This is a genomic window from Falsiroseomonas ponticola (assembly GCF_016805305.1).
Lineage (GTDB): Bacteria > Pseudomonadota > Alphaproteobacteria > Acetobacterales > Acetobacteraceae > Falsiroseomonas > Falsiroseomonas ponticola.
Genome location: NZ_JAERQN010000009.1, coordinates 225493 through 316173 on the forward strand (window position 1 = coordinate 225493; position 90681 = coordinate 316173).

General features: G+C 70.8%; 75 protein-coding genes and 1 tRNA gene (1 of these 76 only partly in view). 27 read left to right on the forward strand and 49 right to left on the reverse strand.

Annotation, left to right across the window (positions count from 1 at the left end):
- The 7 genes in view from JJI54_RS23510 to JJI54_RS23540 are tightly spaced (at most 44 nt apart) and all read right to left on the reverse strand, a layout consistent with a single transcriptional unit that may run on beyond the window.
- On the reverse strand, positions 1–254 hold the 5' portion of the coding sequence (locus tag JJI54_RS23510; RefSeq protein ID WP_203075750.1) for an ABC transporter ATP-binding protein. It extends 733 nt beyond the left edge of the window; only the first 254 of its 987 coding nucleotides appear in the window; the start codon lies at positions 252–254; its stop codon lies off the left edge, out of view.
- On the reverse strand, positions 251–1267 hold the full coding sequence (locus JJI54_RS23515) for an ABC transporter ATP-binding protein (protein ID WP_203075751.1): 1017 nt from the start codon (positions 1265–1267) through the stop codon (positions 251–253). The genes JJI54_RS23510 and JJI54_RS23515 overlap by 4 nt, the downstream gene beginning before the upstream one ends.
- Positions 1267–2841 (reverse strand): ABC transporter substrate-binding protein, encoded by a 1575-nt coding sequence (locus JJI54_RS23520; protein WP_203075752.1) that lies wholly within the window; start codon positions 2839–2841, stop codon positions 1267–1269. Before JJI54_RS23520 ends, JJI54_RS23515 begins: the two co-directional genes overlap by 1 nt.
- Positions 2842–2885: 44 nt before the next feature.
- Positions 2886–3719, reverse strand: a complete 834-nt coding sequence (locus tag JJI54_RS23525) for an ABC transporter permease (RefSeq protein WP_203075753.1) — start codon at positions 3717–3719, stop codon at positions 2886–2888.
- Between the two features lie 4 nt (positions 3720–3723).
- Positions 3724–4641, reverse strand: a complete 918-nt coding sequence (locus tag JJI54_RS23530; RefSeq protein ID WP_203075754.1) for an ABC transporter permease — start codon at positions 4639–4641, stop codon at positions 3724–3726.
- Positions 4642–4650: 9 nt separating this feature from the next.
- On the reverse strand, positions 4651–6780 hold the full coding sequence (locus JJI54_RS23535; RefSeq protein WP_203075755.1) for an acetate--CoA ligase family protein: 2130 nt from the start codon (positions 6778–6780) through the stop codon (positions 4651–4653).
- A gap of 34 nt (positions 6781–6814) precedes the next feature.
- Positions 6815–7615: an enoyl-CoA hydratase/isomerase family protein gene (locus tag JJI54_RS23540; protein WP_203075757.1), complete on the reverse strand. Its 801-nt coding sequence runs from the start codon at positions 7613–7615 to the stop codon at positions 6815–6817.
- 298 nt (positions 7616–7913) lie between these two features.
- On the opposite strand from JJI54_RS23540, the gene JJI54_RS23545 reads away from it, so the two are divergent.
- Together JJI54_RS23545 and JJI54_RS23550 are read left to right on the forward strand one after the other, a co-directional pair.
- On the forward strand, positions 7914–8741 hold the full coding sequence (locus JJI54_RS23545; protein ID WP_203075759.1) for a hotdog family protein: 828 nt from the start codon (positions 7914–7916) through the stop codon (positions 8739–8741).
- A gap of 115 nt (positions 8742–8856) precedes the next feature.
- Complete coding sequence (locus JJI54_RS23550; protein ID WP_203075761.1) at positions 8857–9720, forward strand: LysR substrate-binding domain-containing protein; 864 nt, start codon at positions 8857–8859, stop codon at positions 9718–9720.
- 50 nt (positions 9721–9770) lie between these two features.
- Here JJI54_RS23550 and JJI54_RS32375 read toward each other — a convergent pair whose 3' ends face one another.
- The gene (locus JJI54_RS32375; protein WP_226382032.1) at positions 9771–9965 is read right to left on the reverse strand and encodes a hypothetical protein; all 195 of its coding nucleotides are present in this window, start codon (positions 9963–9965) and stop codon (positions 9771–9773) included.
- Between the two features lie 290 nt (positions 9966–10255).
- Between JJI54_RS32375 and JJI54_RS23560 the strand changes: the two genes are divergently transcribed.
- Positions 10256–10462 carry a hypothetical protein gene (locus JJI54_RS23560; RefSeq protein WP_203075763.1) on the forward strand — a complete coding sequence of 69 codons (207 nt, stop codon included), beginning with the start codon at positions 10256–10258 and terminating at the stop codon, positions 10460–10462.
- A 23-nt stretch (positions 10463–10485) separates the two neighbouring features.
- Here JJI54_RS23560 and JJI54_RS23565 read toward each other — a convergent pair whose 3' ends face one another.
- The 17 genes from JJI54_RS23565 to JJI54_RS23645 all read right to left on the reverse strand — a co-directional run bounded on the left by JJI54_RS23565 (position 10486) and on the right by JJI54_RS23645 (position 27385).
- Entirely contained in the window at positions 10486–10665 is a 180-nt protein-coding gene (locus JJI54_RS23565; RefSeq protein WP_203072155.1) for a hypothetical protein, read from the reverse strand.
- An 18-nt stretch (positions 10666–10683) separates the two neighbouring features.
- On the reverse strand, positions 10684–12741 hold the full coding sequence (locus JJI54_RS23570) for a hypothetical protein (RefSeq protein WP_203075765.1): 2058 nt from the start codon (positions 12739–12741) through the stop codon (positions 10684–10686).
- Positions 12741–13883 (reverse strand): hypothetical protein, encoded by a 1143-nt coding sequence (locus JJI54_RS23575; RefSeq protein WP_203075767.1) that lies wholly within the window; start codon positions 13881–13883, stop codon positions 12741–12743. Before JJI54_RS23575 ends, JJI54_RS23570 begins: the two co-directional genes overlap by 1 nt.
- A 113-nt stretch (positions 13884–13996) precedes the next feature.
- Positions 13997–14458, reverse strand: coding sequence for a hypothetical protein (locus tag JJI54_RS23580; RefSeq protein ID WP_203075769.1), 462 nt, complete (start codon positions 14456–14458; stop codon positions 13997–13999).
- Positions 14459–14461: 3 nt separating this feature from the next.
- Positions 14462–15733, reverse strand: a complete 1272-nt coding sequence (locus tag JJI54_RS23585; RefSeq protein ID WP_226382033.1) for a phage tail protein — start codon at positions 15731–15733, stop codon at positions 14462–14464.
- Between the two features lie 22 nt (positions 15734–15755).
- Positions 15756–19412 (reverse strand): tape measure protein, encoded by a 3657-nt coding sequence (locus tag JJI54_RS23590; protein WP_203075771.1) that lies wholly within the window; start codon positions 19410–19412, stop codon positions 15756–15758.
- Positions 19409–19741, reverse strand: coding sequence for a DUF6441 family protein (locus JJI54_RS23595; protein ID WP_203075773.1), 333 nt, complete (start codon positions 19739–19741; stop codon positions 19409–19411). Before JJI54_RS23595 ends, JJI54_RS23590 begins: the two co-directional genes overlap by 4 nt.
- Before the next feature lie 192 nt (positions 19742–19933).
- Positions 19934–20521 carry a hypothetical protein gene (locus JJI54_RS23600; protein WP_203075775.1) on the reverse strand — a complete coding sequence of 196 codons (588 nt, stop codon included), beginning with the start codon at positions 20519–20521 and terminating at the stop codon, positions 19934–19936.
- An 11-nt stretch (positions 20522–20532) separates the two neighbouring features.
- Positions 20533–21699: a hypothetical protein gene (locus tag JJI54_RS23605; protein WP_203075777.1), complete on the reverse strand. Its 1167-nt coding sequence runs from the start codon at positions 21697–21699 to the stop codon at positions 20533–20535.
- 27 nt (positions 21700–21726) lie between these two features.
- The gene (locus tag JJI54_RS23610; RefSeq protein ID WP_203075779.1) at positions 21727–22185 is read right to left on the reverse strand and encodes a hypothetical protein; all 459 of its coding nucleotides are present in this window, start codon (positions 22183–22185) and stop codon (positions 21727–21729) included.
- Entirely contained in the window at positions 22182–22517 is a 336-nt protein-coding gene (locus JJI54_RS23615) for a head-tail joining protein (RefSeq protein WP_456305612.1), read from the reverse strand. The genes JJI54_RS23610 and JJI54_RS23615 overlap by 4 nt, the downstream gene beginning before the upstream one ends.
- Positions 22514–22780 (reverse strand): head-tail joining protein, encoded by a 267-nt coding sequence (locus JJI54_RS23620; RefSeq protein WP_203075783.1) that lies wholly within the window; start codon positions 22778–22780, stop codon positions 22514–22516. Before JJI54_RS23620 ends, JJI54_RS23615 begins: the two co-directional genes overlap by 4 nt.
- Complete coding sequence (locus JJI54_RS23625) at positions 22777–22983, reverse strand: hypothetical protein (protein ID WP_203075785.1); 207 nt, start codon at positions 22981–22983, stop codon at positions 22777–22779. The genes JJI54_RS23620 and JJI54_RS23625 overlap by 4 nt, the downstream gene beginning before the upstream one ends.
- Positions 22980–23381 carry a M15 family metallopeptidase gene (locus tag JJI54_RS32380; protein ID WP_318987566.1) on the reverse strand — a complete coding sequence of 134 codons (402 nt, stop codon included), beginning with the start codon at positions 23379–23381 and terminating at the stop codon, positions 22980–22982. Before JJI54_RS32380 ends, JJI54_RS23625 begins: the two co-directional genes overlap by 4 nt.
- A gap of 2 nt (positions 23382–23383) precedes the next feature.
- Positions 23384–23731 (reverse strand): DUF2190 family protein, encoded by a 348-nt coding sequence (locus tag JJI54_RS23635; protein WP_203075787.1) that lies wholly within the window; start codon positions 23729–23731, stop codon positions 23384–23386.
- Between the two features lie 82 nt (positions 23732–23813).
- A complete protein-coding gene (locus JJI54_RS23640; RefSeq protein ID WP_203075789.1) occupies positions 23814–25904 on the reverse strand; it encodes a prohead protease/major capsid protein fusion protein in 2091 nt (696 codons plus the stop codon).
- A gap of 2 nt (positions 25905–25906) precedes the next feature.
- Complete coding sequence (locus tag JJI54_RS23645) at positions 25907–27385, reverse strand: phage portal protein (protein ID WP_203075791.1); 1479 nt, start codon at positions 27383–27385, stop codon at positions 25907–25909.
- Between the two features lie 84 nt (positions 27386–27469).
- Here JJI54_RS23645 and JJI54_RS23650 point away from each other — a divergent pair, with 84 nt between their 5' ends.
- A complete protein-coding gene (locus JJI54_RS23650; protein WP_203075793.1) occupies positions 27470–28093 on the forward strand; it encodes a hypothetical protein in 624 nt (207 codons plus the stop codon).
- Positions 28094–28099: 6 nt separating this feature from the next.
- Here the strand turns inward: JJI54_RS23650 and JJI54_RS23655 are convergent, their stop codons facing one another.
- The 6 genes from JJI54_RS23655 to JJI54_RS23680 form a co-directional block, all read right to left on the reverse strand.
- Positions 28100–28336, reverse strand: coding sequence for a phage head-tail joining protein (locus JJI54_RS23655; protein WP_203075795.1), 237 nt, complete (start codon positions 28334–28336; stop codon positions 28100–28102).
- Positions 28337–28348: 12 nt separating this feature from the next.
- Positions 28349–30208: a phage terminase large subunit family protein gene (locus tag JJI54_RS23660; RefSeq protein WP_318987567.1), complete on the reverse strand. Its 1860-nt coding sequence runs from the start codon at positions 30206–30208 to the stop codon at positions 28349–28351.
- A gap of 79 nt (positions 30209–30287) precedes the next feature.
- A complete protein-coding gene (locus JJI54_RS23665; RefSeq protein ID WP_203075798.1) occupies positions 30288–30803 on the reverse strand; it encodes a MerR family transcriptional regulator in 516 nt (171 codons plus the stop codon).
- Positions 30804–30845: 42 nt separating this feature from the next.
- The gene (locus JJI54_RS23670) at positions 30846–31142 is read right to left on the reverse strand and encodes a hypothetical protein (RefSeq protein WP_203075800.1); all 297 of its coding nucleotides are present in this window, start codon (positions 31140–31142) and stop codon (positions 30846–30848) included.
- A 146-nt stretch (positions 31143–31288) separates the two neighbouring features.
- Positions 31289–32155, reverse strand: coding sequence for a DUF3489 domain-containing protein (locus JJI54_RS32385; protein WP_226382034.1), 867 nt, complete (start codon positions 32153–32155; stop codon positions 31289–31291).
- A 95-nt stretch (positions 32156–32250) separates the two neighbouring features.
- On the reverse strand, positions 32251–32487 hold the full coding sequence (locus tag JJI54_RS23680) for a hypothetical protein (protein ID WP_203075802.1): 237 nt from the start codon (positions 32485–32487) through the stop codon (positions 32251–32253).
- A gap of 391 nt (positions 32488–32878) precedes the next feature.
- On the opposite strand from JJI54_RS23680, the gene JJI54_RS23685 reads away from it, so the two are divergent.
- A complete protein-coding gene (locus JJI54_RS23685) occupies positions 32879–33988 on the forward strand; it encodes a trypsin-like serine peptidase (RefSeq protein WP_203075804.1) in 1110 nt (369 codons plus the stop codon).
- A gap of 1034 nt (positions 33989–35022) precedes the next feature.
- On the opposite strand, the gene JJI54_RS23690 is transcribed toward JJI54_RS23685, so the two are convergent.
- The 7 genes from JJI54_RS23690 to JJI54_RS23715 form a co-directional block, all read right to left on the reverse strand.
- Positions 35023–36270: a site-specific DNA-methyltransferase gene (locus JJI54_RS23690; protein ID WP_203075806.1), complete on the reverse strand. Its 1248-nt coding sequence runs from the start codon at positions 36268–36270 to the stop codon at positions 35023–35025.
- Complete coding sequence (locus JJI54_RS32390; RefSeq protein ID WP_226382035.1) at positions 36260–36712, reverse strand: DNA methyltransferase; 453 nt, start codon at positions 36710–36712, stop codon at positions 36260–36262. Before JJI54_RS32390 ends, JJI54_RS23690 begins: the two co-directional genes overlap by 11 nt.
- A 21-nt stretch (positions 36713–36733) precedes the next feature.
- On the reverse strand, positions 36734–37726 hold the full coding sequence (locus JJI54_RS23695; protein ID WP_226382036.1) for a ParB N-terminal domain-containing protein: 993 nt from the start codon (positions 37724–37726) through the stop codon (positions 36734–36736).
- Between the two features lie 333 nt (positions 37727–38059).
- Entirely contained in the window at positions 38060–38614 is a 555-nt protein-coding gene (locus JJI54_RS23700) for a hypothetical protein (RefSeq protein ID WP_203075807.1), read from the reverse strand.
- 234 nt (positions 38615–38848) lie between these two features.
- Entirely contained in the window at positions 38849–39343 is a 495-nt protein-coding gene (locus JJI54_RS23705; protein ID WP_203075809.1) for a hypothetical protein, read from the reverse strand.
- Between the two features lie 424 nt (positions 39344–39767).
- On the reverse strand, positions 39768–42194 hold the full coding sequence (locus JJI54_RS23710) for a virulence-associated E family protein (RefSeq protein ID WP_203075811.1): 2427 nt from the start codon (positions 42192–42194) through the stop codon (positions 39768–39770).
- Positions 42195–42353: 159 nt separating this feature from the next.
- Positions 42354–43043: a hypothetical protein gene (locus JJI54_RS23715; RefSeq protein WP_203075812.1), complete on the reverse strand. Its 690-nt coding sequence runs from the start codon at positions 43041–43043 to the stop codon at positions 42354–42356.
- Positions 43044–43400: 357 nt separating this feature from the next.
- Between JJI54_RS23715 and JJI54_RS23720 the strand changes: the two genes are divergently transcribed.
- The 9 genes from JJI54_RS23720 to JJI54_RS23760 all read left to right on the forward strand — a co-directional run bounded on the left by JJI54_RS23720 (position 43401) and on the right by JJI54_RS23760 (position 57014).
- Positions 43401–43901, forward strand: coding sequence for a DUF2924 domain-containing protein (locus tag JJI54_RS23720; protein WP_203075814.1), 501 nt, complete (start codon positions 43401–43403; stop codon positions 43899–43901).
- The gene (locus tag JJI54_RS23725) at positions 43898–45250 is read left to right on the forward strand and encodes a recombinase family protein (protein WP_203075816.1); all 1353 of its coding nucleotides are present in this window, start codon (positions 43898–43900) and stop codon (positions 45248–45250) included. Before JJI54_RS23720 ends, JJI54_RS23725 begins: the two co-directional genes overlap by 4 nt.
- Positions 45247–45624 (forward strand): hypothetical protein, encoded by a 378-nt coding sequence (locus JJI54_RS23730; protein WP_203075818.1) that lies wholly within the window; start codon positions 45247–45249, stop codon positions 45622–45624. The genes JJI54_RS23725 and JJI54_RS23730 overlap by 4 nt, the downstream gene beginning before the upstream one ends.
- A gap of 323 nt (positions 45625–45947) precedes the next feature.
- Positions 45948–46754, forward strand: a complete 807-nt coding sequence (locus JJI54_RS23735) for a hypothetical protein (RefSeq protein WP_203075820.1) — start codon at positions 45948–45950, stop codon at positions 46752–46754.
- A 223-nt stretch (positions 46755–46977) separates the two neighbouring features.
- A complete protein-coding gene (locus tag JJI54_RS23740) occupies positions 46978–50115 on the forward strand; it encodes a DUF499 domain-containing protein (RefSeq protein ID WP_203075822.1) in 3138 nt (1045 codons plus the stop codon).
- Positions 50112–50768 (forward strand): DUF3780 domain-containing protein, encoded by a 657-nt coding sequence (locus tag JJI54_RS23745; RefSeq protein ID WP_203075824.1) that lies wholly within the window; start codon positions 50112–50114, stop codon positions 50766–50768. The genes JJI54_RS23740 and JJI54_RS23745 overlap by 4 nt, the downstream gene beginning before the upstream one ends.
- Positions 50769–50778: 10 nt before the next feature.
- On the forward strand, positions 50779–53724 hold the full coding sequence (locus tag JJI54_RS23750) for an anti-phage-associated DUF1156 domain-containing protein (protein WP_203075826.1): 2946 nt from the start codon (positions 50779–50781) through the stop codon (positions 53722–53724).
- A 16-nt stretch (positions 53725–53740) separates the two neighbouring features.
- The gene (locus JJI54_RS23755; protein WP_203075828.1) at positions 53741–56488 is read left to right on the forward strand and encodes a helicase-related protein; all 2748 of its coding nucleotides are present in this window, start codon (positions 53741–53743) and stop codon (positions 56486–56488) included.
- A gap of 49 nt (positions 56489–56537) precedes the next feature.
- A complete protein-coding gene (locus JJI54_RS23760) occupies positions 56538–57014 on the forward strand; it encodes a HEPN family nuclease (RefSeq protein ID WP_203075830.1) in 477 nt (158 codons plus the stop codon).
- A 365-nt stretch (positions 57015–57379) separates the two neighbouring features.
- On the opposite strand, the gene JJI54_RS23765 is transcribed toward JJI54_RS23760, so the two are convergent.
- Positions 57380–57469 (reverse strand) — tRNA-Ser (locus JJI54_RS23765).
- 150 nt (positions 57470–57619) lie between these two features.
- On the opposite strand from JJI54_RS23765, the gene JJI54_RS23770 reads away from it, so the two are divergent.
- Entirely contained in the window at positions 57620–58606 is a 987-nt protein-coding gene (locus JJI54_RS23770; RefSeq protein ID WP_203075832.1) for a UDP-glucuronic acid decarboxylase family protein, read from the forward strand.
- A gap of 6 nt (positions 58607–58612) precedes the next feature.
- Here JJI54_RS23770 and JJI54_RS23775 read toward each other — a convergent pair whose 3' ends face one another.
- From JJI54_RS23775 to JJI54_RS23790, 4 genes are read right to left on the reverse strand one after another with little or no spacing between them, the layout of a single operon-like run.
- Positions 58613–62356, reverse strand: a complete 3744-nt coding sequence (locus JJI54_RS23775; protein WP_203075834.1) for a cellulose biosynthesis protein BcsC — start codon at positions 62354–62356, stop codon at positions 58613–58615.
- A 4-nt stretch (positions 62357–62360) separates the two neighbouring features.
- On the reverse strand, positions 62361–67043 hold the full coding sequence (bcsA, locus tag JJI54_RS23780; protein ID WP_203075835.1) for a UDP-forming cellulose synthase catalytic subunit: 4683 nt from the start codon (positions 67041–67043) through the stop codon (positions 62361–62363).
- The gene (locus tag JJI54_RS23785) at positions 67040–67870 is read right to left on the reverse strand and encodes a cellulose synthase operon protein YhjQ/BcsQ (protein WP_203075836.1); all 831 of its coding nucleotides are present in this window, start codon (positions 67868–67870) and stop codon (positions 67040–67042) included. Before JJI54_RS23785 ends, bcsA begins: the two co-directional genes overlap by 4 nt.
- 18 nt (positions 67871–67888) lie before the next feature.
- Complete coding sequence (locus tag JJI54_RS23790; protein ID WP_203075837.1) at positions 67889–68530, reverse strand: hypothetical protein; 642 nt, start codon at positions 68528–68530, stop codon at positions 67889–67891.
- Positions 68531–69184: 654 nt separating this feature from the next.
- Here JJI54_RS23790 and JJI54_RS23795 point away from each other — a divergent pair.
- The gene (locus tag JJI54_RS23795) at positions 69185–70171 is read left to right on the forward strand and encodes an FkbM family methyltransferase (protein WP_203075838.1); all 987 of its coding nucleotides are present in this window, start codon (positions 69185–69187) and stop codon (positions 70169–70171) included.
- Between the two features lie 106 nt (positions 70172–70277).
- Positions 70278–71291 (forward strand): lipid A deacylase LpxR family protein, encoded by a 1014-nt coding sequence (locus JJI54_RS23800; protein WP_203075839.1) that lies wholly within the window; start codon positions 70278–70280, stop codon positions 71289–71291.
- 22 nt (positions 71292–71313) lie between these two features.
- Here JJI54_RS23800 and JJI54_RS23805 read toward each other — a convergent pair whose 3' ends face one another.
- From JJI54_RS23805 to JJI54_RS23815, 3 genes are all read right to left on the reverse strand, one after another.
- Positions 71314–72804 carry a lyase family protein gene (locus tag JJI54_RS23805; RefSeq protein WP_226382037.1) on the reverse strand — a complete coding sequence of 497 codons (1491 nt, stop codon included), beginning with the start codon at positions 72802–72804 and terminating at the stop codon, positions 71314–71316.
- A gap of 65 nt (positions 72805–72869) precedes the next feature.
- A complete protein-coding gene (locus tag JJI54_RS23810) occupies positions 72870–73751 on the reverse strand; it encodes a LysR family transcriptional regulator (RefSeq protein ID WP_203075841.1) in 882 nt (293 codons plus the stop codon).
- A 21-nt stretch (positions 73752–73772) separates the two neighbouring features.
- Positions 73773–74120, reverse strand: a complete 348-nt coding sequence (locus JJI54_RS23815; RefSeq protein WP_203075842.1) for a hypothetical protein — start codon at positions 74118–74120, stop codon at positions 73773–73775.
- Between the two features lie 172 nt (positions 74121–74292).
- Between JJI54_RS23815 and JJI54_RS23820 the strand changes: the two genes are divergently transcribed.
- From JJI54_RS23820 to JJI54_RS23860, 9 genes are read left to right on the forward strand one after another with little or no spacing between them, the layout of a single operon-like run.
- Positions 74293–75762 carry an amidohydrolase family protein gene (locus JJI54_RS23820; protein WP_203075844.1) on the forward strand — a complete coding sequence of 490 codons (1470 nt, stop codon included), beginning with the start codon at positions 74293–74295 and terminating at the stop codon, positions 75760–75762.
- A 55-nt stretch (positions 75763–75817) separates the two neighbouring features.
- Positions 75818–76789, forward strand: coding sequence for a lytic murein transglycosylase (locus JJI54_RS23825; protein ID WP_203075846.1), 972 nt, complete (start codon positions 75818–75820; stop codon positions 76787–76789).
- 28 nt (positions 76790–76817) lie between these two features.
- Positions 76818–77723, forward strand: coding sequence for a septal ring lytic transglycosylase RlpA family protein (locus tag JJI54_RS23830; protein WP_203075848.1), 906 nt, complete (start codon positions 76818–76820; stop codon positions 77721–77723).
- A 51-nt stretch (positions 77724–77774) separates the two neighbouring features.
- A complete protein-coding gene (locus JJI54_RS23835) occupies positions 77775–78989 on the forward strand; it encodes a D-alanyl-D-alanine carboxypeptidase family protein (RefSeq protein WP_203075850.1) in 1215 nt (404 codons plus the stop codon).
- Between the two features lie 40 nt (positions 78990–79029).
- On the forward strand, positions 79030–79656 hold the full coding sequence (gene tmk, locus JJI54_RS23840; protein ID WP_203075852.1) for a dTMP kinase: 627 nt from the start codon (positions 79030–79032) through the stop codon (positions 79654–79656).
- Complete coding sequence (locus JJI54_RS23845; RefSeq protein WP_203075853.1) at positions 79653–80720, forward strand: DNA polymerase III subunit delta'; 1068 nt, start codon at positions 79653–79655, stop codon at positions 80718–80720. Before tmk ends, JJI54_RS23845 begins: the two co-directional genes overlap by 4 nt.
- A gap of 23 nt (positions 80721–80743) precedes the next feature.
- Entirely contained in the window at positions 80744–82273 is a 1530-nt protein-coding gene (metG, locus tag JJI54_RS23850; protein WP_203075854.1) for a methionine--tRNA ligase, read from the forward strand.
- A 1-nt stretch (position 82274) separates the two neighbouring features.
- Positions 82275–83054 (forward strand): TatD family hydrolase, encoded by a 780-nt coding sequence (locus tag JJI54_RS23855; protein WP_203075855.1) that lies wholly within the window; start codon positions 82275–82277, stop codon positions 83052–83054.
- On the forward strand, positions 83054–83854 hold the full coding sequence (locus JJI54_RS23860) for an MBL fold metallo-hydrolase (RefSeq protein WP_318987568.1): 801 nt from the start codon (positions 83054–83056) through the stop codon (positions 83852–83854). The genes JJI54_RS23855 and JJI54_RS23860 overlap by 1 nt, the downstream gene beginning before the upstream one ends.
- 204 nt (positions 83855–84058) lie before the next feature.
- Here JJI54_RS23860 and JJI54_RS23865 read toward each other — a convergent pair whose 3' ends face one another.
- A complete protein-coding gene (locus tag JJI54_RS23865) occupies positions 84059–85075 on the reverse strand; it encodes a TAXI family TRAP transporter solute-binding subunit (RefSeq protein ID WP_203075857.1) in 1017 nt (338 codons plus the stop codon).
- A 169-nt stretch (positions 85076–85244) separates the two neighbouring features.
- Between JJI54_RS23865 and mazG the strand changes: the two genes are divergently transcribed.
- A complete protein-coding gene (mazG, locus tag JJI54_RS23870) occupies positions 85245–86045 on the forward strand; it encodes a nucleoside triphosphate pyrophosphohydrolase (RefSeq protein WP_203075859.1) in 801 nt (266 codons plus the stop codon).
- A gap of 129 nt (positions 86046–86174) precedes the next feature.
- Here the strand turns inward: mazG and JJI54_RS23875 are convergent, their stop codons facing one another.
- Positions 86175–87104 carry a hypothetical protein gene (locus JJI54_RS23875; protein WP_203075861.1) on the reverse strand — a complete coding sequence of 310 codons (930 nt, stop codon included), beginning with the start codon at positions 87102–87104 and terminating at the stop codon, positions 86175–86177.
- Between the two features lie 207 nt (positions 87105–87311).
- Complete coding sequence (locus JJI54_RS23880; RefSeq protein WP_203075863.1) at positions 87312–90488, reverse strand: calcium-binding protein; 3177 nt, start codon at positions 90486–90488, stop codon at positions 87312–87314.
- Positions 90489–90681: the final 193 nt, after the last annotated feature.

The window sequence follows — 90681 nt, forward strand, 5'->3', positions numbered from 1 at the left end:
CCCAGCACATCCGCCCCCTCCAGCTCGATCCGTCCCGCGGTCGGCGTCAGCGTGCCGACCAGCATGCGCCCCAGCGTGGACTTGCCGCAGCCGGATTCCCCGACGATGCCGAGCGTGCGGCCGCGTTCCAGCGTGAAGCTGACCTGCCGCACCGCATGCAGCAGCCGCGGCTGGCGCCGCCAGCGGCCGGAGATGCTGAAGGTCTTGCCCAGCTCCTCCACCCGCAGCACCGGCGGGCCGCCCGCCGCGCTCATGCCGCGGCCCCGGCGATGGCCAGGTGGCAGGCGGCCTGGCGCGCGGCGCCGGTCGGGACCAGCGCGGGCGCTTCGGCCTGGCAGCGCGGCAGCGCCAGCGGGCAGCGCGGGTGGAAGGCGCAGCCCGGCGGCAGCGCCTGCATCGAGGGCGGCGCGCCGGGGATGGGCTGCAGGTCCTTCGCGCCCCGGCCCAGCCGCGGCACGGCATCGAGCAGCGCGCGGGTATAGGGATGCGCGGGCCGCGCGAAGATCTCCTCCACCCGCCCCACCTCGATGGCGCGGCCGGCATACATGACCAGCATGCGGTCGGCGAGCTTCGCCACCACCCCCATGTCGTGGGTGATGATGACGATGGACATGCCGAGGTCGCGCCGCAGCCGCAGCAGCAGGTCCAGGATCTGCGCCTTGATCGTCGCGTCGAGCGCGGTGGTGGGCTCGTCCGCGATCAGCAGCGCGGGGTCGAGCGCGAGCGCGATGGCGATCAGCGCGCGCTGGCGCATCCCGCCGGAGAACTGGTGGGGGTAGTCGTGCACCCGTTCCTCCGGCGCCGGCACGCCGGTGAGCTTCAGCAGCCGCACCGCGTCCTGCATGGCCGCGCGCTTCGCCATGCCGCGATGCACCATCAGCGTCTCCGCGATCTGGAAGCCGACGGTAGTGCAGGGGTTGAGGCTGGAGAGCGCATCCTGGCAGACCAGCCCGGCCTGCTCGCCCGCCATGCGGCGCCGTTCCGCCGCGGGCATCCGCATCACGTCGCGGCCCAGCAGCCGGACCTCGCCCTCCACCCGCGCGCTCGGCGGCAGCAAGCCGGTGACCGCCAGCGCCACGCTGGACTTGCCCGATCCGGATTCGCCGACGATCGCGAAGACCTCGCCGCGCGCCACCTGCATGGACAGCCCATCGACGGCGCGCACCGCGCCGCGCGCCGAGGCGAATTCCACGCCGAGCCCGTGCACCGAAAGGACCGGCGGGGCCGCCCCGCCGGTCGTTCCATCGGCCGCGGGCACGGCCTGCATCAGGCGCCCTGCCGGATGGAGCCGAGATCGACGAAGTCGCCCTGGTCCGCGGCGAAGCTGAAGCGGCGGGAGATGCCGAAGACCGACGCGGCCATCCACACCGGGCCGACCAGGTAGTTGTCGTGCAGCACCTTCTGCGCGCGCTTCCACAGCTCCTTCCGCCGTTCCGGGTCCATCTCCTGCTCGGCCTGCAGCACGATCGCCTCGTATTCCGGATGGTTGGTGCCGGAGGTGCGGCCGCTGCTGAGCGTGAAGGAGGCGGTCTTGCTGGCGTCGCCGTCGCTGAAGTCCCAGCCGATGATGAAGAAGGGGCCGGCGCTGCGCGTCACCATCATGGAGATCAGGCGCCCCCATTCCATGGTCTGCGCCTGGATGCGGAAGCCCACCGCCTCCAGCTGCGCGTTCATCGCCTGGTAGATCTCCCGGTCCGCCACGTAGCGACCGTCCGACATGAAGGTCCGCATCTCGATCGGCGGGCGGTTGGCCAGGATGGAGCGCGCCAGCGCGGGGTCGTAGCGATGGGGTTCCAGCGTCGGGTCGTGCTGCGCCACGCTCGGCGCCATCGGCGTGCCCAGCACCGTGCCGGCATTGCCGAGCAGGCCGGAGATGATGCCGCGGATGTCGATGGCGTGGTTGAAGGCGCGGCGCACATCGATGTCGTCGAAGGGCGGCTGGCGCGAATTCAGCAGCACCGTGTTCACCAGCCCCTCCGGCGTGCGGGGCACGCCGAGCGCCGGCATGCGGCCGATGCGGTCCACCTCGTGCAGCGGCAGGCGCTGGATCAGGTCCACCTCGCCGCGGATCAGCGCGTTGACGCGGGTGGAGGCTTCCGGGATGAAGGTGACGACGACGCCGGGGCTGTCCGGCTTGCGCCCCCAATAGGCATCGTTGCGGGCCAGCGTGACCGACCGCCCCTTCAGCCAGCGCACGAAGCGATAGGGGCCGGTGCCCATCGGGTTGTCGTTCAGCTCCTGCGGCGAACGCGATTCGGCATAGGCCTTGGAGATGATGTGCACGCGCCCGGCGCCGCCCAGCTGCTGCATCCGCAGGATCAGCGTGGGGTCCGGCACCTTGGTGTGCACCCGCACCAGGTGCGGGTTCACCACCTCCACCTCCCGCACGCTGGCCAGGCTGACGGTGTGCGCGCCGCCCGGCTCCATCGCGCGTTCGATGGAGAACTTCACGTCGTCGGCGCTTAAGGGCGTGCCGTCGTGGAAGCGCACGCCCTGGCGCAGCGTGAATTCCCACACCAGCGGCGAGACCAGGCGGTAGCCGGTGGCCAGCCGCGGCGTCATCTCGCCGGTGGACATGATGCGCCAGAACAGCGTCTCGTAGATGCCACCGATGACGATCTGGTCGGTGCCGTTGCCGGTCTTGTGCGGGTCGAGCCGGTCGAGCCCGGCGCTGAGCGCGAGGCGCAGGCTGGCCCCGCCCGCCGCGCCCGCCGCCTGCCCCCAGGCACGGCCGCCGGCCAGCACCGACAGCGCGCCGAGCGACATGGCGCCGCGGCGCGTCATCATCGCGATGCCGGCGCCCTCCGCCTCGTGCTGCCCGGCCTGGATTCGATCGTTCATCGCCCTGTCTCCTTCCTGTGCCTCGTCCCGTTCCTCGTGGCGCCTCAGCGGGGTCGCTGGCGGGGATCGGCGCGGTCGCGGATGGTCTCCCCCACCAGGTTGACGCTGAGCGCGAGCAGCACGACCGCGGCGCCGGGGATCACCGTCATCCACCAGGCCGCGTGCATGTAGTCCCGCCCCTCGCTCAGCATGCGTCCCCAGGTCGGCGTGCGCGTCGGCACGCCGAGGCCGACGAAGCTCAGCCCCGCCTCGATCACCACCGCCGCCGCGACCTCGAAGGTGCAGAGCACGATGATGCTGGGCAGGATGCCCGGCAGGATGTGGCGCAGCAGGATGCGGGCATGGCTGCCGCGCATCACGCGCACCGCCTCGATGTATTCCTGTTCGCGGATCTGCTGCGTCTCGGCGTAGGACACGCGCGCGAAGGGCACCCAGGTGCCGAGCGCGATGACCAGCACCACCAGCACCGCCGACGGCGTCAGGATGCCGACGATGGTGATGGCCAGCAGGAAGAACGGGAAGGACAGCTGGATGTTGGTCAGCGTCAGCAGCGCCGTCGCCGCGCCGCCGCCGCGATAGCCCGCCAGCATCCCCACCATCACCCCCGCCGTCGCGGCCAGCGCGGTGGCGCTGAAGGACACCAGCAGCGCCGGCCGCGTGCCCACCAGCACCATGGACAGGATGTCGCGCCCCAGCGCATCGGTGCCGAACCAGTGGGTGCCGTCCGGCCCCACCGTGCCGGGTGGCTTCAGGCGCATGGGTATGCGCTGCGACGCCGGTTCGAACGGCACCAGCAGGTCGGCGCCGATCGCCGCCAGCACATAGGCGGCCAGCACCAGCACCGCGAAGCCCAGCAGCAGGTTGCCCGGACGCGGCATCGGTTCAGCGCAGCCGCAGCCGCGGATCGGCCGCGCGGATCGCGACCTCCGCCAGCACCGTCACGATGGCGAACATCAGCGCGACATAGGCGACCACGCCCTGGATCACCGGGTAGTCCCGCCGCTGCAGCGAGCGGATGGCGAGCTGCCCGATGCCGGGCCAGGAGAACACCGTCTCCGTCAGCACCGCGCCGCCGAACAGGCCGCCGATCTCCAGCGCCACCAGCGCCAGCACCGGCACGCTGCCGTTGCGCAGCAGCACGCGCCAGACCACGCGGCGCTCCGGCATGCCCTTGGCGCGCGCCGCCATGATGAAGCCGGCGGGCAGCACCTCCAGCATGGCCGACCGCGTCAGCCGCGCCAGCCGCGGGAAATTCACCATCACCAGCGTCGCCGCCGGCAGCACCAGGTGTTCCGCCCCGCCCATGCCGTAGGTCGGCAGCAGGTCCAGCGAGACCGCGAAGACCTGCATCAGGATCAGCGCCATCCAGAAGGCCGGCGTGGAGGCGCCGAGCACGCTGACCACCTGCACGGAGCGGTCCAGCGCGCCGCCCTGCCGCACCGCCGCCAGCACGCCGAGCGGCACGGCAAGGGCGGTGGAGACCACCAGCGCCACCGCGCCCAGCAGCAGCGTGTTCGGCAGGTGGGAGAGGATGATGGTGCTGACCGACTCCCCGTCGAAGTAGGACTCGCCGAAGTCGCCGCCCATCGCCTTCCGCAGGTAGGTCACGTACTGCACCGCCAGCGGCGCATCCAGGCCAAGCTCCCGCAGCAGCGCCTGGCGCTCCGCCTCGGTCGCGCTCTCGGGCAGGATCTGCGCCGTGGGATCGCCGCTGAGGCGCACCAGCAGGAAGGTCACGGTCATGGCGGCCAGCACCACGACCAGTCCCAGCCCGACCTGCCGGAGGATCGCCTTCAGCACGGCGCCGCCTCACCCCGCGCCCGGCGAGGCGGCGGCATCCGACCAGGCGATCACCGCATCGACCGGCACCAGCCCCTCCGCCGTCCACATGGTCGGGTTGCATTCCACGCTGTCGATGCCGGAGACGGAGATCAGCGCCGCGTGCAGCCCGTTCAGCAGGTCCGCGACCGCGGCCGGCGGCACCGCCGGCTGCCCGCGCACCGCGCCGAAATAGTCGCGCCCGCCAAGCCGCGCGATGGCGCGGGAGACGGCTTCCGGCGTGGCCGGCAGCAGGCAGGCCGCGACATCGTCCAGCGCCTCCACCAGCACGCCGCCGAGGCCGAGCAGCCCGACCGCGCCGAGCGTCGGGTCCCGCCGCACGCCGAAGAAGAATTCCCGCTGCCGGCCGAGATCGGGCGTCACCAGGAAGCCGGCCAGCGCCCCGGCGCCGAGCGCCGCGCCGACCGAGGCGGCGATGGCGGCGGCAGCGGCGGCGGCCGATCCCGCATCGCCGATGCCGGTGCGGACGCCGCCGAGGTCGCTCTTGTGCGCGACGCCGGGCAGGATCGCCTTGATGACCACGGGGAAGCCGAGTTCGGCAGCCGCGGCGGCCGCCTCCTCCGCCGTGCGGGCGGTCAGGGTGCGCGGCACGCGGATGCCGTGCGCGGCCAGGAACGCATAGGCCCCGCTCTCGGTCGCCAGCGCGTCGCGCTGCGGGATGGCGCCGGGCACCGCGGCCAGCGGCGGCGGGCTGTCCGGCGCGCGGTCGAGGAAGGCGCCGCGCCGCCGCAACGCCGCCATCGCGGCCGCCGCCAGCGCCATGTCGTCGAAGCAGGGCACGCCGGATTCGCGCAGCGCCGTGAAGGACGGGCCCGGGCGGATCGCGAAGGGCGTGTAGTAGATCACCGGCTTGCCCAGCCGCGCCTGCATCGCGCCCGCCAGCGGCGCCGCGGTGACGTAGTCGTGCGGGGCGCCCGGCAGCAGCGGCCAGTTGCCGTAGAGCCCGTAGTTCACCACGCCGTCGAAGCCGGGATCCTGCGCCATCACCTGCTCGGTCAGCGTGGTGAACAGGCTGGGATCGGCGTCGAAGCCGCCGGTCATGTCGAGCGGGTTGCCCACCGGCGCATAGGCCGGCAGGCGCTGGCGCAGCGCATCCTGCAGCGCCGGGGAGAAGGGCGGCACCTGCAGGCCGGCGGCCTCGATCTCATCGGTGAACATGATGGAATGGCCGCCGCCGGAACCGACGATGGCGATGTTGTCGCCATGCAGCGGCGGGCAGAGCAGCAGCGCCTGCGCCACCGGCAGCAGGTGTTCCAGGTGCTTCACCTCGATCACCCCGGCTTCCCGCAGCAGCGCATCGAAGATGCGTTCGGAGGAGGAGAGGGAGGCGGTGTGCGACATCGCCGCGCGGCGCCCCGCCTGCGCCCGCCCGCCCTTCAGCACCACGATCGGCTTGCGGCGGCTGACCCGCGCGCAGGTCTCGAGGAAGGCCTGGCCGCTGCCGGGCTGCAGCCCCTCGATATAGGCGGCGATCACGCCGGTCTCGGGGTCGTCGCCCAGGTGGGCGATGTATTCGTGCACGCGGATGTCGGCCTGGTTGCCGAAGCTGATGAAGGTGGAGAAGCCGGCATCCAGCAGCGGCGACTGGTCCCACAGCGTCAGCCCGACATTGCCGCTCTGCGAGATCATGCCGACCCGCCCGCGCGCCACCTTCGCGCGGCTGATGTTCAGCCCGTGCGGCAGGTTGAACATGCCCATGCAGTTGGGGCCGATGATGCGCGTGCCGTGCGCGTTGCAGCGGCGCACCAGCTCCGCCTGCGCGGCGGCGCCTTCCGCACCCATCTCCGCGAAGCCGGCGGTGAAGACGATGGCGAAGGCCAGCCGCCGTTCCGCCACCCGCGGCAGCGTCTGCATCGTCGCCGCCGGGCCCAGCATGCTGAAGGCGAGGTCGATGTCCTGCGGCAGGTCGGCGGCGTCGGCGTAGAGCCGGCAGCCGTCGATCTCCCCCTCCTCGGTGCCGAGCAGCGAGACGGTGCCCTGGAAGCCGCCGTCGAGGATGTAGCGCAGGTAGCGGTAGCCCGCCTTGGCGCGGTTGCGCGACACGCCGAGCAGCGCGACGTGGCGCGGCTGGAACAGCCGCTGGAGGGGGGAGGAGGTCATCGTCCGGCTTGCCTCTGCGCCCTGGGGCGGCGTGTCATCTCTCGTCCCGCTTCGCGAAGAAGCCGGGCTCCGACCCCCAGCCCTCGTAGTTGGAGCGGTGGTAGCGGAACAGGTTGCGCGAATGCTGGATGGCATCGAAGCGCGAGAGGTCCATGCCCATCGCCAGCGATTCCATCTCGACCCGCACCGAGCTCGGCGGATGGCGGATGATGCGCCGGGCGATCGCCTCGGCCGTCGCCATGGTTTGGTCCACCGGCACCACCTTGTTCACCAGGTTGATGCGGCAGGCTTCCTGCGCGTCGATGAAATCGCCGGTCAGCGCCATCCAGGCGGCGGCGGTGGGCGGCACCATGCGCGCCAGCCGCGTCGTGCCGCTGATGCCGGCGGCGCCGAAGTTCAGCTCCGGGATGCCGAACTGCGCGTTCTCGCCGGCCACGCGGATATCGGTGTGCAGCAGCAGGTAGATCATGCCGTGGCCCAGGCACCAGCCGTTCACCGCGCCGATGATCGGCTTGTAGCGGCGGTGCATCGCCACGTCGTGCTCCCAGCCCGGCCGGCCCGGCGTCTCGCCCTCGTCCTGGTGGGGGAAGAGGTTCGCCTCCATCAGCTCCTGCCGGCTGCGCTTCGGGCCATAGACGTTCACGATGTCGTCGCCGGCGGAGAAGGCACGGTCATGCGCACCGGTGAGGATGCCGACGCGCGCCTCGCGGCTCACCTCGAACTCCTTCAGGCGGTGGTAGAAGTCCTTGTGGATCTGCGGCGTGATCGCGTTGACCTTGCCGTTGTCGATCACGAAGTAGGCGATCCCGTCCCTGACGCTGTACTCCAGCCCCACGGTGCGCTCCCTTCCCGATGGCTGTCCCTGAATCGATGCCGCGGTGGTGTCCGCTCCGCATGCTAGGCACCGCTCACGGCGCGACGGTAAGAGAATCTCCCTATAAATCCATAATCGCAGATTATGGAATGGGGGCGCAGCGCGCGGCTTTGCAGCACTCTTTTCCATAGTAGACGTTATCTATACATAAGCATTTCCAATGGAATTGCGGTGGCCCGGCCACGACCTGCGCGCGCCGCGACACTTGGCACACGCCCCGCTCCGGCGTGTGATCCGCCGGCAGAGCGGAGCAAAGCCGATGCAGGGAGTGTCCGAGACGATGCCGGTCGAGGTGCGCCGTCGCGCCAGGCTCGACAGCACCCTCGCCTATGGCGCCAGCATGCATGATGAGGAGGCCGCGCGCCGCCGCGGCTTCGCCGGCGCGATCATCCCCGGCGTCTACGCCCACAGCTTCATGACACAGCTGGTCGTCGCCGGCTGGGGCCTGGACTGGCTGCGCCGCGGCACGATGTTCTCCCGCAGCCGCCGCCCGCTCTACGACGGGGAGGAGGTGACCGTCGCCGCCGGACAGGTGGTGCGCGGCGCGGCGGGGCTGGAGGTCGACCTCGTCGTTCGCAACGCGGCGGGGGAGGACGCGGCGATCGGCCGCGCCACCCTGCCCGATGCGCCGCCGCCGCCACCCGACCTCGCGACGCTGCCGGTGCTGCCCATCGCCGCCGCGCCGCCGGAGATCGGGCCGGGCGACATGAAGCCGGGCATGCGCTACGGCACGCTGGACGAGGCGGTGACACCCGACTACTTCCGCCAGTCCCTGCTGGACTTCGACGAGACGGAGCCCGCCTTCGGGCAGGACGGCATCATCCACCCCGGCCTGCTGCTGCGGCTGAGCTTCCGCGACACGATGAACTCCTACCGCGCGCGCGGGCCAGGGCTGTATGTCTCTTCCGACACGCAGTTCCACGGTCTGCTGCATGTGGGCGAAAGACTGACCAGCTCCGCCATCGTGGTGGATGCCTATGAACGCAAGGGCAACCACTATGCCGAGATCGACCAGGTGCTGATCGCCGATGGGCGGCGCGTGGTGGCGCGGATGCGGCGCCATTCGATCTACGCGCTGCGCGGCTGATCGCACGGCTCGCCTTGTAAGTCGGCGTCACGGCGCGCTTTGATGCGCCCTGGGCGCCGCCGCGGCGCCGGCAGGGATCGGGGCGGACCGCGTGATCAATTTCCGGGAGGTGCAGGTGCTGCGGACGATGCTGCAGCTCGGCTCCGTCAGCGAAACCGCGCGCACGCTCAACATCTCCCAGCCCGCCGTCAGCCAGACGCTGACCGCGTTGCAGCAGGAACTCGGCTTCCCGCTGTTCGACCGCGTGAAGGGCCGGCTGCGCCCGACCTCCCAGGCGCTGAAGCTGCTGCCGGATCTGGACCGGCTGGCCGGCAACATCTCCGCCTTCCGCGACCTCGTGCTGACCATGCGCGAAGGCCGCTCGGGCTATCTCAGCGTCGCCACCGCGCCGTCCATCGCCGGCGGGCTGCTGCCGGCCGCGGTCACGCGCTTCAGGCGCATGCACCCGGACGTCTATGTCGGCATCCACGCGGGCGGCGTGCGCGACACCATGGACCGCGTGGCGCGCGGCCAGGCCGACCTCGGCATCGTGCAGCCGGCGGAAGGTAACGTGATCGTGCATTCCACCGAGCTCTGCGCGGGTACGGTGATCTGCGTGATGCCGGCCGGCCACCGCCTGCGCGGGCGGGAGACGATAACGCCCGCCGACCTGGTGCAGGAGGAGATCGTCAGCTTCGGCCCCGGCTCCGTCACCGGTACGCGGATCATGGAGGCCTTCCGCCTGGCCGGTGTGCGCTTCCGCCTGGCGATCGAAGCGAACCAGGCGGTCGTTGCCATGACGCTGGTCGCCTCCGGTGCCGGCTTGGCGCTGATCGATTCCTTTTTCCCAACGCAGCCGTATTTCCCGAGCCTCGTTCAGCGACCCTTCCGCCCGGAAATCCGCTTGAGGGTCCAGGTGGTCGTTCCGGAGAGCAGGCCGCTGTCGAAGCTGGCCCGGGAGTTCATGACAGAGCTCGAGGCAGTCGCGCCGAAATCGTAGGTCGTCTCTCCACAACCTAGATGCGCAGCGCGCGATCTGGATTCCAGGAATCATGGATTCGAGAATCGCCGCTTCACCACCTGCAGCGCCGGCGGCGCCGCCGCGAGGTCCACCGTCGAGGCGCTGACGTTGCGCGCCGTCACGCGCACGCTGTTGTTCGACCACACATGGCAGTCCAGCACGAAGGCGATGCTGCTGGTGTCCAGCGAGGCGTCGGCGAAGTCGCCTCGCCGCGCCCCAGGCACGGGAATGTCGACGTTGGCCGTCGCGCCGGGGCCGAGGCTCGGCAGGTCCCAGCTGGTCTCGATCGCCAGCGTCCGCGTCCCCGCCGGCAGCGAAGGGCAGCAGTAGAGTACCGCGGGCGCGTCCTCCGGCAGGCCGTAGAGCCGCAGCGCCTCGAGCTAGATCGGCCCGTCGAAGCCGATGATCCCGATCTGCGCGAAGGCCACGCTTCGAGCGCTTCGCTGATATGTCCTGGCGCTGCGCTTCGCCGGCTGGCATCCTCGCGTCGCACGATCAGGATGGAGCCGTGGCCATGGCCAACAACATCCCCGCGCCGAAGTCCAAGCGCTTCCCTGGCCGCAAGCCCGGCACCGCGCAGCGCGAGGAGTATCTCCGTATCTGGGATTTGGTCGACGACGATAGCCGTAAGGTGATGTTGTTCTTCGCCCGGACGGTGGCGCGCGATCAGGGCCTCGTCCCGCTGAGCACACCGTTGGTCATGACCGATCGCGTCCTGTGACATCAGGCTGTTGCGCCATGGCGTCAGCCTCCGAGCATCCGCCTCAGCACAGCAATGACGCTGCCCTCGCCGACCAGCAGCAGGAGCACGATCGCCGCTAGCACGACCTCGATCCTACCGAGCCGCTCATTGGCCTGCTTCCAGCGCTCGGCGCAGACCGCCTCATGTACGGCGAGCTTCGTAGCCACGTCGTCCTCGCTCATGGTCTGGTCCCCTGCTCCCTACAGCCTCTCGACGATCCGGAAGGCGCGGTTCAGCATCGGGAAGCTGCCGCGCGCCGCCGCGGCCTCCTCGCCGGGCTGGTTCACCGCGCCCCAGATCGCGCGCCGGTTCGTCTCCGTGCGCGTGTCGCCGGTCTCCGGGATCCACAGTGCGTCGCGCGCAGCACCGAGCCGCCTGACGAGGTCGCGGTGCGCGTCCGTTGCCTCGGCGCGCGACAGGGCCGGCAGCGTGAAGGCCGCGAAGCGCGGGTTGGCCAGCGCGGGCACGACGAACTCGGCGCCGGTGAGGGGGTTGCGGTCGCGCTGGTCGAGCACGACCCGGCCCTCGCGCACGCCGTAGGCCATGCCGCGCGCAAGCCGCCAGAGCGGACCTGCAGCGAGGATGCCGATGTCGATGGCCGCGAGGGATGCGTCGGCGACGTCGACCAGCAGGTAGCGCGCCGTCGCCACGCCGCTGCGCAGCAGGACCACGTTGCCGTTGGCCTCGTCGCCGGTACTCGCCGGCACCGCCCCGGTGTCGTGGGCGATGCCGGTCGCGTCGATCGAAGAGCCTGTGCCGGACAGCGCCAAGGCCTGCCCATTGGTGAGCCGGGCGGCGTAGACGCGGATCGCCCGGTAGAAGACCTGACGCTCGCCAGCGGTGATGTTGAGCCGGCTCACGGGCGGCATGACGACGGAGGCCGAGGCGCCGAGTTGGGTGCCGTTCTCGGCCGCGACCGCGTCGTTCGTCGCGGCCGCGATCGCCCCTCGCGTGATGACGCCGTTGGAGCGCGCGACGGCCGCCTGGAACTGGACCGCATTGGAGCGGACCACACGGTGGGTCAGGGTCACGCTGGTTGCGCTGGCGCCGGTGACACGGACCTGGATCGAGTCCACGTTGCTGCCGTTGTCCAGGCTGACATGCCCGACGAAGCCCGTGGCCGCCGTCGCAGCGGTCTGCTGCTCGACGTGCAGCGTCGCCGCGCCCGAGACCGCGACGGTGAGCGAGCCGCCGTCCACGGCGCGCGTCGCCGCCGCCGGCGTGCCCGCGGCGGGCAGGATAGGCATGGTCGGGAAGGCGCCGAGCTCGACCTGCGGCAGCGCCAGGCGGACGGTCACGTCGTGGGTGCCGGCGTTGAAGTTGAAGGCCGCGAAGGGCCGGATCCGCGCGACCGTCGCGCCGCCGGAGAGGGTCATGACCTGCACGGCGCGCTGCACAGCCAGCCGCCCCGTGCCGGGCACGGCCTGGTTCTCGAAGCCCTGGCGGACAACCGTCGCGGTGCCGGTCAGCTCGGCGATCCAGGCCTGGTGCGTGGCGATGCCGCCTGCGGCGACGGCTTCCAGCTTGGCGAAGTAGGAATGGGCAAAGGTGTTCCCGTTGGCGCCGGCGATCGCCGAGGAGTCCTCGAACCAGACATAGCCGCTGCCGGTGCCGGACGGCACGGTCCCCGTGAACCGCACGGCCACGTAGGGCATGCCGTTCTCGGTGCCGATGCCCGCGATCTGCGCGGCGACCCCGTTTGCGCCGCCGATGGCCCAGTTCGTCGGTGCCGTGCCGGGGCTGCCGATCACCGCTCCCTCGGCCCGCGGGTTCCGCACTCCGTTGGTGCGCGCCGGCTCGACCAGCAGGCCGAGGCGGGCGAGCGTCGCTGGGTCGTGCGCGATCCGCCACTCCGAGCCGGCGGCGATGGCGAGGTCGCCGGCTGCGTTGAAGACCGTCGCCTCGCCGGTGCCGGCGCCGCCGCGCGTGCCAGACCAGCCGGTCATGGCGGAGGGCGTGGCGGCGAGGAAGTCGAGCCCCACGAGCGGCGCCGCCTCGACGAGCGCCTCCAGCGTCCCGAGCCGCCAGCGCGCGGTGGAGGAAGCGCTGAGGTTGGAAGAGATCAGCGCCACGGCCTCCACGGGCGTCGCGGCGCCGAAGTCCACCAGCACCGAGGCCGCCCCGCCGGTGAAGCGCGCGCGCAGCCGCGGCTGCGGGTCGCGGAGGTTTGCGGCGGGCATGCCGGCGGCGGTCGGCGTGAGCGCGGTGAGCGCGACGGCGTCGCGGACGCGCTCGTCGTGGAGGAAGGCGCCGGGCATCAATCCGATCCTGCGAGGATGATCTCGACGCGCCGCCCGGCCAGCGCCTCGCGCCAGCCCACGACGACGCCCGAGAGGCCGGCGTCGAGGCCATAGGCCGGGTAGGCGATGCGCCCGATCTGGCCGATCTCGATCTGGCCGAGGTAGCGGTCGGTGGTGACGGCGACGAGCCGCGGCCCGCGCTCGACCCAGTCGCGCCAGCGGCCTGCGCGCGCGACCGCGGCCGCCTCGGTCGCGTAGAGGCCGGGCAGCGCCAGGCTGCGCTGCTGGGCGACGCGGCTAGTGACCAGGGTGCTTTCGGCCCGGGCGACGGATTGCGCCGCCTCGAGCCGCTGGCGGTCGGCGGCGGGGACGCTGCCGGCCATGTTGGAGAGCGGCGACCAGTTGCGGCCCCAGGCCACCTCGACGACACGCGGCGGTGGCTGGAAGGCGGCCGGCAGGGCAACGGGGCGGCATTCGAGGATCCAGGCCGCGGGGATGTCGAACTGCGGCACCGGGTCGCGCGCCAGCGGGTCGGAGAGCCGCAGCCGGCCGGTGCGATCACCGGCGAGGATAGCCCCGCAGCCCGCCAGCACGGTCTCCGCCGCGGCGAGCGCGGTGGTAGGCGTCGCCGCCTGGTAGAAGCCGATCGGGCCCGGCAGGTCGGCATCGGCCAGCGTCCAGGCGTCGGCGTCGAACTCCGCCGCGCCGAAGCCTGGGCCGAGCGAGATCCGCGCGCGCTGGCCCTCCGTGCGATCGACTGCAGCGACCGTCCCCGCGAAGACCAGCCGTGCCTGGGCGAGCGGCGTGCCGACGTCGGAGGCGCGCGGGCTGCGCACCTCGGCGAGGCGGACGGCGACGGCGCGGCCGGTGGCGGTGCCGTAGCGCGCGAGGTCGGCGGCGAAGCCGTCGCCGTCCCAGATCTCGATCGCCGCTGCGGCGAGCGCTGCGCGGCCGCCGAGGCCGAGGGCGTCCACCGCGGTCTGGCCGACCTCGACGTCGCCGAGCAGGCGCGGCGTCCAGGGCGTGCTGGCCGGCGTGTCGCCCGGCGCGCTGGCGTAGCCGGCGGAGGCGATGCGCAGCGTGCGGAGGTTGCTCGGGCTGACGAAGGCGGCCGGCAGCGTCGCCGGGGCGAGCGCTGCGGCGGGGGCGAAGGCTTCCATCGGAGATCAGCCTCCTGGTGTCAGCCGCCTTGGCCGCGGACTTCGATCTCGACGAGGACGACGACGGCGGCGGGCTGCCCGCCGGGGGTGAGGATCGGTCGGGTCGGCATGCGTCAGGCCGCCAGGATCGCATCGGGGTCGAGGCCGAGGGCCGCGAGGAAGCCGCGCACCTGGACGTCGTCCTGGGCGATGGTGCTCGCCGCCTCCCAGCGTTCGCGCAGCAGCAGCTCGGCGTCGGAAAGCTCGGCGTCGGGCCGGCCGATCTTGAGCGCGGCGCGGGCGTCGCGGAGCTTGCCGGCGACGCCGACGCGCTCGACGACGACGAGCTTGGGGATCATCGCTGGCGGCGCAGGTCCGGGGTCGGGCGGAGCGGGTGGTGCGGGCGGATCGACGATGGTCACCTCGTCCATGCCGCCGGCCCGCGCGATGGCCTCGACGAGCGGCGCCTCGACCGGCGCGGCCAGGCCGACCGAGGTGCGGTGCGCCTCCAGCGCCGCGGCGAAGTCGGCGACGCGCTGCTCCAGCGTGCCGGCGAAGCCGTCGTAGACGGCGCGCGCGATCTCGATGCCCGGCATGGCTCAGACTCCCGCGAAGAGGGCGTAGTTGCAGATCAGGGCGGGCGGCATGTTGGCGGAGCCGCCCGCGCCGGCATTCTGGATGCTGATGCCGGTGCCGGCGGGGCCGTGGTTGTGGTCGCCATTGCCCTGCACGAAGCTGCCGTCGCCGTAGTACTCCCAGGCCGCCCTGCCGTACTTGAAGACGTACTTCTCGATGAAGGTGACGGGGTTGGCGACGGGGTTCGCCGGCACCCAGCGGTAGGGGCCGTAGATTGGCGAGCCGGTCTCCCAGTCGGTCCCGTAGGTGTTGTCCCAGACCGTCTCCTGGCCGATGACCAGGCCGTGCCCGTGCCAGCCGGCGTTGCCGTGCCAGTGCGAGGGATCGTTCACGCCATGCGCGTGTACCGGCATGCGTTCGTCGCCGCCGCCCGCTCCCAGCGTCGTGCCCGCGATTCCGCTGTTGCCCGCAGTGACGCGGTTGGCCGCGGTGCCGCCGAGGTTGTCGCGCCCGAAGATCGCGCGACCGCGCAGGTCCGGCGTGCCGAAGGTGGTGCTGCCATCCCCGGCGCCGAAGCTCGTGCCGATCGCGGCGAAGAGCGCGGCGTAGGCGCTGCGCGACAGGTTCTGGCCGTTTGGCCAGACGCAGAGCGGCGGAAGCGAGACGCCGGCGATCGGGATCAGCTCGCCGACGATGCGCCCGAAGTTTTGGGGCGCGGCGAGCAGCGCGGTCCAGCCCGCGCCGGTGTTGAAGAGCTCGGCCGAGAAGCCCGGGTTCAGCGTGACGGTGGCGCCGCCGTTCACCGTCTCCGTGCCGGCGGGATCCACGACCAGGTCGGCCGTGCCGCTGTTGCGCACCAGCACGCCCATCCCCGGCGGGACGACGGCGACGGTGGGCAGCGCGAGCGTCGCCGGCGCTGCACCCGTGAAGACCACGAGGTTGCCGAGGTCGGCGAGCGAGAGCGTCGCACCGGCGGCGAGCGGGAGCACCTCGCGAGCGTTCGGCTCCAGCACCGCGAAGACGTCCTTGGTGCCGGCCGGCAGCGCGACCGGGTTCCCGGCGTTGCTGCTGGCAAGCACCGTGGCGCGGGTGAGCGCGCCGGGGCTGCCGCCGTCGAACTGGCCGTGACCGATCTCGAAGCCGGTCGCCCAGGAGATGCAGTAGAGCACGCGGCGTGCTGTGCTGCCGAAGGTCGCCTGGAAGCCGCGCATCGCCGAGGCCGCGGCGTTGAGCGCGAGCGGGCCGGTGCCGGTGGTGTCGGTCGATTGCTGGGAGCGGTAGCCGAGGATCGGCATGCGTCCTCCTTGGAAGGAGAGGTCAGGCGACGCGGCGGAGCAGCGCCTCGTTCTGCGCGGTGAGGCGGCGCAGCTCGACGAGCAGGGTGCGGAGCACCTCGGTCTGCTGCTGGCCGGTGGAGAGGATGGCGAGCTCGACCCGGTCGGTGCCGGTGGCCTGCGCCTCGAGCAGCGCGGCGAGGTTGGCGGTGTCGGCGCCGGGGACGGCCTGCCGGATCGTGCTGGCGATGTCGGCGACCAGGCCGGCGTAGCGGTCCGAGGTGCCGAGGAAGTCGCGGGCGACCGGCAGCACGCTCTGGGCGAGGCGGGCGAAGTCGGCGACCTCCTCCTGCGTCGCCCCGTCCGCGAGCGTGCCGCGGGCGGCGTTCAGCGCCTGCAGCCCGGCGAAGTAGCGCGTCTCCGGGGCGAGGCCGCCGAGGTCGCCGATGGTCAGTTGCTCCAGGAGGCCCCGCGCGGTGGACTGCCGTGCGCGCTCCTGCGCCAGCGCCTGCTGGTTATAGCGCTCGACGATGGCGAGCCGTTCTCCGGCGAGCGTCTGCTCGAGGCGGGCGATGCGGTTCCAGTACTCGGCCGTGCCCTCGAGGCCGAGCTGGAACAGCGTCTCGCGGAGCTGCCGGACCTCCTCGCGCGCGGTGTTGTCGAAGGCGGTGAGGTCCGCACCGCGCTCGTCGCCGGCGAGCCGCAGCCCGCGGGCGGTGAGGTTCGCGTCGACCGCCTGGAACCGGTTGGCGCGTTCCTCCTCCAGTCGCGCGATGCGCTCGGCGCGACGCGCATTCAGGTCGGACTCCGACAGACCGAGGTCGCGGGCGCGCGCCGTCGCCTCGTCGAAGGTCCGGTTCAGGTCCTCCAGCGCCTTGAGGAAGCCGCTCACACGATCAGGCTTGCTCAGCGTCTCGAAGACGCCGCGGACCCAGTCGACCGCGTTCAGCGCCTCCTCGAGGCCGGCGCCGCGCGCGCCGAGCGTGCCGAGGGCGGTCTGGACGTTGGCGTTGGCGCTGCGCAGGCCGCGGGTGAGTGCGGCGCCGTCGAGCTCGCGCGCGCTGCGGCTGGCCTGGCCGAAGCCGATTGCACCGCTGATCCCCTCGAAGCGCAGGTCGCGCTCGCGGATGGCGGCGTTGATGCGGTCGAGCTGCTCCTGGACCGCGGCGCGGGAGCCTGCCTCGTCCCAACGCTTGCCGCGGGCGGCGGTGATGACGAGCTGGCCGGCGTCGTTGACGCCGTAGAAGACGTCGCCGCCGGCGCGCTTGGCCATGCCCTTTTTGGTCGGGCCGAAGAGCGCCCCGCCGCCGCCGCCGATCGCGCCGCCGATCAGGCCGCCGATGAGCGTGCCGATGCCGGGGATGATCGAGCCGATGGCCGCGCCGGCGAGTGCGCCCGCACCGGCGCCAATGGTGCCGCCCGGCCCGACTGTGCCGCGGATGCCACCGACGATCGAGGAGGTCAGCATGCCCGCCCCGAAGCCCGCGGCGCTGCCGCCGAGCAGGCTGCCGAGGGTGGTGCCCATGCCCATGGAGCCGAGGGCGGAACTCGGCAGTACGGGCCCGGCGACGCCGGCCGGGAGCGCAGCGGTGGCGGCTGCGCCCGAGGAGGTCGTCCACAGCGTGGTGCCGAGCAGGCCGCCCGAGCCGGTCAGGCCGAGCGACGCGCCGAGGCCGGAGAACAGGCCACCGGAACCCGTCAGGCCGAGGCTCTCCCCCAGCCCCGAGAAGAGCGACGTACCGGCGAGGCTGGAGAGACCGGACAGCGCGCCGCCGGACGCCTCGTCCCCGCCGCCGGCAAAGGCGCCGGCCAGCGTCGGCCGGGACGTGCCGAACACCGCGTTGGCCAGCGGATTGACCAGGCCGAGCTTGGCGAGGTCGGCCGCGGCGCTGGCGAGCACCGACTTGGCCAGGCTGCCGAAGTCGAGCGCCGTCTTGCCGCCCGAGGTGAAGGCGTTGACCAGCCCCTGGCCGATCCGGTCGAAGGCGTTCTCGCCGATGCGCGAGAAAGCGTCGCGCGACTGCTGCTCGAAGCGCTCCACCTCGCGCCGCGCGTCGTCCATCGCGCGCTCGCGGGCGCGGCGTGCATCGGCCTCCCGGCGTTCCTGCTGCTCGCCCGCGCGCGCCAGCGCGGCCTGCACCGCGGCCGCGGGGAAGACGGTCTGCCCGGCCGGGGCGTTCTCGTACTCGACCTCTCGGACGTGGCGGCCGGTCTCGCGCGCGGTGTCGCCCAGCCGCTTGAGGGCGTCGTCGCGCTCCCGGTCCGCCGCGGCACGCAGGCGCTGCGCCTCCGCCGCCTCGACGGCGCCGCGCGACAGCAGGGCGTCGATGTCGCGGATCCGGGTGGCGTGCTCCTCGCGGATCCCACGCTCCCGATCCAGCGCCTTGCGCAGGTCGGCGAGGCTCGCCTCGTCGCGCCGGCGCTGGCCCTCAGCGCGCTGCCGTTCGGCCGCCTCCTGCTCGCCGAGCCGGCGCACCAGCGCCTCGCGCTCGATCTCCTCGACCTCGCGATTGAAGCGTTCGAGGTCCGCGATGGCGCGCTCGCGGTCGGCGCGAAGCGGCGCGGCCTGGCGACGCAGCGTCTCCAGGATCGCATCCTCGGGGACGGTGCGGCGCGGGTTCGCCTCGAGGGCGGCGATGCTGCGCTCGATCTCCGCTGCCTGACGGTCGGCGTTGCTCAGGCGCTGCTGCGCCGCGGCCTGGCCCGCACGCGCGGTCTCTTCCGGCGTGCCGAGGCCGACGGCGACACGCGTGCGGTCCACGGCGGCAGCCGCGGCCTGCGCGGCGCGGGCGATCGCCTGCGACAGGCCGAGGGCGCGGTCGAGGTCCGCCGCGAAGCGCGTCATCGCCTCGCCGAGGATCGAGAAGGACCGGCCCATGGTCGGCGGCAGCTTCTCGAACTCGGCGTTGATCCGCTCGCCGGCGCGGAGCAGCGCCGGCATCACCACGTCGGCGGTGAGCTTGCCCTCCTCGCCCATCTTGCGGAGCTCGCCGACGCCGACCCCGAGTTGGCGCGCGAGCGCCTCGGCGAGCGTCGGCATGTTCTCCAGGATGGAGCGGAGCTCGTCGCCCTGCAGCTTGCCCGAGGCCAGCGCCTGGCCGAGCTGCATGACGGTGGAGGTGGTTTCCGACGTGCTGGCGCCGGCGACGATGCCGGCCTGCTGCACGGTCCGGACGAGGGCCAGCACCTGGTCGTTGGTCGCACCGACCTCGCGCGCGGCCAGCGCGAAGCGCGCGAAGGCGCCGGCGCTTTCCGAAACGGCGACGCCGGTCTGCTGCGAGAGGCGATAGAGGCCCTGGTAGGCCGCCTCCGCCGCGGCGACCGAGCCGGTGGCGGCCTGCAGCCGCGCGAGGGATTCGGTGGCCTGGTCGCCGGCGCGAGCCACGGCGACACCGGCCGCGACGGTGCCGGCGGCGAGCGCGGCGATGGCGGTGGCGGCGAGGCCGGCTCCGGTGGCGACGCCGGCGAAAACCCGCTCCGCACCGCCGAGGCCAACACCCATGTTGGCGAAGGCGCGCACGGCGCCGTCCGACGCCGCGGCGAGCCCCTGCAGCGCGGGCTGGGCAGCGGCAGAGGCAGCATCGATGCGGCGGAGCGCCCGCTCGCCGCTCTCGCCCACCTGCTCCAGCGCGCGGCGCGTAGGCTCGGCGTTGTCGGCGGTGAGGCGGATCGCGATGGTGCGGGCGGCGCTGCCGCTCATGCGCGGCGACCCAGCTCGGCGGCGAGCGCGCGCGCCAGGATGCCCGGGGCTCGCCGGCGCACGGCGGCGACGTCGAGCCGCTTGCGGAGGCTGACCTGGCGCAGGAGGAAGAACATCGGGACGAACCCCTGGGCGACGACCTCGCGGGCGCGGCGCTGCTGGCCGCGGCGACGGCCGGTCAAGATCTCAGCGTTGGGCCCGACGAAGAGCCGCAGGCGCCGGCTGCGGCGCGCAATGCCGCTGGCGGCGCGCACGCGCAGGCACCAGAGCCGGACGGACGGATTGAACTTCGAGCGGACGACGAAGGCCTCGCGGCGCGCGGCCTGCATCTGGGCGGGCGTGACGCGCAGCCCACCGCGGGCTGACGCCTCCGGGATCCGGCCAGTGTGCGATCCCTCCCATGCCGCCGCGGCATGCCGCCCATAGCCGCGCGAAGGCGTGCCATGGCTCGGGGATGGCGATCCGTGGGTTCTCCGCCCAAGGCTCTCCGCCAACGAGCCAGTCGCCGCCGCCTTCGGGCCTCAGGCCGCCGTCGTAGGCGCCGGGGTCTCGGGCGACGGCGAGGGCGCCCCGGAGTTTCCCTCCGCATCCCGCCCGGGCTGCATGAGGGAACTGGCCCGCCAGCCGACCGCCTCGACATCCTCCTGCGGCAACGCGTCGAGCAGGTCGTCGGGCACCAGGCCGCGCGTGCGTCGGAACGTCGGCAGTCCATCGCCCTCCCAGCCGCGCAGCGCGTGCCGGGCCGCGACCCAGGGGAGCGTGCCGAGGTAGCGCTGCCGCGCCGCGAGCAGCCCGGCGTAGACCGGGACGGTGGCGCAGGCCGCCTCGATGGTCCCGAGCTGCACCTGCACGTCCGCGTCGTCCGGCGTGGCCTCCGAGGCGTCGATGACGGCGAGCACCTCGTCCGCGTTGTCCGGCGAAGCCTCGCGCACCGCGGCGCGCAGCGCGTCGAGCATCTGCGCGTGCGACGGATAGATCCCGCCCTCACGCGCCAGATCGGCGCGGAAGGCCTGGCGCTCGCGGTAGGTCAGCGGCGCCACGAGATAGCGGCGGTCGGTTCCGGGTGGCGCGAACCATTCGGCATCGCGCCGCGAGAAGACGACGGTCATCGGGTTCTCCTTCAGAATTGCGCCAGGAACAGCGGGCTATCCGCCCCGTCGAGCTGGAAGGCGATGTCGAGCTGGCCGAGGCCGTCGCGCTCGCCAGGCCGCATGCCGGTGGCCTTGGCGGCCGGCGCGATGACGCAGAAGCGGTTGCCCGCGGTGGCACCGAGGATCGCCATCAGCGACATCGCCGTGCCCTGGCGGAAGGCGTTGAACAGCGCGACCGCGGTCGTCGTGTTCATCAGCGGGTCGATCGAGCCGCGGGCGTCGCGCTCGACCGGCACGGCCGGGTCGTAGCCCTCGGTCGCCTCCGGGTTGTCCGGCAAGGTGACGCTGACGCCGGCCTCCAGCATGACGCGCCTGGCGCGGGCGACCTGCTGGTTCAGCTGGCAGCGCCCACCGACGAAGCGCGGCGGCGTTGGGCGGATCGCGGTGTTCCAGCCGGTCGGCAGCGCCGCGGCCGCCTTGTCGAGCATCTGCGCGCGCAGCTCGAAGACCAGGAAGCCGATGCCGCCAGTGGAGAGCTCGAGGCTCCAGGTGCCGACCGCGCCGGTGAAGCGCCAGCGCAGGCCGTCGGCGTAGAAGTAGAGCGTCGCCGTCCGGTAGACCGCCTCGTCCGAGGTCGGGCTGTAGAGCACGTGCGGCGGGATCTGCGCGAGGGTGGTCACGGTGCCGGCGGTGGCCATGGTCTCGCCGAGGGTGGCGACGCGGGCAGCGGTGTAGTCGGTGATGCCGGTGGTGAGCGTCCGGTCGCCGGAGAGCAGCAGCGGCATGCCGCGGTAGAGCTGGGCGGTCGCCGCGAAGGGCGTGGCGAGGGTGAGCGTCGTGGTGGTACCGGCCGTGGCCGCGGTGGGCGCGCCGATGGCGGCGGCGGTGATGCCCTCGGCCATGGTGCAGCAGCGGAGCAGCCGACCCCATTCCGGCGCGGTCGCGGCGGTGCCGGAGCCGCGGAGCGGGATCCGCAAGCGGATGCGCGGCTTGAGGCCGCCGACGATGGCGGGCGAGCGATCGAGAGAGCCGGTGAGCTCGGGGTTCTCGACGACGACCGGGTCGAAGTCGATCTCGCAGTCGGCGGCGAGCCAGTCGGCGTTGGCGGGTGTGCCGCCGATGGCGTCGACGCCGCCGGTGGTCTCGATGCGGGCCGCGACGGCGGCAAAGCGCATGCGGACGAGGTCGATGCTCATCGCGCGGCTCCTTCAGGTATGGGGTGGTCAGGAGGACCAGGGGCCGCCGGCCGGGCCGACGGCGAGGATCGTGAAGCGGGCGAGGAACTCGCCGGCGGGGCGGGCGGAGTCCTCGGCGTCGTAGAGGCGGAACTCCGCGCCCCCTTCGGCCACGTTCCCGAGGCCGGGGGTGGCGGGCGTCCAGCCGGCCAATGCCGCGACGGTGCGGGCGTGCAGGAGGGAGAGCGCCTGCTCTGCAGCGAGGTCGGTGGCGCCGGCGGCGAAGCCGGAGACCCCGAAGCCGATGCGGTAGTGGGTGCGACCGGGCTCCTGGGTGTCGTCCGCCTCGAGGTCGTCACCGCGGACGACGAGCCGCGGTAGCATCTCGACGTCTGTGTCGACGGGCGCGCGGCGGGCCCGCTCCACGGCGACGTCGGGCAGCTGCGCGGCGAGCCGGTCGGCGATGGCGGCGAGCGCGGCCTCGCGCAGGGCAACCGTGCCGCTCACGGCGAGCGCGCCAGGGAGAGGCGCCAGGAGAGGCCGAGCGGGTCGGGATCGACCTCCTCGACCTTCCAGGTCTCGGGCGGCGAGAGCCGGCGCAGCAGGTCGCCGCGGCGTGGCGTGTCGGGCGCGAATTCTGCGGCGCGCAGCGTCGCCTCCAGCGCCCCTGCACGGCCGCCGGGACCGCCGAGGCCTGCCACATCATCGGCGGGCGCCGAGAGCAGCACGCGCACCGGCCGCCAAGAACCACCCGCGGCCGCACGCCATTCGGCGTCGGTGCCCATGTTCGGATCCGCGTGTAGCGCGGCCAGGGCCGCGGCGAAGGCGCTCCCGCTCATCGCGTGCAGACCACGCGCCAGGCCGTGCCGGCGGCGTCCGTATCGGCCGAGAGCACCGTCAGCACCTCGCCGCCGATCTCGAAGGTGTCGCCGGCGGTGATCGCGGGCAGCGTGACGGCGGCCGCGACCAGCACGGCGTCCTCCCCCTCCGCCGGCTCCGCCCGCACCACCCGCAGCGCGGTCTGCGGGCCGGTGCCCCCTGGCCGGAAGGTGGCGGTCCCGCCGCGGTCGGGATTCGCGAGTAGCGCGGCGGCGCCGCTCACCGGGTCGGCTCCTTCGGCGCGTCCGGCAGCACGGTCTTGGCCGCTGCCGCGAGCGCGCCGAGGGCGGTGGCGATGCCGACCGCGCTGTCGGCGAGGTGGCGCAGGTCGATGCCGGCGATGTGCGCCAGCAGCACAATGGTGGCGAGCAGGGCAACGCCGGTGTGCGTGCCCTGCTCGCGCAGCCGCGCGAGAAGGTAGGTCACGGATAGGTCCTCCGATCGAGTTCGAAGTGCGGGCCGTCGGGAAAGCTCTTCCAGTCGCCGCCCCAGCTGAGGGCGACGGATTCCTCCGCCGCGGCGGCCTTCATCGCCGCCGCGACCTTGCGCGCGAGGGGCCAGTCCCAGCGGACCTCGCCGGCCTTGGGCGCGCCGTCGCCATCGTCGAGCCAGTAGGCGAGGTCGACGGCGTGGCCGGTCAGGTGCCGGCTGTTCATCGTCCGGCTGGCGCCGATGGCGACCAGCCTGGCCTGGCGCTCCCTGGTCCGAAGCCCCTCGACCACGATGAAGGGCTCGGCGAGCCGGGCCCGCTCGACGACGCGGACGAGGTCCGCGTGCACGCCGGCGAGGCGCTGCCGGTCGCGCTCCAGCAGCGGCGAGCGCACCGTCACGACCCCGAGGGCGGGACGCGGTTGAGCCAGACGCGGACCGTGGTGTCGGCCGCCAGCGCAGCCAGCGTGGCGATGCCGACCTGGAAGTTGCCGGTCGCGGTGGTGGTGATGCGCCGGTTCGTGTTGTCCCAGAAGACGCGCGCGCCGGCGGTGATGGCGAGCGCCGGCTCCTTGGTGATGTCGAAGACGCCCTGGGTCTGCGCCTCGATGGTGGCGTTCTGCGCGCCGTCGGTGGCGGCGATGCCGAACAGCGCGCCGACGAGCACGCCCTGGCCGGCGGTGACGCCGCCGGCATAGGGGACGGCGACCGCCAGGCTGTCGCCCGGCTGGATGAAGTTGCGCATGGGGATGCGGTCTCCTGAAACGCGAACGGCGTCCCGAAGGACGCCGCGCGCGTGGGTTCACGATGGAAGGGGTGGGCCGGGATCAGGTGCCGGCGTTGAAGTAGCCGCCGCGCCAGTCGATCGCGCCGACGCCGAAGTCGAAGATCACGCTGACCTCGACGCCGTCGACGCCGGAGACCGGCCCGGTGGTGACCTGCGGCCCCTCGGCGCCGTTGAGGTAGCCGTAGACGTAGACCGGCGCCGAGACCGGATCCGCGAAGAGGTACCAGCGGTTGGCCGGGATCAGCGGCTCGACGAGGGGCTGAACGAAGCCGGCGTAGACGTTGGCGTTCGTGGTCTGGGTGGCGGCGACATTCACCGTCAGCTGCCGTGCCGCCAGCTCCTGATTCGGCCCCACCAGCAGGCGCATCGTCGCGCCGACCGCGATGGGCAGGCCGTCGAGCGTCTTCTGGCGCATCACCGCGGCGCGGCCGACGGCGAGGTTCGTGAGGTCGAGGATGGTGCCGGCGGAGGCCTTGTTCGCCCGCGCCGCGGCCGTCCCGAACACCGCCGCGTTGCCGGTGGTGAGCGTCGGGCCGTCGCCGCCGGCCGAGTTCAGCAGGCCGTAGGCGGTGGCGTTCTCGAAGTCCGCCACGCGACGGCCGATGGCGGCGGCGAAGTCCGTGAAGGCGCCGAGGTCGTCGTTCACCAGCATCGGCCGCGTCACGCGGATGCGCCGCGCGAAGGTCTGCAGGAGCACGAGCTCCTGGCTCTCGGACATGGTCCCGGCCTGGATCTCGCCGTTCTCCAGCAGCGGCATGAGGGTCGGGAAGTCGCCGACGCGGAGATGCCGGTGCGGCTTGAAGTCGCGGAAGTCGCGCCGGAGGAAGATCTGCCGGTAGGTCGGCTGCGCCGGCTGGTACGCCGCGAGCAGCATCTTGTTGGCCGCGGCGGAGAGCAGCAGCGGGAAGTCGCTCGTGGTGTGGAAGGCGCGTTCGGCGAGCAGCGCCGGGTTGCGCGGGATCTGCCGCTCGCCCTTCAGGCGGAGGAGCTCGCCGATCATGTCGGAGGGGCGCCAGCCCAGGAACTCGGCGTGGCGACCATTCCCCTGGGGCTGGTAGCCCGGCATGGAGCGCACGGCGAGCGCCTCGGCCATGGCGTCGCGGATCTGCGCGGGGTCGTCGTGGCCGGGCCCGGTCTCCGGCCGCGCGGGCACGGAGGGCCGCGGCGCGGCGGCGACCATCGCGTCGAAGAGCGCGCGGCGGACCTGGTCGGCGGACCAGCCGCGCTCCACCGCCTCGGCGCGGAGCGCCGCGGTGCGGTCCGCGGGGACCAGGGCGCGGGCGGCCTCGATCGCGGCGTCGATGCCGGCGATGCGCTCGCGCTCGGCGCGCTGCGCCTCGGCCCGGACGGCGTCGAGGTCGGGCGGCGCGGCGCGGGCCGGCTCCGGCGGCGGCGCGGCGGGCGCGGGGCTGGGGGTGGTGGTCACGGTGGTCTCCTGGGGCGGGGTGGTGGAGGACGGCGCGGCGGGCGGCGGCGCCGACGGGGCAGCAGCCGGCTCGGCCGGCGTCGTCTCGGGCATGGGTGGATCCTCATCTGGCAGGGCGGGCTCGATCGCCGGCGCGGGGAGGCCCTGCTCCCCCTGCGCGCGGACCGCGGCGTCCCGGTCCACCGGGACCGGCACGACGGAGATTTCGAAGGGCTCCCAATCCACCGCGCGGTGGACGGTCTCGCCGGTCGCGGCGTCGGGCCGCGGCTCGTAGCGGTGGACGCGGTAGCCGACGCTGACCGCGCGCAGCGTGCCGTCGGCGATGCGCTGCCAGACCGGCTCGACGTCGGCGGCGGCGCTGAACTGCAGCGTGGCGTAGCCCCGGCCGCGCTCGAGGCGGGCCGCGGTGACGCGGCCGAGCACGTCGCGGGCATCGCCGCGCCGGTGGGTGTTGAGCACCGGAGCTTGGCCCGAGCGCAGCGCGTCCATCCGCACCGCGTTCGTGGACATCTCCAGCTCCTCGGTGATCAGGCCGAGGGCGGGGACGAAGTTGCGGGCACGGGCGCCGGTGGACCAGACGACCTCGACGGTGCGCGCGGTGCGGTCGACGCTGGTGGGTGCGGTGATGGCGCGATGCGCCACGATGGGCGCGCCAATGGGCTCCGGCGCGGCATCGCTGCCGCCCGGCTCGGTGCTCTCGGTCATGGTCAGCCCTGTGCTGGTGCTTCGCGGGGCGGTGCCGCCGCACCGGTGGCGGCGATCTCGACCGCGGCCATCTGCGCCGCGTCCTGGGCGGCGCCGGACTTCGCGACGCGGCGCGGATCGGTGTCGAGGGAGATGCCCGCCTCATCGAGCAGGGCATTGGCCTCGCGGATCATCTCGACGACCTGGCGGAAGTCGTAGCCAAAGGCACCGACCGCCTCGGGCTGCGGCACGAAGCCGGCGCGGACCTGCGCGATCAGCGCGGTGGTGTCCTTAAGGGGGTCGATCATCTCGTGCGCGGGCGGGACGTGCGACAGGCCTTCGGGAACCTCGGCACCCCACAGGCCGAGCAGCGCGCCCTGCGCGTGGAAGCGCTCGGCGATGGGGCGCACCAGCATGGGGATGAGCATCCCGTACTGCACCTGCTCGCAGAGGCGCCGGAACTCGATCTTTCCCGCGCGGAGGCTGGAGTAGTTCGCCTGCGTGAGGTCGCCCGCCACCTGGTCATAGGTCAGGCCGGAGCCGACCGCAGAGGCTTCGAGCGCGCGGCGTGCAAAGGCGGCGTGCGATCCGCCCCCACTCGGATTGACCACCTCCACGGATCCCATGCCGCGGCGATAAAGGATCATGCCGGGCTCGAAGCTCTCGACGGTGCGGCCCTGGGCGTCGCGCAGCAGCCCCGACGCCGGGCCGGTCATGGCATCGTCGCCGTCCTCGGACACGACCGCCGCGAGGCACGCCTCGATCTTGGCCTTCATCAGCAGCGCGGCCTCATAGTCGCCGAGGTCGCGCAGCCGCGTCAGCACGGGCGCGAGCCAGGAGACGTCGCGCAGCTGGCCGGGGCGGCGCTTGCGATAAATGTGCAGCACGTCGCGAGCCGCCACCCGCTGGCTGCTCAACCAGGTGGCGCCGCCCGGCAGAACCCAGGACGCGCCGGGATGCACGCGGTGCAGCCAGTAGCCGACCGGCTCACCGGCCTCGCCGAGGCCGATGCCCTGCAGCGTGGGGACACCCTCGATGACGCCCTGCCGTGCGGTATCGAGGTGATCACTCTCCAGCACCTGAAGCCGCAGGCCGATCGGGTTCGCTGGCGTGATGTCGGCCGGCAGCAGGCGGACGAAGCATTCGCCGCTCTCGACCACCGCGCGCATGACCAGCGCCTGCAGGCCATAGAGGTCGAGCCGGCCCTCGGCGTCGCAGGCGGTGCTGTCGGACCAGCGGCGCCAGGCCTCGGCGTGGGGCTTGTCCGGCCAGCGTGTGGTGATGCCGGCGCCGACGGCGTTGCCGGTCCAGAGATCGACGATGCGGGCGGCGTAGGGATCGTTGCGGACGGCATCGCGGGCGCGGCGTGCCACGGTGGGCGCAGCGGCGCCGACCTCGGCGGCGGCGCTGCCACCGGAGGCCGCCCAGCTCGAGGCGCGGCTGTCCTGCGCGGCGGCATAGCCGCGCAGCACGTGCCAGGCATCGCGGATACGATCGAGCATGGCGCTGTTCGTTCGCTCCTCTACAATGCCAGCCCGGCCGAGCCGACCTAACTTCCTCGGCCGTGCTGCTGAGGATCACAGGCGATGCAGCTGCAGCAGTTCCGCGAGCGACTGAAGGCCTTGATGGGCGACAGCTCGGAAGCGCGGCCATTCGTCTGCAGAGGCAATCCGTATCGCTGCCAGGCCTTCATCGTGGGGATAAACCCAGCTTCGAGCGTTCCGTTCTGGCCGTTCTGGAGCGACACGCTCGGCTTCGACTGGCCAGCGTGGCGCGACAGCTATCTCGAAACCCGCCGCATCCAGCCACTCAAGCCAGGAAAGAAATCGCGCCTAGCAGAGAGCCCAACTCGTCGGACAATTGGCTGGATCGTTGATGCCGCAGCGCCCCTCGGCATTTTGGAAACCAACCTCTACGTCAGACCGACCCCAGCGGCGGCCGATCTGCGTTCGGAAGATCGCAATACGCAAACTTTCGAGTACCTGCTTACAGAGATCCGGCCGCAAGTACTGTTGTTGCACGGGCGCGAGGTCGCGACCGCACTCACCAAGATGTATGGTGCAAAGCTGGCGCCAACGTTCGCGCCTGTCAGCATAAGTGGGCATGCCATGCTTGCAGCATGCGTGCCCCACCTTTCGCGGGGTGTCTCGCGCGAGAAAGCCCACGACCTCGGGCGCCAACTTCGTGAACTCTGCAAGGCGCAGGTTTGAAAAGAGTCACCCGCTTCCCTCGCGGGAGAAGCTGGCGAAGGTGACGCTGGGGCGGCGGGCCGCAGTGTTCTCCGCGGCGTGCAGGACCGACAGGGCGCGGCCGAGCTCGTCCAGCGATCGGTATTCCACGGTGCGCCCGTCGAAGGTCACGCGCGTGGTGCCGCCGGTGAAGGCGGCGGCCAGGACGGCGGCGCGGGTGCCGGCCGGCTGCGCCAGCGCCCAGGCGAGGACGGTCGGATCCATGAACGTCCCCTTTTAGCGAAGCCAGCCACTGCGTGGCGCGATCCAGCCACGCGGGCGCTGGCTGTCGGATGGAGGCACCGCCGCGGCCTGCGACGCCGGAGATAGGGGAGCGATGTTCCCGACGGTGGGAAGTTCGCGGGGCCGCAGCGGCGCATCTGCAGCCTCGTCCCGCAGCCGTGCCCAGAATTGCTCGCCATACCGATCGGCGCCGAGCAACCAGAGCGCGGCGCGGGCGAGCACGGCGCAATCCAGCGCCTCGTTCCGCTCGCGCAGCTTGGCCCATTCCTGCCGCGCAAAGCCGCGCCGGTCCTTCGTGGTGCGCAGCTGCTCGGCGACCAGCTGCTTGATCCATTCCACCTCGATCGCGCGCGGCAGATGCACCCAGCCGGGTGGAAGCTCCTCCGCATCGCCGCGGCCGAGCCAGAGCCGGCGATAGAGGTCGGCCTTCCAGGTCGAAACCGACACCGTCCAGAGCTTCAGGCCGCGCCGCAGCTTCTGGCCATTGACCAGCGCGTCCACCGGCGTCGGGCCCTGCACCGGCTGTGCCCGGTTCCAGCCGTCGATGCCCTTCGTTGGCGCGATCCGCGGATCCCGCAGGCGGCGCAGATGGCCATAGACGGCGGCGGTGTCGCGACCGCCGGTGTCGACGCAGAGGCGAGCAATGCGCATCGCGCCCCCGCCCTGGGTTGGCCAGTCTCGCGCCAGCAGCTTCGCCAGTTCATCCCAGGGCTCGCGGTCCCGCGGGCTGCCCGCAATCACCACGTGATCCACGAGCCAGGAAGAGAAGCCCTCCGCCCAGCCCCAAACGTCGCATTCCAGGCGATCGTCCTGCACGTCCACGCCCGCCGTGAGCACCAATGCGCCGGTGGGCACCATACCCATCGGAAAGTCCTCGCGGCGCTCGACCAGGCGCTCCCAATCCGGCGCCTCGCCCTGCTCTTGCCAGGTCTCGCCCAGGACAGTGTTCCGAAAAGTCTTGATGTCCTCAGGCTTGCCCTGGGCGGCCTCCCAATCGCGGGCGATCTGCTCCCAGGAGAGCCAGCCCACCGGCGAGTAGAGCGCCGAGATGTGGAAGCCGACCGTGTACGGGTCCTGGCCCTCCGCCGTCGCGCGCCATTCGCCACCGCCGAGCATGGCGGTCTTTTCGTGCTCTTGCATCGGGTGGTCGCAGGCGTTGCAATGATACCGCGCCGTCTCGGGCGCCCCTTTCTCCCAGAGCAGCTGCTCGAAGCGCAGCCACTGCATCTCGCCGCAGGCCGTGCACGGCACGAAGAACCGGCGCTGGTCGGAGGCCAGATACTCCCGCTCGATCCGGCTGCGGCCCGCGATGGTCGGCGTGCTGACCAGGAACGCCTTGCGGCGCCAGCCAAAGGTGCGGGCGCGCGCCTCGGCCAGAGCAATCGGATCACCCTCGCCAGCGACATCGCCGGGATAGGCATCCACCTCGTCGAGAAACAAGAACCGCGCCGTCATCGAGCGCAGCCCGACCGCGCTGTTCGCCCCAGTCAGCACCAGGATGCCGCCGGGAAACTCCTTCGACAGCATCGTGTTACCGCTGTCGCGGGCGCGGGCCGGCGCAACCCGCTCCCGCAGCGCCGGCGTCTCCTCCAGCAGTGGGTCGATGCGCTGCCGCGAGAAGCGCTGGGCCAGTTCCACGGTCGGCTGCACCGCCAGTGCCGGTGCCGGCACGTGGTGCATGATGTAGCCGAGCCAGTTGTTTCCGCTTTCCGTGGCGCCCACCTGCGCGCCCTTCATGAACACGACGCGCCGGGCGGGATGCACCGCCGACAGCGCATCCATCACGTCCTTCAGGTAGGGCGTGCGGCTGGTGCGCCATGGGCCGGGTTCGGCCGAGGCGCGGCTGCCGAGCATGCGGTGGCGCTCGGCCCATTCTGAGACAGTGAGCTGCGGCGGCGGGCGGAGCATGGCGCCGACACGGCGGCGCACATGCTCACGGCTGCGGAGGCCGGTCCCCTCCGAGGCCTGCTGGATCGAAGCGATCGGCCGCCTCCGTCAGCAGGTCGTTGATGTGGCTCTGCAGAATGGTCTGCAGCAGATGCGGATCGACGCTGATCTCGGCGGCGATCAGGCCGGAGACGCGCGCGGGCCAGTTCAGCAGCGCGTCGCGCATGGTGCTGCCGATCTCGTCGAGCGCGGCATTGGCCTCGGTGACATCGAGCAGGCGGCGCTTGGTCTCGTCCAGCGAGAGCCGCTGCGCCTCCACCTTCAGCGCGAGCTGCGCGACCTTCAGCCGGGCGAAGGGCGTGCCCTCGGCGGCGGCGCCATTGGCCAGGGGCGAGCGGGCGGGATCCGCGGTCTCCACGAGACGACGTCGGGTCTTGTCGATGTCCCAGCTGCCGTCAGGCTCGCGGGCGATGCGGTTGGTCTGTTCGGCCTTGCGCAGGGCGGTATCGCTGACGCCGAGGCGCCGCGCGGCCTCGCGTGTCGAGGCGGTGAGCTCGGGCATGGCGGCGACCTCCCGCCGCGCGTGATGGCGATGCCGGCCTTCTCAGAGGGGACGAAGGGCGCGCTGCCGGTTGGCTTCAAATGCGGTAATGGCGGTGGGCCAATCCAGCGTGGTGCCATCGCCAAGCATCTGAACCGGCGTGAGGGCGATGCGGCGGCGAGACCAATAGTTGCCGTCCAGCGTGGCGAGCCATCCGGCGAGGCCCTGTGCGGTAAGCGCTGCTGCAGCAGCCTCGACTTCCGCCTCGCTGGGTGGCGCGGCGCGGCCCACCGTCACGTGTCGACCATCCTGCGCCAGGATGATCCAGCGGCGGTCGGCGGACTGTGGCTTCTGGCCCATCGTAGTCTCCGTCTCGGCGGGGCGGGATGCCCTCCGCGTGACGGACGATTCGCGCTGTGTTGATGCGCAGCCAACTCGATTAAGCGCCGGGAATCCGGATGATTCCCGGCGCTTCCGATCATGTTCAGCGGCGTGGCTGAGATGCTTCACTCGGCCAGGGCGTAGATGGTGAAGGAGCCCTTCGCCCCAGCCTTGTTGGGGCCGACCTGGCGAATGCGCTCCCGAACCTCGACCGCGTGGCCTTTCTTCTTCAGCCCTGCGAAAAAGCCGCGGACCGTGTGCTGCGCCCAGCCGGTCGCCTCGGCGATCTGTGCGACCGTCGCACCCTCGGGCCGGCGCAGCATGGCCAGCACCTGCTCCTGCTTCGTACCTTCGCGCGGCCTGCGCGCCGCACCCGGCTCGCGCGGGGTGCGGGCCGGTTGGCCGGCGAGCAGGGTGCGGAGGGCCGCGATCGGCGCGTCCAGCGCGCCGATCAGGTCGCCATCATTGGTTCCGAAGCGAGCGGCCTGATCGTCCCAGGCGGAGAGGATGGCCGCGGCGGTGTCGCGCAGGCTCGCGCGCTGGGCGGGCGTCGGCGCGGCGTGGGCGGGTTCGGCTTCCTCCGCGGGGGCGTCTTCCTCCGCGGCGTCCTCCCCGCCCGTGGGCGCCGTGTCGGCCACCGGCGCGGCGGCCACCATGGCGGCGCGGCGCTCGGCGTTGCGGCGCGCGATGGCCTCGGCGCTCTGATCGTCCTCCTCCCGCGCGTCACCCTCGTTCGGATCGATGCCGATGGCGCGCAGCCCCTCGTCGGTGATGCGCGCCACGATCCAGGTGCCGTCCTCGTCCTGCCGCCAGCCCAGCCCGACATGCTCGCGCGGGGCGTTGATCTCGGTAAGCAGGTTGTTCTTGATCAGGCTGCGGAACACCGCGTTGCGCGCCGCGGCCGGCAAGGTCTTCGGCGCGCGGGCGAGGCCCATCTCGTGCTGCGCGGCGGCGCTCAGGATCACGCGCTGGCTGTCAGAAAGCTTGGTCATCGTGGTGGTCTCCGGTTCCGGGTGCCGGTCATCGGCCCCTACTGCCGGGAGCCCCGCCGGCACTGCCGGTCGGGGCCGTGCGGGATTGGCCCGAGTTAGAGAGCGTATTCGCCGCGGCCGAAATGCTGGTCCGCGATGTCCTTCAGTTTCGCGGTGGCGTCGGAAAGCCAAGCCGCTTCGCACCAAAGCACCTCCTCCGGATCCGCGCCGAAATGGTCGTCGCTGGCCTGGGTGAGTTCGGCGAGCAGCGCATCGAATTCAGCCTTCTTCGCCATGAAGGCTGCGAGGCTGTTTTCCTGGTTGCGGGCGGCGCGGGCATCGCGGTCGGTCATGGTCGTCTCCGTCATGGTGCAGGGGGGGGGTGCTCTGCGCGTGACGGATCATTCGCGCTGTGCCGCGCGCGAGCCAAGCAAGATGGAGCGGCGCGGTATTGCTAAGTTTCCGCGGTCTGGATCACATCATGATCGACGACGCCACGGGCTGCTGCCTTGTTGTCCTTGACGCAGGTCGGGTCATTCGGCGCTAAATGTGAATCTCCTGGGGAGTCGGGCCTGCTCCGAAGCAGGTGAATGGGATTGTGAAATGAGATTCCATCTGCTGCGCCCTGGTCGGCGCTCGCGTATGCGACGCTTCGTCGAGATAGCTGCAGCTGTTTGCATGTTTGGATTGCCCCTGGCGGCACCCGCGCAGATACCAGCTGGACCTAACCCAACGCAGCAGACGGTGCCCCGTGACGAATACGAGGCGCATCTAGGGGATCCAAGTTACCGACCGAATTTTCAAGACCTCGTCACGTCGGCGCGCTACCGGCAAAGGCGGGACTGCAACACGGCAGCGCTACGCATCGATCGTTATATCCGAGCGATCGAAGATGATAACTTTCCGTTCACCATCCCTCAGCCCATTGCCGGCACCGCTCCATTGACGCGCGAAGAATTCGTGCGGCTAGCTGCGGATTACGTCGAGCTGTGCGAGCTTCGTCAGCCCCGCCAGGACGAGAATCCGGCAGGGCGGCCCGGTGAGGTTGGTGTGCTGTTCCACGGCAATCCGAGCAGCCAGCGCGGCATCCTGCCCGCTTGCACCGCCATGCGCCTGAGTGACTCGGTGTTCCTTACCGCGCTGCACTGCGTGGTCCGCCCGGGCCGCGGCGATCCTATACCGCTTGGTGCGCTGCACGTCCAAACCGCAGATACCTACACTGATGCCGACGCCCGCGAAGATCGCCTCGTCGCGGTGCGCTGGGTCCCGACGTCAGCGCAAATCGAGGGCTACCGCCTTTACAGAGAGCCATACGATCTCGTTCACATGCTGCAATCGCAGCCGGGAATCTGGCAGCCTGCGCTGGATTACGCGGTATTGGTCGCGGCATCCTCGTCGCCCGCGGCAGCGGTAAGCGCCCTGCCAAGCGGCTTGGGCGCCGCGCCGCGGCGCAACCAGCAGACTACCTTGGTCGGCTACCACCATTTCGTGCTGCTTGCCCGCTACGTTGAACGCTGCCTTATTACAAGCTGCAGATGGGTTCCCGACGAGGTCAACGTCCGCCAATGGCCCTTCGCCATCCGGCTCGATCGAGGATCAACCTGCCGCATTGTCGCCCATGGTCCCGGCTGCGTGCTGCACGGCTGTCAGACGGCGAGGCGCGCTAGCGGCGCGCCGTTGCTGGACGGGGCGTCGCGGCAAGTCGCAGCATTGCATACCCGCCCGGTTTCCGCTTCCGGTGGACAATGCGGCGGCCTTAATCTGCGTATGGGGAATGCCGGTCTCCCGTATCCCTCAGATGAGCTAGAACCGTGGCGCTTGGCCGAGGCCGCGCGAAGGTTAGGGCTCCGATGACGCCGCGCTTGCCTCGCCTCCCTGCCGTCTGGAGCCGTGCATGGCGCCAATGGCGATGGATGGCTGTCGCTGGACTGATAAGTGTCACTCTCCTCCTGGCGGTGTTGGCCGTCTTTCAGCCGGCGTACTCGCCGCCTCAGGAGCTCAGGGTAGTCCTAGCTGCGACGTGCCCGCAGGGTCGGGAAGGCGCCGTGGGGGCTGCGGTATCGGCCGTCAGCACGATGCTGGACATCGCGGAGCGACTGCTACCGTCTAGTGCGGCGGCCGCCCAGGTTCAGCGTGGCGGCGCCAACCGCCGCCTCTACGGCCTACCTCCGTCTTCCGATCCCAACGCCGCGCCTCCTCTCGACGTTGGTTGCATCACAATTGTCCGTGGCCCCTTCGTCCCTGACCGTCGGGCACCTGCTGGCGATATTGGGAAGTGCATCGACAAAGATGAGCTGCAACGCTTAGGCCTACGCGGCATGCCCTCCTTGTTCTTGCAAATCGAATTAGTGAAGGAGGTTGGAGGGCAATTCTTCGTAGCGACCCCGCGGCGGTTTGCCTATTTCCCGGAGCATTCTGCCAATGTGAGCGACGGGGGCGAGTCGCTCCGCGCCGACAGCTATTCGGTCGACCTCCGCTTAACTCTTCGGCCATTGGATGCTTCTGCAGAAGTCCTGCTGTTCCAGTTGGCCATTCCACGCATGCCATCACGCACTGTGATACCGGCAGCGGAGCCCTGCGACCGCGCAACGCTCGACAGCGGGCCTTGGGTAAGCCTTCCGCCGCCGCCGCTGCCGCCCTGCCGGCCCGACCAACCTTCCAGTCCACCCTGTAGGGCGGCAGGGCCGCCGGTCCGGATCGAGGTTGAGCTTCGGGAGACAGCTCTGCCGCGTAGCCTCCCCGCACGACTAAGGGAGGCGGTCGGCCTGTTGCAATGAGTGGGCGACATGCAGGCATTTGCGCGTAACGCGGACATCAAGAATATCAGCTTGCTAGAATCGCGAAGCTCGCATGCAGCTTATGCTGCGGCGCCTCCAACGGGTCGCAGATCACGCGGTCAGTTCCGGCCGGCGCGCCGCGGCGACATCGGCAAAGATGCGATCTTCGCCGTCTAGCACCGCGGCGTCGCCGATCGTGTCCTGCCAGCGCTGCACGATGACATCGGCATAGGCAGGATCGATCTCCAGCAGCACGGCGCGTCGCCCGGTGCGCTCTGCCGCTATCATGGTGGTGCCCGAGCCGCCGAAGCAATCCAGCACGGTGTCGCGCGGCTTGCTGCTGTTGCGGATAGCGCGCTCGACCAGCGCCACCGGCTTCATCGTGGGGTGCAGGTCGTTCCGCGCCGGCTTGTCGAAGTGCCAGACATTTCCTTGGTCGCGCGCGCCACACCAGTAGTGCTGCGCGCCGGCCTTCCAGCCGTAGAGCATCGCCTCGAACTGCTGGTGGTAGTCGGCGCGGCCAAGGGCGAAGGTGTTCTTCGCCCATATGATCGTGCTGGACCATTTGCCGCCCGCCTCCTGCCAGACGCGATGCAGCGTCGGCCATTCCGAGGAGGACATGCAGACGTAGCAGGCACCCTTGGTGACCGAGAGCAGGTTGGCCAGCGCCGGCCGCAGGAACTCCGAAAAGCCACCGCCGAGCGCGTCGTTGGCGATGGTCATCTTGGCCGCGGTGCCACCTTCGTAGGCGACATTGTAGGGCGGATCGACGAAGCCCATGTCGGCCAGATGGCCGGCGCCGAGCGCGCGCTGCACGTCGCCCAGCTTCGTCGCATCGCCGCACAGCAGGCGGTGCTCGCCGCAGCGCCAGAGATCACCGGTGCGCGTGACGGGCACCACGGGCAGTGGCGGCGCCTCGTCGGCATCGTCGCCGAGGCCCGCGTCGGCTGCCGCCAGCAGGCGGTCCAGCTCCATCCCGGAGAAGCCCAGCACGTCCAGGTCGACCACCGCATCGTCGCGGATGCGCGCGATCTCCGCAGCCAGCAGCGCCTCGTCCCAGCCGGAGTTCAGCGCGATCTGGTTGTCCGCCAGGCGGAGGGCTCGCGCCTGTGCGGGGGAGAGATGGCCGAGCCGCAGCACCGGCACGGAGGCTATGCCCAGCTGCTTCGCCGCCATGACGCGGCCATGGCCGGCGATGAGCACACCCTCACTGTCGATCAGCACTGGGTTCACGAAGCCGAACTCGGCGATGGACGCCGCGATCTGCGTCACCTGCGTCGCCGAATGCGTGCGCGCGTTCTCGGCATAGGGGACCAGCGCTGCGACCGGCAGAGTCGAGACGACGAGATCAGGCTGCATTGGCGGTGAACTCCGTTCGCGCCGCGGCGACGGCATCGTAGTCGCGGCCATCATCGGCCAGCGTCACGGGCAGATCGGGATGCAGCATGCGCCAGCGCGCCACGGCCAGATCGACATAGGCGGGCGCGAGCTCGATCGCGCGCACGCGGCGTCCGGTGCGCTGACCCGCCAGGATGGTGGTGCCCGAGCCGCCGAAGGGCTCGAACACGACGTCGCCATCGTCCGTGTAGGTCCGCATCAGGAATTCCGGCAGCACCACCGGGAACACTGCGGGATGCTCGGTCTCGATGCCACGGCCCTTGTGGCGGGTCAGGCGCAGCACGTTGTCGGGGATCCGGAAGTCCTGCACCGGCAGGCCTGCGTGCTGGTATTCCGAGATGGTGCCGTCGGCGGCGCGCAGCCCGCTGCCCTTGTTCGGCGTGCCTGCCCATTTGCACGGCAAGATCTTGTTTGCCTGGCGCGCCTAGCGGTTGAAGTGGAAGACGAACTCGAAGGCCGGTGCGAGGCGGCCGTTCCAGTCGCCGGGGAGGCCAGGGCCCTGGTCCCATGTGTAGAGGCCGAAGCGGCGCCAGCCGCGGGCGCGCATCCAGTCGAGCCAGCCGGCCCAATACGGAATCCATTCGCTGTCGCGGTGGATCAGGCCAAGATTGACCAGCACCTGGCCGTCCTGCGGCATCGCCGCGTCGAGGTGCTGGAACATGCCCTGCATCAGGGCATCCCAATCGGAGACGCCGCCGGTCGTATAGTCGCGCTGGTTGCCATAGGGCGGCGAGGTGAACAGCAGCGCCGCGCGATCCGTGCCCATGACGCGGGCAACCGACGAAGCATCGGTGCTGTCGCCGCAGAGCAGGCGATGCTCGCCCAGCAGCCAGAGATCACCAGGGCGCGTGACGGCCTGGCGCGGCGGATCCGGTTCAGCGTCGGCCGGATCATCGTCCTGCGCGGCCCCCATCCCCGCCGCGCCGACCTCGCTCCCCTGGACTGCAGGCGCCGACAGGGCCTCGGGCGCGTCGCCATCGGTGACGGTCTCTCCAGCCGCCGCGAGGATGTCGTCGAGCTCCGCGGTCGAGAAGCCGAGTGCCGCCAGATCGAAGTCGGGCGTCGCCTGCACCGCGGCAAGCGCGTCGCGCAGCAGCGCCTGATCCCAGGTCGCGTTCTCCGCAATGCGGTTGTCAGCGAGCCGGAGCGCCTCCTTCTGCGCCGCGGTGAGGTGGCGCAGGACGATGGTCGGCACCTTGTCGAGGCCGAGCGCGGCCGCGGCCTCGAGCCGGCCGTGCCCAGCAATCAGCACGCCCGCCTCGTCCACGAGCAGCGGGTTGGTGAAGCCGAAGGCCAGCATGCTGGCCTTGATCTGCTCGATCTGCGTCGTGCCATGCACGCGCGCATTGCCTGGATGCGCTCGCAGCTCCGCCACCGGGCGCAGCACGATCTTTGCCGCCATCCAGGGGAGCGTCATTGGGCCATCCAGAGTCGGGGTGGGTGCGAACCATGCGAACCGCGGCTGCGAACCGGCGCGGCCATGGTTCGCAGCTAAGGCTCTGAAATCACGCGCAAAGAGTGCGAACTGCGAACCATGTTTTCAGACTGGCGCTAGCGAAGTGGCGCGCTGCTGCCCCCCGCATACGTCAGGCCCAGGAAGGAACCATGGCCTCGAAACCGAGGCGGGCAGGGCTTCTCGACGTACTGACAACTTACCCCGATCGGATTCCACTCCGCTACGGGTGAGTTGCACGAGCATCGCCCCGGCGCGCGGTGCTGGCGGTGCGTGTGACACCGCCAGCGTCCGACGCTACGCCGCCTCCCGCCTCCTCCGCACAAGGCCGTAGTGCACAGCCAGGACAGAGAGCGCAGCGGTGAACATCCCCTGCGCCTGTGCGGGCGCGATCGGCTTCCCCTGCCAGCCCTGCGACATGGCCCATTCCCGGATCGAGCACTCGAGTCCGAGAACGTGCCACACCGCCGAGCCACCCGGGCTCGCTGTTCCGCCGAGTGCATCGAGCGCGGCCGCGACCCTGTCTCGCGACGCAACCTGCCGCTCCGTCAGCGTGGTGCCTGCGCCCTTCGGCATGCGAATAAGCTGCGTCGTTCGCATGCCGTCGAGCAGCGCCGAGCGGAACTGCGTCCGGAACACGCAGCCGGCCTCGTGCATCTCCGGCGAGATCGTGCCGTTGAGCAGCATGGCGCCGAGCGTGTCGACAGCGCGGCGATGCTGGACGGGCGTCCCTGTCTCCGGGTCAGCTTCGCGGACGGCCTCGCCGAAGTCACCATGCTGCAACCGCCACTTCGAAGGACGGGACAGGTCGTCCTGGTTCTGCGTCCCGCGCGCCTTCTTCCTACCCGCCATGTGCTGAGCCTCCGTGACGCCTTCCCCACCTTCTGACCGCCTCGTTGACGACGGCCTGGCGCAGCAGCGGATCCCAGATCTCGTCCACGGACAGCGTCGCCACGCCCTGCTGATGCCACGCGCGTCGGCGCATGGCATCGATCTCGGCGGGGCTCGTCGGGCTCTGCGCGCGATCGAGACAACTGCGGGGCGGCCGAGGCCCGCCCGGCAGTGGCCAGTGGCCGTTCGCCGGGCTCATCGCGCCTCGCCACCAGCAGAAGCGCGATTCGCCTGGCGCTGCGACTTGGCGGCGCCCAGCCAAGGCGGCAGGCCGTTGTTTGTGGCCGACGTACTCGCCTCGGATGAGACCATACGCTCCTTGCGCTTGAGGTGGTTGACTATGGCCAGCGACGCATGTGCCTGGAGGAACGGCATGGCATGCTGCGTGCGGAACGGCAGCCAGTCGGTCTCCAGGGGGATCCACACGCGAGACACGATGTCCCACTCGGTCCAGAATTCGGCGTAGTAGCCACCATTGTCCGGGACGACCCAGTAGGCGAAGGCGGCAGTGTGTTCGCCCGGCTCCTGAACACCCTCGGTGCGGCGGCAGCAGCGGAGGATTCTCGAGAGCACGCTGTGCAAGTCACGATCTTCGAGCATGGCCACTTCACGTGCGCGATAGAACCAAGCCGGTTGCGGCACTTCGAAGAACTCCCCCTCGCGGTAGGTCATGATGGTGTCGACGTTCATGCTGCTGATCCTCTCTGACGACGATGTGGATGGACGGGTCTGAGACAGCATGGTGGCGCGCGGGCACGACGCGGCACCTCGGGCGTGTGCGGGCCCGCGGGTCCGGGTGGGTCCAGGTCTGGGTCCGGGTTGGGTCCGGGTCTGGCGTGCGCGAAACCCGCGGAAAACCGCCATGGGTCCGGGTGGTCCGGGTGGGTCCGGGTTTTTCCCCTACACTTCCTATACCCCCCTATGCGCGCATCACGCGTGACGCGCGCGTCGTGCGTGATGCGTGAACCGGCTGCTACGAAAGAGAGAGCGACAGACCCGGACCACCCGGACCCACCCGGACCCGCCCAGGTTTTCTGCGGGTTTCGCGAGCAGGGCAGACCCGGACCCATACCCGGACCCACCCGCGCAGACCCTGACCCACTGGGCTGCGCCATCACGGCTGCCCCCCGGAGGCCGGCTGTCGGCGATACCGGCGTTCGCGCTTGGCGCGCGGGCCATGGCCGCCCTTGCGGGCGCGGCAGAGCTTGAAGCCCATGCTGATGAGGCTGCGGACGACGCGGTTCTGGTCGGCCTGCGTCCAGCGCGCCTTCTCGATGCCGAGTGCCCGCTCCATCACCTCCGCAACAGAGACATCGTGCAGCGGTGTGGGACGGGGACGACGGAACGGCTTGCGCTCGCCGTAGCCGTTCTCCAGCCACTCGATCTCGTTCTCGAGATAGGCCTCGATCGGCTCGTCCCAGGCGTCGCCCTGGTAGCGCTCGGCCTGTTCCTCGGCCGCGAGCGCGTCGAGCTCCCGCGATTCCAGCCACCAGGGTTCGCCACGCCGGAACCGGTCGCGCGCCTCCGCCCAGAGCTGGTCGCGATCGCGCTGCAGCGCCTCGAGGTCGATCGTGCTGCACACCACCGGCCAGAAGCGCCGTCCGCCCGTGGGATCCTTGAGATAGCCGCCCTCCGGATTGACGCTGCCGGCGAAGACGCATTGCCGCGGCAGGTCGACCAGGCGCTTGCCATAGGGCGGCCGAAAGCGGTCCTGGGTGCGCGACATGAACGCCTTGACGGTGCTCACCTCGGCGCGGCCCATGGTGTCGAGCTCGGCGATCTCGATGATCCAGACGCCGCGCGTTTCCATCGCCGCGTCCTTGCTGGAGAGGTCGGAGAGGCGGTCGGTGAACCAGGGCGCGGCGAGGGCCATCAGCGCCGAGGACTTCCGGATGCCCTGCGGTCCTTCGAGGATCAGCGCGCAGTCGGCCTTGCAGCCGGGCACGTAGATCCGTGCGACAGCGGAGATCAGCCAGCGCGGCCCGACCGCGCGGTGGTAGGCGTTGTCCTCGGCGCCGAGATAGCGGAGCAGCCAGGCGTCGAGGCGCGGCGTACCGTCCCAGGCCAGCGCGTCGAGATACTCCCGGACGGGGTGGAAGATCCGGTCGCGCGCCACGACCTCGACGGCCTGCCCGGCGATCGACATCGGCACCATGATGTCCTGGTGCTGTAGCCAGTCGGCGACGAGGGCGTCGTCGCGGTCGGCCCATGGCGTGTCGGACCAGCCCGCCCTTTCCCGAACCCAGGGCGGCGGCTTGCGCGCGACGGTGGTCGTGGCGAAGGCATCGTGCCACAGCACGTCCTGCCATTCCGGCGCGCCCCGCAGCGCGGTGATGGCGTTCGCCAGGACGGGGCGAGCCTCACCCTCGTCGTTGAGCAGCAGCTCCTTGCGCCACTCGTTGGAGAAGGCGGTGGCGGGGCGCGTCGCGGCGATCAGCATCCGCACGGCGTCCTCGCCGTCCGACTGCAGGACGTCGTTGAAGTCCTGCCCGGGCGGTGGCTCTGCGACGGTCACCTCGTGCCCGCGGGCGCGTAGCACGGTGACGGCTTGGCGCAGCTGTTGGTCGGCCTTGCTGTTCGGCGCGTCGCCGTCGCGCGCGACGATGACGGGCACGCCGTCGGGAAGGGGCGCGCGGGCCATGTTGCTGATGCCGAGGCATGCCCAGCTCTCCTGGCCGGTGGCCTGCCACACGGAGAGCGCCGTCTCGACGCCTTCGCAGAGCACCACCGGCACCTTGCCTGGGAAGCGCACGGCGGCGACGTCGGCCCAACCGTCATGTGCCTTGTTGGTGCGCTTCTGGACCTTGAGCGGCGCCTTGCGACCGTCCTCGGTGAGGTAGATCAGCTGCAGGCCGTGAACCTGGCCCTCGGCGTCCGTCGCCAGGGCGACGAGCGCGCCGTAGTGGTTGTAGGCATTCGGCAGGAAGCGGATGGATGGCGGGAGCGGCGCGGCCGTGATGCCGCGGCGGCGCAGATAGGTTTCGACGCGGGTGCCTGCCGGAGCCTCGCAGCCGGTGACGATCTCAGCGACCTTCGCGGCTCGCTTGGCGTCCTCCGCGGCCTTCTTCGCGGTGGGCGACGCGCCAGGGACGTGCCATGGTGGCGGTCCGGGCAGGTCGTCGGTGAACGCAGATGGCTCCGGTGCTGCCGTTGGAGCCGCCGATGCTCCGTCTTCCGGCAGAGCCGCGTCAGCAGCCTCGCAGGTCGGTCCCGCTGACGCTGATGGTGGATCGGCCTTCGGCCGGCGCGGCGCTGCCGGCATGCCGAGCCACTGGCGGGACCAGTCAAGCGCAGCGCCATTGCTGAGGCCGCGGCGGTGCCGGAGCAACTCGATGCCGGCGCCGCCGATCCCTTGCTCGTGGTCGAACCAGCGTCCGGCGTCGTCGCCCTCGAGCTCGACGGCGATGCTGCCATGCGTGCCGAAGCGCAGCTGCGTCTGCGTGGACAGCCCACGGTTCGGCTCACCGAGCAGCTCGCGCGCGAGGTCGCCGATGCGCGCGTTGAGTGCAGCCACCACATCCTTCGCGCTGGCGCCGGTCATCGGGCGCCTCGCGCAGCTGGTGGGGCTTGATCGAGAATCGGCATCGGGCCTCCGCGGTGAAGGCCCGCAAGAAGGCACACGACATCGGCATACTCAGCGTTCGAGCCGATCCGGCTCCAATGCGGGCCGAGGGTTCAACCCTTCAGCCGCGGTGTGGCGCTATCCCCAGCCGCGTTTTGCTCCGCCGCGCTGCGAGCCGGGCAGGCGGATCAGCGTCGCCATGGCGTCGGCGAGGTTCTGCGACACCGGCTCGCCGTCCACCGTCTGCTCGCGGAACCAGTCAGCCAGCAGCTCCTTCTTGCCCTGATCGCGCATGCTGATCCGGTTCTCGGCGATCGCCCGCTCCAGGAGGTCCATATACGGCGTGCGGTATGGCTCCCCCGTCTTGGGATCCACCGCGGGGGCGAGTTGCGGCACCTCGATGACCGGCCAGATCGCCAGCACCATGAAGCGCGGCACGCGGATGTCGATGAACTGACCGTCGGCCATGGTCAGCACGGCAAGCTGAACGTCGGTGCGCCCTGCGCGCCACTGTTCGGGGGTGATGGTGCTGTGGTGGCCCGAGTGCAGATCCCAGCCGTCCAGGGCATGGGTCCAGGGGCGGGACTGCGTCGTGGACAGCCGCCCCTGCGCATGCAGATCTCCATCCCGCAGCGCCACCTGGACCTCGCGAGCTGCCTGGCTGGCCACGCCGCCTCGAGGGTTCTCGGACCTGCGCCAGGGCGGGACCGTCGGGTCGGACGCGGGGGCGATGTCGCCGCGTGCGATCGCGCGCTCAATCTGAGCCGCAACATGATCAATGGCTTGGCTCAGACGCCACTGCGTCCGGTCCAACCTGTCGATCAGCATGCTGCCCTCCTGCTCCTAGCTGGATTGAGAACATATAACGAACATGGGCGGCGTTGAAGGGTTCAGCCCTTCCTTCAACAGCTGGTCCCGACCGGCTCCCAGGTGGCGGGCCGCGCCTGCCATGGGCTCGATGTCGGGCATGCCAGCACCCGCCGCCGCACCATGCCCCAAGACGCTGAACGCCCATCTCCCACCCCACCTCCGCGAGGTCTGCGACCTCCTCGCCCGCGGGATCCTGCGGCTCCGCAGCCGCGCTGCGGCGAAAGCGGCGCGCGACGCGGCGGACCGCGGAGAGTGGTTGCTACACTTCCCGGCCAAGCAGCGCCTCCATGCGAACCCGTCCATTCGGAGAGACGCATGAAGAGGAAGACGAAGACACCGCCCGCGCCGGCGCCGACCATCGCCGCCATCCCGCCCACGGATGTGCCGCGGCGGCTGGCGGCGCTGAAGACGATCAGCCCCGGCGCGCTGAAGCAGCAGTGGCGGGAGCTCTTCGGCACCGAGCCGCCGCCCTACAACCGGCGCTTCCTGGAGCACCGCCTGGCGTATCGCGTCCAGGAGCTCGCCTATGGCGGGCTGAAGCCGGAGACGCTGGCGCGGCTCGAGGCGCTGGGTGAGCAGTTCGACGGTGGGAAGCTCACCGTCCGCCGCATGCGCGGCGACGACAAGCCGATCGCCGGCACGCAGCTGATCCGCGAGTACCAGGGGGTCGAGCACGTCGTGACCGTGACCCGCGCGGGGTACGAGTACGGGGGCCAGCCCTACCAGTCGCTCTCCGCCATCGCGCGCGCCATCACCGGCACGCGCTGGAATGGGCGCGTGTTCTTCGGGCTACGCCCTAGCCGGAACGCAGCATGAAGCGCGATGCGAAGCAGGCTGCGGCGATGCCGGCCACCGTTCGGAAGCTGCGCTGCGCGGTCTACACCAGGAAGTCGAGCGAGGAAGGCCTCGACATGGAGTTCAACTCGCTCGACGCGCAGCGCGAGGCCTGTGAGGCCTTCATCGCCAGCCAGCGCGCCGAAGGCTGGGTGCTGGTCCGCGACCGCTACGACGACGGCGGCATCTCCGGCGGCACTCTGGAGCGCCCCGCGCTGAAGCGCCTGGTCGCCGACATCCAGGAGGGGCTGGTGGACGTGGTGGTGGTCTACAAGATCGACCGCCTGAGCCGCTCGCTAGTCGACTTTACAAAGCTGGTCGAAGTCTTCGACGCGAACAACGTGACCTTCGTCTCCGTCACGCAGTCGTTCAACACGACCACCAGCATGGGCCGGCTGACGCTGAACATCCTGCTGAGCTTCGCTCAATTCGAAAGAGAGGTCATTGGCGAGCGCATCCGCGACAAGGTGGCGGCCTCGCGCAAGCGTGGCATGTGGATGGGCGGCTTCGTGCCGCTCGGCTACGATGTGCGCGAGCGGAAGCTGGTGGTGAACGACGCCGAGGCCGCGCTGGTGCGGCGGATCTTTCAGGGCTTCGTCGAGACCGAGTCCTGCACCAAGCTGGTGCAGGCGCTGCGCACCGAGGGTGCCAACACGAAGCGGGGCCGCCCGCTAACCAAGAGCGACGTCTATCGCATCCTCAGCAACCGCGTGTACCTGGGCGAGGCGGTGCACAAGGGCACGGCCTATCCCGGCGAGCACGACGCCATTGTCACCCAGGCGCAGTGGGACGCGGTGCACGCCGTCCTGCAGGTCAGCCCGCGGGTGCGGGTCAACCGGACGCGCAACACCACCGCGCCGCTGCTGCGCGGGCTGATCTTCGACAGTCACGGGCGCTCCATGTCGCCGAGCCACAGCCGCGGCCGCGGCGGGCAGATGTACCGCTACTATGTCAGCCAGACGGTGCTGAAGGGCGGTGCGACGGAGCGGCCCGCCATCGCACGCCTGCCGGCCGGGGAGATCGAGGCGGCGGTGGTCGCCCAGGTCCGCGCGCTGCTCCGGCAGCCCGAGATGGTGGTCGGCACCTGGCGGGCGGCGCGCGCAACAGCGCCGGACGTCACCGAGCAGGAGGTGCTGCTGGCGCTAGAGCGGATAGAGCCTCTGTGGGACGAACTTTTCCCCGCCGAGCGGGCCCGCATCGTGCGCCTGCTGGTGGACCGGGTCGATGTTGGGGCTGAGGGCGCCGCGGTGCGGCTGCGGCTGGACGGGCTCGGCAGCCTGGTGCGCGACCTCGCCGCGCGAGAGCCCGAGGGCGGGAGAGCGGCGGCGTGAGCGACCCGGCGCAGACCCTCACGGTCGTGATCCCGCTCCGGGTGAAGCCGCGGGGCGGGCGGAAGGCGATGGTCACGCCCGGCGTGCTGGCGCTGGTGCGCCGACAGGACATCACGCTGATCAAGGCGGTGGCGCGTGCATTTCGGTGGCGGCGGATGCTGGAGTCCGGCCAGTTCGCCACGATCAAGGATCTGGCAGCGGCGGAGAAGATCAACTCGTCCTACGTCTCGCGGGTGCTGCGGCTGACGCTGCTGGGGCCGGATATCGTCGAGGCGATTCTGGACGGGCGGCAGCCGGAGGGGATGACGCTGCCGGGGCTAATGGAGCCGTTTCCGGTGGAGTGGGATGATCAGCGCCGAGGTAGGCGCTTGTAGCTTAGCAGGCCTTTCCTCTGCGCCGTAGCGCACCCGGGAGGTGGGCGTGGACCCCCAAGTCGGCAGCATAGCGACTGCCCGCCGGCGTTTCTCACTGATTCGGCGCTTCGCGTGCCAATACGCCCAGGTTGTCGCGCCGAGGGCTGTAGTCCGGGGCATGGCGCTTGGCGGAGGCAAGCCACCGCTCGCAGCGCCTGCCATAGCGCTTGGCGAAGGTGGGTCGCCTCATGCTACAGACCTTCCGAAAACGAACCGAACAGCAGTCGCCGCGCCGCCGAACGGACCGGCATAAGGTACCAAGCCGACGCCTGCAGGAGGTAACTATGACCGTCATCGTGTCCGTGAAGATCAACGATGGGATTGTAATGGCGTCCGACAGCGCCAGCACGTTCCAGAGCGGTCAAACCTACCTGCATGCAGATAAAATCGTGAACCTCGTGAAGGGGCTGCCAATTGGCGTCATGGTTACGGGCAACGGCGGCATTGGCGCGGAGTCAATCGCGACCCTGTTGAAGGACCTGAGGGCGCGCCTCGATGGCAGTGACCCACATCCGTGGAAGCTCGACCGCCCCAACTACACCATGCAGCATGTGGCGGAGCGGGTCAGGGAGTTCCTCTTCGAGGAAAAGACCGTACCAGCTGACCTAGAGACATGGATGAGACTTCGGATCTGCGGCTATTCGGCAGGTAGGCCGCTGCCAGAGATCTGGGAGGTGCTGATCCGGGGAAAGGAGTGCGACTCGCCGAAGCTCGTGCAGGCCGAACAGGGGTTTGGCGTGAATTGGGACGGCGAGTACGAGGCGCTTGACCGTCTCATCCTCGGCGTCGGGAGTGGCTTTCAGGATGCAGCCGTGAGCCTCGGCCTGCCGCAGGAGCAAGCGCCGGAAATCACAGCGAAGGTGATGCGCCAGCTTTACGAGGACCTTGCCGTGCCCGCCATGCCCATTCAGGACGCTATCGACCTGGCTCGCTTCCTCGTGGAGACCACGGCGGGCTTCGTGCGCTTCTCCATCCGGAAGCAGCCCAAGACTGTCGGCGGCCCGGTCGAAATCGCGGCCATCACCAAGCACGAGGGCTTCCGTTGGGTGCAGCGGCGGCACTTTTACAGCGCCACTCTGAACCCCGCGTGACGTAGGCATTCCCGATCCGAGTGCAAACTTGGGCAGCAATCCCCATGGGTGCAGCAGGTGGACCGTCTCTCGGATACCGCCCCGCCATCCTTCGTGGGCTGAATTTATTCCGCTGTGGAGATACTTCAACGAATCCCTGTCCATGAGGTAGCATTGCAGTCTCAGAAGGCATGACCATCCGCAGGGCAAGCTCCCTCTCGACGAGGATCGGTAAAGTAGACGCATGGCAATCGGCACGATAAGGCAGCTCTGTTCTGCCAATGCTGTGGTGACGAGCGAAAGCTTGGTCGAGCAAGTGGCGCAGGTCGAAGATCTGGCCAAGGGGAAAATTGATGGGCGCGAGTTCTTCCGCCGCAATCATTTTACCGCTGGCTTAGAGCTTCTTGTTCGACGGGGCTTCGAGCGCCTGGCCGGGAAGTCGGAGGACGGCGCCTTCTACCTCACGCAGGCCATGGGCGGCGGCAAGACGCACAGCCTGATAGCGTTTGGCCTGTTGGCCGCCGACCCCGCCCTGCGCCGCGAGATCGTACCCAAGATCAGCAGCGGGAACGACTTCGGCGCCGCGAAGGTGGTGATCTTCAACGGCCACCAAAACCCGGAGACGCTCCTTTGGGGCTATATCGCTGATCAGCTCGGCCGATCGGACGTCATGGCCCCGTTCTGGCGGAACGGGGCGAAGACACCGGGGGTCAACGAATGGGTGCAGATCCTGGGCAACGAGCCTGTTCTGCTCCTCCTGGACGAGCTGCCGAGCTACCTCCAGATGGCGCAGGGCGAGAAGGTCGGCAACAGCACCCTGGGCGACCTCACCATCGGTGCACTGGAGCGGCTCTTCAACGCGCTCCCGCAGTGCCCAAGGGCATGCGTCGTCGTCACCAACCTGAAGGATGACGTCTATCTCGAAGGCTCGGGGCAGCTACGCACCCTGATCGAGAGCCTGACCAAGCATTACGACCGCAATGCCCAGGCGATCACGCCGGTGCAGCAGAACACGGGCGAGGTCTTCGCCATCGTCCGCAAGCGCTTGTTCGACGGGCTACCGAATGCAGAGCGGATCGACGAGATCGCCCAGGCCTACGTGGCGGCGCTGCAGAAGGCAAAGCGGGTCGACACAATACCCACGACCCCGGAGACCTTCATCGAGCGGATCAGGGAAACCTATCCGTTTCATCCGTCCATTCGCGACATCGTCGCGCGCTTCGCCGAGAACCGGGGCTATCAGAAGACTCGCGCCCTGATCCGGCTGCTGCGCCTCGCCGTCCGCGGGGCGCTCAACAGCGACGGCAACGTCTTCCTCGTCGGCCTGCAGCACCTGAACTTCAATGATCAGGCGACGATCGAGGAAATCAGAAAGATCAATCCTGCCTACGGCAACGCCATCTCCCGCGACATCTCCGACCGCGGCAACGCCCTGGCCGAGAAGATCGACGCGGCTGACGGCAATGCCACAGCAACCGCCGTCGCCAAGCAGCTTCTGATGTCCTCGCTGTCGGCGGCGGAGTCCCCGCTGCGTGGTCTCACAGACGGCGAGCTGATCGAGACGTTGGTCGATCCCCTCCTCGAGGTGTCGGAGATCAAGACGGCCCTGAGCCGCCTTCAGGGGCAGGCCTGGTACCTCTTCCAGGGGATCGACCAGCGCGTCTTCTTCGGCCAGACGGCCAACGTCACCGCCGAAATCACCGAGATCTCGGCGAACATCGCCGAAGAGCAGGTTGACCAGACACTGCGGGAGAAGCTGCGCGAGGTCTTCAATCCACGTTCGGGCCTTCTCTACTCCGAGAAGATGGCAATCCTGCCGGCGCTGGACGAGATCCAGCTCGACGACGATCGGCCGACGCTGATCATCCTCGAACGCCCCGCCGATCGCCTGCCACAGGATTTCGTGGACTGGTGGGACAAGCAGGACCTCCGGAACCGCGTCCTCGTCCTCACCGCTGATCCGAACGCGGTCACGACACTGCGTCATAGCGCCCGGCGCATGCGCGCCATCGGCAAGGTGGAGGAGAGGATCAAGGCCCAGCACGGTCAGGGCTCGCCACAGATGGCGGAACTCGATGGCGTCCGCGATCGGGAGGCCGCCAACTTCACCAGCGCCCTGCGGGAGACGTTCAAGACGATCGTCTTCCCCGTCAGCAAGACGCTGCGCCGCGTTGACGACTTCCGGATGGAGTTCGACCGCAACGACTACTCGGGTGAGCAGCAGATCATCGACACGCTGACCAAGCGCGGCAAGTTCATCCCGAGCGACCAGTTCGACGCGCAGTTCGAGAACATCCGCCTGGAAGCCGAGGACCTGCTGTTCGACGCCGATGCCGTCCAGGCCTCCTCGCTTCGCCGCAATGCCGCTGTCCGATCCGGATGGTTCTGGCTGCCCAAGGCCGGCCTGGATCATCTCATTCGCACGGCATGCCAGCGAGGCTTCTGGCGCGAGAAGGAAGGCCTCGTCGCCAAGAAATGGGAGCGCGTCACCCGCGTCTCGGCCCGGCAGGACGACTTTGCCCAGGACCCGATTGCCACAGGGCGCTTCCAGCTGAATGTCACGCCGGAGGACGCGGACATTGTCTATGTCTCCGAAAGCGGTCCGCCAGATCCGGCGAAAGCGGCGAAGCTCGATGGCCGCGTCTATGAGACGGCAGCACCGGCGGTGTGGTTCGTGGCGGTGGACTCGAAGGGGGCCGCCAAGATGGGCGAACCATTCGAGTGGCGCGCGCCGCTGCGCGTGAAGCCGGACGTTCGCCGTGTGTCGGGCGGCTATCGCGTGGCCCTCCTGGCCATTCCGCGCGCGGCAACCATTCGCGCGACCTTCGACGACACCGATCCGCGGCAGGGTCCCGAGGTCCCGCATGCCGAGATCGACGTCCCGGCCAAGGCGAAGAAGCTGCGCGTCATCGCCGAACTGGCCGGGCGCTTCAGCGAGGAGCAGTCGGCGCCGCTCGCCACCGGCATGGACGACGCGGGCGGTTGGAACGGCGGAGCGCAGAAGGCACAGCTCAAGCCCGATGCGCCGGTGACCATGACCTCCCGCTTCGAGCCGAAGGACACGGCCGCGGCCTTCTCGGCTCTGGAGCGGCTGGCGAAGATGCCGGACGCCAAGGTGCTGGGCGGGGCCGTGGACCTGAATGGGACCAGGTCCGAGAATGACTTCCTGACGCTGCGCCTTGGCCGCGACGTGCCGATCCCCACTGCCGCGCTGGATCAGAAGGTGAAGGAGCTCCTGGTCCTGCTCGCCGCAGATGCGCCCACGGTTAAGCTCCGCCTCGACGGCATTGCCTTTCCGTCCGGAAGGGACCTCATGGCCTTCTGCGACGCGGCGGGCGAGGACTTCGATCGCGTCGCCTGGAAACAGGATGGATCGCCATGAGCACGGCCGCTGCGAGCTTCGACTGCGCCGACATCTACCAGGAGCACGCCTACCTGGTGCGTCTGACGAAGGGGCGCGAGGCCAAGGTTCAGGTCTTCGAGGTCTTCGGCCGACCGCCGACGGAGCGGGAGCCGCAATGGGCGCCTGAGACCATTCTGCGCTGCGAGGCGGCGCGCGATGTGTGGGACGTGGCGGCGCCCGAGGCCCGTGCCGAGTTCAATCGGCGCTTGAAGGCGGAGCACAAGCCGGCCGGCCGCTGGGGGGCGGACGAAACGGCCGTGCAGAGGCTGTTCGGCAAGGAGCTTCTGGTCCTGCTCTGGGCCATCGAACTCCCCGATGTGAAGCCGGAGGAGATCGGCGTTGCCATCCGCAACTGGCTGGGCCTCAAGCCGGAGGAACGGTGGTGGCTCTACACCATGACGGCGGCGGGCACTGGTCTCGCTCACCAGGCAGGAATGGGCTGGCGCGGCGCGCTGCGGCAGGCGCTGTGCTTCGGCACGCGCCACGACGCCTTTCACCTGGGAGCGGTGACGGGGCGCGGCACGCTGGAGCCGCGCACGAACGAGCGGTTCGTTCAGCCGAAGCGAAAGCCAACTCGTAAGAAGGCGGATGACACGGGGCTGTTCTTCGCCCCGCCTCTGCCGGCGGAGTGACGGGACCATCATGACGCATATGGTTGAGAGCCACGTACGTACGGGCTTGGCTCCGTTCTCGCTTAGGGACGCGCCTTCCCTAATCGAACGCCAATTCCCTGTCGGGCGCCTGTCCGCGGAAGCCTACAAGGAGCGGATGGCGGGGTCAGGCCAGACCCTCACAGCGCTCGGCTCGTACTGGAAAGGGCGCAAGCCGCTTATCCTGGTGCGCGGCGTGGTGTTGGGCTGTCTGCTGCCTGCAACCGCTGATCCTGCAACTGACCTCGACATCTTTCTCAAGCTCATGGCGATGGACGATGCCGCCTTCGGTCGACGCTTCGACGGAAGTGCGGCGGAATTCTCGAGGTTGTTTCCTGCCTATGCCGGGCTAGTGACCGAAACGCGCGGCAAGCGACTGGCCTGGCGCACAGATCTCGCGTTGGCCGACCGTCTAGGACGAGTCGCGGAGGCGTTTGCCACACTGCCATATGCCGAGCGATTACAGTATGTGCGGCGCCCGGAAGAGTGTGACGAAGTCGAACTGCTCGCGGCGGTTTGGCCGGCTGTGAACCGGCATCTCGGTACCCGCGCGACCAGTATGGCACAGCTCGTAAACGAGCTCGGCATCGCCCGCTTCGGCCATCGGCCTCAATTGGCCGACCCCTTCTGCGGCGCCGGTTCTATCCCCTTCGAAGCTGCACGGATGGGCTGCGACGTCTATGCCTCCGACCTCAATCCCATCGCAGCCATGCTCACCTGGGGCGCCTTCAACATCATCGGCGCGAGCGATGAGCAGCGAACAGCTATTGAGACGGCGCAGAAGCGTGTAGCGGCGGCCGTTGACCGCGAGATTACGCGCCTCGGCATCGAGCATGACAGCGATGGCAACCGCGCAAAGGCTTTTCTTTACTGTCTAGAGACGCGCTGTCCGCGCACCGGATGGATGGTCCCGATGGCCCCATCCTGGGTGATTTCTAGAGTACGTGGCGTGGTGGCGAAGCTGGTGCCAGATCATGCGGCTAAGCGCTACCGCATTGAAATCCATACCGGTGCAGACGCTGCGGCCATAACGGAAGCCGAGAGGGGCACGGTGCAGGGCGGTCGACTGGTTCACCCAATGAACCCCGAACGATCAGGCGTTGAGATACGGACCGTCCGCGGTGACTATCGCGACGCGGACGGCACGCCACGTAACCGGCTCCGTCTTTGGGAGAAGGAGGACTTCGTCCCGCGTCCGGACGACATCTTCCAGGAGCGACTCTACTGCATCCAGTGGATTACCCGGGAGAGCCTCAACAAAGGACGGCAGGAAACCTTTTTTCGAGAAGTACTTCCCGAGGATGAGGCCCGGGAGCGGCAGGTTGAAAACATCGTTCGGGAGAACCTGGCCGATTGGCAAAAGGCTGGGCTCGTACCCGACATGAGGATTGAGCCGGGGGAGAACACGACCCAGCCCATCCGAGAGCGCGGCTGGACTCATTGGCATCACTTGTTTGGAGCAAGGACGTGCCTGCTGATCAGCATACTCAAGGATAGCGAAGCATTTGACGCCTTTCAGGCTGCTCAGCTTCCAGGAATATTGAATTTAACCAGCCGCTTATGCGGATGGCATAATGACGGTCGCAAAGGTGGCCTCCAGAATGCTTTTTCCAATCAAGCCCTAAATTGTCTTTTGAACTATGGAGCAAGGGGCTTCGTTGATGTCGCGCCATACATCATTTTTGGCGGACCGAAAGCGCGAGTGTCCGGCGAACTAAGTTTGGATGTGAGGGACGCGAAGGGCGTCTCAGCCAAGCACGATATCGGTTTATCCGATCCGCCTTATGCGGATGCTGTCAATTATCACGAAATAACGGAATTCTTTATCGCGTGGCTTCGCAAGAATCCGCCGCAGCCCTTCGATCAGTGGACCTGGGACTCCCAGCGGTCCAATGCAATCAAGGGAACTGGCGAGGAGTTTCGCCGTGACATGGTTGCGGCCTACAGCACCTTAACCCGTCACATGCCGGACAACGGCGTGCAAGTGGTGATGTTCACGCACCAGGATGCCGGCGTATGGGCCGACCTTGCCAGTATTCTCTGGGCCGCTGGGCTGCGCGTTACCGCTGCGTGGAACATCGTGACGGAGACTGGGAATGCGCTCAGGGAAGGTAACTATGTTCAGGGCACTGTCTGCCTCGTGCTCCGCAAGCGGCTGAGCGCTGCGAATGCCCGCCGCATGGAGATCGAAGCCGAAATCGAAGACGCGGTGGCTGCTCAACTCGCGCGCTTGAACGCCCTTGATGACGCTTGGCATGAACGCGCCCAAGCTGAGACCCTGTACACGGACGGCGACCTCACGTTGGCTGCCTATGCGGCCGCGCTACAGGTTGTTACGGCCTATTCCAGCATCGACCGCCAACCCCTTGACCGCGATCTCTACCGCAAGCTCGCCAAGGGCGAGCGCACGATGTTGCGGGACTTGGTGGACTACGCTGCACAGGTGGCGAACAGCTTGCTAGTTCCCGAGGGCTTCCCGCGCGAAATGTGGCGCGACCTCACTGCAGCCGAGCGCTTTTATGTGCGGATGCTGGATATGGAAGCGAAAGGGTCTGCCAAGGTCGCGGACTTCCAGAACTTCGCAAAAAGCTTCGCTTTCGCCGACTACGCAGAACTGATGGCCTCGATCGCTCCGAACGCTGCCGCACTCGCCGGTGCGGCGGACCTAAGGGGCCGCATGCTAGAAGGTGAGGGGTTCGCTGCGACGCCGCTCCGCCAGGTTCTCTTCGCGATCTGGAAGACGATGGAGGGCAAGGAGCGCGACCCCAAGCGTGGCGTGACCCTTCTGAAGGCCGAGTACACCGCCGACTACTGGCAGCGCCGACAGAAGCTTATCGCGCTCGCCAGCTACGTGGCCCTCAAGACCGCCAACACCCGCCCGGACGAGAGCGCGGCCGCGCAGGAGCTGGCCGAGGCACTGAAGCTCGACCGGGTGTAGGCGAAGGGGGAACAGGATGGCGGTGGAGCGCTTCTCGTCGCGCCGTGAAGCGCTCGGGCCGGTGCTGACCGCGCGCCTCACCGGGGCTGCGCGCTACCTCCGCATCGCGGGCTACTTCCGGTCGTCGCTGCTGGAAGTGGTCGGCGAGGCACTTGAGACGGTCGGCGAGATCCGGGTCGTCTGCAATGGAGACCTGGACCCTCACGACGTGAAGGTCGCCCGCGCCGCCCGGGACGGCCAAGCCGCGCTGGCACGCACTCTCGTCTCCTCCTGGCAGGCAACGGAGGACGGGCTCGACCTGCTCCTGGCGCGGGAGCGGTATCGGCGCCTGCACGAGTTCCTGGTGTCCGGACGACTGAAGGTCCGCGTGGTGCCACGCGACACGAGCAACGTGTTCGTGCACGGCAAGGCCGGCGTCATCGAGCATGCCGATGGCCGGGTCTATTCCTTCGTCGGCAGCGTGAACGACAGCGCGTCCGGCTTCCGCCACGCCTACGAAATCCTTTGGGGCGACGAGGATCCGGGCGCAGCGACATGGGTGCGCGACGAGTTCGAGCACTTTTGGCGGCAGGGCGTGGACCTGCCCGACGCGGTGGTGAAGCACGTCGCCGCCATGGCGCACCGGATCGAGTATCGCTCGATCGAAGATGCGCGAGACGCGGAAGGGGGCGTCCCGACCGAATCCGTCCTGGCGGAGCGGCCCATCTACAAGGGCGGCCAGATCCTGCGCTCCTGGCAGAAGCGCTTCGTGCAGACCTGCGTCGAGGATCGCCGACTGCATGGGTCGGCGCGGTTCCTGATCGCGGACGATGTCGGCCTCGGCAAGACGTTGTCGATGGCAGCCGCGGCCCTCGTCCTGTCGCTGCTGGACGACAAGCCCGTGTTAATCCTGGCGCCGGCAACCCTCATCTGGCAGTGGCAGGAGGAGCTCGAGGACAAGCTCGGCGTCCCCGCGGCCGTCTGGTCCACGCAGAAGAAGTGCTGGCTGGATGGCGAGCGGCGGCCCCTGACCCAGAAGGGCGACCCGACGCTAGTGGCGAAGTGCCCGTGGCGCATCGGCATCATGTCCACCGGCCTGATCGTCAACGGCGATGATGCTGGCGAGCGTGGGGCGCTGGCGAAGAAGTCCTTTGGGGTGATCGTCCTCGACGAGGCGCATAAGGCGCGCGCTTCACGCGGGCAGAGTGGCCGGCAGATGCCGGAACCTAATCAGCTTCTGCGCTTCCTGCGCGGTGCGGCGAGCAAGGCCACCAACGTGATCCTCGGGACGGCGACGCCGATCCAGCTCGACGCCGTGGAGCTCTGGGACCTTCTGCACGCTCTTGGTCAGGGAGCCGACCAGGTGCTTGGGCGACCGTTCGACGGCGGCGAATGGATGCGCGAAGAGTCGATCCAGTATCTGACCGGCGAGAAGGCCTGGCCGCGGAACGAGACCAACCGCTGGGGCCTGTTTCGGAACCCGTTGCCCCCCGCCGCGGAGCATCCGGTGTTCCGCGATATCCGGAACGACGCGGGGCTCGCCTCACGTGTCGTCTTGGGCCCACGGTATGACGACCTGAGCTCTGACATCCGCAACGACTTCCTCGGCGATTTCGAGGTGCTGGCCGAACGCCACAACCCGATCGTACGCCGGGTCATTCGCCGGACCAGGCCGATGCTGGAAGAGCGCGGGCTGCTGAAGCGGATCGGCGTTGTGACGCATCCGCGTCCCGATGACGGGCTTCCTGGATCGCTGTTCAGCGGCGAAGGCTTGGAGATGAGCCTCGCCTTCAAGGCGGCGTATGAGGCAGCCGAGGCCTTCAGTCGGCTCTATGCGCAGCGTTTCCCGGCAGCCGGCTTCTTGAAGACTATCCTGCTACGGCGGATCGGCTCGTCTGCCAGGGCCGGCCTTGAGACAGCCCGACATCTCCTGGGGCGTTTGGACACGCCGTTGGTGCCCGAGGATGAGGCGGGGGACGAGAACATCCCCAGCGCCGTCCTCCCTCCCGACCCGCAGGAGATCCAGTTCCTCCGCGAGGTGGAGCGAAACCTGGCGGCCGTGGTGGCGGGCTCGGATGTGGATCCGAAGGTGCAGGTCGTCCTTCACTTTCTGCGGGAGCGGCGGTGGCTGGAAGACAATGGCGCCATCATCTTCAGCCAGTACCGCACCACCGCAGAGTGGGTCCTCGAGGCGCTTTGCGAGGCGTTCCCAGACGAGCCCGTGGCGCTCTACGCGGGCGGTGCAGCGTCCTTCGTGCAGCGTGGGCAGGAGCGACGGACCGCCGCCCGCGAACAGATTAAGGGGCGGATCCAGGACGGGGAGATACGCCTCGTCTGCGCGACCGACGCCGCCTGCGAGGGTCTGAACCTGCAGCGGTTGGGCGCTCAGGTGAACGTCGACATGCCCTGGAACCCGTCACGGCTTGAGCAGCGGAAGGGGCGGGTCCAGCGGATCGGGCAGGTCCGCGATAACGTCCACGTCCTGAACCTCAGATACGCCGGGACCGTGGAGGATCAGGTCTATGCAGCGCTGTCCCAGCGCTTTGGCGACATCTTCTCGGTGCTTGGGCAGTTGCCCGATGCCTTCGAAGACGACTGGATCGCGGCCGTGCTCCGCGACAGATCTGCGCTGCAGAACTTCTCGCAGAGGATCGAGACGACCAAGCCTCCGATGGAACTGAGGTACCTTCGGGATGTGGCAGACGATCAGGGGCTGGATTGGGAGTACACGGAAAAGGTCCTGTCCTCCCGCGACATTGACGAATGGATGAGACAGGGATGGTGATTGCCCGCGTGCATGACGCGATCGCCATCATCTCGGGAGCACTTCTTTCATGATGCCGCACGAGCCCGTGCTCGACATGATGCGCCGGACGATGATCAACCTAGCCTTCATCGAGCGCCATGCTGGCAACGAAGGCCCCTTCGAGGTCACGCAGCTGATCAACTCCTTCCTCGGTGCACTGGCGCACCCTTGGGAGCGCCTCAAGGAAGATCTGGCAAACATCTCGATCTCGGAAGCGAAGGGCGCGGGCTGGCCCCTTCCGGAGCAGCAGGGCGGCGGGGATAAGCCGGAGTCGCTTGGCGACCTACTGCGTCTTCTCCGTAATGGGATAGCGCACGGGAACCTGACCTTTTTGTCTGACGGTCGTGGCCAGATCCAGGCGATCCGAATCGCAAACTACAATAGGGGAAGGCTGACTTGGCGTGGCGCGATCTCGGTTCAGGAAATGCAGACGCTTTTGCATCGTTTTGTTGCCCTCGTGGAAGAGATCGACCACGAATCCCGCCTGCCGAGGCGCACGGCGTAGCCGCCTTCAGCGGTCACGTGCCTGTCTCTTCCCACCCTGTGCCGCGCCATTCAACTTACAAGATCTGGGGACGCGACGGTTGGCAATCGGCGTACCTGTTGGTTCGCGATTGAAGTACCGAATTCGGGCGAGTGGTATGCGAACCCGAGCAAGTGCCAGTCGCGCCGAAATCGGCCTTTTTCCTCGTTTCTTGAGATCCGTACTAAATCGGCCAAGTCAGGAGGTCCGGAGAGAACTGGCCTGCGGAGAGCGATTTTCGGCCGTCTTCGGCTCGGGCCAGTCAACAGGTCTACCCCGAAAACCCCAGGAAACCTGCCACTCAGCGCGGCGCTCGGTCAGGCGGAGAGCACGGCTCGTACGGGACCTGGCGGATGGGGTGGGATTCGAACCCACGGTAGGCTTGCACCTACGGCGGTTTTCAAGACCGCTGCCTTAAACCACTCGGCCACCCATCCCGCTGGCTTCCTGGCTTACTTCATCACCCCGCCCGGGAAAACCCCGCGCGGCGTGCCCCCGCCCGGTCTTCACGCCTCCTCAAGCCTTGGCCGATAGGCTGGCACGGCGCCCCGGCCCCAGCCGCGATGCGCCCGAGGGGAAGATCCGCCATGCGCCATTTCCGCCGCCGCGTCCTGGTCACCGGGGGCGCCGGCTTCATCGGCTCCCACCTCTGCGAGCGGCTGCTCCAGGCCGGCCACCACGTCATCTGCGTGGACAACTTCTTCACCGGGGTGCGGGAGAACGTCGCGGCCCTGCTCGCCAACCCGTATTTCGAGCTGCTGCGCCACGACGTGACCTTCCCCCTCTCGGTCGAGGTGGATGAGATCTACAACCTGGCCTGCCCGGCTTCCCCCATCCACTACCAGCAGGACCCGGTGCAGACCACGAAGACCAGCGTGCTCGGCGCCATCAACATGCTGGGGCTCGCCAAGCGGCTGAAGGTGCGCATCCTCCAGGCCTCGACCAGCGAGGTCTATGGCGACCCGCAGGTGCATCCGCAGCCCGAGGGCTATTGGGGCAACGTCAACCCGATCGGCCCCCGCGCCTGCTACGACGAAGGCAAGCGCTGTGCGGAGACGCTGTTCTTCGACTACCACCGCCAGCACGGCGTGCCGATCCGCGTCGCGCGCATCTTCAACACCTACGGCCCGCGCATGCACCCGAATGACGGCCGCGTGGTGTCCAACTTCATCATGCAGGCGCTGACCGGCCAGCCCCTGACCATCTTCGGCGATGGCAGCCAGACCCGGTCCTTTTGCTACGTGGATGACATGGTGACGGCGCTGGTCGCGCTGATGGAATCGGAGGATCCCGCCGCGGTCGGCCCCATCAACATCGGCAACCCCGGCGAATTCACCATGCTGGACCTGGCGACGCTGGTGCTCCGCCTCACGGGCTCGCGCTCGCGCCTCGAAGCCAGGCCGCTGCCGCAGGATGACCCGCGCCAGCGCCGGCCGGACATCACGCGCATCGGGCAGCTGGCGGGCTGGGTGCCGGAAGTGGGGCTGGAGGAGGGGCTGCGCCGCACCATCGCCCATTTCCGCGCCCAGCATGAGATCGGCCCGATGCTCCAGGCGGCGCCCCGCGCCGCCTGAGGCGCCTCAGAACCGGTTGCGCAGCCGCAGCTGGAAGCGCGTCTCGTCGAAGTTGGACGCCTTGTCGTAGCGCAGCGCCGCGCCGATCGAGAGGCTGTCGTTCAGCGCATAGTCGATATCCGCCCGCACGCCGCCGACGGCGCCCGCCTGGGACTGGCCGCGATAGGTGGCGGAGACCGCCTCGCTGGTGCCGGCCGTGGCATTCGCCTGGGCCTGCAGGCTGGCCTGCGCGCCCGGATCGTTCGGGAAATAGGGGGCGGAATCCTCCCGCCAGGCGGCGTAGCCCAGCGTCGCGCCCAGCCGGTAGGTCAGGTCCCCGTTCCGCCCGCGATAATCCACCGGCAGGTTCAGCGCGGTGTATTGCTGGGGCGAGAAGTAGCCGCCATGGCCGAGGGTGAAGTAGCGAAGGTTCTTCTGGTAGGCGAGGTAGACGAGGTCGAGGCCCGTGCGGATCTCCGTGTCGCCGCTGCGATAGACGGGGATGGAGACGCCCGCGCCACCCTCGATCCGGCTGTTGGAGACGACGCCGTTGCCGTCGATCACCGAATAGCCGCCGCCGGCATAGCCGTAGCCGGCGCCGAGCGGGATCTCCACCTGCCCGCGGCCGCCGGTGCGCAGCACGGGCCCCCAGGTGGCGCCCGTCCGCGTATCGGTGACGCCGGCATAGGACAGCACGCTGTCATTCATCGCCCGGCGTTCCGCCGTGAAGCGCAACCGCACGCCATCATCGGTGATCCGCGGGGAGATCTCGATGCCGCCCACGATATTCGCCGTCGGGAAGCCGATCGGCGTGGAGCCGATGTCGATCCGCCCCCAATCGCCCCGCTGATACGCCGCGCCCAGCCCGACGCCGGCGGCGGAACCGCTCGGGATCGGGGGCAGGGAGGTGGGCGATGACAGCGCGGCGGTGCCGAAGCGCCGCCTGGCCTGGGTGGAATTCTCGACGGAGCCGGAATCGATCGCCGTCGGCTCCGCGAAGACGGTCAGCCGCCCGCCGACCACCGGCGCCGTCACCACCGCCTCCAGCCGCGCCGTGACCTCCGCCAGCTTGTCGAGGCCGTTGTCGCCGGACCGCATGCGGCCGCCGACGATGGCCGCCATGCTGGGGCCGATATCATCCCGCAGCGCCGCCAGCTCCTGCTCGATCTCCCGCGTCAGCCGGTCCGTCGGCGCGCTGGCGGATGCCGTGGTGGCCGCGCGGCCGAAAGGGTTCTGCGCCCCGGCGCCGGCCAGCCCGGCCGTTGCGGGGCCGCGGGAGAAGCTGCCGAGTTCGGCCTGGCGCTGCCGCAGCGCCGCTTCCAGCGCCTGGCGGGCGCGGGGCCCGTCCCCGGCATCGCGGGCGACGCGCGCTTCCAGCAGCAGGACGCGGGCGTCGGAGGGCATGGCGCTCTGCCCCTCCGCCAGCAGCCGCGCGGCGCGGGCGCGGTCGCCGGTGGCGATCGCGGCCTCGATCGCGGTGCGGCGGGCATCGAGGTTGCGGGGGTCGCGCATCAGCGTCGCCTCCGCCACGCGCAGCGCCTCCGCCGGCTGGCGGGCACCCAGGTAGAGCCGGGCAAGCGCCAGCTGCGCCTCGCGGTTGTCCGGCTGGGCCAGGGCGGGGCGCAGGCGCTCGAAGGCCTGGACCTGGTCGCCGGCCTCGTTCAGGCGGTCCGCGGCGCGGATCGCGGCGCCGCTGCGCAGCACGGCCAGGTCGCGGCGCACCTCGGCGCTCGGGTTGCCGGCCTCGATCTCCGCGGCCAGCGCCGTGGCCTCCGCCTCCAGCCCCGCCGCCAGCAGCGCGCCGGCGATGGCGACGCGGGCCGGGGTCTGGCCGCGATTGGCGACCGCGGCGACGCGCCCGGCCTCCCCGGCGCCGGCACGGTCATTGGCGTCGGAGAAGGCGCGGATGACGGCGCCCGCGGTGCTGCCCGTGGGGTCCGGCCGCGCCGCCAGCGCCAGCAGCTGCGACCGGCCATCGAGCGGCGAGGCCGCCATCATCGCCGCGGCGGCCACCACCTCCCGCTGCGTGCGGATGCGGGTGGCGAGCCGCGCCATGTCCGCGGTGCGGCGGCCCGGCGGGATGCGCGCCAGCAGCGCGTCGGCATCCGGCGTGCGGCCATCCTCCTCCGCCAGCAGGGCGGCGGCGTAGATGTTGTCGGGCGTCTGGCTGCGGGACGCCAGCTCCTCCACCAGGGCGCGCCCCTCGCTGCCCCGGCCCTGGCGGCGCAGCGCCCGCGCCAGGTCGAGGCGGATCCACGGATTGTCCGGCGCGGCGGCCATGGCGTTGCGCAGCAGCACCGCGGCGGCGCCGGGATCCGCCACGCGCGCCGCTTCCGCCCGGAAGGCGGCGGCGGTGGCGGGCAGGGGGGGCGTGCCGCCATCGCTGCGGAAGCCATCGCCTTCCGGCGCCGCGGCCAGGCGCGGCTCCCCGGCCGCGCGGGGCTCCGGCGCGCGGCCCTGGGCGCGCAGCGCCTGGGTCAGGCCCGTCTGGGCCGGCGGGAAGCCGGGGCGGCGGGACAGGGCGGCGCGGTAGCGCGCCTCCGCCGCCGCCGGGTCGTTGCGGCGCAGGGCGATGTCGCCGAGCAGCGTCTCGATGTCCGACCGGTCATCGACCTCCCGCATCGCCGCGCGGCGGGCCGTGGCCTCCGCGGAGTCGAGGTCGTTGCGGCGCAGCTGCGCGCGGGCGGTGGCGAGCTCGTCGCCATAGGCCGCGCCTTCGAAGGCGCGCTGCCACTGCCGGCCGCCATTCGGGTCGTTCGCCATGGCGCGGCTCAGCAGTTCCCGCGCCTCCGCCGTATTGCCCTCCCGCAGCCGGATGATGCCGAGGCCGCCGAGGCTGTCGGCATCGTTCGGATCGCGGGCGAGGAGTTCCTGGAAACGCCGGGCGCTGTCGCCGATGGCGCCAGCCTCCAGCCGCTGGAAGGCGAGCTGCCGCCCCGCGGCCTCGGGGTCCGGCGCCGGGGCGGTGCGGATGGCGGCGCGCAGCGTCTCCGCCCGGCGCCGCATCTCGGCATCGTCGGGGAAGCGCTGGAGGAAGGCTTCGGCCGCGGGAAGCATGGCCGGGTCGTTGCCGGAGAAGCCGATGGCGGCGGACCAGGCGCGCCGGGCTTCCCCGCCCACCTCCGGCAGCGCCGCCAGGGCCTGCAATTGCTGGATGCCCTGCAGGCGCGTCGGCGGGTCGAAGGTCAGGGCCTGCGCATAGGCCAGGCGGGCGCGCGCCGTGGCGTTGGGGCGGGTGGCCTGGCGGGACAGGGCCTCGATCCCCTCCTGCCGTGTCGCGGGGGCGCCGGAGAGGGCCTGGGCATATTCCAGCGCATAGGCGTCGGGCGGCGGCTGGTTGCCGAACAGGGCGCGGTAGCGCTGCACGGCGGCGGCGGCGCGGCCTTCGCTGGCCAGGCGGCGCGCTTCCTCCAGCCCCTGCCGGTCCACGCCGCTGGCGCGGATCGCGTCCTGCACTTCCTGCACCTGCGCCCGGGCACCGGATTGGCCGAGCCGCGCGAGATAGGCATTGGCGGCCTCGCGGTTGCCGCGCGCCACCTCGATCCGCGCCGCCACGGCCAGGGCCTGCGGGTTGTTCGGCTCCGCCGCCAGGGCCCGTTCTATGGGCGCGGCCGCCAGGTCCACCCGGTCCTGCGCCAGCCAGCGCTCCGCCTGGCGGACGAGGATGGCGATGGCCGGCGACCCGCCCCCGGCTTCCTGCGCCGCGCCGGGGGCGGCGGCGGGGAGGGCCATGGCGGTCGCCAGCAGGGCGAGGCGGAGCGGGGCGCGCATCGTCTCAGTGGTCCTTCGGCGTTCGCGCCCGCAGCCGCATGGCGGACCGGCGTCGCAGCATCCACGCGGAGGGTAGCGCCAGCAGCAGGGCCGCCGCCAGCATCAGCAACCCGACCCGCCAGGGCGATTCATCCAGCAGCAGGTATGGCACCATCCAGAAGGGCGGGTCGCCGACCGTGTAGCTGGCATTGGTTCGGAAGGTGGTAACGCGCACGCCGTTCAGCACCGCCAGGTCGCCCTGCACCTGGCCGGCCGTGGCGGGGTCCCGCAGCGTGGCCACGGCATTGGCCAGCGCCGCCGGCGTGGCGCCCAGCAGCGCCACCACCGAACGCCCGCCGCCCTCCGGCGCCTCCGTCCCCACGATGACGGCGAGGGATTCGCCGACCTCCGACAGCGCCGCGGCCGCGCGGCGGCGTTCGGCGCCGCCGGGCTGGTCCAGGAACAGCGCGCGGATATCGGCCAGCGCATCCGGCGCGGCGATGCTGACGCGGTCCTGCGCCACCTGCACCGGGCTGTTGCGCAGCAGGGTCGTCGCCGCGGGCTGGCGGCCGAAGGTGCCCATGACGATCAGGTCGCGATTGCCCTGGCTGCCCGCGCCGGCGGGGAAGGCCACCTGCAGCCCCGTGGCCGGCAGCCCGACCTTCACCGCCATCGATCCGACGAGGTCGAGGAAGGCCCCCGTCTCCACCGTGTTCGGCGCTTCCGGCAGGATCACCGTGGTGGAGGAGAGGTCCGCCATCCGCGTGAAGGGGAAGCCGGAGGAGGCGAAGAAGCCGAGCGAGGGCATCCGCGCATAGCGCCAGGCGCGGGAGACATCGACGCTCGACGTCGGCTCGATCGCCGCGCGGATCTCCCCCGGCACGCCGACGCAATCGCCGCGGGCGAAGGGGCGCATGTCGAAGCGCATCTGCAGCTCGTCCTGGCCCGCCAGCAGGTAGGTCGGCACCATCACCCGCCCGCGCCGCACCGCCGCATCCGGCAGCAGCGTGCCGGTGACGTAGGGCGCGAGGAAATCGGGCAGCCACCAGCGATCCCCGGGCCCGAGCGGCAGGGACTTCAGGAAGACGCCGGAAAGCGAGACATCGAGGCGCGAGGTCGCGACATCCAGGATCGGCCCGCCCGGCGCGCGGTATTCGATATCGACGGGGATGCCCCGCCCGGCCCAGGTCAGCAGGTCCGGCGCCGTGCGCAGCGGCATGCGGATGGTGCCGGGCGAATAGCCATAGGCCTGGAGGTCGTTGCGATCGATCCGGCTGCCGAATTCCTCCGGCCGGTCGGGCGCCACCCAGCGCGGCGCGTCATAGGGCCGGCGGGGCGCCACGATGGGCGGGCCCGACAGGCGCACGGCCTCTCCCCCGAAGGTGTCGCCGCCGGCGGCCAGCGCGATGGCGGCCTGGGCCAGCTCCGTCTCCGACCGCCCGCCGATGACCAGCAGCGTGCCATAGGGGTCGGTCGGGTTGGCGATCAGCGCCAGCGTCGGCCCTTCGAAGCGCGGTAGGGTCAGGCTCGGGATGGCATCCGGCTGCGCCGCCAGCACCACGGCGTTGCCCGTCGGCGGGATGGCGCGGGAGACGGGGAAGCGCGCGCCGCGGTAATCGGCCTCCACCGCGAAGTAGCTGGCCGCGATGCCCGCGGCCCGCAGCGCGGAAGGCCCGGACTCGGACGCCATGACCACCGGCAGCGTCAGGCCCTGGCGGAGGTTCCGCCGGTCGAACAGCGGCTCCGGCAGCCGCGCCAGGTCCCGCTGCGGCACCAGGCGCTCGATCGTCAGCGTCAGGGTGGAGAGGTCGGAGACATTGGCGGAGAGCAGGCCGGAGAGCGGGTCGTTGCATTCCGGCGTGTAGCGGGCGGTGAAGCGGAAGTTCAGCCGGTTCAGCTCCGCGAAGGCCAGCGGGTCGAGGTCGAAGCCCACCGGCCCGAAGGCGCCGCGGCCGGGGTCCAGCGGGATGTTGCCGACGAACTGCTCGTTCAGCGTCACCGCGATCTGCGAGAGCGAGGGGATGAGCTGCGCGGAGGAGCCGCCCTGCACGACGAGGCGCGCCTGGGTCACGACCTCATCGCGGGAGAAGCCGAAGAGCACGCCCTGCAGGTCCGCCGTCCCGCGGAACTGCATCGGGCCCGTCAGGCCCAGCTCGCGCAGCGTGAACCGCGCCTCTCGCGTCGCGGCGGAGAAGGGCGCGGCCGCGACCGGCGGTGGTGGCGGCGGCGCGGCGAAGCCGGGGGGCGCGGCCAGGGCCGGGGGCGGGGAGAGAAGGGGCGCCGGCGGTTCCGGCAGGGGCGTCGCCTCCACCGCCGGCGCGATCGCGGCGGGCGCGGCCGCGGCCGGGACCGCGGGGCGCGCCGCCGGGGCGGGCGCCGGCGCCGGGGCCGGCTGGGCCCGGACCGCGGGGCGCGAAGGCGGCGGCGCCTGGCCGGTGGCGGGCGGCGTCTGCGCCGCGGCCGGGCCCGCGAGGCCGAGCGCGAGGGCCAGCAGCAGCCCCGCCGCCATGTCCTTGGCGCGGTCCGCCGCGCGGCGCGGCCGCACGACATCCGACTTCCGCTCCACCGTCGCGGCCGCCAGGGCGGCGGGGGGCAGGCGCTTCGGCGGCTTGCGCATCTGGAAGCGGTAGCGATGGAACACCGCGTCCCGCGTCGCGCCCACCACATCCTTCAGCGCGCGCAGCGGCTTGTCCCGCGGCCAGTGGTCCCAGGCGATCCAGGCATCCGGGCGGCCGAAGAAGACGCGCACCAGCGCCATCTCGTCGCGCATGTCGGAAACCTCGAACCGCACCACCGCCTCATTGTCCTCCCACCGCAGCAACGTGGCCGGCACTTCCTGCACCTCGCCGCCCGTGTGGAAGGCGATGCGGCACTTCGCCTCATCCGCCACGCCGAGCGGCCGGTCCAGCACCAGCCGCGCGCCGGAGAGCGAGATGTCGGAGGTGATGGCCGCCATGCGCTTGCCATCCTCCAGCACGATCTCGGAGGGGATGTCGGATCGGATGCGCGCGCGTTCGCGCATCTGCTCGCGTTCCACCCCCACCGCCACGGCGGCGGAAACGGGCACCAGGCAGAGCGTCGCCCAGAGGGTGTTCAGCGCATAGGCCTGGAATTCCAGCGAGCCGACCGGCGCGGTGAACAGGCCGTAGACGCCGATGGAGACGCCGATCAGCAGCAGCCCCAGCAGGATCAGGTTGGGCATGACGGCCGGCACGTCGAGGTAGCCGTGCTCCACCATGCCGCCCTTGTCGGTGACGTTGAACTTGCCCTTCAGTGGGTCCCAGAGCGTGGCGATGGTCACGCGCACCAGCGGCCCGGCGAGCGAAGCCTCATAGATCTCCGACCAGAAGGAATGGCGGTTGGTGCCGTTGAGGCGCGCGGCGGTGCCGAAGGCGTGGATCATGTGGCTGCCGGCATAGGCGATGATGGCGAGCGGCGAGGCCGCGATGATGTTCTCGCCGAGGAAGAGGAAGCCGAGCGGGGAGGTGAGGAAGACGATGCGCGGCAGGGCGAAGAGGAAGCTGAAGCCCGCGGTGAAGTAGCAGAGCCGCTGGGTGATGGAGAGCTCCTTGATCATCGGCGTGTTTTCCTGCCGAAGGATCTGGATCATGCCCCGCGCCCAGCGCATGCGCTGGCCGATATGGATGGAGAGACGCTCCGTCGCGAGCCCCGCCGCCAGCGGCAGGCGGATATAGGCGCTGTGCCAGCCCTTCTTCGCCATCAGCAGGGAACAGTGGCAGTCCTCCGTCACCGTCTGGTGCGGCACGCCGCCCACTTCCATCAGCGCCGTGCGGCGGATCAGCGCGCAGCTGCCGCAGAAGAAGGCGGCGTTCCAGAGGTCATTGCCCGGCTGGATGGCGCCGTAGAACAGCAGGCCCTCATTCGGCACGCGGCGGCGACGGGCCAGGTTCCGCTCGAACGGATCGGCCGAATAGAAGTAGTGCGGCGTCTGCACGCAGGCGATGCGCTTGTCGCGCACCAGCCAGCCCGCCGTCATCTGCAGGAAGGCGCGCGTCGGCGCGTGGTCGCAGTCGAAGATGGCGATGTATTCGCCATCCGTGTGCTTCAGCGCGTGGTTGATGTTGCCGGCCTTCGCGCCCTTGTTGTCCGGCCGGATGACGTAGCCGCAGCCCACCTGTTCCGCGAATTCGCGGAATTCCGGCCGGCGCCCGTCATCCAGGATGTAGACGTTCAGCTTGTCCCGCGGCCAGTCGATGTTCATCGCCGCCAGCACGGTCGGCCGCACGATGTTGAGGCTTTCGTTGTAGGAGGGCACATAGACATCGACGCTCGGCCAGTCCTTCACATCGGCCGGCAGCGGCACCGGCTTGCGGTCCAGCGGCCAGGTGAGCTGCACGTAGGACAGGAACAGCAGCGCCGCCGCATAGACCTCCGCCAGCAGCAGGCCGACCGACATCATGCCGCCCAGCACGCTCTCGAACTCGATCGTCTGCGTGACGCGCCAGAACAGGTAGCGCGAGGTGATGGCGACCGAGAGCATCACCAGGAAGACCGTGACGCGGCGGGAGCGGAAGCGGTTGAGGATGATGAAGGCCGCCGCGCCCAGCAGCGTCAGCACCGCCTGCTGTTCGCCGGCGAGCGGCACCGTGATGACGATGAGCAGCGCGATGGCGCCGAGCGCGATGAGGAAGCCCCGCAGCAGCCGTCCCGGCAGCGGCAGCGTCCCTTCCGTGGCAGCGCGGATCAACGGCGCAACCCCCAGGAGGTGAGGGCCGAGAAGCTGGGCCGGCCGCGATCCTTCTCCACCGGCGGCGCGCCGAGGTCGAGGCGCTTGGCGAGCGTTTCCGCCAGCAGGGCGATATCCTCCGACCCCGGCCCGACGCCTTCCACCGGCAGGCGGCGATCGGCCAGCGCCTCCGCCACCGCCGGGTCGCGCGCCACGGCGCTGACCGGGCGTTCCCCCATGGCCTGCTGCGCGAATTCCAGCACCGCGTCCGAGAGCGGCGCGCCGAGATCCACCTGGTTCAGCACCAGCATCGCCTTCAGCGCGGCACGCGATGCCAGCGTGCCGCGGCCGAGGAAGCGCCCGCTGGCGACGGAGGGGATGAGGGAGGCGGAGCCGCTATCGGCCAGCAGCACCACGCAGATCACATCCGCCAGCGGCAGCACGGCCGACAGCGCCGGGGAGGGGCCGGGCGCGGCATCGACGATCACGACGCGCCCCGGGGCGGCCACCATCTCCCGCACCTGCTGGCCGAGCAGGTCGGGGCGTTCCAGCAGCAGCCGCGTCAGGTCCAGCGAGGCCTTGGGCTCCACATGCCCATGCGGCAGCAGGCCCACCCCCGCCCGCGTCTGCCGCAGCGCATCCTGCCAGCGCAGCCCGTCGGGCAGACCGGCCAGGAAGCCCGCTTCCTCATGGATCGGCACGCCGAGATGCAGGCGCAGCGCGTTCTGGGGATCGAGGTCGAGCGCGATCACCTCCGTCCCGCGCGCGGCAAGCACGGCGGCGACGCTGGCGGCCAGGGTTGTCTTGCCGACACCCCCCTTGGGAGACACGAAGGCGATGAGCGGCATGGACGAATCGGACTCGCTTCAGGGTCGGCCGGGCGGGGGCGCCGGGGGAACACGGCGATCCGGCCCGCCGGGCGGGGGAGGAGCGGATGGGGCGATCTCATCCAGCAGGGCGAAGCGGCGCGGGGCGGCGTCCCGCCGCGGCGCCGGCGGCGGGGCCCGGCGTTCGGCGGGGGCGCGCGATTCCCGCCCGCGGAAGGCGATGATCGGGTCGAAGGCGTCGGGATCCGGCAGCACCACGGGCGGACGGCCGGTCGGGACAGGCCGCGCCGGCCGCGCGACCGCGGCGATGAGGGGCGCGTCCGGCGGGGGCAGCGTGACCGGCGCGCGCCGGGGCGGAAGGCTCGCGGCCGGGGATTGATCCTCCGGCGGCTGCGCCAGGCGGATGGGCGGGGAACGCAGCGGCAGGGCAGGCGCCACCGGCGGCAGGACAACAGGCGGCATGGGCGCGGGCGGCGCCGGTTCCACCGGCGCTTCCGGCGGCGTGGCGAGGACGGGATGCTCCGCGGTGTCGGAGTCGGCCTCCGGCAACACCTCCGCCAAGGCATCCGGCATGGGCGCCGCCTCGCGCCGCTCGATGACGATCTCCGGCGCGCTGAAGGCCCGATAGCTGAAATGGCGCAAGCCGCAGGCGGCTGTCAGGCGCTCGATGTGGAGTTCCATCCCAACCTCCGGGCGGTGGACACCGCTGGGACTCATCCGCTCTGTTTGCCGTAAATCGTCGCAGAGCGTCAAACATCTGATTCGATTACACCCCTGGCGCGAGCAGTCGGGGACGAGGCGACCGCTCCGGCGCCCCGAACGCGCCGGACAGGCGCCGCGACTCCGCCTCGCGCGCCCGACGACTCCGCGTGGTTGCAAGGGTTCCACGCCCTGGCCGCGCCGCGCAGGGGGGGATCCGGCAGGCCGGCCACGCCGCCACGCGCCCGCCACGCCGGCCCGGGCGCCTAGCCATCGCGCCCCACGGGCAATTGCCGAATTTTGGAACACATCCTGTGCCCTTCAAGTCGCTTTTTCGCGCCAGACTCAGGCCGTTGTTGACGGCCCTCGGAAATGATCTACCTTGAGTTGCGCCCTGACCGCAAATATGAACGTCAGGGATGCAGCCGAAAGGCCGGTTTCGCGGCGGGTGGACCAGCCTTCGGGGCTCACGACTCACGCTTTAGTGATGATCCAAAAATAATACCAGGTTGCGAAAGCGGGACGTCTCCAAGCGCCCCGCCAACGCCACCGCCCCGGCTCCGCGCGGGCAGGCCGCCCGCTAGCCCATCGCACCGCCCGGCAGGGTCCGGCCGCCGCGATGAAGGAGAACCCGCCATGAGCACGCTCGACGAACGCGCCGCCGCACGCCGCTTCGAGGATCGACCCGTCCCGCCGCGTCGCATCGTACCCCTCGGCGGGGATGAGGTGCTGGTGGAAACCGCCTGGGGCGGCTTCGTCGTCGTCCCCTCCTTCAACCTGGACATGGCCATCGGCGTGGTGCGCGACGGGGTGCACGAACCCTGGACCACGCGGCTGGTGCAGCTTCTGCTGCGGCCGGGCGACATCTGCCTCAACGCCGGCGCCGGCTTCGGCTACTTCGCCTGCCTCGCCGGGCGTCGCGTGGGCGCGGCGGGCCGCGTGGTGGCGGTGGAGCCGAACCCGCATCTGCTGCCCTTCCTCCTCAAGTCCCTGCACTGGAACGGCAGCCACGGCCATACGGAGGTCTTCGCCCGCGCCCTGTCGGACGAGGCCGGGCGGGAGATCGCCTGCCGCTTCGACCCTCAGCGCCTTTCCACCCTGCCGCCCCGCTGCCCAGCCGCGGAGGGCCCGGAGGAGCCCGGCCTGCCGCCGGACGGCCGCTGGTCCGCCGGCACGGTGGGGCGGCTGGTGGATGCGGAAGGGCGCTGGGGCAAGGGGTTCGGCCTCGCCGTGCCCTTCACCGCGACCACCACCACCATCGATCGCGTCGCCGACCGGCTGGCCCTGCCGCGAATCGACCTGCTGCACCTCGACCTCGGCGGCGCGGAGCCGCTGGCGCTGCGCGGCGCGCAGCGGGTGATCGCGGGCTCGCCCCAGCTGCGGATCCTCACGCGCTGGAGCGCCGCCCACCACGCCCGCCTCGGCGCGCGCCGCCGCGCGGCCTTCGAGGAGATGTGGGATTTCCTGGCCGGCCTCGGCTACGCCGTGCGGATGCTGGAGCCGCTGATCGACCGGGATGGCGGGATCCAGCTTTCCACCCCGCTGACGCATGAGGCGATGACCACGCTGGCGCTGCCGGGGCACTACCTGTGGTCGCCAGGCGACGACGACGCGCTGCCCTAGCGGGAGCCGGCGCGATCCCGGGAAGGTGATGAGGCGGGGGCAGCCTGCGCGGCTGGGTTGCGGTATCCGGGGGCGGTAGCTCCTCCCCACCGGATTGCCTGCCGCCATGCGCTTCCTGCCGCTGCTCCTGCCTCTCCTGGCCTCGCCCGCCCTGGCGCAGATGCCGCCCGTGGCGGTGGTTCCCCCGGCGGCGCCGGCGCCGGACCCGCGCGGCAGCTTCACCTTCAACTACGAGAACGACACCCTGGCCGGCACGGACCGCTACTACACCAGCGGCGTGCAGCTGGCCTGGCGGTCCCCCTCCACGGACCTGCCCGGCCTGCTGCGGTTCCTGGACGGCCAGCTCGATGCGCTGCTCGGCCCGGGGGAGGTGCGCTGGGGCTTCGGGTTCGGCCACGCCATCTACACGCCGCGCGACACGCTCTCCCCCATCCCGGACCCGACGGACCGGCCCTATGCCGGGCACCTCTATGGCGCGCTGGTGCTGCAGCGGGATGAGGGCTTCGCGCTCTCCACGCTGGAACTGCAGGCGGGTGTGGTCGGGCCCTCGGCGCTCGGCGAATTCGTGCAGAACAACGTGCACGACCTGATCCGCGACTATTCGGCCAATGGCTGGTCCCGCCAGCTGAAGGACGAGCCGGCGCTGAACGTCGTGTTCGAACGCACCTTCCGCACCCCGGCGCTGCGCCTGGGCGGAATCGAGATGGACCTGCTGCCTTCCGCGACCCTGGCACTCGGCACCGTCAGCACCTATGCCGGCGCCGGTGCCACGCTGCGCATCGGCAATGGGCTGGAAGCCGATTACGGCGCGCCGCGCATGCGCCCGGCGCTGGTCGGTTCCGCCTTCTTCCAGCCGCGGCAGGAATTCGGCTGGTACGGCTTTGTCGGCGGCCAGGGCCGCGCGGTGCTGCACGACGTGTTCCTGGACGGCAACACCTGGCGGAATGACGGGCCTTCGGTGAACAAGCGGCCCTTCGTCGGCGACCTCTCCGCCGGCTTCGTCGTGCACTGGCGCGGCTTCCGCCTGGCCTACAGCCAGGTGCTGCGGACCGAGGAATTCTACGGCCAGCGCGGCGGCGCGCAGTCCTTCGGGTCGCTCGCGCTCACCGCGCGGTTCTGACCCGGCCGCGCGCCGCGGCGCTTCAGTTCGCCCGCGCCAGCACCCGCGCGAAATCGGCATCCAGCTGCGCCAGCGCCGCGTCGATCCGCCCGCGCTGCGCCGTCGCCCATTCCCCATGCCCCGCCAGCCGCGCTCGCGCGGCCGCCAGCATGCGCGTCATCTCCGCGGGCTGCGGCCCGCCCGGCGTGGCGCGGGCGCGGATGATGGCGGCGGGGTCCAGCGCGGCGCGGAAGGCGGCTTCCGTCATCGGCAGGTCGGATTCCGGCATCCCCATCTCATGCAGCACCTCCCGGTAGATTCGCTGCGCCTCGGCATAGGGGAAGGTGCTGGGGCGGAAGTCGCGGGACCGGGCGACATCGACGATGACGCTCGCGAAGTGATGCCCGGCGCGGAAGGGCAGGCCGTGCCGGTGCATCAGCACATCCGCCACCTCCTGCGATGCGGTCCAGTCGAGGTCCAGCTCCTCCAGCGCCCGGGCGGGGTTGAGGACGAGCGCGCGCAGCACGCGGTCCCATTGTTCCAGCATGCGGGTGGTGGCGGCGGTCAGGGCGACGTTGTCGGCGACGCTCTTCGCATCGTTCATGCCGGGCGGGATGTTGTGGGCCGCGATGGTGCGGCCGGTTGCAAGCGTCACGACCATGCTGGCCTGGCGGCGCACATCGTTCAGCAGGCCCGGGTTCCGCTTCTGCGGCATGGCGGAGGAGACGTAGGTGTTGCCATCGCCCTCCGCCAGCAGCAGCCAGGGGCGGGGCTGCGCGTATTGGGTCATGACATCGGCCAGGTAGGCGCCGGCATGGATGGCGATGCCGGTCGCGACGGCGCCGAGTTCCACCGGGATCTCCGCCGCCAGGATCTGCGCGGCGTCATAGGCATTGTCGATCGTGGCGGGGAAGCCGAGGTAGCGCGCCATCCGGTCCCGGTTCAGCGGCCAGCTCGTGCCGTTCAGCACGGTGGTGCCCATGGGGGAGAGGTCGAGCCGCGCATAGGCTTCCCGCAGCCGCTGCATGTCCCGCTCCAGCCCCGCGACATGGCCCAGCAGGTAGTGGCCGTAGCTGTTGGGCTGGGCGGCGACGCCGTTGGTGTAGTTGGGCACGATGGTGTCGCGGTGCCGCTCCGCCGTGTCCAGCATCGTGGCCGTCACCTGGCGCAGCGCCGCCGAGACGCGCAGCAGCTGCTCCCGCAGCATGGCGGACCGCACGGTGGTCAGCATGTCCTGGGAGGAGCGGCCGGCATGGATCAGCGTGGCCTCCACGCCCGCGGCCTCGATCAGCAGGGGCTCGAAGGTGATGACCAGGTTGGGGCGCCTGCCGCCGGGGCGGCCGCCGGCCTCGATCACCGCGTTCAGCCCGCGCGCGATCCGGGGGGCGAGGGCGGGGTCGAGCAGCCCCTCCTCGCTGTTGATGACGATGCTGGCCTTGTTGATCTGGCCCAGCCAGTAGAACTCGTCGCGCCGCGGCGCGGGCTGCGCCAGGGCCTCGGACGCCATCGCGCCCGCGATGATCGCTGCCGTCATGAAATGCCTCATCCCCGCTGGTCCTCCCGCCTTGGCGGGCATCGGGCCCGCGGCGCCGCCACCTGTCAAGCCGCGCCCATCAGCGCGTGGCGCTGGCGCTGGAACAGCGCGGCGACGGCATCGGCCACGGCGCGGATGGCCGCGACATCGGCCAGGTCCTCATGGATCAGCAGGTAGGCATCCTCGTCGGTCTCCGGCGGGAAGGACGCCACGCGCACCAGCGCGCCGGTCGCATCCGCCGGCGCGCAGGGCAGCACCGCCATGCCAAGGCCCGCCAGGCAGGCGCGCAGCCGGATGGGTGTATCGTCCAGCACCGCGACCGGCGGGCGGTCCCCCACCACCGCCTGCAGCGCGGCGACGGTGCGGGACTGCGCGGGCGGACGGGCGAGGCCGATATAGGGCAGGGCGGTCACGTCCGGCGCCACGCCCTCCGCCAGCAGGGACCGCGCGGCGTAGAGCGCGACGCGCACCCGCGCCAGGCGCCGCATCACCAGGCGCCCGCCCTCCGGCGGGTCCCGCATGCGGATGGCGATTTCCGCTTCGCGGCGGGCCAGCGACAGGATGGCGCGGGACGGCAGCAGGGAGATGACGATGCCAGGCGTGGCGGCGGCCAGCGCCGCCATGTGGTCCACCAGCACCAGGCCCATGGAGGCCGTCGCGGTGATGCGCACCACCTCCGTCTCCCGCGCCGCGGCCGCGCGGCGGATGGCATCCGCCCCGCTGCCCATCTGGCCGAGCGCTGCCACGATCCGCTCCCCGCGCCGGGTCAGGCGCAGCCCTTCGGGCCGGCGCTCCAGCAGCGGCTCCCCGGCCCAGGCCTCGAAGGCTTCCACCCGGCGGCTGGCGGTGGCGGTGGAGAGGCCGAGCTTTGCCGCGGCCTTGCGCCAGGAACCGGCCTCCACGACGGCGGCGAAGACCTTGGCGTCGTCCCAGGAGAAGTCGCGCATGGCGGTGATGGTGGCCCCCGGTCAGCGGTCGAGCGACCGGAGGGCGGCTTCCAGCATCCAGCCGTGGTGGCGGCGCGGCATGGGTGGGGCGCGATCGGCTTCCGGCAACTGCCAGGGGGAAGCGTAGACCGGCCGGCGGAGCCCCCGGAAGATGGCGGCCAGCGAGGGCGCCGCCCCCAGCAGCGCGGCATCGCAGGATTCCGCCAGGCGCCGCGCCACCGGGGCGGCCGGGCCGCCCTCCGTCAGCGCCGCTTCCAGGGCCGCGGCATCCAGGGCCAAATGGCCAGCCTGGCGCAGCACCGCCGCATCCCGCTGCCACAAGGCCCCATCCGCCGCCGAGAGCAGCACCAGCATCCCGGGCTGTCGCATCGCCCTGTCCTCCGTCGTTGCGGGGGGAGGATGCCGGGCCGGGCCCGGGCGGCGCGACCGCCAATGCCGAAACGCCGCGTTACGCGCTTGACCGTGCAATCGGTTGCTTGGTAACAGAATGGCACCGGAGCCGCGACGCGGCACGGCGGGAAGAGACGGGCCCTACCAAACAATGAACGACGTATCCGATGCCACCGGCCTCGGTCGCCGCGCGATCTTCGCTGCGGCGGCCGGGGCCGCAACTCTTTCGGCCGTTCCGGCGGCGCCGCGGGCCCAGCCGGCGGCGGACCCCGCCAGGCCCATCCTGATCCGCGGCGCCCATGTGCTGTCCATGGACAGCCAGGTGGGCGACATGCCGCTGGGCGACATCCTGATCGAGCGCGGCACCATCCGCGCCGTCGCCCCGAATATCGAGGCCGCGGGCGCGCAGGTGATCGACGGCGCGGGCCGCATCGCCATGCCGGGCATGGTCAACGGCCATATCCACCTGGCCCAGACCATGCAGCGGGGGCTCTCCACCGAGCATTCCTTCGTCGGCTACTTCCAGACCATCGTGCTGCGCCATTCCAACCGGATGACGCCGGCCGATGTGAAGCTGGCGGACCAGGCGGGCGGGCTGGAACAGATCGCATCCGGCGTCACCACCGTGATGGACTGGTCGCGGGAGACGATGAGCCCCGACCACGCCGATGCGGCGATCGAGGGGCTGGACGCCGCCGGCATCCGCGCGGTCCTCGCCTATACCGCCCCGCCCATCCCGCAGGGGGGCGACGCGGCCGCCATCCATGGCCGCATGGTGGACCATGCCAAGGCACTGAAGGCGGGCAGGCTGGCGGCGTCCGACGGGCTGATCCAGCTCTGGACCTGCCTCCAGGGCCCGGACTTCACGCCGCTGGAGCCCGCGCTGGTGGATATGCGCCGCCTGGCGGAGATCGGCGTGCCCATCGCCATCCACACCGGCGCCAGCATCTACGCCAACCGCAAGCCGCGCCTGCTGGCGCAGCTGGATGCGGCGGGGCTGCTGAACGACCGGCTGCAGATCGTCCACGCCAACAACCACGAGGATGACGAGTACAAGCTGGCGGCCGACAAGGGCGTCATGCTGGCCTCGACGCCCGAGGTGGAGCTGCGGATGGGCCATGGCCATCCCAGCTTCTTCAAGGCGGCCGCGGCGGGCATGCGGGTCTCGGTCGGCACGGACATCCCCTCCATGGTCGGTGGCGGGCTGCTGCCGCAGCTCCGCGTCGCCATGGCGGCGGAGCTGCATCGGCTGAACCTGATCGCCATCGCGGCCACCCGCACCGTGGCGCAGACGCCGCCGGTGACGGCGCGGCAGATGCTGGAATTCGCCACCATCGGCGGCGCGCGGGGCCTCGGGCTGGATCGCGTCACGGGCAGCATCACGCCGGGCAAGCGGGCCGACATCATCCTGGTCCGCACCGACCAGCCCCTGACGACGCCGGTGAGCGACCCCGCGGGCCTGGTGCTGCTGCAGGCCAGCGCCGGGGACATCGAGACGGTGATCGTCGATGGCCGCATCCGCAAGCAGGGCGGGCGCCTCTCGGATGAGGGCGCGCCCGCGCTGTTCCGCCGCCTGCAGGACCGGGCGGAGGAGATGGCGGCCGCCGCGTCTCGCGGCTAGCCCCATCGTAACCGTGCGTTGCCCTGGCGGCGCTGGCTGTGGCAAGCAGCGCCGCATGGTCCCGACACGGCGAGTCATCCTTTCCGCGGCCTCGGCCGCCATCCTGGCCCCGGCCTCCGCAAGCGCGGCCACCCAGAGCTTCGACGCCTTCCTGGAAGGGGTGCGCAGCGAGGCGCGGCGGCAGGGCGTTTCCGCCGCCACCCTCTCCCGCGCCCTGACCGGCATCCGCGCCAATGACCGGGTGCTGGAGCTGGACCGGCGCCAGCCGGAATTCACCCAGACCTGGGAACAGTACCGCGATGCGCGCCTGTCCCAGACGCGGATCGATGCCGGCCGCCGCGCCTTCGCGGACAACCGCGCCACGCTGGAAGCGGTGCAGGGGCGGTTCAAGGTCTCGCCCCGCGTGGTCGTCGCGATCTGGGGGCTGGAGACGAACTACGGCGGCTTCACCGGCAATTTCAACGTGGTGGAAAGCCTGGCGACCCTGGCCTGGGACGGGCGGCGCTCCGCCTATTTCCGCAACGAATTGCTGGCCGCCCTCAAGATCCTCGATGCCGGCCATGTCACGCCGGACCGGATGAAGGGCAGCTGGGCCGGCGCCATGGGCCACCCGCAATTCATGCCGAGCAACTTCGATCGCCTCGCCGTGGACATGGATGGCGATGGGCGGCGGGACATCTGGGACAACCGCGCCGATGCCCTCGGCTCCATCGCCAACTACCTGGCGCGGTCGGGCTGGCGGGAGGAGGAGCTATGGGGCAGGGAGGTCGTGCTGCCCGCCGGCTTCAACCCCGAGGAGGCGCGGCGGGAGAACACCAAGCCCCTGCGCGAATGGGTCCGCATGGGCGTCCGGCGGCCGGATGGCTCGGCACTGCCGGCGCTGGACATGGAAGCGGCGATCATCACGCCGGGCGGCGCGGGCGGGCAGGCCTTCGCGGTCTACCACAACTTCAACGTCATCCGGCGCTACAACCCCTCCAACTTCTACGCCCTGGCCGTGGGCATGCTGTCGGACCGCGTGGCCTGATGAAGGCCCGGATGAAGGGATCGTAGCCATGCGCTGGCTGATCCTGGCTTCCGCGCTGGCGATCGCCGGCTGCGCGCCCACGCCCCCGCGCCCCACGGCGCAGCCCCGCTATGTGGTGGGGGAGCCCTACCAGATGGGCGGCGTCTGGTCCTACCCGCGGGAGGATTTCGCGCTGGTCCAGACCGGCTTGGCGGCGGTGATCGCGGATCAGCGGGCGGGCCGCCGGACGGCGAATGGCGAGATCCATGACCCCACGGCGATGGTCGCCGCGCATCGCACCCTGCAGATGCCGGCGGTGGTCACCGTCACCAACCTGGAGAACGGCCTGCAGACCCAGGTCCGGGTCAATGACCGTGGCCCGGCCAATCCCAGCCGGGTGATCGACCTGTCGCGCCGCGCCGCCGAATTGCTGGGCATCCGCCACGGCGGCACGGCGCAGGTGCGCGTCGAGGTGGTGGCCGAGCAGAGCCGCGGCCTTTCCGCCGCGCTGCCCAACACGGAAGCGCCGGCGCTGCAGATCGCCGCCGCGCCCGTCGCCTCGGTGGGCCGGGAGGACCTGGCCCCGCCGCCCGGCGCCACCCAGGCCGCGCGGGTGCGGGAAGCGCGGCGCCTGCCCGGGGATGGCCGCGCCGGCGTCGCGGAACAGGCGGTGGTGAGCACCGCGCCGGACCGGCTGCCGGAACGCGTCGCCCGCGTCGCGGCCATGCCGGGCCGGCTGTATGTGGAAGGCGCCACCTTCTCCCGCCGCGACATGGCGGACCGCCAGGCGGCGCGGCTCGCGGGGCTGCGGCCGGTGGTGGAGGCGCAGGGCCCGCGCGGGCGGCAGACATTCCGCGTGCGTCTCGGCCCCTTCAACTCCGTGCCCGAGGCCGACAGGGCGCTTGAGGGAAGCCTCCGCGCGGGGGTATCGGAGGCCCGCATCCTCGTGGACTGAGGTCCCGAGTCTTCATCAGGCCCGAGTCTGAAGCAGGAAAGACGCGCCGCCATGCGCCGCCGAGACATCATGGGGGCCGCCGCCGGCCTCGCCACCGGGCTCCACGCGCTGGACGCGGCCGCGCAGCAGCGCCCCGCGCAGCAGCCCGCCCGCCCGCCGCGGCAGCCCGCGCCGCCGCCCTCCACCCCCGCCAGCACGCCGCTCGGCCCGGTGGACACGGTGGCGCGCCACGCCCTGATCATCGATTTCGATACCGGCGCGGTGCTGCTGGAAAAGGCGGCGGATGACCGCATGCCGCCCTCCTCCATGTCCAAGCTGATGACGATGTATGTCGTCTTCGACCTGCTGAAGCAGGGGCGGCTGCGGCTCGACCAGCAGCTGCCGGTCAGCGAAAGGGCCTGGCGGATGGGCGGGTCCAAGATGTTCGTGCAGATCGGCACGACCGTCAGCGTGGAGAACCTGGCCCGCGGCGTCATCGTGCAGTCCGGCAACGATGCCTGCATCGTGCTGGCGGAAGGCATCAGCGGGTCGGAGACCCAGTTCGCGGAGCTGATGAACGAGACGGGGCGGCGGATCGGCCTGCGGTCCAGCACCTTCCGCAACGCCACCGGCTGGCCCGACCCGGAACACCGGATGACGAGCCGCGACCTGGCCACGCTGGCGCGGCGCATCATCACCGACTTCCCGGAATACTACCGCTTCTACAACGAACGCAGCTTCCGCTGGAACGAGATCACGCAGGAGAACCGCAACCCCGCGCTCGGCCGCGTCGCCGGCGCGGATGGCCTGAAGACCGGGCATACGGAGGAAGCGGGCTACGGCCTCACCGCCTCCGCCATGCGCGGCAACCGGCGGCTGATCCTGGTGGTGAACGGGCTGAACTCCATGCGCCAGCGGGCGGAGGAGAGCGAGCGCCTGTTCGAATGGGCCTTCCGGGAGTTCGAGAACGTCGTGGTGTTCCGCGCCGCCGACACGGTGGAGGAAGTGCCCGTCTATCTCGGCGAACGCCCGACCGTGCCGCTGGTGGCGGGCCGCGACCTGGTCCTGACCCTGCCGCGGCAGTGGCGCCGCAACCTCCAGGTCCGCGTGCGCTTCGACGCACCGGTGCCCGCCCCCGTCACCAAGGGCCAGGGGATCGGCACACTGCTGATCAGCGGGCAGGGGGTGCCGGAGATGACGGTGCCGCTGATCGCGGGGGCGGATGTGGACCGGCTCGGCCTCTTCCCGCGCATTCCCGCGGTGATCGGGCGCTGGTTCGGCAGCTGAGGGCTTGAGCCGGGGGCCGTAAGGCGCGACACCGCGCGGCATGAGCACGCGCGGCCGATTCATCACCTTCGAGGGCGGCGAGGGCGGGGGCAAGTCCACCCAGGCCCGCCGCCTGGCCGCCCATCTCTGCGCCTGCGGCCTGCCCGTGCTGGTGACGCGGGAGCCCGGCGGCGCGCCGGGGGCGGAGGCAATCCGCCAGGTGCTGCTGGGCGGGCAGGGGTTGGATCCCGTGGCGGAGGCCATGCTGCTCTTCGCCGGGCGCCGCGAACACGCGGTGCAGACGATCCGGCCGGCGCTGGAGGCCGGCATCTGGGTGGTCTGCGACCGCTTCGCGGACAGCACGCTGGCCTACCAGGTGCACGGCCTCGGCATGCCCCGCGCCACCTTCGACACGCTGGCGGCCCTGGCGCTGGAGGGGCTGCGCCCGGACCTGACGCTGATCCTCGACGTGCCGGAAGCCATCGGCATGCAACGCGCCATGGCGCGCGGCGTGGCGGCGGACCGGTATGAACGGCTGGACGCCGCCTTCCATGCGCGGGTGCGCGACGGCTTCCTGGCCCTGGCGCGCGCCGAGCCCGATCGCTGCGCGGTGGTGGATGCTACGGCGCCGGTGGAGGCCGTGACGGCCGCCATCGCGGCGGTGGTCGCGGAACGCCTCCGCCCATGAGTCGCGCACCGCGCGCCGCCAAGGCAGTGGAGGTGGAGGAGGACCCGGACCTTCCCGTCCGCTCCAACCCCGATCTGCTGGGCCATGACCACGCGGCCGCGACGCTGGAGAAGGCGGCCCGTTCCGGCCGCCTGCCCCATGCCTGGATGGCCGCCGGCCCGCCCGGCATCGGCAAGGCGACCCTCGGCTACCGCTTCGCGCGCTGGCTGATGGCGGGCATGGCGGAGCGGGAGCCCGCATCGGGCACCGCCGCGCTGCACCTGCCGGAGGAGCATCCGACCTTCCGCCGCATCGCCGCCGGCGCCCATGCGGACCTGCGCGCGCTGCGCCCCAACACCGGCGATGGCGGCGTGAAGAAGGTGATCCGCGTGGACGACGCGCGCGCCGCCATCCGCTTCATGGCCATGACGCCGGCCGAGGGCGGCTGGCGCTTCGTGCTGGTGGATGGCGCCGAGCTGCTGCAGCCCCAGGCCGCGAACGCCCTGCTCAAGACGCTCGAGGAACCGCCGCCGCGTTCCGTGCTGATGCTGACCACGGCCGCGCCGGACCGGCTGCTGCCGACCATCCTGAGCCGGGTGCGGCGCCTCGACCTCTCGCCGCTGCCCGATGCGGCGATGGAGACGCTGCTGAGGCGCCTCCAGCCCGACCTCAACCCGACCGAGCGCGACGCGCTGGCGCGGATCGCCCAGGGCTCGCCCGGCCGCGCGATGATGCTGGCGGAAGGCGAGGGGCTCGCGATCCAGTCCATGGTGGAGGATGTGCTGAGCGGCTTGGCGGCCGGCGACCGGCGCCGCTGGCATGCGCTGGCCGATGGCATCGCGGCGAAGCGGGACGGCAGCAGCTTCGCCACCTTCATGGCCCTGCTGCGCCAGGCGATCTCCGCCGCCGTGCGGCAGGCCGCGCGCGGCCAGGCACCGCCCGGCTGGCTCGCCTTGCGTCCGCTTGCCGAGTGGTCGACCCTGTGGGATAGCCTCGGCCGGCTCGCAGCCGAGACGGATGGCTTGAGCCTCGACCGCAAGCAGGCGGTGCTGACGGCGCTGGGCTGGCTGTCCCCGAAGCGCTGAGGCCGATACCCGGAAGAAATACCGTGACATCAACCAGCTACATCACGACGCCGATCTACTACGTCAACGACAAGCCGCATATCGGTCACGCCTATTCCACGCTCGCCGCCGATGTCCTGGCGCGGTGGCGGCGGCTGGAGGGGAAGGAGGTCTTCTTCCTGACCGGCACCGATGAGCATGGCCAGAAGGTCCAGAAGGCAGCCGCCGATGCGGGGATGGACCCGCAGGCCTTCACCGACCAGGTCAGCGGCACCTTCCGCGCCCTGTCGCAGGACATGGGCTATTCCATCACCGACTTCATCCGCACCACGGAACCCCGCCACAAGCGCGCCTGCCAGGTGCTGTGGGAGAAGCTGGCCGCGAACGGGGAGATCTACCTCGGCCATTACGAGGGCTGGTACGCCGTGCGCGACGAGGCCTTCTACGGCCCGGATGAGCTGACGGAGCGGGACGGGGTGAAATACGCGCCCTCCGGCGCGCCGGTGGAGTGGGTGAGGGAGCCCAGCTACTTCTTCCGCCTCTCGGCGTGGCAGGACCGGCTGCTCGCCTATTACGAGGCGAACCCCGACTTCATCCTGCCCGCCAGCCGCCGCAACGAAGTCATTGCCTTCGTGAAGTCCGGGCTCGGCGACCTGTCGATCTCCCGCACCTCCTTCACCTGGGGCGTGAAGGTGCCGGGGGACGAGGCGCATGTGATGTATGTCTGGCTCGATGCCCTGACGAACTACATCACCGCCGCCGGCTATCCCGATGATCCTGAGGCTTTCGCCAAGTGGTGGCCGGCGGAGCTGCACATCGTCGGCAAGGACATCCTGCGCTTCCACGCCATCTACTGGCCGGCCTTCCTGATGGCGGCGGGCCTGCCGGTGCCGAAGCGCGTCTTCGCGCATGGCTGGTGGACGGTCGAGGGGCAGAAGATCAGCAAGAGCCTCGGCAACGCCATCGACCCGCGCGGGCTGGTGGAGGAATTCGGCCTGGACCCCGTGCGCTACTTCCTGCTGCGCGAAGTGCCCTTCGGGCAGGACGGCGATTTCTCGCGCGCTGCGTTGGTGAACCGGCTGAATGGCGAACTCGCCAATGCGCTCGGCAACCTGGCCAATCGCACGCTATCGCTGATCCAGCGGAACTGCGGCGGCATTCTGCCCGCTATAGCGGTAACGACTGCAGCCGATTCCGCCATTGTTGAGTTCGCCGCCAGCCTGCCTACCGAGGTCGGCGACCACATCAACGTTCAGGCATTTCACTTGGCTTTGGAAGCTGTATTCCAAGCCGTCAGAGACGCGAACGCCTACATCACAGTTCAGGCGCCTTGGGCACTTAAAAAGACAGACCCTGAACGTATGGCTGTTGTCCTCCGTGTGCTGCACGATGCCCTGCGCGTTTATGCCACCGTGCTGCAGCCCTTCATGCCCGACACCATGGCGAAGCTTCTCGCGCAGCTCGGCGTGCCGGAGGAGGCGAGGGGGCTCGACCACCTCGCCACCCCCCTGCCCGCCGGCCTACCCCTGCCGGTGCCGGAGCCGCTGTTCAAGAAGGTCGAGGCGGCCGCCTGAGATGTACCTGATCGACAGCCACTGCCACCTCGACCACTTCCAGGGCGAGGAACAGGATGCCGCCGTGGCCCGCGCCCACGCGGCCGGGATCGCGGAGATGGTGACCATCGGCACCCGCCTCGGCGCGCAGGCACAGGCGGTGCGGGACATCGCCACGCGCCACGCCCATGTCTGGGGCACGGTCGGCATCCACCCGCATAATGCCGGGGAGCGTGCGGTCCCGACCGTCGAGGAATTGCTGCGCGAAGCCGACCACCCCCGCATCATCGGCCTCGGCGAGTCCGGGCTCGACTATTTCTACGACAAGTCACCGCGGCCCGTGCAGCAGCAGGGCTTCCGCGCGCATATCGCCGCCGCCCGCGCCTCCGGCCTGCCGCTGGTGGTGCATGCGCGGGACGCCGATGCCGATATCGCGGCGATCCTGACGGAGGAGCATGGGGCAGGGGCCTTCCCCTTCCTGCTGCACTGCTTCTCCTCCGGCGCGGATCTCATGCGCACGGCGCTCGGCCTCGGCGGCTACATCTCCTTCAGCGGGATGCTGACCTTCCCGAAATCGGACGCGATCCGGGAGATGGCGGCGGAGGTGCCGGCCGACCGGCTGCTGGTGGAGACGGACAGCCCCTACCTCGCGCCCGTGCCCATGCGGGGCAAGCGCTGCGAGCCCGCCTATGTCGCCCATACCGCGGCCAGGCTGGCGGAGGTGCGGGGGCTGAGCCTGACGGCGCTGGCGGACCTCACCACGGCGAATTTCCGGCGTCTCTTCCCGCGGGCGGCGGCCTAGTGCTCCGCGTCACGCTGCTGGGCTGTGGCGGGTCCGGCGGCGTGCCGCTGCTGGGGGGAAAGGATGGGCGCGGCGATTGGGGGGTTTGCGACCCGGCCAACCCGCTGAACCGGCGCAGCCGCACCTCCGCGCTGGTGGAAGGCCCGGCGGGCCAGCGGCTGCTGATTGATGCCGGGCCGGACCTGCGGCACCAGCTTCTGGCCGCCGGCCAGGCGCGGCTGGATGCGGTGGCCTTCACCCATTCCCATGCCGACCATGTCCTCGGCATCGATGAACTCCGGATCGTCAACCGCATCACCGGCGCCGCGATCGACACCTTCGGCAGCTATTCCACGCTGTCCATGCTGAAGGTCCGCTTCGACTACGCCTTCCGCCCGCCCACGCCGCCCGGCTTCTACCGCCCGGCCCTGACCCCCAAGGCGATCGCGCCGGGGGAGGTGGTGACCATGGGCGGCCTGCCCGTGCGCGTCTTCCGCCAGGACCATCGCGTGATGGAAACGCTGGGCTTCCGCATCGGCAACTTCGCCTATTCCACCGACGTGGTCGCGCTGCCGGAGGAAAGCCTGGCGGCGCTGGAGGGGCTGGATACCTGGGTGGTCGGCTGCTTCCAGCGCAGGCCGCATCCCGTGCATGCCCATGTGGACCAGGTGATCGACTGGGCCCGCCGCCTGAAGCCGCGCCGCACCGTGCTGACGCATATGGGCACGGACATGGACCACGCGGCGCTCGCGGCGTCGCTGCCGCCGGGCATCGAGCCCGGGCATGACGGCCTGGTGCTCGAGATTCCCTTCGCCGCCTGAGTTCACGACCTGTTCGAGCGGTCCCGGCCGCTGCCTGGCCCGCGCCGCATTTCCCCACATCCACCGGCTTGTCCCCAGCCTCCTTTCTTTCCATAATATATCTTATGCGGCAATTGGATCGGTGGATAAGGGCTGTGGAAACCGCGCCTTCGGCCTCCCGCCTGGACCGTTCCGGCGCCGGTCCCCCGGCGCCGCGCCCTTCCCTCAATTCCCCATCCGCGACTGCACGGCGCGCTTGGCGGCATCCGCCGCATTCGCCATCTCCTCCGCCGCCTGGGCGCTGAGGCGCCGCGCGCCGGAGATCAGCCGCGCCACGCGATCCTCCTGCGGCAGCAGCCTGGCGGCCGGCACGGCGCGGACGCGCTCGATCAGTTCCCGCTGGTCATCGGCCGTGCCGCCCTTGCCGAAGCGGGCCACGGCCTCCGGCGTCCCGCCGAAGACGGCGACCGGCGTGCACGCCGTCGTCAGCTCCCGCGGCCGGGCGAAGATGCCACCGCCGCCCAGGGTGAAGGTCCGGACCTCATAGACCGCCTGCTCGGCCACCCGGCTGCGCAGGATCTCCCGGCTCACCACCGGGATGATGCGGAGGTTCTTTTCCGCCATCAGCCGGATGTTGGCGTTCTGCGGGTCCGCGAACTGGACGAAGAAGCCGACGGCGCCGTCATTGGCCGCGGCGACCGCGTTGATGACGGCGGTGGCATCGGCCAGGTGGCGGATGTTGGCGGGCGGCACCCGGCCCAGCCCCTCGGGATCGCCCTGCATCAGGAAGGCGAAGCTGGCGGCGGCGCCCGATCCCTGGGCCGGCAGGATGAAAGGAATCCGCCGGGCGAGCGCCAGGACCTCCCCATAATTGCTAAGGGATTCGTTGCGCGTGACCATCCACAGCCCCTCGCAGGCGATGTCCTGGCGGATGACCGCGAGGTTGGCGAATTCGGCCGGCCGCCGGCTCGCCTCCAGCGCGAAGACATCGAGCTGCGCGAACCCGATCATGGGCGGGGTCGCCAGGCTGCGCTCGATGTTCTCCACCGTGCCGCGGCTCGGCGTGCAGGCGTAGCCGGTGAAGTAGGCCTGCTGCAGGGCGGCGGCGACCGGGGGACAGAACAGGCTGTGGTAGGCGCCCTGCGGCCCGCCCGTGTTGATGGCGCGGAAACCCTGTGCGGGCGCCTCGCCCGGTGCCAGCAACGGGGTGGCCAGCAGGAAGGCGGCGAGCAGGCGGCGCATGGCGGTGTCCTCCGGGTTCGGTGCGGGGACGCTACGGGATCGGGCGGGGCGCTGGTATCGGCCTGAAACCGCCGGGAAACAGCACGAAACACGCGACATGGCGGCTTGCCCCCAGGGCGGCGCCGGGCGAGAGCAGGCGCGCCCCCTGCCCCGTTCGGAGCCTGACGCCATGGCCGACGCCGCCGCTTCCCTGGTCCGCCTGCTGGACATCATGGCCCGGCTGCGCGCGCCGGATGGCTGCCCCTGGGACCAGGCGCAGGATTTCGCGACGATCGCGCCCTACACGATCGAGGAAGCCTATGAGGTCGCGGACGCCATCGCCCGCGGCCCGGATTTTCCCCAGCTGATGGATGAGCTGGGCGACCTGCTGTTCCAGGTCGTCTACCACGCCCAGATGGCGTCCGAGGCCGGTCGCTTCGGCTTCGCGGAGGTCGCGACGGTGATCGCCGACAAGATGATCCGCCGCCACCCCCATGTCTTCGGGGAAGCCGCGGCCCGCGACGTGGCCGCCCAGAACAGCGCCTGGGAGGTCCAGAAGGAAGCGGAGCGCGCCGCGCGGGCGGAGATCGGGACCCTGGCCGGGGTGCCGGCGACCCTGCCCGCCCTGACCCGCGGCCTGAAGCTGGCGCGCCGCGCCGCCCGCGTCGGCTTCGACTGGCCCGATCCCGGCGCCGTGCTGGACAAGCTGGAGGAGGAAGCGGCGGAGCTGCGCGCCGAGCTTCCCGCCATGGACAAGGCTCGCCAGGCGGATGAGGTCGGCGACCTGTTCTTCGTGCTGGTGAACCTGGCGCGGAAGCTGGACCTCGACCCCGAGACCTGCCTGCGCGACGCCAATGCGAAGTTCGAGCGCCGCTTCAACGCGGTGGAAAAGGCCCTGGCGGCGGAGGGCAAGGCCCCGGCCGATGCGGGGCTGGAGGCGATGGAAGCCGCCTGGCAGGCCGTGAAGCGCCAGGAACGCGGCGAGGCCTGACCCCGATCCTGTAAACCGGATTTACAACCAGGCGCCGCCACGCCCCGTGATGTAGTAGCGCTACATCATGGCTGTTGTCGCGCTACACGGTGCCGGACCACTGGCACAGACGGTGAACAGACGCCGCCTTCAGGCCACGCCCCGGGCCCGGCCGCCCGGCATGGACCAGCGCAGCGTGGGCGCGGTGGCGCCAAGCGCGGCCAGCGCCACCGCTTCCGGCGCCTGGGTGGTGGAGAGGTAGATGCGCAGCAGGGCCTGCACCGGGCCCTCCGCCGCCAGCCGCGCGCCCATGGCCGCCCGCACCCCCGGCCGCCGGTCCTGGTCCAGCGCGGCGGCGGCATCCCGCAGCAGGGACAGGGCGGCCTCCGTCACCGCATCCGGCGCCTCGCCCCGCGCCCGCGCCGCCAGGCGGCCCGCCACCTCCACCGGGTCGAGATCGGCGGCGGTCGCCATCACGAGGGCGAATTCGGCGCTGGCCGAGGGCGACAGCATCGCAAGCCCGTCCTGCAGGCGCTGCCGCAGCGGATCCTCCGCCGGCCGCAGCCCGCGGTCGCGCTGCAACAGCCCCGCCGCCAGGGCCAGCCGCTTGCGGACCACCGGGCCACGGGCCGCGAGCAGCAGCACTGCCTGTTCGGACGGCGCCAGCGGCGCCGCGGCGCGGGCGAAATCGGCATCGAATTCCAGGCGCACCTGCAATTCGCGCTGCAGCGCCGCGTCCCAGGCCAGGGCCGCGGCCTCCGCCCTCACCTGCCGCAGCGCTTCCCGCAGCGCGGCCTCCGGCAGGGGCGGTACCTCCGCCGGCACGGTCTTCTCCGGCGCCTTCGCGGTGGTCTTCGCGGGGGTGGGGGTGCGGCTGGCCAGGCGGGCCGCCTTGATGGCCTTCAGCCGGTCCTGGAACAGCACCAGGTGCCACCACAGCCCGGCCATCGGCACCATGGAGGCCAGGGCGAGCTGGACGGGCAGCGGCCACATCTCCAGCGCATCGATGGCCAGGAACCAGGCCAGCGTCCCGAGGACGACACCGAGCCAGTAGGAGGCGATGCGAAGGGGCAGGGCCATAGCCGTATCCGATCCAGGCGTTTCGATACGGTCAAAGAGTATTAATTTTTGACACTCACGCAAGCGTTATCTTGTGGAAAACACGCTTATCCGCAGGACGGAGTGGCATACCGGGATGCGTATGATGCCCGCGCTCAACCATGGCGGAGAGGCAAACGCCACCTCCACCCGCATCGCGCGCAGGGCGCGATGCGGGCCGGCGAAGCCTCAGCCGAAGATGAAGTTGTCGGCCGCCAGCGTGGGCGCGTTGTGCAGTTCCGCCATCACCAGCGCGCCCGCTCCGTCGTCATAGGTGACGACGCCATTGACCGCGTCGTAGCTCACCGTGCTGGCATTGGCGCCGGCGAAGCTGAAGCGCAGCCGATCCACCGCCGCGTCGAAGTCCAGGATCGTCACCGCGACGTCGCCCGCCTCGTTGAAGCGGAACACGTCCGCCCCCTCCCCGCCCAGGACGGTGTCGTACCGCTCCAGCACCAGCGTGTCGGCCCCGGCCCCGCCATCCAGGCTGTCCTCGCCGCCCCAGCTGAAGAGCAGGTCGTCATCGTCGCCGCCCAGCAGCGTGTCGTCACCGGCGCTGGCGTAGAGGATGTCGTTGCCGGCGCCGCCATCCAGCAGGCCGCCATCCCCGTCGATCACGCCGGGCCCGCAGGTGCAGTTGAGGTCGAGCGTATCGGCCCCCGCCCCGCCCAGCATGGTGTCGCGGCCATCGCCGCCCCAGAGCTCGTCGTCACCCTCCCCGCCCTCGACGCTGTCGTCACCGTCGAGCGCCTCGACATAGTCGTCGTCCTCGCCACCCAGCAGGGTGTCGTTGCCGTCGCTGCCATAGAGTTCGTCATCGCCGGCGCCACCCTCGGCGCGGCCGCCATCCTCGTCGAAATCCTCGAAGGGGTTGAGGTCGAGCGTGTCGTGCCCCGCACCGCCGATCAGCGTATCGGTGCCGTCGCCGCCCCAGACCTCGTCATCTCCCTCCCCGCCCTCGAAGCGGTCATCGCCGTCCAGCGCCTCCGCATAATCGTCGCCATCCCCGCCCAGCAGCGTGTCGGCGCCGTCGCTGCCATAGAGGTCGTCATGGCCGGCGCCCCCATCGACATGGCCGCCATCCTCGTCGATGAGGTCCTCTGAGGCGTTGAGGTCCAGCGTGTCATGGCCCGCGCCGCCGATCAGCGTATCGGCGCCGAGGCCGCCCCAGACGTCGTCCGACCCGTCCCCGCCCTCGATGCTGTCCTCGCCATCGCCGCCCTGGATGGCGTCCCGGCCCTCTCCGCCCAGGATCGTATCCGCGCCGTCATCGCCGGAGAGGACGTCATTCCCCTCCCCGCCGTCCAGCCAATCCGCGCCGGCGCCGCCGAACAGCCGGTCCCGCGCCGCCCCGCCGGAGAGGCTGTCATCGTCCCGGCCGCCATCCAGCAGGTCCGTGCCCTCGCCCCCGGTCAGCGTGTCGTCGCCATCCTCGCCGAAGACGCGGTCATTGCCGTCATCGCCGAAGGCCATGTCGTTCCCGCCGCCGCCCAGCAGCAGGTCGTCGCCGGCATCGCCCGCCTCGCCCGCGATGAAGCCGGCGATCAGCAGCGGCAGGGCGGCGAAGACCAGGTCGCCGAGGGCAGCCAGGTCCAGGTCGCTGAGATCGATGGAGCCGAGGTCGATGCCCCCGAGGCCGAAATCCCCGAGATCGATATCCCCGAAGTCGAGGTCCAGGTCGCCCAGGTCGAGGTCGAGATCCGCGAGCAGATCCGCGAGGTCCGCGAGTTCGTAGCCGAGCGGCCCCAGCACCGTCTCCAGCAGCCCCAGCAGGTCGAGATCCGCGGCCAGGCCGCCGACCACCTGCTCCAGCATGTCGGTGACCAGCGTGGCCAGGCCGATGCTGTCATCGACCGTGATGTCCCCGGCCAGCACGTCGTCCCCGGCGCCGCCCCAGAGCGAGTCGTTGCCGCCGGCGCCGATCAGCCAGTCGGCCCCGGCCTCCCCCTGCACCCGGTCGTCGCCATCGCCGCCGGCCAGCGCATCCTCATCCGCGCCGCCGCGGATCGTGTCCTTCCCGCCGCCACCCAGCATCACGTCATCGCCGGTGCCGCCCAGCAGCAGGTCGTCGCCATCCGGCTCGGGCTCGTAGGAGAAGCTCGGCGTGAGGAGGGAGAGGGCCATGCCCAGCAGGTTGTCGATGCTGAAATCGCCGAGGACCAGGTCATCCCCGCCCCCGCCATTCAGCGTGTCCTCGCCCGCCTCCCCCACCATCAGGTCGTTGCCGGTGCCGCCGGCCACGCTGTCATCCCCGCTGCCCGCCAGCAGCGCGTCGTCGCCCGTCCCGCCCAGCAGCGTATCCGCGCCGCCCGCCGCCAGCACCAGGTCGCTGCCCGCGCCGCCATCCAGCAGGTCGTCGCCGGTGAAGGGGCCGTCCGGCAGCGGCAGGTCGGGCAGGATGCCGCCCACCAGGTCCCGCAGCGACTGGTCGATCAGGTTGCCGCCGAGGTCGCCGAGCAGCACGTCGCCCTCGGTTCCCCCGCGGATGGTGTCGTTGCCCGCCAGGCCGATCAGCAGGTCCGTCTGGCTCCCGCCCTCGATCACATCGCCGGCCGAGTCATGGTCCAGCGTGCCGCCGATGATGATGTCGGTGCCGGTGCCGCCGCGCAGCGTATCGCCCAGCCCGCCGCCGATGATGATGTCGTTGCCGGTACCGCCATCCACGAAGTCGGCACCCTCGACGGTGGAGGCACCCGCATCGCCGTCCGGCTCGAACCCGCCGGCCAGGGAGTAGAGCACGTTGCCCAGCACGCCGGTGAAGCCGCCGAACAGCAGGTCATCGCCCGCGCCGCCCCGCACGGTATCCCCACCCGCGCCGCCGCGCACCAGGTCGTTCCCGGTGCCGCCATCCAGCAGGTCATCCCCCGCCTGGCCGAGGAAGACGTCGTTCCCCTCGCCGCCCGCGATGGTATCGGCGCCGCCATCGCCCGTCATGGAATCGGCGCCCGACCCGCCCTCGATCAGGTCCGCGCCGAGGCCACCCGCGATGCTGTCCTGCCCGGCCGCGCCGCGCAGCGTATCCGCGGCGGCGCCGCCCTCCAGCGTGTCGTCGCCGCCATTGCCCAGGAAATCCACCGCGAAGGCGGCGCCGGTGGCCCGCGCCTCGTCCCCCGAGCGGCCGAAGGCGAAGGCCTCCACGTCCAGATAGACGTCACCGGCGGCATGGAACTGGGACCCGCCGCCGGTCAGGTCGAGGATCACGGGCGCCGATCCGAACAGCACCAGGTCGCGACCCGGCCCGCCATCCAGCCGGTCCGCCCCCGCCAGGCCCAGCAGCGTGTCGTCGCCGTTCAGCCCCAGCAGCGTATCCGCGCCCGCGCCGCCGGTCAGCGTGTCGCCGATGGCCGTGCCCGTCCTGACAACCATGACCCCAACGTCCCCGTCCCGTTACCGTGAAGTCAGCCGGGGAAGCGGGTGCAGGTCAAGGCGGATGACGCGCTAGGCTCCAAACCCAATCAGTTCTAGGCGCGGCGCGGCGGGCTGTGATTCAAGCTGCTGGGTAGCGGAGCTTGGGTCATGGCGGGAGAGTTCTGGCTGTCGGACCGGCAGTGGGCGGCGA

Coding starts and splice junctions, on each gene's coding strand:
- JJI54_RS23515 (WP_203075751.1), bottom strand. CDS start 1,267: ATGCAGGCCGTGCCCGCGGCCGATGGAACGACCGGCGGGGCGGCCCCG.
- JJI54_RS23520 (WP_203075752.1), bottom strand. CDS start 2,841: ATGAACGATCGAATCCAGGCCGGGCAGCACGAGGCGGAGGGCGCCGGC.
- JJI54_RS23525 (WP_203075753.1), bottom strand. CDS start 3,719: ATGCCGCGTCCGGGCAACCTGCTGCTGGGCTTCGCGGTGCTGGTGCTG.
- JJI54_RS23535 (WP_203075755.1), bottom strand. CDS start 6,780: ATGACCTCCTCCCCCCTCCAGCGGCTGTTCCAGCCGCGCCACGTCGCG.
- JJI54_RS23545 (WP_203075759.1), top strand. CDS start 7,914: ATGCAGGGAGTGTCCGAGACGATGCCGGTCGAGGTGCGCCGTCGCGCC.
- JJI54_RS23560 (WP_203075763.1), top strand. CDS start 10,256: ATGGCCAACAACATCCCCGCGCCGAAGTCCAAGCGCTTCCCTGGCCGC.
- JJI54_RS23565 (WP_203072155.1), bottom strand. CDS start 10,665: ATGAGCGAGGACGACGTGGCTACGAAGCTCGCCGTACATGAGGCGGTC.
- JJI54_RS23570 (WP_203075765.1), bottom strand. CDS start 12,741: ATGCCCGGCGCCTTCCTCCACGACGAGCGCGTCCGCGACGCCGTCGCG.
- JJI54_RS23575 (WP_203075767.1), bottom strand. CDS start 13,883: ATGGAAGCCTTCGCCCCCGCCGCAGCGCTCGCCCCGGCGACGCTGCCG.
- JJI54_RS23580 (WP_203075769.1), bottom strand. CDS start 14,458: ATGCCGGGCATCGAGATCGCGCGCGCCGTCTACGACGGCTTCGCCGGC.
- JJI54_RS23585 (WP_226382033.1), bottom strand. CDS start 15,733: ATGCCGATCCTCGGCTACCGCTCCCAGCAATCGACCGACACCACCGGC.
- JJI54_RS23590 (WP_203075771.1), bottom strand. CDS start 19,412: ATGAGCGGCAGCGCCGCCCGCACCATCGCGATCCGCCTCACCGCCGAC.
- JJI54_RS23595 (WP_203075773.1), bottom strand. CDS start 19,741: ATGCAGGCCGCGCGCCGCGAGGCCTTCGTCGTCCGCTCGAAGTTCAAT.
- JJI54_RS23600 (WP_203075775.1), bottom strand. CDS start 20,521: ATGACCGTCGTCTTCTCGCGGCGCGATGCCGAATGGTTCGCGCCACCC.
- JJI54_RS23605 (WP_203075777.1), bottom strand. CDS start 21,699: ATGAGCATCGACCTCGTCCGCATGCGCTTTGCCGCCGTCGCGGCCCGC.
- JJI54_RS23615 (WP_456305612.1), bottom strand. CDS start 22,517: ATGAGCGGGAGCGCCTTCGCCGCGGCCCTGGCCGCGCTACACGCGGAT.
- JJI54_RS23635 (WP_203075787.1), bottom strand. CDS start 23,731: ATGCGCAACTTCATCCAGCCGGGCGACAGCCTGGCGGTCGCCGTCCCC.
- JJI54_RS23640 (WP_203075789.1), bottom strand. CDS start 25,904: ATGACCGAGAGCACCGAGCCGGGCGGCAGCGATGCCGCGCCGGAGCCC.
- JJI54_RS23645 (WP_203075791.1), bottom strand. CDS start 27,385: ATGCTCGATCGTATCCGCGATGCCTGGCACGTGCTGCGCGGCTATGCC.
- JJI54_RS23650 (WP_203075793.1), top strand. CDS start 27,470: ATGCAGCTGCAGCAGTTCCGCGAGCGACTGAAGGCCTTGATGGGCGAC.
- JJI54_RS23655 (WP_203075795.1), bottom strand. CDS start 28,336: ATGGATCCGACCGTCCTCGCCTGGGCGCTGGCGCAGCCGGCCGGCACC.
- JJI54_RS23660 (WP_318987567.1), bottom strand. CDS start 30,208: ATGCTCGGCAGCCGCGCCTCGGCCGAACCCGGCCCATGGCGCACCAGC.
- JJI54_RS23665 (WP_203075798.1), bottom strand. CDS start 30,803: ATGCCCGAGCTCACCGCCTCGACACGCGAGGCCGCGCGGCGCCTCGGC.
- JJI54_RS23670 (WP_203075800.1), bottom strand. CDS start 31,142: ATGGGCCAGAAGCCACAGTCCGCCGACCGCCGCTGGATCATCCTGGCG.
- JJI54_RS32385 (WP_226382034.1), bottom strand. CDS start 32,155: ATGACCAAGCTTTCTGACAGCCAGCGCGTGATCCTGAGCGCCGCCGCG.
- JJI54_RS23680 (WP_203075802.1), bottom strand. CDS start 32,487: ATGACCGACCGCGATGCCCGCGCCGCCCGCAACCAGGAAAACAGCCTC.
- JJI54_RS23690 (WP_203075806.1), bottom strand. CDS start 36,270: ATGCAGCCTGATCTCGTCGTCTCGACTCTGCCGGTCGCAGCGCTGGTC.
- JJI54_RS23695 (WP_226382036.1), bottom strand. CDS start 37,726: ATGACGCTCCCCTGGATGGCGGCAAAGATCGTGCTGCGCCCGGTGGCG.
- JJI54_RS23700 (WP_203075807.1), bottom strand. CDS start 38,614: ATGGCGGGTAGGAAGAAGGCGCGCGGGACGCAGAACCAGGACGACCTG.
- JJI54_RS23705 (WP_203075809.1), bottom strand. CDS start 39,343: ATGAACGTCGACACCATCATGACCTACCGCGAGGGGGAGTTCTTCGAA.
- JJI54_RS23710 (WP_203075811.1), bottom strand. CDS start 42,194: ATGACCGGCGCCAGCGCGAAGGATGTGGTGGCTGCACTCAACGCGCGC.
- JJI54_RS23715 (WP_203075812.1), bottom strand. CDS start 43,043: ATGCTGATCGACAGGTTGGACCGGACGCAGTGGCGTCTGAGCCAAGCC.
- JJI54_RS23720 (WP_203075814.1), top strand. CDS start 43,401: ATGAAGAGGAAGACGAAGACACCGCCCGCGCCGGCGCCGACCATCGCC.
- JJI54_RS23725 (WP_203075816.1), top strand. CDS start 43,898: ATGAAGCGCGATGCGAAGCAGGCTGCGGCGATGCCGGCCACCGTTCGG.
- JJI54_RS23735 (WP_203075820.1), top strand. CDS start 45,948: ATGACCGTCATCGTGTCCGTGAAGATCAACGATGGGATTGTAATGGCG.
- JJI54_RS23740 (WP_203075822.1), top strand. CDS start 46,978: ATGGCAATCGGCACGATAAGGCAGCTCTGTTCTGCCAATGCTGTGGTG.
- JJI54_RS23745 (WP_203075824.1), top strand. CDS start 50,112: ATGAGCACGGCCGCTGCGAGCTTCGACTGCGCCGACATCTACCAGGAG.
- JJI54_RS23750 (WP_203075826.1), top strand. CDS start 50,779: ATGACGCATATGGTTGAGAGCCACGTACGTACGGGCTTGGCTCCGTTC.
- JJI54_RS23755 (WP_203075828.1), top strand. CDS start 53,741: ATGGCGGTGGAGCGCTTCTCGTCGCGCCGTGAAGCGCTCGGGCCGGTG.
- JJI54_RS23760 (WP_203075830.1), top strand. CDS start 56,538: ATGATGCCGCACGAGCCCGTGCTCGACATGATGCGCCGGACGATGATC.
- JJI54_RS23770 (WP_203075832.1), top strand. CDS start 57,620: ATGCGCCATTTCCGCCGCCGCGTCCTGGTCACCGGGGGCGCCGGCTTC.
- JJI54_RS23775 (WP_203075834.1), bottom strand. CDS start 62,356: ATGCGCGCCCCGCTCCGCCTCGCCCTGCTGGCGACCGCCATGGCCCTC.
- JJI54_RS23785 (WP_203075836.1), bottom strand. CDS start 67,870: ATGCCGCTCATCGCCTTCGTGTCTCCCAAGGGGGGTGTCGGCAAGACA.
- JJI54_RS23790 (WP_203075837.1), bottom strand. CDS start 68,530: ATGGAACTCCACATCGAGCGCCTGACAGCCGCCTGCGGCTTGCGCCAT.
- JJI54_RS23795 (WP_203075838.1), top strand. CDS start 69,185: ATGAGCACGCTCGACGAACGCGCCGCCGCACGCCGCTTCGAGGATCGA.
- JJI54_RS23800 (WP_203075839.1), top strand. CDS start 70,278: ATGCGCTTCCTGCCGCTGCTCCTGCCTCTCCTGGCCTCGCCCGCCCTG.
- JJI54_RS23805 (WP_226382037.1), bottom strand. CDS start 72,804: ATGACGGCAGCGATCATCGCGGGCGCGATGGCGTCCGAGGCCCTGGCG.
- JJI54_RS23810 (WP_203075841.1), bottom strand. CDS start 73,751: ATGCGCGACTTCTCCTGGGACGACGCCAAGGTCTTCGCCGCCGTCGTG.
- JJI54_RS23815 (WP_203075842.1), bottom strand. CDS start 74,120: ATGCGACAGCCCGGGATGCTGGTGCTGCTCTCGGCGGCGGATGGGGCC.
- JJI54_RS23820 (WP_203075844.1), top strand. CDS start 74,293: ATGAACGACGTATCCGATGCCACCGGCCTCGGTCGCCGCGCGATCTTC.
- JJI54_RS23825 (WP_203075846.1), top strand. CDS start 75,818: ATGGTCCCGACACGGCGAGTCATCCTTTCCGCGGCCTCGGCCGCCATC.
- JJI54_RS23830 (WP_203075848.1), top strand. CDS start 76,818: ATGCGCTGGCTGATCCTGGCTTCCGCGCTGGCGATCGCCGGCTGCGCG.
- JJI54_RS23835 (WP_203075850.1), top strand. CDS start 77,775: ATGCGCCGCCGAGACATCATGGGGGCCGCCGCCGGCCTCGCCACCGGG.
- tmk (WP_203075852.1), top strand. CDS start 79,030: ATGAGCACGCGCGGCCGATTCATCACCTTCGAGGGCGGCGAGGGCGGG.
- JJI54_RS23845 (WP_203075853.1), top strand. CDS start 79,653: ATGAGTCGCGCACCGCGCGCCGCCAAGGCAGTGGAGGTGGAGGAGGAC.
- JJI54_RS23855 (WP_203075855.1), top strand. CDS start 82,275: ATGTACCTGATCGACAGCCACTGCCACCTCGACCACTTCCAGGGCGAG.
- JJI54_RS23865 (WP_203075857.1), bottom strand. CDS start 85,075: ATGCGCCGCCTGCTCGCCGCCTTCCTGCTGGCCACCCCGTTGCTGGCA.
- mazG (WP_203075859.1), top strand. CDS start 85,245: ATGGCCGACGCCGCCGCTTCCCTGGTCCGCCTGCTGGACATCATGGCC.
- JJI54_RS23875 (WP_203075861.1), bottom strand. CDS start 87,104: ATGGCCCTGCCCCTTCGCATCGCCTCCTACTGGCTCGGTGTCGTCCTC.
- JJI54_RS23880 (WP_203075863.1), bottom strand. CDS start 90,488: ATGGTTGTCAGGACGGGCACGGCCATCGGCGACACGCTGACCGGCGGC.